Raw genomic sequence first — 89,539 nt, forward strand, 5'->3', positions numbered from 1 at the left:
TTTTTCAGGCTCATGGCCATGTTCGCCGAGCCGATTTTCTTGTCGTTGAGGCTGACTTCGCCAATCTTGTAATCGGCGCGACCGGAAGCATTGCTGCCGTTTTCTTCGGTGAGGTTCTTCATTTCGAAGTTCTTCACACCGAGCACCGATTGCTTGGTGCCGAAGGTGGTTTTGCTGTTGGTCAGCACCAGGGTGTTTTCCCCGGTGTAGTAGCCGTAGCTGCTCTTGGCGAGGTTGCTGGCCAGGGTCAGACCGTTGAGTTCGACCTGTACCGGCGCCTGGTCTTCAGCCACAGTCACCAGTTTCAGGTTGTCCATGTAGCCGTCCGCCTTGACCTTCTGCGCTTTGGCGTTGGCAGAAATGTTCATGGTCAGGCCGGAGAATTTCAGGCTCGACTGCTCATCCAGTGCGGTTTCGAACGGCAGCAGATCGAGGGTGCTGGTGGTGGATTCGTCGTAGCCGATGCTCGTCACGCCTTTGAGCGGCGCGGCGCCCTTGGTCGCGGCGAACCATTTTTCGGTGGCCGGGTTCTTTTCCAGCTCGTAGTTGCTGGTGGCCATGACCGGCAGCCATTTCAGCGAGACCAGACGCGAGAACGGCAGCGGGCCATGTTCGATATGGTCGACGAACAGCAATTCGACCGGCGCATCGCCAAACATCTCGCCTTCGCCCTTGAGGCGGTAGTGCGCGGTGCTGGTGAAAGTGTGGCGTTCCAGCGACACCAGTTCCAGCGACGCGGAGCCGTTGGAGCCGGCCATGGCGGTTTGCAGCTCCTGGTTGGCATTGCTGACGGCGTTGTTCAGCACGCCTTCGATCTTGGTCCCGGTGTACCAGGCCCCGCCTGCGCTGATCGCGCCGATGGCAACAACAATTCCGAGGAGCACGCCTGCTGATTTATTCATGAATGACCTGATCGATTTCCGTGGCTGTGAGTGTGGTCGTCTTCCCTGAACCCGTGACCGGGTCGCGGCTCGACTGCGCTGAATTCAGCGGTGGAGATTAGCACCGGGCACGTGAGCTGGCCCAATGTTTAAAGGTTAAAGAGTGTCTATGGGGGGAATGGACAGCTGAGAGACTGGAAGAGTTTCGGTGGTTTTGCAGACGCCATCGCTGGCAAGCCAGCTCCCACAGGGATCTTGGGTGAACACAAATTCTGTGAACACCAGAAAACCTTGTGGGAGCTGGCTTGCCAGCGATGAGGCCATTTGATTCAGCAGAGCATCAGGAATACTGAACCTCCATCGCATCGAGTTGATGATCAAAGCTTTTCAGCCGCGCGGTCCAGGTGTAGACCAGCACTTCAAAGTCCCGATCGATCACCGCCCCGCCCGGCCCATCGGCGCGCGGGTCGCAGAAATCCAGTTGATAGCGCTCGCGGGCCATGGCCGTGGCGACATCGGACAGTTCACGGGCATTGTTGAGCCAGTGCCAGCCCTCGTCGGCGATCTGCTTGTCGAGTTCCAGACACTGTTTTTTCAGCGCTTCGAGGCTTTTTTCCAACGGCGTGCCGGTGAGTTCGCCCATGACTTCGGCGAAGGTCCGTCCAGGTTGCCAGTAACTGCCCCAGAAATACCGGTCGAACACGGTTTCGACCCGGCGCAGGGCGACTTTGGTGTCCCAGATCAGTACCAGAGTCCTGCCCTGTTCAAGTTGTCTTTTTTTGACGCGCTGCACCTGCACCGACGCCCACGCCACGACGACGATTGCCATGACCGCGATCAGCGCTGTCGCACTGTCGAGGAACACCATCGCCTTGTCGATCTGGTGGGCCAGCATGATGCCGTAGAAATAGGTGGCCGAGAGCAGCACCAGCGCTGCGAGGGCGCACCAGAAGCCGAGAGCGTAAGGGTTTTTCATTATTGGTTTCCCCTAGACCAGCGCTAGCAATGTGCGCTGAAAGGGCGTCCTGCTCGGGGCGCCCTTCCAACACTTCAAAGCATAGCAACGGCCTCAGGGTTTGCTGGCGGTTGTCGCGTGCGTTCGTCCGCTTTCCCAACCGCCGCCGAGGGCGAGGAACAAATCGATCTGGCTCATGGCAACCTGGGTGTTGGCGGCGGCCAGTTGCGCGGTGACGTCGGTGTAGGTACGGGTCGCTTGCAGGTCGGCGAGGAACGACTCGCGGCCGGCCTGGAAGAAGCGGTGGGTCTGGTCGGCGGCCAGTTTCGCTGACTGCTCGGCATCGGCCAGTGCGTCGCGACGTTGCAGCAGCGCGCTGTACTGAGCGAGACCGGTCTGGGTTTCACGAATGGCGTTGAGCACCACACCGTCGAAATGCGCCAGCGCGCCTTGAGTCGTCGCTTCAGCTTCACGAATGCGCGCACGAGCGCCGTTGGTCGGCACTTTCCAGCTCAGCGACGGGCCGAAGCCCCAGCGGTTGGTCGACGGATCACCGAGGTCGTCGATGATGCCGACGGTGCCAATTGTCGCGCCGATGCTGATGTCCGGGTACAACTCGCCCGTGGCGACGCCGATCCCCGCAGTCGCAGCGGCCAGACGTCGTTCAGCCTGACGAATGTCCGGACGACGCTTGAGCAGCGCCGCGCCGTCTCCGACCGGCACCCGTTGAGCGATCTTCGGCAGCTCGGCGCACGTCGCGGTGCCGGCCGGCAATTGATCGACCGGTTTCGCCAGCAGCATCGACAGACGGAACAACCCGGCCTGACGCGCCGCTTCATAACGCGGCATGTCGGCGCGCAGGGATTTGAATTGGGTTTGCGAACGAGTGACCTGGGTTTCATCGCCACGACCGGCATCGCGCAGGCGCTGGATCAGCGTGGTGCCTTGCGATTGCAAGTCGAGGGAATGCTGGGCGATTTCGCGTTCTTCGTTGGCTGCGCAGACTTGCGTATAAGCACGCACCACGTCTGCCACCAAAGTAATGCGCGCGGTATCCGCTGCGGCTTGGGTTGCATCGGCGTTGGCCTTGGCGCCTTCGATACCGCGTTGCAACGTGCCCCACAGGTCGAACTGATACGAGGCGCTGATGCCGATATCGCCAACGTTGGCCACTGGCACTTTCTCCGGCAACAGGAATGCCTGACCGGATTCCTGCAAACGCTGGGCGCCCATTTTCACGCCGCCGCTCCAACCGCCGGCAGCCTCCGCCTCATCGACCTGAGCGCGGGCGCGCTGCAAATTGGCGGCGGCGACGCGCAGGTCGGTGTTGGAGGCCATGGCCTGCTGCACCAGTTGATCAAGGCGTGGGTCTTTATACAGTCGCCACCAATCCGCCGGCACGGGCGCCGAGACCACCGGTTTGCCCGCGACGGCCAGCTCGCCCTGAATATCCTTGCGTTGAACCGCCGCATCCTCAGGCACTTGATAGTCCGGCCCGACCATCTGACACGCCGACAACATCACGCCCAACCCGGCGATCATCAGGGCCCTGCTCATTGCGCGGGCTCCTGCTTTTTATCGTCGACTTTTGAGTCTTCGATGATCGACACCGTGGCAGTGCGCCCGGCGATCATGCGGAAATCTTCCGGCACGTCATCAAAGGCAATCCGCACCGGAATCCGCTGCGCCAGCCGCACCCAGCTAAACGCCGGGTTGACGTTCGGCAACAGGTTGCTGCCGCTGGTGCGGTCGCGGTCTTCGATACCGGCGACGATGCTTTCGACATGCCCGCGCAATTTGGCGCGATCACCGATCACGCGGATATCCACAGACTGACCGACATGAATGCCGTCGAGTTTGGTCTCTTCGAAATAGCCGTCGATGTGAAAGGAATTGCTGTCGACCACCGATAGCACCGGACGTCCGGCGGTGACAAATTCCTGCGGACGTGGCGCACGGTCGTTGACGTAGCCCTCGACCGGACTGCGGATCACCGAGCGGTCGAGGTTGAGCTGGGCGCTGTCTACGGTAACCATGGCTTCGGCCAGCGCCGATTGCGCACGGGCGACCTTCGATTGGCTTTCTTCCAGCTGCTCGGCCGGCACCAGGTTGCCGAGACCACGGTTACGTTTGGCTTCGCGCTGGGCTTGAGCCAAGGTTTCTTCGCGATCAGCAACAGCCGCTTTGGCCTGACGCAGCGCCAGTTTGAAGCGATCCTGGTCGATGCTGAACAGCACCTGGCCACGCTTGATCAACTGGTTGTCTTTCACTTCAACCTGCTGGATCAACCCGGACACGTCCGGGGCGATCTGGATGATGTCGGCGCGAATGTGGCCGTCACGGGTCCATGGCGCGAACATGTAATACATCACCATGCGCCAGACGAGGACAACGGCAAAAGTCACGATCAGCAGGGTCAGTACCACGCGACCGATGGTCAAAAACGGTTTTTTCATGTCATCAGGTATCGACTGAGTGAGTCCACGCCGTACAGAAGTACCGCGTAGAGCGCCACGTTGAACAATGCCCGGTGCCAGACCAGACGGTAAAAGTGCACGCGCGTGAGCACGGCATGCACCAGCAAAAACAGCACATAAGTGATGCCCATCAACACCAGCAGGGTCGGCAGGAAAATGCCGCTGATGTCCAGATCACCGATCATAGGGGCGCTCCATCGGGCAGCGGTTCTTCGGGCTCGGCGCTGGAGACGAATTCGACGCCGGGCAGCAACGCCAGACGCAAACCGCTCAAGGCGTGCAACAGGTTTAGCCGGGTTTCATCATCGCCGTGACCGTTGAGTGCGCGGCGGGCGCGATCCATGGTCATCAGTAAAGGCGCGGGCGCCGGCAAGCGTTCGCCAGCCTTGAGGCAGGCGCGGAAATACTCGCCGACCTCGCTGACCACTTGCTGCAACAGCGCGTTCGGCGCGCCGGTCACCCGTGGGGTGTAGGCGAGCAAGTCGAGCAGGTTGAGGCCGACGCGCACTTCGCGCATGGCAATGCCGGTGTCCTGGCCGGTGAGGGCCAGACGCGGCAAGTGCTGCATCAGCCGATCAAGCAACTGCACGCCCAGTTGCCGGTGCTCGGCGAGGTTGGCCGGCTCGGTCATGTGGACGATGTCTTTCCAGCTGAAACGGGTCAGGCGCTTGGCCGCCAGTTCGGCGCCGAACGGGCGCGCCACCAGCGTCCAGATAAAGGCGAACAGCAGCCCCATCGGCCCCGCCAGGTTGGAGTTCACGAAGGCAAAAAAGTCCGCGTCGTAAGCGCCCTGAATGCTGATGAACGACGAGGTGTTGACCAGCGTCAGCAGCATGCCGAGGTAGAAACGCGGCTGCACCGTCAGCGTGCCGACACAGATGAACGGAATCGAGAACGCCAGCACCAGCATCGGGAAATCGTGCAGGTTGGGCAGAATCAAAAACAGATACAGGCTGGCGAACAGCACGGACATGCCGGTCCAGAAAAAGAACCGGTAGATCTGCGGCGCCGGGTCGTCCATCGAGGCGAAGAAACTGCACGCCACCGCTGCCAGAATCACCGCACTGCCGCCGTCCGGCCAGCCGAGCAGAATCCACAGCACCGAGGCGGTGATGATTGCCAGAATCGTCGACGCTACCGAATAGAGCATCAGCCCGCGATCAATGAACGGTGTCAGGCGACCGAGGCGCCAGTGGCGATACACCGCGCGCCAGCTGTCCTGACGTTCGCAGAGAATCGCGTCCTGCAGGCTGCGGCAGTCCTGCCATAGATCGATGAATTCGCCGAGGCGATAAATCGAGTTGGAGAACAGCAGTTGCCGGCGATCTTCCAGCGCTTCAGCGCTCGGTTGCAGGGCTTCGAGCTGATTTTTCAGTGTTTGCCAGCGGTCAAGATTGGCGTCCGGATGGCCCAGCCATTCGCGGGTCGCGACGAGTAGCGGTTTGAAGTTTTCCACCAGTTCCGGCGTACGCCGTTCGAGGGCGTAGAGCGAATCTTCCAGCGCATCGATCACCGGTAATAGATGAATCATCCGCCCGCGCAGTTCTTTGGTGTTGCGCACGGTTTGCGGTCGCGAGCCTTCGTGAGGCAACTGACCGATCATCAATTCGAGGCTGTTGAAGTTGGCGACCATGGCCATGCGCAACGCAGTGACTTCTTCGGGCTGCACGTCGCGGCTGAGGAACTTCAGACTATAGGTCGTTGCGTCGGCGAACCACTTGCTCACGGCGTCATTGAACACTGGCGCCAAGCGACGCGGCCAAAACATCGCACCAACCACGGCGGCGACGGCGATGCCGAGGAAAATCTCTTCGGTCCGCGCTTCCGCCACGTCCCACACCGCCAGCGGGTTATCCACCACCGGCAAGGCAATGAGCGGCAAGGTGTAACCGGCGAGCATCAATGCGTAGCTGTTGGCCGTGCGCAAATGCAGGGACATGAACAACAGAATCCCCGTCCACAGCGCGATGACCACCACCAGCACATACGGGCTCTGGACGAACATCGGCACGAAAAAAACCGCCGCCGCCGCGCCGAGAAAGGTACCGATGGCGCGGTACAAGGCCTTGGAACTGGTCGGCCCGAGAAACGGGCTGGAGACGATATACACCGTGGCCATCGCCCAATACGGACGCGGCATTTGCATGAGCAGGGCGATGTACAGCGCAATCATCGACGCTGCAAAGGTACGGATCCCGTAGAACCAGTCGCGGGCCGGCGGAATGCCGGAGAAAAAACCGTTCAAGAATTGACCACCACAGGCGGATTGGCCGCCTCAAAAGCTCTGAGTACCCGAAGCGTAGCTTCCAGATCGCTTTGATCGATGCCTTCGAGCACCTCATGACGCAAGCGCACCAGTTCGATCTCGACCGCTTGCACCAGTTCACGTCCGGTGTCGGTCAGACTCAGGCACTTGGCGCGGCGATCCTGGGCATCTTCGGTACGGCAGACGTAACCCGAATGACACAACTGATCGAGCAGACGCACCAGCGACGGACTCTCCATCCCGGCTGCCTGCGCCACCTGCACCTGCCGCACGCCCTCGCCCAAACGGCCGATCATCAACAGCGGCACGGCGCAGGCTTCGGAGATTCCATAGTTGACCAGCGTGGTCTGACAGATCTTCCGCCAATGTCTGGCGGCCACCACCATGGCACTGCTGATGTTCATCTGGAGAGCGTCGAGTTCGTTCGGCACGGGGAAATGCACACTGTTAGTTTGCTAACTATCAATATCGCATTGGAGGGGAATTTCAGTCAAGTTTTGAAACAAATTGCCGGATCGAGCAGAGAAAGTCTCCGCCGAGACATCACTCAGCGCTTTTTAGCATTCTCATAAACGCTGCTGCGTTCACGTTTGCCGACCGCAACGACGGAAACAACCACGCGCTCGTCAATCACTTGATAAACCAAACGGTAGCCGGAAGCCTTCAGTTTGATTTTGTAACAATCCGGCATCCCATGCAGAGCATCCGCAGATACTCTGGGCAGATCCAACCGCTCGCCCAGCTTCTTTTTGAATTGCTCTCGCAGTGTATGACCCAACTTGTTCCATTCTTTGTAAGCAGATGGCAGAAATTCGAGCTTAAAGGTCATCCAGGCTTACCGAAATTGGCGTTTCATGGCTGCGGGCGCGAACGATTTCAGCAAGGTCCAGATCATCTAACCGCTCCATCATTGCTTCGTACACATCCGCTGGAACCATGTAGCCCATAACGCGATTGTGGTTGAGAACCGCCACAGCTCCGCCATGTGCGCCGCTCAGGACTGCAGAAGGGTTTTTCTTTAATTCGGAAACACTGACAGCCATATCGGCCAAAACACTTTGCATAATAAAAGACCTTAATTGAGGGCGATATTCTGGTCCATTTTTTATTCATCAACAACCATGATGCTCAGTCGAATGACCAGAGGTCACTGTTTCTTCAGCCCAGCCTGCCCTTACGCAACAACACATTCAACTGATCCACCACCTCCGCCCAATCGGCGTCCTCCAGAATCTCGTCCCGTAAAAACTGCGACTGACTCTTCGTCCAGAAAAACGCATCGGCCAAATGCAGCTCGGGTTTGAGCGGGGAATGGGTGGCGATGAATTTTTCGATGTCGACCGGGTCGTCGGACAGGCCGAGTTGTTTGAACAGGGATGGCAGGCTGTGGGTTGGGTTTTCCATTGCAGTGATCCTTGGAATTAGTGGTGTCTGGAAGATTATTTGCGAGCAAGCCCGCTCCCACAGAGGTTCTCGGGTGATCACAGATTTTGTGTCCACCCGAGAATCCCTGTGGGAGCGGGCTTGCTCGCGATGGCGTCGGCACTGGCGCTACAAAAACCTAATGACTCAACTCCCGCACCTCGGCATGCGGCACCATTTTCAGAAACTCCGGCATGCTCATGTGCAGCAGGTAGTTATGGTTGCCCGCCTCCAGATAAATATCTTTCTGCCGCGTCAGCAATGGGTCGATGACCATGTCCAGCCCGTAGGAATCACCCAGCGGCGGCACCGCGCCGCGCTCGCAGTCGTCAAAGATGTGCGCCAGATTGCTTTCGCGAGTCAGTTGCCATTCGCCGCTGTTGCGCACCTTGCTCAGATCCAGATGACGGCTGGCCGGCAATACGGCCATCAAGTAGTGCCCGTGGTGGTCGTCGAGGATGATCGATTTCGCCACCCGCTCGGCGGGCACCCCGGCGACTCGCGCGGTTTCCAGGCTGCTGGATGAATGCCGGTGAGCGACCACGTCATATTCGCAATGCGCCCGGTTCAGGCTGCTTTGCACCTTTTTTGCCATTCGCATGATGCACCTCGGTGTCGCGCTGAACGGTGGTTGCCGTGTCTTTGAGTCTAGTTCGGCGGGTGTCAGGCGCAGGGAAATCCGCTCACCGGACATATCTGCACATTGATCAAAATTCATACAGGACAACCCTCAACTAGACTGAAAGAACCAGCCCATGACGCTCACGGAGAGTCACGTGAACAGCCGATGTTGTGCGCTTGCCTTGCTCCTGCTGATCAGCGGCTCAGCCCTCGCCGCTGACACCCCGTTGCCGCCGATGAGTCCGGCCGGTTTGTGGCTGATTACCTTGGGCATCGTCTTTCTGATCGCCGAAGCGGCGCTGCCCAATTACGGCGTGATCGGTCTGGGCGGGATCATCATGTTTGTCATCGGCGCGCTGATTCTGGGCAACGCCGAATTGCCGGTGCCGATGATGATCGGCCTCGGTTTGATCAGCGCCCTGCTGTTGATCGGACTGCTGATTCGCGCCCTGAAAACCCGCCCGCGCCACGCGGTCAGTGGCGACGCCGGCCTGCTCGGCAGCGTGACTGCGATCACCACAGTGCAACCGGGCGACGCCCGCAACGGCTGGGTGCAACTGCAAGGTGAACGCTGGCAAGTGCTCAGCGCCACGCCGCTGCACACAGGGCAACCGGTACGCGTGGTGGCGCGCAAGGGACTGTTGCTGCAAGTGGCCGCGACTGACGCGGCACCGCTCGGAGAGTGATCATGGGTCTGCAAATCGGTTTTGTTGCGCTGCTGTTACTGCTCATCGCCTTGGCCGGTTCGACGTTTCGCATCCTGCGCGAGTACGAACGCGGTGTGGTGTTCCAGCTCGGACGTTTCTGGCAGGTCAAAGGCCCGGGGCTGATCCTGCTGATTCCGGTGGTGCAGCAGATGGTTCGGGTCGACCTGCGCACCGTGGTCCTCGACGTACCGCCGCAGGATGTAATCACCCGCGACAACGTCTCGGTCAAGGTCAACGCCGTGCTGTACTTCCGCGTACTCGATCCACAGAAGGCGATCATTCAGGTGGAAGACTTTCTCTCCGCCACCAGCCAATTGGCGCAAACCACCCTGCGTGCCGTACTCGGCAAACACGAACTCGATGAGTTATTGGCCGAGCGCGAGCAGTTGAACATCGATATCCAGCAAGTGCTCGACGCCCAGACCGACGCGTGGGGCATCAAGGTCGCCAACGTCGAAATCAAACACGTAGACCTCAACGAGTCGATGGTCCGCGCCATCGCCAAACAGGCCGAAGCCGAGCGTGAACGAAGGGCCAAGGTGATTCATGCCGAAGGTGAATTACAGGCTTCGGAAAAACTTATGCAGGCTGCGGAAATGCTCGGGCGCCAGCCTGGGGCAATGCAGTTGCGTTATATGCAGACGTTAAGTTCGATTGCGGGGGACAAGAGTTCGACGATTGTCTTTCCGCTGCCGATTGAATTGCTCAAGGGCATGGCGGACCTGTCCGGCAAACCTTGAACAGCAAAAGATCGTAGCCTTCGGCAGCTCCTAAAGGGGATCACATTCCAATGTAGGAGCTGCCGCAGGCTGCGATCTTTTCAGGCTCCACGCAATTTTTCCAAAGCTTCATAGGGCGCTCGCGCACACGTCTGCACACGCGCCTGCAACAGCACCGAAGCCTCGCGGCGTTTGTCTTCACCATCGGCAACAAACACTTGCGAAGGCTGTTTCGCATGCTGCGCGGCAGCGGCAAACACCTGCTGACGCTGCACATCATTCAATCGAAAGAACCGCGCCAAGCGCCCAGCCATCGCATCGGGCAATTCGCTGTAATTCACCGCCAAACCGGCCGAATCCCGACAATGTAGCAACCCCGCCTCCAACAACCGCCCCAAACGCCGCGCGATAAAATCTTCACGGCCCTCGAACTGCAACCCATCCTCCAATACGCAATCACCGAGCATGCCCGGCACCATGTGCATGCCCGGTCGGCGCAGGTGGGAAACCGCAATCTCCAACGGGTCGCGATAGAGAAACAACCACGGCGTATCGGCAAAACAGGCTTGCAGCAGCGGCCATTCGCCGATGTTCCAGGCATCGAGTTTGATCACCAGATGCTTTTCCACACCGCGCCGGCGCTGGCCATACGCCGAAAGCAAACCGGCAATCGCGGCCTGACGTTCGGCGTCCGGTAAATCGCTGCGCAACAAGGCATCCAGTGGCGGCGGCTCAGACACCACGATGTGGTCATCGAGTTGCGCGAGCATCTGGCTGATCAATGTCGAACCACAGCGCGAGGCATGCAGAATGAATGCGCTTGGCGCGAGACCGGGGCTTTGCGCCTGCCAATCGCTCAGTGCCGACAACGGTGTCTGCCGTCGAAAGGCCTGATTGAACGGCAGCCGCAACGCATCATCCACCGCTTCGCGGAAAAACGGCTGATGCAACGGCTTGTCACCGAACCAGCACCAATCCACCTGCCACTGTCTGTCGCCCGCCCAGGTACGAATCGGCAACCAGCCGTCGAAGCTCAAGCGCTCCATTGTTCATTCCACTGTCGCCGCCCGTTGCGCATCGCCGCGCGCAATTCCTCGCGGGAAATCACCAGGCCACGTTCAGCGGCAAGTGCCAGCGTCCGGCTGATGAACGCTTGCGGATCGTGCAATGTCTGCAAGGCTCGCGACAGCGCAGTATCTTCCGCGACCAGTGCCTGAAAGCGTTGCAAATCGGTATCGGCCAAACCCGGCGCAGGTGTGCTCGGCAAACCTTCGGCGATCATCTGCTCAAGCCAGGCACCGGGCCGGCAATCGAGGACCAGATGAACCCGCGACGAGGTATCGCGGTTATCCACACGGTGCGGGCGAGCCAGATCAAGGAACCAGCATTCGCCTGCCTGCATGGGCATGCGCTGCCCGTCGAGGCAGAAATCGACATTCGGCGGACTGAGCAACGGAATGTGCAAACGCCGATCGGCTTGCGGGCCATCAAGATCGTAATCGCGATGCTCGTGAATTCGTCCACCCGGTCCCAGGCGCAGCAATCGCGCACTGACGATGTCCAGTGAGAGAGGTTGCAGCCCTTGTTGCCAGCGCTCATCACGCAGCCAGGGACCACGCTGCACCGGTTCACCGCGTCCGGGGGACAGTTCGGTCAGCGCATCGACCGCCGAAATGAGCGCCACCCCGCTCCAGTCGCCGGAAAAATAACCGGCATTGAAATGGCTGCGCCAGGCGTCGTCGGCAATCGCTGCCAGCGCCTGCAACAGCAAGGGCAAATCCACGGTTACTGGCAATCGCGAATACGCCGGGCAGCTCATGTCTTGGGCAACACCGAGCATTCGCCGAGCCAGGTCAACAGACGATCGAGGCAGGTGTCGACCGAATGCGCGCCGGTGTCGAGCACCAACGACGGCTGCGCCGGTGGCTCATAGGGCGCGGAAATGCCGGTAAACCCGAGCAGGTCGCCGCGTCGGGCGCGGGCGTAATGCCCTTTCGGATCACGCTGCTCGCACACCGCCAGTGACGCGCTGCACCAGACCTCGCGATAGTCGTCACCCAAGCGTTGTGCGAACACATCACGCAGCTCGGCCAGCGGCGCAATCATCGCCAGAATCACGATCTGCCCGTTGTCCACCAGGATCGCCGCGAGTTCGCTGGCGCGGCGAATGTTTTCCTGGCGATCGGCATCGCTGAAGCCCAAATCCCGGTTGAGCCCGGTCCGCAAACTGTCGCCATCGAGCACCACACTTTGCCGGCCACACCCGAACAGGGTGGCCTGCAGCGCTTGCGCCAATGTCGATTTGCCTGCCGCCGGCAAACCGGTCAGCAGGATCGCCGCACCCCGATGACCATTGCGGGCCTCTCGTTGCGTGCGGCTGACACTGGCGCGCGGCGCCAGCACATCACTGTGCTGGGGCATGCGCCACCACAGGCACGGAGATATCCCCCGCCGCCCACGCCGACTCGCGATTGGCCAGCGCGGTGGCGATCGACTGCACTTCGGTCGACTGCACCTGATCCGGCAGCGGATCGAGGCCGGCACTGGCGAAGATCTGGCCGTAGGCATTGCGCAAATCGGCGTACGACAGATCGCGGCGCAGGTCTGCTTGCAGGTTGTTCAGCTCGCCTTGAATCAGTTCCAGTTCACCAATCCCGGCCGCCTGATGGCGGTTGCGCAATTGACCGACGATTTGCCCATCGATGTCCGACAGCTGTTGGTTGGTCTTGAACTGGCGCTTGGCTTCCTGATAGTTGGCGTTGGCCACATAGAGTTGGGCCAGCACGGCGATCGACATCGCCTGACGCCGTGCACTGGCGACTTCTTCTCCGGCCTTGGCGACGTTGATGGCGGCCGGTGCGGAAATCACGTTGAACAGGTTCCAGGTGACTTTGACGCCATAGTCGGCCCAGCCCTGTTCGACGAGGAACGAGTTGCTGTCGTAATGCCCGCCAGCGGAAAACTCCAGACCGGGCAGCAAGCGCAACATGGCTTTGCGGGTTTCGGCGGCGCTGATGCGCGTCTGGTAATCCTGCTCACGCAGTTCCGGGCGACTGGTCAGTGCTTCCTGCTCAAGCTTGGCCAGATCGACCTTGAGTTCAGGCACCTGATAACCGTCATCGGTGGCCAGGGTCAGGTTAGTGCCCAACGGCAGGTTGATCAGCGTCGCCAGTTCGGTTTTCGCCAACGACAGGGCGCGCCGCTGTTCTTCCAGCTGGCGCGTGGCTTCGATCAGCGAACGTTGATAACCGAGCGCTTGCACCGGGTCGCCGATACGCTGGCTGCTCATGCTTTCGCTATCACGCCGGGCGGTGTCGACCCGCGCCATCAGGCTGTCGATCTGCTTGAGCAGACGTTCGGCGGCCATCGCCCGCCAATAGGCCGAGCGTACATCCTGAACGATGGTGTTGATCACCTTGCGGCGCCGTTCCTGAACGATCAGACGCTGATCGCCCTGCTGCTTGGCGCTGATATAACTGACGCCGAAGTCGAGGACGTTCCAGACCATGGTCAGGTCGGCGACGTCGCGGTCGCGGTCCTGCGAGGTCGACGGTTCCAGAGACTGGGTGCCGGTGCGCACGCTCTGGCTGCTGGAGGCGTTGACGTTGTTGCGGCCGACATAACCGGCGTCCAGTGCCATGCGCGGCAGCATGTCGAAACTGGCGAGGTCGAGCTGCCGCTTGGCCAGCGCTTCCTCCATGATCTTCAAGCGGCCTTCGAGGTTGTACTTCACGGCGCGGGCCATGGCCTGGTGCAGGGTCAACGGACCGCGCAGCGGTTCCTGATCCTTGTACATGCTTTGCAGGTCGGTCTTGGCGCGCTGTTCACTGACGCTGCGCTCAATCGGTTCACTGGTCACTGCACATCCGCTGATCGCCAGCGCCAGCAGGCTGGCGCCGAACAACTTCTGACTTCTCTTCATCCCTGGATCGCCCCTAGGTCCCGCACAGTGTTGAGTTATGGTTTTTTCAGGCCGATATTTCGCTGATGCCGACCTGTTGCAGTGCTGCCGCCAGGTTGTCGACCCGGTGCTGTTCGTTGTCTTTGAGTTGTTGCAATTGCTGGCCCAGCGTCGGTGCGCCAAACACGCCGCGCAGGCCTTGAGAAACGTCGCCAGCCTTGAGTGAGTGACTGCCAAACGCGTTCAGCGAATCGCGCTCGGCGGCACTGTCCTGATTGAACAGGCTCGCCAGTGTGCTGCTGCCAAACACGCCGCCGTCACCCCCGCCAAATCCGAGGAAGCCGTGGCCGGATCCATCACCGCCGCTGTCGCTGCTGCTGAACACTTGCGCGATGTAGCTGCGGCTGAGGGCGCCGTGATTGATGAAAATATCGCCAAGCGGACGTATGCCGTTGCCGATCACCCGTTGTTCAAACAGCGGCGCAAAGGTCAGTGGTGAACCGAGTTCGCCGGTTGGCGGAGTAAAGATGAACGGTTGCAGCGGCACGTTTGGTGGCGGTGCCGGCACCACCGGGTCGCTGCTGCGAATCAACGGGTCCGGGATCACGACGCTGGTCGGCGTGGTCGGCACGGTGGGTGGAACGACCACCGGCACCGTATTGATCGCGTAGTTGTTGGAACTGCTGACACCGCTGCCGCTGTTGCCGGAGGCATCACTGACCCCGGCACTATTGACACTGATCGCGTTGCTCGCACTGTTGACGTTGGTGTTCGGCGTCAGGGTGGCGGTCCAGGTCTTGCCGCCGTCGCTGCTGTTCAGATTGGACAAGGTGCCGTTCGCCACCGCAATGTCTGACAGATCGAAACCGCTGACCGCCTCGTTGAAGGTAATGGTCACCTGTGAGGTCTGGCCGATGCCGATGTTCGGGTTGGCAATGACAACCGTGGCACTTGGCCGCTCGCTGTCGAGCGCGTAATTGTTCGACACCGCCACTGTGCTGCCGACGTTGCCGGCCAGATCGGTGACATTGCTGGTGTCGAGCGCAATAAAGTTACTCGGATCACTGACATTGGCCGTCGGCGAGAACGTCGCGGTCCAGGTCTTGCCGCCATCGCTACTACTGAGGTTGCTCAGATCACCGTTGGTCACGCTCAGATCGGACAGGTCGAAATTGCTCACCGCCTCGCTGAAGGTGAAGGTCACTGTGGTGGTCTGGCCGATACCCAAGTGCGGATTGGCGACCACGATGTCCACCGTTGGCCGGGTCGCATCCAGCGCGTAATTGTTGGAAATGGCGATGCTGGCGCCCAGGTTGCCGGCCAGATCCTGCACCCCGGCCGTGTCGACGATGATCAGGTTGGTCGCATCGTTGACGTTGGCGGTTGGCGTCAGCGTGGCGGTCCAGGTGATGCCGCCGTCGCTGCTGGTCAGATTCGCCAGTGTGCCGTTGGCGACGCTGATGTCCGACAGGTCAAAACCGCTGACCGCTTCACTGAAAGTGATGGTGACCGTGGTGGTTTCACCAATGCCCAGGCGATTGTCAGCGAACACGATGGTTGCAGTCGGCAGCGCCGTGTCGATGGCGAAATTGTTCGAATCGGTGGTGCCGACGCCACTGTTGCCGGAGGCGTTGGTTACGCCACTGTTGTCGAGGGTGATCAGGTTGCTGGTGTCGGTGATGTTGGCGGTCGGCGTGAACGTCGCCGTCCAGGTAATGCCGCCGTCACTGGAGGCGACGTTGCTCAAGGTGCCATTGGCGATGGTCAGGTCCGCATTGCTGAAACCGCTGACGGCCTCGCTGAAGGTGATGGTCACCGTCGAGGTTTCGCCGGCCTTGAGCGCGGTATCCGCGACGACGATGGTCGCGGTCGGCACTTCGGTCTGCACCGCGTAGTTGGCCGAGTTGGTGATGCCGATGCCGGCATTGCCCGCCAGATCGCTGATGCCAGCGTTGTTCAGCACGATCAGGTTGGTGGCATCACTGACGCCGATGGTCGGCGTGAAGGTGGCCGTCCAGGTGATGCCGCCGTCGCTCGACGAGACGTTGCTCAGCGTGCCATTGGCAACGCTCAGGTCAGAGTTATCGAAACCGCTGACCGCCTCACTGAAGGTGATGGTGACGAGCGCGGTTTCACCCGGGCGCAGATCGGTGTCACTGATGACGATGGTAGCGGTCGGACGCTGGCTGTCGATGACGTAGTTGGCCGAGTCGGTGGTGCCGCTGCCGGTGTTGCCCGCCACGTCAGTGATGCCGGTGTTGTCCAGGCTGATGATATTGCTGGTGTCGGTGATGCCCGCCGACGGCGTAAACGTCGCCGTGTAGGTGATGTTGTCCGACGTGCTCAATCCGGAGAGCGTGCCGTTGGCCACGGTCAGATCGGCGAGGGTCAAACCGCTCACGGCCTCGCTGAACGTGATGGTCACGGTGGTGGTCTGGCCGACGCCCAGCGCTGAATCGGCGAGCACCACGGTGGCGGTCGGGCGCTGGGTGTCGATGGCGTAATTGTTGGAGTTGGTGGTGCCATTGCCCGCGTTGCCGCCGGCGTTCTGCACTCCACTGTTGTCGAGGGTGATCAGGTTGGAAGCGTCGGTGATGTTGCTGGTCGGGGTGAAAGTTGCCGTCCAGGTGATCCCGCCGTCGCTGCTGCTCACCGCCGTCAGCGTGCCGTTGGCAATCGTCAGGTCGGCGTTGTTGAAACCGGTGACGGCTTCGCTGAAGGTGATGGTCACCAGCGAAGTTTCGCCGATGGTCAGGCTGTTGTCCGCGACGACGATGGTCGCAGTGGGTGCCACGGTGTTGATGGTGAAGTTGCCGGAGTTGGTCGTGCCCGTGCCGGCGTTGCCGGCCAGGTCAGCGATCCCGGTGTTGGCCAGGGTGATGATGTTGCTGGTGTCGTTGATCCCGCCGGTCGGTGTGAACGTCGCCGTCCAGGTGATGCCGCCATCCGCACTACTGACCGCCGTGAGCGTGCCGTTGGGCACGGTCAGGTCGGCGTTGGTAAAACCGCTGACCGCTTCGCTGAAGGTAATGGTTACCAGCGAGGTTTCACCGGCGCTCAGGCTCGGATCGGCGATCACGATGGTCGCGGTCGGCCGCTGGGTGTCGATGCTGTAGTTGTTCGAGTCGGTGGTGCCACTGCCAGCGTTGCCAGCCAGGTCGGCAACGCCAGTGTTGTCCAGCGTCACCAGGTTGGTGGCGTCGGTGATATTCGCGCTCGGTGTGAACGTTGCCGTCCAGGTGATGCCGCCGTCCGCGCTGCTGACCGCCGTCAGGGTGCCGTTGGCGATGGTCAGGTCGGCGTTGGTGAAACCGCTGACCGCTTCACTGAAGGTGATGGTCACCAGCGAGGTGTCGCCGATTTTCAAGGTGCTTTGCGTGAACACCACGGTGGCGGTCGGCCGTACGGTGTCGACCGCGTAATTGTTGGAGTCGGTGGTGCCGACGCCGGTGTTGCCCGCCTGATCCGCCACCCCGCTGTTATTGAGGGTGATCAGGTTGGTGGCGTCGGTGATGCTGCTGGCCGGTGTGAAAGTCGCCGTCCAGGTGATGCCGCCATCCGCGCTGCTGACCGCGCTCAACGTGCCGTTGGCAATGCTCAGATCGGCATTGGTGAAACCGCTGACAGCCTCACTGAAGGTGATGGTCACCAACGACGTTTCACCGATTTTCAGCGCGGTATCGGCAACCACGATGGTCGCGGTCGGCCGTGCGGTGTCGATCGCGTAGTTGTTGGAGTTGGTGCTGCCAGTGCCGGCGTTGCCGGACAGGTCATTGACCCCGGTATTGTCCAGAGTGATCAGGTTGGTGGTGTCGGTGACGCTCGTGGTTGGCGTCAGCGTGGCGGTCCAGGTGATGCCGCCGTCGCTGCTGCTCAGTCCGGTCAAGGTGCCGTTGGCCACCGTCAGGTCGGCGGCGGTGAAGCCGCTCACCGCTTCGCTGAAGGTGATGGTCACCACAGAGGTTTCGCCTGCCGCCAGATTGGTGTCGGCAACGACAATGGTCGCTGTCGGTCGCACGGTGTCGACCACATAATTGGCCGAATCGGTGGTGCCGCTGCCGGCGTTGCCGGCCAGATCCGCCACGCCGGTGTTGTCCAGGGTAATCAGGTTGGTGGCATCGGTGATGCTGCTGGTCGGCGTGAAGGTCGCCGTCCAGGTGATGCCGCCGTCGGCACTGGAGACATTGGTCAGCGTACCGTTGGCAATCGTCAGGTCGGCGTTGGTGAAACCGGACACCGCTTCGCTGAAGGTAATGGTCACCAGTGAGGTATCGCCGATTTTCAGCGCGGTGTCGCCCATCACGATCGTCGCAGTCGGACGTTGAGTATCGATTGCGTAGTTGTTCGAGTTGGTGGTGCCGACACCTGCCACGCTGTCGGACACGGCCGTCACCCCGGTGTTGTCGAGGGTGATGAGGTTGGTGGTGTCGGTGATGTTGTTGGTCGGCGTGAAGGTCGCCGTCCAGGTAATTCCGCCATCGGCGCTGGAAACACTGGTCAGCGTGCCGTTGGCAATGGTCAGGTCGGCGTTGGTGAAACCGCTGACCGCACGACTGAAAGTGATGGTCACCAGCGAGGTTTCGCCGATTCTCAGCGCGGTATCGGCGACCACGACGGTGGCGGTGGGGGGTTCCACGTAAGCGGTGTTGAGCGTACCGCCGTTGTTGTAGATCCCCACCAGTGCGCTCGGCGTCGTGCCGGTCGAACCACCGTTGGAAAGACCACCGGCACCGCTCGCGGCGCCGTTGCCGCTGATCGCGGCGAAGTTGCTCGCGGTGATCAGCACCACACCGCCGTTGTTCCAGATCGCCCCGACGCCGCGACCGCCGGCACCACCATCGGCGCCGTTGCTGCCGACCCCACCGCCACCACCGCCGCCGCCACCGGCAGCAATGTTGTTGCTGATGACCGAGGTGCCGATGACTTTCAGGGTGCCGCTCGAAGCGTTGTAGATACCGCCGGCCGCGTTGGCACCGACGCCACCGACCTTGTCCCAGCCGGAACCACCGCCGCCGCCACCAATGGACAGCGTGCCGTTGCTGGCCGAACCACCATTGCCACCATGACTGTAACCGGCACCGGCGCTGCCACCGTTGCCGCCCACGCCACCGGTGCTGGTGCCGCCACGGCCACCCATGTCGGTCGGGCTGTAACCGCCGCCATAGCCGCCGGCATTGGCCCCGCCCGAGCCGCCGGCATAGGTGCCGGTGGCCGGGCCGGAAGAACCGCCATGGCCACCGGTCTGGCCACCGATACCGCCGCCGCCACCACCGCCACCGCCGACATAACCGCCGGTCACGCCACCGCCACCACCACCGCCAGAGGCGGCGTTGGCAGTGACCGTCACGTTGTTCAGGGTCAGAATCCCGGCGTTGAAAATCCCGCCGCCCATGGCCCCCGCCGCCGCTGAGCCGCCATTACCACCATTGCCGGCCACCAAACCTTTGGTGATCACCAGGCCGTCGAGGGTCACGGTGCTGCCGGAGGTGACTTCCACCACGCGGGTTTTGTATTGGCCATCGAGGGTTACGTCGGCCACGCCGTCGTTGTTCAGATCGCCATCGACGGTGATGTTCTTGTTGATCAGTAGCTCCGAAGTGAGCTGAACGGTCATGCCCGAACTGAACGTGACAATGTCGCCGTTCTGCGCTGAAGCCAGCGCCGCGCGCAGCGAGCCGACGCCGGAATTGAGGTTGTTGGTCGCGGTCCAGGTGGCGAGGCCCCACTGGTATTCGCTCATGGCTTTGCTCGACAGCACGTTGGCGCTTTCGATGGTGCCGGTGGCGATCTCCAGATCCCAGTCGCCGCCGACGCCGGTGCGATTGTTCGAAGCGGCCACATCACGCCCGGTCAGTTGCGCCAGCGAGTCGACAAAACTCAAGCCACGATCACCTTCGGCGGTGTAGCAACCGTAAATCAGGATGTCGCCGCCAGCGTTCATGTCCTTGCCGATTTCGGCGAGGACCGCGCTGCGTTGAGCGACGTTGTCCGCCGACAGATAACTGTTGCCCAGCCACAAATCGCCGGCATTGCCGTGGGCAATGATCTGCACCGAACTGACGCCGTGATGTTGATCGAGGAAGTCGGCGATCTGCTGCAAACCGTCCTTGCTGGCGTCGAGTTTCACCACTTGCGTGCCGGGAGCAATGCCTTGCAGCAAACTGTCGGCATCCTTCACCCGCGAGTCGACGAACACCACACTCTGGCCGGGCACCGCGACCGGGCTGGCCGCCGGCGTGGCATCGGCCTGGCCGTGGGTGTCCTTGCTCGCCACGGGATGGTCAGCCGCCGGCGCCTTGGCCGCCTCGGCTGCGGTGGGTGCATGGCTGTCCGCTTGCGCAGCGGTATCGGCCACGGTGGCCGCCACCGCACCGTCGAACAGCATGCGCGGCTCCAGCGACATGATCATCGGCGCGGCCAGCGAACGCTGACCTGCGGTTACCCGAGACTTGACCTTTGCACCGCCAAAAATGCTCCACCACATGTTGCTCACCCGAACTCGAACGAAGGTACGTAAGGCATCAATGAAAAACGCCGCGATCAACTGATCGCGGCGTCGGATTTCATACGAATGACATTGGCGGCGCTGGCTGAGCCATCGAGCCAAAAGGACAAATCAGCGTATTGCTTGAACAGGTCGGGCGGCAAAATGGTGCGCCGTGACTGCAAGGCAACCTTGGGTTTGACCTTGTGCAGGCCGGCCAGGCCAAGGCCCTGGTCGAACTCCGGCGCGTCATAGGCCAGATGTTCGAAATCGTGCTCGAACCAGGGTTCACTGATGAATTCATAGACTAGCCGCAGCACGCGCTCCGGCGCCTGGGTCAACAAGTCGTAATCGATGATCAGCAGTGAGTCAGCGTGTTCGCCGTAATAGGCTTCCTTGAGCGCCGCCCAGGCAAAACCCACCAGGCGATTGCGCTGAGCCAGGGTTTCGCAACGGCTGTACACCGTGTTGCGCTCCACGGCATCGCCAAACAGTTTGGTGTTTTCAAAGGGATTGGCGCGGTACAGCCGTTCGAGACTGTCCATCACCCAGGCGACGTTGCGCACGCAGGCGATGACTTTGGCCTGGGGAAACAGATCGTTGAGCGCCGGCAGACGCGAGCTCCACTGCCGATTGGTGTCGAACACCACCGGTTTGTCGGCCTTGTCGGCATAGAAGGATTCGAACAGACCGCGCAGCAGGCGACGGCGCATGTCGGTGTCGATCACCGCACCGTACTCGCTGCCGGCACTGCATTGCTCGAGGACGCTGGAAAACAGCGATCCGACCGGGCTGGTCATGCCGGCATGAAAGCGCGGGTTCTGCAAAAGAATGGCAGAAAGCAGGGTGGAGCCTGAGCGCGGCAAGCCGGAGATAAAGTGGAACTGCTGCAATCCCTTCACCCTGATCAAAAAAAGTCCATTTGTCCGACAAAGCGTAGTCCAACAACCACCCTGCGACTAGTAGTGTTTTGATATCAATCAAGAGCAAAAAGAACTAACCAGTTATTTTTTAATCGCGAATTTGAAGGTGAACCGTTTTAGTCTCCACAGCTGCTAGTCGGCTATGGGTTTCGGGTGAGCAAGCGCGCTTGCGCACCGCCCGCATGAACCTGCGCGCTGATCTGCCAAGTGGCGGGCAAGGGTGCAAACTCTGCCGGGTCATCCTGGGTGCCGACCAGCCAAATGGGGGCATTGCCGGAAACCTCTGCAAGGCTGTCGAGGTAGACATCGTCGCTGACCAGCGTCCCGAAACCATATTGATTCGGTCGCGTCGAACGGCCGTCCGCAGCGGGCGGCGTGTACAGCCGCACCTGTGCGCCGGTGCGATCGTAGTAGACGTAACTCAAGTACCAGAGCATGTCGCTGGTGATGATGCGATCACCGGGCTGGAAATGCTGATTGACGTAATTCACCACGCGATCGAACTGATCACTGCTGTCGACCGCGGCGTTGTTGTTCAGGCCAACCATTTCCACCCCGAGCAACGACACCAGCACCACCAACGCGAGAACTCGCACGCGGCTGTACAAGCGGTCGATGGCCAGTGCCGCCAGCAGCGGCAAACCCAAGGCATAAGCGGTCAGATAGCGCTCGATGAATACCGGTGTGATGAACGACACCGCAAACACCAGCAACAGCGGTAAGCCGGTGTACAACGCCAGCAGGACACTGCCGCGCGACACGCTGCGATCACGAATGACCGCCACCGCCGCCAGTAGCAGCAACGCCAGCGGCAACGCGCCGAACACCACTAACGGCAGGTGTTCGCCGTCATCCTGGATCAACCAGGACCAGACCATCGACGGCAACGACGTCAGCGTCACCGGGTCTTCCCAGCCGACATCGCCACCGACCTTGAGTTGTTCCATGTGCTGGGTGAGATCGAGCAGGTTCGGCAGCCACGGCAGGTACAACGCAGCAATGGCCAGATTCGCCAGCCACCAGCCCGGGTGCTGGATATGCCGCAAGCGATAGCCACGCTGAAACCGGATCAGCACCAGATAAACCCAGTGACACAGCGCCGCCAGCACGGCGAAGTAATGGGTGTAGAGCGCCGCCGTCATCAGCAGCGCATAAACCACCAGATAGCGATGACGCTGCGGCCGGCGGATCCAGTAGGCCAGTGCCAGCGTCGCGGCGATCAACAGCAGGCCTAGCAGCGAATACATGCGCACTTCCTGGCTATAGCGCACCGCCGTCGGCAACAGTGCCAGCAGCAGACCGGCGAGGATCGCCGCGCGGCGCGTGGCCAGGCGATCCACCAGCCAGACGCCCATGCCGACCGCCGCAATCCCGGCCAGAGCGCTGAGACAGCGAATGGCAAAAATGCCATCGCCAAACAACTCGATCCAGCCATGCAACAGCATGAAGTACAGCGGCGGGTGCACATCGAACGCCGCGTGGTGCCAGATATCGGCCAACGAAAAACCCGCCAGCAGCAGGCTGGAACCTTCATCGCCCCAGATCGCTGCGGCGGTCAGATCGTAAAAGCGTACGGCAGCGGCCAACAACAGAATCGGCAGCAGCCAGTGTTCTCTGGCCCAGCGGATCAGGCGCAAGCGGGCAAACCACGGACCCGGCGTCGCGTGCGGATCCTGTGTGTCGCCCACCGGTGTCACTCTGTTGACCGCCATTGCTGCCTCTTGCCGTGCCACGACACCACGCCTGTATGAGCCCGAGCCTGCCAGTCACTCTAGGTCAGGCGCAGGAGCACCGTCGATGCCGATTTGCGACTTCACGACATCCGGCAACCTTGCCAATCCGCGTCTACGCTCTGGCGTGGCGTGACCTGGCCACGGAGTGCCAAGGCAATAGCATCAGCCTGATCCCACTAGCGGCCCGCCGACAACCAATCAGAAGGATAAGGACTTTATGGACGTTTACATGGGCACTGTTCTGACGTTTGCCTTCAACTACGCGCCCAGCGGCTGGGCCTTGTGCAACGGTCAGATCATCGGAATCAACCAGAACCAGGCGCTGTTTGCATTACTGGGCACCACCTACGGCGGCAACGGCACCGTCAACTTCGGGCTCCCCAACCTGCAAAGCCGCATGCCGATCTGCCAGGGCAACGGCGGCGGCCTGACGCCGAGAGTCATGGGAGAAATCTCCGGCGCCGAACAAGTCACTGCCACCCTCAACAACCTGCCGAACCATACCCACACCCTCGCCGGCCTTACCGCCACCACCACCGTGCAACTGGCCAACCCGGCCAGCAATCCGGCGGGCGCGCCGACGGCGACCAACGCTTACATCGGTGCGTCGGGCACCGGGCCGGGTCTGGCGAATATCTTTTCCGATGCCCAAGGCGCTTCGCCCGTTCCGCTCAAGGGCGCGGCCACCACCATCAGCGGCACGATCTCGCCAACCGGCAACGGCTTGCCGCTGCCGATCATGAACCCGTATCTGGTGCTCAACTTCAGCATCGCGCTGAACGGCATCTTCCCATCGCGTAACTGACTGACCGCCGGGGGAGCCACCTCCCCCGGTATCCAACCTTGGCGGAGCGAGAACATGCTGCAAACGGTTCAAAGCCAACATTTTCAGGCATTGCTGGGGCGGATCGGCACCCTGCATTTGCCCGATGGCACTGAGTTACAAATCCACATCGACGAACTCGCGGAGAAACCTCTGGCGCAAATGCGTTACAGCGAGCGCATGCCGTTCAGCGTCGAATTGAGCAGTCTGGAAGCGACTGAATTTGTCGACGGGTTATGTGCCCTGGAGTTGCCTGAACTGGGGCGAGTGGACGGCATCTTCGTGTCGCGGGTACCGCCGATGGGGCGGCCGCCGGAGCTGGCTTACTTCCACATCACCTTTAACTGACGGCGCCCTTCCAGCACACGACCTTGTACAACCTGTTGATTTTTTGTAACTGCATTTTGGGAAGCGTCTGACATCAATTCCATGATGACCTTGTTAGCGTGGCACTGAACCCGGCTCCAGAACGTTTTGCTGCGATTCGACCATGGACGGTCTATCGCCAGCGTTGCATCGACGTCGAGGAGCCTGTGCCCCGTCACAGGACAAGGAACAATGGATGTTCGACGCTAGCGCTCGTTTCAGTCTCACGCTCCACAACTTTAAACACGATCTGCAGGTCGCCTCGTTCAGCGGCAGCGAATCGATCAGCCAGCCCTACGCCATCGATGTTGAACTGGTCAGCGAAAGGGCCGACCTGCGCCTCGAAAACCTTCTGCACCAGCCGGCCTATCTGGCTTTCGATACCGCGGGCCACGGCATGCATGGGGTCATCGACTGCATTGCTCGCGGCGATGCCGGCAAACGTCTGACCCATTACAGCCTGACGTTGGTGCCGCGTCTGGCGCAGCTGGCTCATCGCTTCAATCAACGCATCTTTCAACAACTGACGGTGCCGCAGATCATCGCGCGCATCCTCAAGGAGCATGGCATTCAGGCCGACGTCTATCAGTTTCACCTCGGCGCCAAATACCCCAAGCGAGAATACTGCGTGCAGACCGCCGAGTCGGATCTGCATTTCGTCCAGCGTCTGTGCCAGGAGGAAGGTATCCATTACCACTTCCGCCACAGCCGCGAAAATCACCTGTTGGTGTTTGGCGACGACCAGACGGTGTTCCCCATCCTCGAGCGGCCCACCCCGTACAAACAGGAGCGCGGCCTGCACGCCGAGGGCCCGGTGATCAAGCGTTTCAAGGTGCGACTGAAAACCCGCACCAGCCGCACCGCGCGCCGCGACAACGACTTTCGCAAGACCCGCATCGTGCTGGAATCCACGCACAAACCCGCCAGCGCACACCCGCAACCGGACCTCGAAGACTACCGTTACCCGGGGCGTTTCAGCGACGCCGAGCGCGGCAAACTGCTGACCCATCGAGCGCTGGAGCAACACCGCGCCGACTACCTGCAAGCCAAGGGTCGCAGCGATCAGGCGAATCTGGTGTGCGGGCATTTCCTGACGCTGTCCGAACACAGCTGCGTGGAATGGAATGACCTCTGGCTACTGACCAAAGTCACTCACGAAGGGCGCCAGCCACAAGTGCTGGAAGAAACCCTTGGCAGTGAATCAATCAGCAGTACGGATGACTTCGTGCAGGGCTATCGAAACCGTTTTGTTGCCACGCCATGGGCAGTGATTTACCGGCCGCCACTGCACTTTAAAAAACCGCGGATGATGGGCTGCCAGACCGCCGTGGTCACTGGTCCCGCCAGCGAAGAAATCCATTGCGATGCCTTCGGCCGGGTCAAGGTGCAGTTTTATTGGGACCGAGAAGGTGGCCATGACGACAACAGCAGTTGCTGGTTGCGGTTGGCGTCGAACTGGGCCGGCAACGCACACGGCAGTGTCATCCTGCCGCGCGTCGGCATGGAAGTGCTGGTGGATTTTCTCGAAGGCGATCCCGATCAGCCGGTGATCATCGGTTGCCTCGCCAACAGCGCCAACCCGGTGCCGTACGCACTGCCCGAGCACAAGACCCGCAGCGTGTTCCGCTCGCGCAGTTCGCCCGACAGCGGCGGCTTCAACGAGCTGCATGTCGAAGATCGCAGCGGCCGTGAACTGATTTATCTGCGCGCCCAGCGAGATATGCAGCAGCGGGTGGAACGCGACAGCCATCTGCACGTCGGCAACCACCGCCACGAAACCATCAAGGGCAACAGCGTCAGCGTGTTCGAGGCCGAAGACCAGCGCACCGTCACTGGCGACCGCAAGACCCGGCTCAGTGCCAATGACTATTTGCACATTGCCGGCAACCGTCAGCAGCGCGTCGATCAGGTCATCGCGGTCGACGCCGGCCAGAGCATCCATATCAAGGCCGGTGTCCACGTGATTATTGAAGCCGCTGCCGGCATCAGCCTGAGTTCAGGCGGCCAGCACCTGGTGATCGGCCACGGTGGCATTTTCAGCAGCAGCGCGATCCAGATCGGCGGCGCGCCGGTGCCAGCGCCCGCCCTCGCCTCGGCCATGCCCGGGGGCAACGACGAGCTGTTGACCCCCGAGCAACTGCCATTGGTGTTGGCGATCAGCCAACGCCGTCTGCTGGCGCAAAGCAAACGCCTGGATGCCGAATTCTGCCCGCTCTGCGAGGCATGCCGCGCAGGACTTTGCCCGACACAAGGCGCCGCCGCATGAGCCCTTCAACCGTGCAGCAGTGGCTGGCCGGGCAACGACGTCTTGGCCACGCGGTGTGTCTGGTGCTCGACTCAGAGGATGAGCGTGAGTTGCGCCAAGCGCTGATCACGCGCTTGAGGTATGACCAATACCTGAGCGTTTATGGAGAAACCGCGGTGGCCGATCTGGCCGATGCCGGGCCCTTCATCTTCACTGTCGAACCGCCGGATGAGCGCCTCCTCGATGCTTTGCTCACGCGACCGCAAAGTCATTGGGGCTGGCTCGCCAGCATCGCCCCCGGTGGGCTGTCGACGCTGGTCAAACATTGGCGCGAGCGCTTGCTTGTCGGCGTTCCTCCGCATCAGGCGCTGTACCGTTTTCACGATAACCGCGTGCTCGCCCGCGCACTGGCGCACTTGCCCACCGAGGCCGTGCCGGGCTATCTCGGCCCGGCCGTCAGCGTGTGTTACTGGCAAGGCGCGCACTGGCACAGCCTCGACAACCCGACGCCGGGTACTCACCCGCTACCGCAAAATGCGATGTGGCTGCAACTGCCAGTGTCCGCCGAGCACAGCCGAGACATTCGTCTGGCCAACGCCCATCGCTACCTGTTGGCGGAACACCTCGCGGCCTACGTACAACTCGCCGCCAGGCAGGCGCCGGACGCCTGGCTGCGCGAGCAAGTGATGCAGGCCGAAATCTGGGGTTGGGAGCAACCGGCGCAACTGCAATTCTTGCTGACCCAGAGCCTGCAAGCCACCGACTACAGCCTCGCGGCCCATTGGCAGACGAAGGCAGAGGAAACCCCGGATGAGCACTTTGAGCGGGTATTTCGACTGTCGGCCTTCTGGCAGGGCGAGGAGCCGCTATGAGTTGGCTATTGCGCGGCATGTTGTTGCTTGGGGGCCTGGGAATGGCGGCGGGTTGCGCCAATCATCCGCCCAAAACCTTCACCTTCACCGCCGATCTGCCGCCGGACTTCGCCTACGTCGCAGTGGTGTATTACGGCCCGGAAAAAGGCGAAACCTGCACCGTCGACCGCCGCGAAAACATCGCGCCGGTGTTCAACAGCCAATGGCGCACCGAATACAAGCCAGATGCGGAAATCACCATTCGCCGAACCCGCAAGGGGTGCCCGTTGGTGATCAAGCGGATTGCGCTGCAAATCAAGTCGGCATACGGCAAGGACTGGAGCGACATCAGCGGCGACGAGGCCATGGTCTTCGTTCGCAATGACCTGAGCGAGCTGGATGAGCCGTTCCGGAACACCTTCAACGCGGACGGCGAACACACCTTTTACGGTCAGTGCCAGTGGTGGTTTCGCACTATGGGGCCAAACCGCCGCATCGTGAAACTCCTCGACTGCAAAGAATCCGACCCGCAGGAAACACGAAGGACGGGTAAAGCCTTCGGCGCCTACACGCTCGATCAACTGCCGGGAAAAACCGTGCGCATGAGAATCAGGTTGGATAAGGAAGAAGAACCGTCCATAGGCGACACCTGGGTCAAGGTGCCGAATGGCTGGAAGCGCTGCATGGGTGACAACTTTGAAGATCAATATGCCTTTTGTTACGGAAATCATAAGGACTTCAGCACATTCAAAATGGTCGATGGGCGTACTTGCACCATTTATCCCGGATGCACGGAATAAGGAATTCTCGACATGACGTCATCGAAAAAAGAACCAAGCAAACCTTCCCGAACACTGCGCATGTTGGCATCAGGTTGCGGTCTCGCAATCCTGACCAGTTGCTCCAAACACCCGCCAAACACCTTCACCTTCACCGCCGATCTGCCGCCGGACTTCGCCTACGTCGCAGTGGTGTATTACGGCCCGGAAAAGGGCGAAACCTGCACCGTCGACCGCCGCGAAAACATCGCGCCGGTGTTCAACAGCCAATGGCGCACCGAATACAAGCCAGATGCGGAAATCACCATTCGCCGAACTCGCAAGGGGTGCCCGTTGGTGATCAAGCGGATTGCGCTGCAAATCAAGTCGGCCTACGGCAAGGACTGGAGCGACATCAGTGGCGACGAAGCCATGGTCTTCGTTCGCAATGACCTGAGTGAACTGGATGAGCCCTTCCGAAATACCTTCAACGCGGCTGGTGAACACACCTTTTACGGTCAGTGCCAGTGGTGGTTTCGCACTATGGGCAAGCCCCGCATTCTCCGAAAACTCCTTGATTGCAAAGCATCTGACCCGCAGGAAACACGAGGACTGGGCAAAGCCTTCGGCGCTTATACCCTCGATCAACTGCCGGGCAAAACCGTACGAATGAGAATCAGATTGGATAAGGAGGAAGAACCCGGTTGGGTAGACACCTGGGTCAAGGTGCCGAATGGCTGGAAGCGTTGCCTGGGCAAAGGCTACGAAGAGGAAAACGCGTACTGCAACGGTAATTACACCGATTTCAGCACGTTCAAAATGGTGGATGGGCGTACTTGCACCATTTATCCCGGTTGCACGGAATAAGGAATCTTCGACATGACGTCACTAGAGCAAGAGTTGCAATCGTCGTTGTCCAGCCGCTTGTTGTCATGCCCTACCGGAGGTCAAAAGACCAGTTTTCAATTGGTCGACGAATTCGGATCAGGAGAACCTTATGCCGGACTTGTTTACGTTGTCATCGATTCGGAAGGAATGAAATACACCGGATATCTAGACGCGACAGGTAATGGCCAAATAGAGGATCACTTTGCCGGGCCAGTCGCGGTCCAGTTTGAACAAAATTATCAGGGAGATGGACTGTATAAGGATCTAAAGAGCCGGCGCCATTACCCACTGGAAATCACCGAACTCCAAGTCCGCGCCGAACAAACCCGATACATCAACCCAAATGCCAGCCGCCCCCGCGAAAAGCCGAATCTGGACCGTGCCGCAAACTTCTTTCAGGTCGAGGTTCGGCATCTGGTCAGACACGCCGCGCATCTGCCGCCAGAGGTCTATCGCTCTTTCCCCGTCGATTCCGGATGCGCTGCAGTCATGGGCGAGCACGGCAAAACTGGCGTCGCCATTGCGCCGAATCAGCACACCGTACTCGAGGTACGGCCACTGCGCGCCTTGCGCCCAATGCTGTCGAGCGCCCCGGAGTTCTGCGCGCTCAACCTGTATCAACTGGCGCTGATGGCCACGTTGAGCTACTGCCCGTTTGGGCAGAAACCCGAGGTGCCATCCGCCGAGACCCTGAGCGTCGCATTCCCATTGCAGCCAAGCGTCGGCAACTGGTTTGGCGATGCGCTGGCCAAGTTCGATGAACTGTGGAAAGTCGACTCAGCGCAAACCAAAGCCTATTACCCGTTGTACGAGGATGTGCCCTATTCGAAACGCCTGGAGATCGTGCCATTCGATCCAGTGCTCTATGCGGTCAACAGACCCAACCAACAGGGCGAACTGGAACACCCCGCCAGCGTCCACTTTCTCGACGATATCGGCCAAGGAGACAGCACCGACACTCAGGCTTTCATCACCCACAACGACGAACTGATCCTCATCGCCGTGCGCGGCACTTTCGAAATCGTTGCCGATGGGTTACGCGATGCAGACGCGCTGCAAGTACCGTTTGAGGAGGGGGAAGGAAAAGTGCACCGGGGGTTTTATCAGGCTGCCAAGAAAGCTGCAGCTTTCTCGGTGAGTTATCTCGACAGGTTCTACACCGGCCAAAAACTCCTGATCTGCGGCCACAGCCTCGGCGGCGCAGTCGCACTACTTCTGTCTGAAATGCTACGGCGCAGAACTGAAGGCTACACCATCCACCTCTACACTTACGGCGCCCCCCGTGCCGGCGACTCCCGCTTCACCACCGGCGCAGCCGATCTGGTGCACCACCGCATGGTCAACCACAACGACCCGGTGCCCAGCGTGCCCGGCAGCTGGATGAACACCAAGGCCGGCGTGTTCGGTGCCGGAGCCGCGCTGACTTTCGTCAACGTGCCGGTCGGCCTGTCGACGTTCGTGGCAGGCATCACCAACTGGACCGGGGAAGCCTACGCCCACCATGGTTCCTTGCGTCATGCGATGCCAGTGGAGTTCGGCCGACAGCAGACGTCTTCGATCCTGTGGCAGCCCGGTTGCGATGTCATTACCCAGCACGCCGCCTGCAATGTCGCCCTGCAGATGCAACACGGCTTGCCGGATCGCCCTAATATGCTCTCGCAGATTTTCCACGCCGGTAATCACTTGATGGTCGGCGGCTATGTGCCCGCGTGCTGGGCGGCGTTAAGGCGTTGGCAGGAGGCTTATGAAGCGAAACGCACGCTGGTCACTGATCGCGAATTCGCCTGGGTCAATTCAGCCCTGACCCGCATCACCGAGCAGTTGCGCAGCAAGCAACGCGACCTTTCGGCACGGCCAGACGCCTATGTGCGCACGCGCCAGCCGGTGATTGCTGCGATCAACCACGAGATCGATAAAATCCAGACCACCCGACAGCGTCTGGAGTCGTTCCGCTACCAGCGCGTCAGCGCAATGGATGTCTACGGCTCACTGGCCGAGCAAGCCGATCAGCTCGCCGAAAGCCTGCCGCGCTGGCGAGCGCACCCGGAGAATCTGCTTGCCGAGCAACTCGCCATGGCCCCGGATCACGCCACCCATGATCCGCTGCTGACGTCCATCTACGGGCATACCATCGGCGCCCCGCACACGCTGGATCTGGATTCGATCATTTAGCCTTGTGGATACCAGACCAGTCGCTCCGCCGCCGGATTGCTTTCTTCAACCGCAAACCCGAGCGCGAGGTAATGCCGTCGCGCATGGGGATTGCTGGTCCAGACCACCGTTGCCACTGGACAACGAATCTGCTGCGCGGCTTTCTGCACGCCTTGCAGCACGGCGCGGCCATAACCCTGGCCGCGCGCCTGCGGAATGAACGCCAGGTACAACACGCGAATCTCGTTGGCGCCGAAATCGGTGCTCAACGCGCCGATGACGCTGCCGAGTTTTTCCACCACGTAGTGCATGGCGTTGGGGTAGTTGTCGCCCATGCCCTGTTCCTGCACCTGGAACTGCTGCGCGACCAGTTGCTGCACCTGTTCCGGCTCGCCGTCGATCCATTGCAGATCCGGCCGCGCCGTCTGATACAGACTTTGCAAAAACGGCCCATCGGTTGTCCGCGCAGGCCGCACCACCAATCCGTCTGCCGCCACTGCTGCGTTGTCCGCCATCGTGCTCTCCGTTAGAAACCGCTTTCCCTGACTCCCAGCGCCGCCATTCGCCGCCAGGCTACGCCGAGCAGCGACTCGCCGCTGCCCTGCAACACCACCACGCCGCGCAACGGTTGCAGCGGTGTCGGCGCCGTATCGAGCACGCTGAGTCGCGCGCCGTATTGCGCCTGCACCGGTTCCGCACGCTGTTGTTGATCGCGGCGCACGGCAATCGGCCCGTGATGATCGGAGGTCAGCGCCTCCTGATCGACGTAGGCCACGCCGTTGGTGTCGATTTCATTCAGCTGCACGGCGAGCGCCGGGTGCATCGGGTCATCGGCGATGAAGCGACCGCTGGCCCCGGGTTTGACTCGCCACAACTCGGCTTCGGCGAGATAACCGCGCAGGCGCGCGCCGTCCTCGACCACTCGGGCCAGTGCATCGCGGGTCGACAACCAGCGCCCGACCGTCATGTTCGGCAGCAGGTCACGCACGCTGCCGGCCTGCGGTGCTCGCAACAACAGGCGCTCGCGTTGCGCCGTCAGCCCACGGTACTCGGCGACCGCCTCTGCCAGCCGCTGCTCGACAATGCCAGCATCGGCAGCGGTTTCGCTGCGACTGGCCTGGCGGCGCATCAACAACTGCTGAATCTGGATTTCCCGACGCACGATCGCCAGCCGCGACTCGAGATCGGGCGATTCCAGTTCAATCAGCACATCGCCCTGAGCAACCTTCTGCCCGTCCGTCACGTTTACCGCTTTGACCCGCGCCGCCGTTGGTGCATGCAGGGCACTGGCGCGCCCGGCCTCAAGCATCGTCGGCAATTCCACCGAACTGCGCCACGGCACGATCAGCACCAGCAACAACCCGAGCAGCGCCAGCGCACTGAGCAACACGCGCGGGCCGTGCGCCTGTTCGCGACGGCTCCACCACTGGCGCCACTCACGCATGATCGGCAGAAAAATGAACCACACCAGTTCCACCAGCATCAGGAAGATCCCCAATACCTTGAAGAACAGGTGATAGACCGCCAGCGCGATCCCGAAAAACAACGCCGCACGCCACAACCATGAGCCATACCCCCAGATCAGCAAACGCCGTTGCATCTTCGGCGACCACGGCTCCGGCGCCGGGGCGCCATAACCGAACAAAAATTCACGCAGGCGCCAGCGACACAGCGCAAATGCGCGACCCTGCAAATTGTCGACTTCCCAGAAATCACTGATCAGAAAATAACCATCAAAACGCATGAACGGATTGAGGTTGACCACCAGCGTGGTGATCCACGTGGCGCTGGCGAGCATGAACGCCGCCGTGCGTCCCGGCCCATCCGGCAGCAACGACCAGGCGAGCAGCGCAAGACACGCCAACAGCAATTCGGCGAGCACGCCGCCGGCACCGATCAGCAATCGCGCGCGGCGATCATTGACCCGCCAGGCGTCGCTGACATCGGTGTAGAACATCGGCAGCAAAACCATGAACGCCACGCCCATGCTCTGCACTCGACACCCGGCGCGCTTGGCCATGAACGCATGGCCGAATTCGTGACAGAGCTTGGCAAAGAACAACGCCACGCCAAATGCCAATGCCCCGCCGAGGCTGAACAGGTGCGGAAACGTCCCGACAAAACGCTGCCAGTCGCGCGAGACCAGAAACACGCCCAGCGCCAAGGTCGCCGGCAAACCGTAGCGCAGCAGGCGCGGGCCGAAGCGTTCCAGCCACGGCCAGGCCCGATTGAGAAATGCGTCCGGGCGCCACAGCGGTATGCGGAAGAACAGGTATTGATGCAGGAGGATTTGCCACAGGCTTTGCTTCTGCGCCAAGGCCTTGAGCCGGTAGCTGGCGCGCTGTTGATCGTCAAGCGCAGAGATCAAATCGTGGCCGCGAAGAAATTCCAGCAACTGCTCAAGCTCCGTGCCGTCCAGCGGCAAGCCCGGTTCACGATTGGCCGCACGCAAGACGTGCTCGGCGTCGCCCAACGACCAGTGGCGCAACAGACGCATCGCCGCCGCGCCGAGCTTGAAGTAACGGCCGCGCACCGGATCGGCGAGGGTCCAGCGCGGCGATCCGTCCAAGGCCGGCGCCGCGGGCGACAATTGCAGGTCGGCACGCAGGCTCGGCAGGTTCATTAGAGGCCCACGCTCTGGCGCAAACCGGCCAGTGGCCGACGCAGCAGGTACAGCGCCAGTGGCGCGCGATCACCGAAGATTTTCGCTGTGCCGCGCAGGCCGATACGCGGTGGTGCGTCAGTGAAATTGGCGTCGAGCCGATAGGCCAGTTGCCCGCCCGCCGTCGGCTGCGCCTCGTACGCCGAGCGTTCCAGTGTGGCGAGATGGCGCTTCAGCGGATCGCTGTCGAGAAACAGCGCGACCTCAGCGCCGGGCTCCAACGAAATCGCGTCGCCGACGGCCAGTTCGATACGCAGTTCGGCCTGATTCGGATCGGCGATGTCCATCAGGCGCTCGCCGGTCTGCACCGGTTTGCCGGTCAAACGCTCGGCGTCGGCGAACACCGCAATGCCGTCGCGCTCGGCGCGCACTTCGCTGCGCTTGAGCAACTCGCGGGCGTAATCGCGCTCGGCGCGTTTCTGCTCGGCACGGGCGGCAAGCAAGTCGACTTTTGCGCTCGACTCGGCATCGGCAAACGAGCGCTGGGAATTGGACTTCAGTTCAGCTTCGGCCACGCCCAGCGCACGTTCGGCAACATCGGCCTGCGCCTTGAGCGTGGTGCTTTCGAAACGCACCAGCACATCGCCGGTTTTCACCGTTTGATTGGGTTTGACCAGAAATTCGGCGATCACCCCGTCCAGCGGCGCCGCCACCACGCGGCCACCCAGTGGCACCACCTCAGCCGGAGCCAGCACCGATTGACGCACCGGAATCAACAGCCCGAGCAACAGCACCGCGAGCAACGCCACCTGACGTTTACGGGTCCAGCGCAGCCGCCACGGTTTGCGCGGTTGCAGCGCCAGCCAGGCGTGGCTGTAGGTATCGCCCAGTTGCGACAGCAAGACTTGTTCGGAAGGGTTCCACGGCACATCGCGGGCCAGCCATAAACCGCCAAATACCTGCGCGTCGCGATCAACCAGCGGCAACCAGAACACCTGCGTGGCGGACAGACTGCGCCAGTCGGCCTGGATCGATTCGCTGAGTAGTTCCGGCGCGATCACCCGCGCCTGTTTCAGCACATCCTGCTTGAACAACTGCGCCACGGCCTGCTCGACGAACGCCACGAACGGCGCATTGGGCTCGACCGCACTGATGCCGGTCACGGCCTGCACCTTGCCGGCAATCAACAACGCGGCATGACGAAAACCAAACAGCGACTGGCCGTCATTGACCAGACTATAAGCCAGTTGCGCGGCATCACTGGCGGCGCGGGTCTGGCGTTCAAGGTCGAGAAAGCGCGCGAACACTTGTTCAGCGGCGCCGCTCACCGGCGCGTTCACTTCAGCTCCGGGAAACGCGCGGTGCCGCTCATGCCGGCGAGTAAACCTTTGGCTTCGGGAAGTGTTGCGACGAGCAACAGGGTCTGACTGCCCTCATCGATTCGCGCGCCGAGGCGTTTGACCGTGGCGTCGATCGGCTGGCCGGTTTCATCGGGAACGAAGCTGAAGGTCTGGCCGGGCTTGAGTCTGGCCATCCAGCGCGACGGCACCAGCAAATGAATTTCGAGGGTGCGGTTATCCACTACATCGAGCAGCGGTGCGCCGGCCGGCACGCTTTCATAGCGCTGCACCTTACGCTCGACCACTTGCCCGTCGAACGGCGCGATCACGCTGCAGCGTTTGACCTGCACTTGATACACCTGGGACTGCGCCTGGGTTTCGCTGACCTTGGCCTCGGCCCGCGCCACTTCGAAACGCCCGACGGAATTGAGTGCAGCCAACTGCTTGTTGTGCGCCAGCTCTTCACCGGCACCGCGACTGGCCGCCTGCGCAGCATTGAGCTGGGCCTGATAGGCCGAGCAATCAAACTTCGCCAGCGTATCGCCCTTCTTGAACGACTCGCCCTCACTGAACGGCAACTCGACAATCCGCCCGGAAAGCTCACTGGCCAGCGTCGCCTGATCACGCGCTCGCAATACACCCCGCGCCTCACTGCTCGCGGTAGCCGACCCCGTCGCCGGATTATCCAGCAGCGGATCGTCTGGCCCGGGCGTTTGCGCCTGAACTGCACACGTTACTAAGGTCAATCCGATAACCCAACCACGAAAACGCTGCATAACCGCTACTCCCTGACGGATGTGCGGAGTCTACGACAGCGGGGGTTAGCGTCAAGCGAAAGGCCATTACTCCTCCGAAATGTAATGTTTCAAAAGAGAAAGCCGCTCAATGACCGTTTAAGAGATGTAGGCAAGCTCCGCTTTCCTACACGAGTTAGGAATGCTACCGATAGCGCATTGCGAATAAGGCGATAGACAGGCTACCTATAGGAGTAAACGCGGGCCGAATGTACCTCTTTCTGCAACAACTTCTAATATTGGCGCCCTTAAATGGCTTGACCCTAGTCGGCATTGGTAGCCAAAACTGGCAAGCCGGTGCTGGAAATAAACCAGTGGAGTGAGCCCGCAATTATTTGGTGATTGACCTGCATGACGCACTCAATCTAGGATTGCCTTACTCAACCCCGTACGTAGCGATTCAGTTCGCTGGCAGTTGGGGATGAAAAAACCGGCTTAGGCCGGTTTTTTCGTTTCTGAGGATTTTTTGTGCGCACCGCATTTTTTGTTGATGGCTACAACCTGTTTTACGGCTTGCTCGCTGGCACACCCTATAAATGGCTGAACTTGCACAGCCTGCTGACGCATATTGCCCTCATCGAAAACCCTCAGAGCTCAATAGTCTCGATTGACTACTTCACTTCTCCAATCAAACCCCAGTTGGCAACTCGCGGCCGCGTTTCCAAGGAAGCACAAGATGCGTACATAAGGGCATTGCGAGCGAGCAAAGTCACCGTGCATTTCGGACGGCATCAATTAGATGCCAGCCAAAGCACCAAGGTTTATAGATAGGAACACCCATGCGTCACGTCAGGACAAAGTCGATATCTGGAAACTGGAAGAAAAAGAAACCGATGTGCATATAGCAATCAGCCATGTATCGCACTGCAAGCCGGCAAACAATGTCCGAAGGTGCAGGGCGCGTTGATCAAATCATTCTGGTTTCCAGTGATACCGACATGACACCTGCTCTGAAGGCGCTCCGAACAGATTTTCCTGCCCTGATCATTGGAGTGATCCTTCCTCATCGGACCGGATCTATCCGCCCGCCCCCAGGCTCATTGAAAGACAACTCAAACTGGTTGAGACGCGTTATTTCGACTGAAGAGCTGAGACTTCATCAGCTTCCAAAACGAGTAGCCACTCAAAAAAAACCAGCGATCAAACCGGATTATTGGTAGTTACTTGCGCCGGATACACCGACTCCCATCCCCCACCCAACGCCCTGTACAACCCAACCATCGCCAACGAAACGCCGGTCGAACTCTCCACCCACTGTTCCTGCGTGGCCAGCAACGCGCCTTGCACGGTGAGCACGTTGACGAAGTCGACCACGCCTTCGACGTATTGCTGTTGCGCGGTGCGCAGGGCGATCTGGTTCTGGCGTACGGCTTCGGCGAGGCTGTCGCGGCGGCGCTGGCTGGCATTGTAGGCGGTCAGTTGATCGTCGATTTCGTGCCAGGCGCGCAGCACGGTCTGCTGATAGGCGACGGCTGCTTCCTGCTGTTGAGCTTCGCGCAGTTGCAACACGCCGCGCAGGCGTCCGCCGTCAAACAGCGGCAAGCTGAATTGCGGACCGATGCCGAAGGCGCGTGAGCCCCACGAGCCGAAATCGCTGAGTTGCATGGCTTGTGAACCGAGGTTGCCCGACAGGGTGATGCGCGGATAGAAATCGCCCTTGGCCACGCCGATGTTGGCGGTGGCGGCGTGCAGGCGCGCTTCGGCCTGACGGATGTCCGGGCGGCGTTCGGCCAATTGCGACGGCAGGCCGATGGCGACTTGCAGCGGCGACTGCGGCACGGCGGCGTCGGTGGATAACTCTTTAGCCAAGGCTTGCGGCGGTTCGCCCATCAGCAGGCTGATCGCGTTGATCAGTTGCGATTGGCGTTGTTCCAGCGCCGGCAGGCGCGATTCGATGGCGGCGACTTGCGCAGCGGCTTCAGCGACGTCGAGATCAGTCGCCACGCCATCGGCCAGGCGCAGTTGCGAGAGTTTCAGGCTGTGCCGGGCGACGTCGAGGTTCTGCTCGGTGACCGCGCGGGTGTTCTGCACGCCGCGAAGTTGAATGTAATTTTGCGCCGTGTCGGCAAGCACGGCGAGCAGCACCCCGCGACGGTCGTTTTCGGCGACTTCGAGATTGGCGTCGGCGGCTTCGGTTTCGCGGCGCACGCGGCCCCAGAAATCCAGTTCCCACGAGGCGGAGAATCCGGCGTCCCACAGGTTGAAAGCGGAATCGCCGTTGTGCCCGGACGGGTCGCTCAGGCCTTTGCCGCTGTTGCGTTCGCGCGCGTAGCTGCCGGTGGCGGCGGTGTTTGGATAGCGGTCGGCGCTAATGACCTGGCGAGCAGCACGGCTTTGTTGCAGGCGGCTGCTGGCCAGTTGCAGATCGAGGTTGCTCTTCACCGCACGTTGGGTGAGTGCGGAGAGTTGCGCGTCATGGAAGACTTCCCACCAGCGTTCGTTGAGAGGTTCGCTGACGGCCTGGCTGGGGGCGGATTTGGCAGGCTTTGCCCAGTCGGAAATTTTTGTGGCTTCGGGCTTCTGGAAGTCTGGACCTACTGTGCAAGCGGTGAGGCTTGCTGTCATCAAGGCACTGAAAATGAGTGGCTGCCACTGGCCCCATCGCTGGCAAGCCAGCTCCCACAGGGATTGTGCAGGTTGTCCAAATTGTTGAGCCCCACCGACGGAACCTGTGGGAGCTGGCTTGCCAGCGATGAGGCCAGTCGAATTACCACCAATCATCGCTGAGTCACCTCACGCACAGACGTCGCCGAGCTTTTGGTATCAATGCTCGCCTCTACCGACATGCCCACGCGCAAGCGCTCGGCCAACGGCTGGCCCGGCTCCAGCATGATTTTCACCGGAATCCGCTGCACCACTTTGGTGAAATTGCCGGTGGCGTTATCCGGTTTCACCGCAGCAAAGGTCACGCCGGTCGCCGGCGCAATGCTCTCGACGCGTCCGCTCAAGGTTTCGCCGCCGAGGCTGTCGACATGCACCTGCACTTCCTGCCCCGGCTGCACGTCGGTCAATTGCGTCTCCTGAAAATTCGCCACTACATACGCCTGCTTCAGCGGCACCACCGCCAACAGCTTGCTACCCGGCGTCACATACGCGCCGACGCGCACGGCGCGCTCGCCAATCATGCCGTCCTGCGGTGCAGTGATGCGCGTGTAGGAGAGTTCGAAACTGGCGATTTCCAGTGCCGCTTGCGCGTGTTTCAAACTGCCCTCGGCCGCGTCACGCTGAGCGGTGAGAATATCGACCTGCTTGCGCTCCGCCGCCAGTTTCGCCGTGGCAGTGTCCAGATGCGCCGTGGCCTGATCGATGCGAGTGCGCGCCTGCTGCGCGTTTTGCACAGTCCCGGCGCCAACGCCGGCGAGATGGTTGTAGCGATTCAGTTCCTGCTGGGCAAACGCCATTTCAGCCTTCGCCGACACCACCGAGGCTTGTGCCTGAGCGATCACCGAGGTCTGGCGTTCCAGCGTCGCTTTGGCGTTCTGCAATTGCGCCCGCGCGACCAGAGTCTGCGCGTCCGCCGCTTCGGCTGAAGCGCGCAAATCGCGATCATCGATCAGCGCCAGCAACTGCCCGGCCTTCACTTGCTGGTTGTCCTCCACCAGCACTTCCTTGATAAAACCTGCCACGCGCGGCACTACCAGGGTGTAGTCGGCGGAAACGAATGCATCGTTGGTAGTTTGCTGGGGCCGCTTGCCAAATACGCCGGGCAGCGCCAGATAGACCAGCACGCCAACGGCCAGCGCGGCCGCCACGGCCACCGCGAGTTTTTGCTTTGCTTGAGTCGTCATAAAAACCTTCTTGTTCAGTGCAGCAATCAGGTCGGCGCGCGCGGCGGAAAGATCCGCGTCGGCAGCCAGAAAATCAGCAGGATCAGCGCCACCGCGACGCCGGCCATGCACACATAAAGATCGGATGCGGTCAGCACCACCGCCTGCTCGTGCAGGCGATGGGCGAGGCCCGGATCGCTGCGGTCGGCCAGCGGCGAATTGCCGAGGCTGTCGACCAACATGGTCGAATGGAAATGCAGACGCGCGGTGGTCAGCGCTTCGATCACCCCGGTAGCGACCACGGCCGCCAAGCCTTTCACCGTGTTGAACCACGCGGAGGCAAACGGCCCGTCCTGCGGCTGGATGCTGCCGGTGGACAACATCAACAGCGGCAACACCGACATCGGCTGACCGAAGATCTGCAGCCATTGCAGGACGTAGAAATTGTCGCGAATCCATTCTGAAGTCAGCAGCGATCCGCCCAGGCAGGACAGCGTCAACATGCTCAAACCCATGCCAAGCACCCAGCGGCAATCGACCCAGCGCAGGTTGCACAGCGCCGCCACCAACGGCAGCGCAATCAGCTGCGGCAATGCGGCGATCAGCATGATCGGCGCGGTCTGCGCCGGGCGATAACCCTGCACCTGCGCCAGATAACTCGACGGAATCAACACCACCGCCTGCAGAACGACCAGCACACCGGCCAACGTCATCAAGGCGAACGACAGGTTGCGAATGCCGAGCATCTGCAATTTGAAAAACGGAATCGGCTGCGACCACTCGTTGATCAGAAAAGCCACCAGCAACAGCGAGCCGGCGCCGAGCAATCCACAGATCAGGCTCGACTCGAACCAGTCCAGGCGATTGCCCTGCAATACACCGATCACCAGCATGCAGATCGCCGGAAAGCCCAGCAGCAGGCCCTTCCAGTTGAATGACTTGAGGCGCTCCAGGCGCAGCGGATCCTGCGGGAGACCGTACGCCACCATTGCCATCGCGATCAGGCACGGGGCGATGATTTGCCAGAACGTCCATTGCCAGCCGACGTATTCGGTCCACAAACCGGCCAGCGGCGTGCCAAGGCCCGGGCCGAATGTCGCCGTCAGGGCGTAACCGGCCAGACCGTAGAGTTTGATGTTCGCCGGCAAAAAGCGCAGGGCGACGGTCATCAGCATCGGTGGCAGTGCGCCGCCGGCCAGGCCTTGCAGGATACGCATCAGCAGCAGGCTTTCGTAGTTGGGCGCGAATGGACACAACACGCCGAGCAAGGTGAACACACCGATCGCGCAGAGCGTGAAGCGGCGCAGCGAGAAGGTCACCGAACACCACGGCGCGAAGGCCATGGCTGCGACCGAGGTGGCGGTGTAGCTGGCGACCAGCCAGGTGCCTTCGTCGTAACCGATGCTCAACGCGCCACGGATGTCGGCCAAGGCCACCTTGGTGACCATCTCGTTGAGGCCCGACACCAGCACCGCCAGCAGCACGCCGACCAGGCCAATGATGATCCGCGCCCCGAACACCGGTGGCGTCGCCGCCTTCGCCGGGCTGGCCGCAGCGATAGGCGCTGCCGCCGTCAGGGATGTCATGAATACACACTCCGGAGGGAAAAATACCGGAGCATCTTAGTCGGGCTTGGCAATGACGAAAATTGACTTATTGGCAGGTTATAAGTGCGCCAGACGCAATTGTTAAAAGCAAAAGATGATCTTTAGGGTTGTGCAGCCAGCCACGTTTCGTCGCAGCAGGCCTTGAGCGTTTCCCGCAGCCAACGGTGCGCCGGATCCTTGTCGAAGCGCGGGTGCCAGGCCTGGGTCAGCATCAGCGTCGGCAAGGGGATTGGCAGGTCGAATGAGCGCAGTTTCAAACCCAGGCGACGCACGCTGAGCAGCGCCTCTTTGGGCACCGGCAGAATCAGATCAGAGTCCGGCAAGGCAAACATCGCCGCATGAAAACTCGGCGCAATCACCGCCACGCGCCGCTCCAGGCCCAGCGCATTCAGCGCCGTATCGATGGGGCCGCGAGCGATGCCACGGCGCGACATGCTGATATGGGAAAACCGGGCGTAGCGCTCGGCGGTGATCTCGCCGTCGAGCAGTGGATGGTCTTCACGTACCAAACCAACAAAGTGCGTAGAGAACAGATTCTGTACTTTGACTTCCGGGGTGACCGGCCGGGTGTTGCTGACGCTCAGATCAATGCGCCCTTCGCGCAGCGCTTCATCGTCACCATCGCCTTCCGGGACGAAGCGCAATTCGCAGTGCGGCGCCTGTTGATCGAGGGTGTCGAACAGCTTGCCGCCGTAGACGCCGATGAAGAAGTCATTGGCGCGGATGCTGAAGCGCCGACGCAGCGTGCCGAGCTCCACGGTGTCGGCAGAACGGAACAACAGCGCGGCCTGCTCGACCACATCGCGAACCTGCTCGCGCAACGCCAATGCTTTGGGGGTTGGCACCAGGCCTCGACCGGCGCGCACCAGAATTGGATCGCCGATGGCCTCGCGGATCCGCGTCAGGGTGCGGCTCATGGCGGCCGGACTGAGGTTCATCCGTCGCGCGGCGCCGACCACACTGCCCTCATCGAGCAAGGCGTCGAGGGCGACCAGAAGGTTCATGTCCGGGAGTTGCATGCTGAGCACTCGTGGCGGGTCAGGATTGATCTGTGCGCAATGCTAGCAAACATCCTTGAGGTATGGAGGCGCCCGACAGGACGCCATCGCGGGCAAGTCGAAACGTCGAACCGCAGCTCCCACAGTGATTGAGGAAACTCACAAATCTACGGCCACCGCAAAAACCTGTGGGAGCTGGCTTGCCAGCGATAGGGCCAGCAGCCACGCCAAAAAATTATCGCTGCATCCCCCAGCGCTTGACTGTCACCCGCTCCAGCGTATCGAACACCAGATTCTCCACCAGCAACCCGATCAGAATCACCACCGCCAACCCGGCAAATACCTTGTCGGTGTACAGCTCATTGCGATTCTGAAAGATGTACCAACCCAACCCACCCTTGCCGCTGGTCGCGCCAAACACCAGTTCCGCCGCGATCAACGTGCGCCACGCAAATGCCCAGCCGATCTTCAATCCGGCCAAAATTGACGGCAATGCCGCCGGGATCAGAATGAACAACACCAGCCGCAAACCCTTCAAACCGTAATTGCGCCCGGCCATGCGCAGCGTCTCGGACACGCCAAGAAAACCCGCATAAGTATTCAGCGCCAGCGCCCACAACACCGAATGCACCAGCACAAAAATCAGGCTGTTCTGCCCCAGACCAAACCACAGCAACGCCAGCGGCAGCAAAGCAATCGCCGGCAGCGGGTTGAACATTGAAGTCATCGTGCTCAGCAGATCACGGCCCAACTGCGTCGACACCGCCAGTGTCGTCAGAGCAAATGCCAGCACAATGCCGATCAGATACCCCTTGATCAGCACCACCAACGATATCCACACCTTAGCCAGCAATTCACCACTGAGCAGCCCCTCGAACAACGCATGGCTGGTCTGGAAAAAACTCGGCAGCATCAGGTCATTGTTCTGAATCCGCGCGACCACTTCCCACAACACCGCCAGCACAATCAGGATCAGGCCTTTACGCAACCAGCCCTGTTGCCACAGCCGCGTGCCGAGCGATAGTTCGCGCTCGACCGGCACTTCGGTCAGTGGCTCCAGCACACTTTCGAATTCTTCACGCACAGATGATGAATGGCTCATCGGGTAGTCCTCCTGGCCGCTCAATAGGCGATACGAATGTCATTGAAGTCGTGGTCAAGCTCGGTTTCCGGCGACTGGCCCTCGTCGAACAGCAGACGGTGAATGCGCCGCGCCGATTCCTGAAACGCCACGCCACCCAGGCTGTGCAGATCATATTGATGGCTGTGCACTTCGGCGCGCACCCGGCCCGGATGCGGCGACAGCAACAGAATGCGATTACCGACCACTAGCGCCTCTTCAATCGAGTGGGTAACGAACAACAATGTGAAGCGCACCTCTTCCCAGAGCAGCAGCAATTCTTCCTGCATCTTGCGCCGGGTCAGCGCATCGAGCGCGGCGAACGGTTCGTCCATCAAGAGGATTTTCGGCTGCATCGCCAACGCCCGGGCAATCGCCACGCGCGCCTTCATGCCGCCGGACAACGTGTGCGGATAGGCATCGGCGAACGCCGCCAGACCCACTTTTTCCAGATACTGCAACGCGCGTTCTTCGGCTTCTTTTTTCTTCAGGGTCCGCGATGCAAGCAGCGGAAACATCACGTTCTGTTTGACGGTTTTCCACGGCGGCAGTTGATCGAACTCCTGAAACACCACGATGCGGTCCGGCCCTGGTGCGTCGACGCGCTGGCCTTGCAGACGGATCTCGCCTTCGCACGGTTGAATGAAGCCGGCCACCGCTTTGAGCAAGGTGGATTTACCGCAACCGGACGGGCCGAGCAGCACGTAACGATCGGCCGGATCGATTTCAAAACTGACCTGGTGGGTGGCGCGCACCACACGTTGCGGCGTGCGGTATTCGAGGCTGACGTGATCGACGGCCAGCAGCGCTTCGCTGCGGGCGACCGGGTTGCTGGCCGCGTGGCCTGGCAAGGGAGCGTTCATTTTTTGATCAATCTCCGGCGAATCAGAAAGGCGCATCGCCCTGAATGGTTGTGCGATACAGCTTGCGGCGCAGGTGCGCCGGGCAGCCGGCGGCGAGATGGATCAGCGAACGGTTATCCCAGAACACCAGATCGTGAGGCTGCCACTGATGGCGGTAGATGTTTTGCGGCAGCACGCTGTGGGCGTAGAGCTCAGTCAGCAGTTGTTGGCTCTCGTCTTCCGGCAGACCGACGATGCGCGTGGTGAAACCTTCGCTGACGAACAGTGCTTTGCGCCCGTTTTCCGGGTGCGTACGCACCACCGGGTGCACCACTTCGGCGACTTGGGCCAGTTGCTCCGGGGTCAAGGTCGGGCGCCAGTTGCCTTCGAATTTGGTTTCGCTATAGCGGGCGGTGTAGGAATGCGCGGCCGAGCGTCCTTCAACGGCTTTGCGCAATGTGGCGGGCAAGCTGTCCCAGGCTTTGTGCATATCGGCGAACAACGTGTCGCCACCCTCGGACGGCAGTTCTTGCGCGTGGAGCATCGAGCCGAGGCTTGGCAGCGCTTTATAGGAGAGGTCGGAGTGCCAGAACTTGCCGGCATCGCCGAGGCCGATGTTCTGGCCGTTTTCAATGATGTTGGAAACGATGAGGATTTCCGGGTGATCGGCCAGCAAGAACTGCTTGAGCACATGGATCTGCAACACGCCGAAGCGGCGGCTGAAGTCGATTTGCTGTTGCGGGGTGATTGGCTGGTCGCGGAACACTACGACGTGGTGATCCAGATGCGCGCGATGAATGCGCGCAAAGTCCTGATCATTGATCGGCCGAGAGAGATCGAGGCCGATGATTTCGGCGCCGACGGCACCGCTGAACGGGCGGATTTCAAAGGATTGCGGCGCGGCGGTCGCGACGCTTGGGGAAGCAGTAGCTGCGGACATCTTTCCATCTCCCACGCACGGCACGCTCACGGGCGCGCTCGTCGATCAGACACTCACGCTGGATTGCGTGTTGGTTCAGGTCGTGCGGCGCGCCGATTGGTCGGCAGGTACGCAGGAGGATGACTTTATAGCTATAAGAACAAGAGATTAAATACCGTTATTGAATAACGATATGGCGAATGGAGAGGAATGGACTGGATGGTGAGTGACGGTTTTTGTCACTTACTGACAGGCATGTGGTGTTTTGGCTGCCGCCATCGCTGGCAAGCCAGCTCCCACAGTGTTCTCGGCTGGAACACTGACAGGTGTCCGACACAGAAACTTGTGGGAGCTGGCTTGCCAGCGATGAGGCCAGAGAGACCAACGAAGATCTATCGCTCGTGCAACGCCTCAGCCCGCGCCCGAATGATCGGCTTGAGCAGGTAGCTCAACACCGACTTCTTGCCGGTAATGATGTCCACCGACGCCACCATCCCCGGGATGATCAGCAACGGCTTTTCATCGGTACCCAAGTGGCTGCGCTCAGTGCGCACCTTGATGATGTAGTAAGTGGTTTTCTTGTCTTCGTCGGTGATGGTGTCGGCACCGATCTGCTCAAGCTTGGCTTTGAGCCCGCCGTAGATGGTGTAGTCGTACGCGGTGAACTTGACGATCGCTTCCTGCCCCGGATGCAGGAAGGCAATGTCCTGCGGACGGATTTTCGCTTCGACCAGCAAGGTGTCGTCCAGCGGTACGATTTCGACCATGTCGCTGCCCGGCTGAATAACGCCGCCGATGGTGTTGACCAGCAACTTGTTGACGATACCGCGCACCGGCGATGTCACCAGCGTACGGCTGACGCGGTCTTCCAGGGCCTTGCCGGTGGCGCTGGCCTTGTTCAGGTCGGTGCGTGCCTCATTGAGCTGGGTCAGCGCTTCGCTGCGGAATTTGCCGCGCGTTTCGTCGATCTTGCGCTGCACTTCCTTGATCGCCGATTCGGCACGCGGAATCGCCAGCGTCGTTGCATCCAGCTGGCCGCGGGTTTCCACCTCGGCCCGTTTCAGACGCAAGACTTCCACCGGGGACACCGCGCCCTGCGCGACCAGCGGCTCGGACATGTTGATTTCCTGACGCTGCAAGCCGAGTTGCTGACGATACTGCGCTTGCTTGGAGCCGAACTCACGCAGCTCTTGCTGACGCTGGATCAACTGCTCCTGCAAACCACCAATCTCGTCGTGCAACTGCTGACGGCGGCTGATGTACAGCGATTCTTCACTTTTTGCCTGACCGGGCACGGCTTTGAGCACGTCCTCGGGGAAATTCAGTGGACGGTCATCGACCTCGGCGCTCAGGCGTTCTACGCGCAGCAGCATCGACAGGCGATCGGCCTCGGTTTCGCCGACGTTGGAGGCAAATCGCGTGTCGTCGAGGCGAATCAGCGGGGCGCCGGCTTCGACGATCTGGCCTTCCTTGACGAACAGCTCGGAGATGATCCCGCCCTCAAGGTTCTGGATTTTCTGGATCTTCGACGACGGAATCGCCTTGCCGTCGCCCTTGGTCACTTCGTCGATCACGGCGAAGTTGGCCCACAGCAGCAGGAAGATGAAGAAGCCGATGATTGCCCAGATGGTCAGGCGCACGACGCGCGGGGCGTCTTCGATCAGCGCTTTGTTGACCTCCGGCAGCGGCTGGCCCTGCAGTGATGCCGAGCCTTTGAAGTAGCGACGGATCGAATCCTTGAATCCCGACTTAAGCAACACTGATCTGCCCCTTCTTCAACGCTTCCATCACGGCGGCTTTCGGGCCATCGGCGAGAATTTGTCCACGGTCGATCACCAGCAGACGATCGACCAGCGACAACAGTGAGGCCCGGTGCGTCACCAGCACCACGGTCTTGTTTTCAATCACCGCCGCGAGGCGTTGCTTGAGGCGTTCTTCACCGGTGTTGTCCATGGCGCTGGTCGGCTCATCCATCAACAGGATCGGCGGATTGAGCAACAGCGCCCGGGCCAGCGCGACGTTCTGCCGTTGGCCGCCCGAGAGGTTCTGCCCGCGCTCGCCGACTTGCAGCTCATAGCCTTGCGGATGCAGACGGGCGAATTCGTGGACGCCAGCCAATTCGGCGGCTTGCAGGACGAGTTCGTCTTCTACATAACGGGCGCCGGAGACGAGGTTGTCACGCAGGGTGCCGGCCAGCAGCTGGATGTCTTGCGGCACGTAGCCAATGTTGTAGCGCAGTTCGCTGACGTCGATCTGACGGATATCCACACCGTCGACCAGCAGCGCGCCATCGTCCGGCTGATACAGGCCGACCAGCAGTTTCGCCAGCGAACTCTTGCCCGAGCCGCTGCGGCCGATGATGCCAATCTTCTCGCCGGGACGGATCACCAGGTTGATGTTCTTCAGCGCCGGGTTCTGTTGCTCCGGGTAGGTGAAGTTGAGCTGGCGGCACTCGATCGCGCCCTGCAAAACCTTGCGGCTCAGCGGACGCTCTTCGAAATTGCGCTCTTGCGGCAGCTCCATCATCTGGTCGACCGACGTCATGGTTACGCGGGCTTGCTGATAGCGGGTCAACAGACCCGACAGCGAGGCCAACGGGCTCAGTGCGCGACCGCTGAGCATGTAGCAGGCGATCAGACCGCCCATGCTCAGGTTGCCGGCGATGATCTGGTACACGCCGAAGACGATCATGATCACCCCGGCCAGTTGCTGGATCAGCAGGGTGATGTTCATCGCCAGACCGGAAAGCATTTTCACCCGCAGCTCGAGGCGGCTGAGGGTGCCGATGGTCTGCTCCCACTGGTACTGACGTTCGCTTTCAGCGTTGTTGACCTTGACCGCGTCGAGGCCGGCGAGGGTTTCGATCAGGCTCGACTGACGCTCGGCGCCGAGGGCCATGGTGCGTTCCATGGTGGCCACCAGCGGTTTCTGCAACGCGTAGCCGATCAGCAGGGCAATCGGGAACGCCAGCACCGGAATCCACACCAAGTGCCCGCCGAGAATGGCGATGACAATAAAGATGAGGATGGTGAACGGCAGGTCGATCAGGCTGGTCAGGGTCAGCGAGGCGAGGAAGTCGCGCAGGCTCTGAAACTCGTGGATGTTCTGCGCAAAACTGCCGACCCGCGCAGGACGGTACTTCATGGCCATGCCGACAATGCGTTCGAACAGCGTGGCGGAGATGATCAGGTCGGTTTTCTTCCCGGCCAGATCCAGGCACAGAGCACGCAGACTCTTGAGGACCAGGTCGAAGATGTAGGCGCCGGTGATGCCCAGCGCCAGCACCCACAGGGTCGCTTCGGCCTGGTTCGGCACCACGCGGTCGTAGACGTTCATCACGAACAGCGGCGCAGCCATGGCGATGATGTTGATCAGGAAACTCGCGGCAATCGCATCGGCGTACAGCCAGCGCGAACGCTTGAGGGTGTCGCGGAACCACGAGCGCGCACGCGGAATCAGCGTGCCGTGGTTGACGTCGAATTTATGCTGCGGCTGGGCGAAGAAGACTTTGCCGGTGTAGTCGTCGGTCAGCAATTCACGGCTGACAATAGACTCGCCACCGTCTGTTTCGCTGAGCAGCACTCGTGCTTCATTGTCACCCTGCCAGCCGAGCAGGACGGCGCTGCGGCCATCCTTGAGCAGCAGCAACGCCGGCATGGCGATCGCCGGAATTTCTTCCAGTTTGCGCTGCAACACCCGACCTTGCAGGCCCGCTCGAGCCGCCGCGCGGGGCAACAACTCGACACTCAGGCGTTGCTTGGGCAGCGGCAGGCCCGTGGTCAGCATCGCCGCGCTGGCGGGTTTCTGGTGCAGCATGCAAAGGGCGAGCAGACCGTCCAGCAATGGATCGTCGTGCAATGCGCGTGGATCATGACTGAGTTGAACTCGACTGACTTCTGATTCCACGCTCGACACTCTTTGACAGTTGAAAAGGGATAACTCAATTCATCCCAGGCAGCTGGACCTTGGGCTTCACGTCGTTCTGCACAACGGATGCCAACGGTGCGACCACTCCCTGGCTTCTGAGCAACTCGCCCATGGTCGCCTTGATTCGGTACTGAGTAAATAACTGAATGTTTTTGATTTCAGCCAGACGCCGCGAAGCAGTGAACAACTCGTTTTCGCTGTCGAGCAAATCGAGCAGGGTTCGCTCGCCGAGGCTGAACTGACGCTGGTAGGCGGTGCGCACCGAGGTGCTGTGGTCGACGTATTGCTGCGCGATCGGCACCTGCGCGTTGGCGTTGTTCAAGGCGTTCCAGGCCAGGCCCAGCTCTTCGTTCAACTGACGCAAGGCGTTGTTGCGGATGTCCAGCGCCTGGTTCGACAGGTACGACTTGGATTCCAGATCAGCCTTGTTGCTGCCACCGGAGTACAGGTTGAAGCGCATGCGCAGCATCGCCTGCCATTCGTTGTTGTGACCGTTCTGGCCGTCGAGGTCGTTGTCGGCGGTGCGACCCAACTCGGCGTCGAAACGTGGGTAGAAGGTCGACTTGGCGGTTTCGTACTGCTTCTCGGCAGCGGCAATGTCGGACTCGGCCGAGCGCAGAATCGGGCTGTTTTCCAGCATCTGCGTACGGGCTTCGTTGAGGTTGGCCGGCATCATCGCCATGAACGGCGCTGGGCGCTCGAGCTGGTCAGGCATCTGGCCAACGGCGCTGAGGAAGTTGGTTTCCGAGTCGGCGAGGTTGGTCTGCTCGGTGATCAGGTTGTTGCGGGCCTGGGCCATCCGCGCTTCGGCCTGATCGAGGTCGGCACCGCTGCCGACGCCGCGCTGGGTGCGCAACTGGATCTGGTCGTAGATGCGCTGGTGGCTCTTGAGGTTGTCCTCGGCCAGACGCACGAACTCACGACGGGTCAGCACATCCAGGTAGACCTGGGCGACGGTCAGCGCGGTGCGCTCGGAAGTGCCGAGCAACGAGTAGGCGCGGGAGTTGACGGTGGCTTGTTGACGCCCGACTTCGCTGGACGTCGCAAAACCGTCAAAGACCATTTGCGAGAGACGTAAACTTGACTCGCTACGGTTCAGGGTTTCGTAGTGGTTACCGCCGGAGTTGGCGCGGGTGGTGACGCTGTCGGTGCCTTCACGGCCGTAACCGCCGAGCAGATCGACCTTCGGCAGGTATCCACCTTTCGCCGCTCTTAATTGATAATCCGCGGCCAAACGACTGTTGACCCCTGCCTGGATTTCCGGATGGACATCCAATGCCTGCTGCATGGCTTCTGGTAAGGATTGTGCTTGTACGAAAGAGGCGGCGAGAGCGAAGGGTACGGCGAAAAGCAGGGGCGAACGCATGATAGGAATTTCCCAGAACTTCTTGTCTTGAATCACAGCAAAACGTGGCGCTGCGTCGGATGATGGCAACCAGATTGACCGTATGTCGGAAAGTTCAAAACAGGAACTGGATCACACGCTAAAGGACAGGTCGCCGCGGAAATATCAATGTGACATTAGTGGGGCGATTGTTTAGGATGGCACCCATAAGGTCAATAGTTTGGCATAAAGTTAATAGCGAAAGAATCTAGCCAAAATATTGACGAATAGACGCGTCAAACTTGTTTCGCAAATTTTTAAAGTACGTCCAGACTGAATCGGCGCCCATGCCATCAGGTCCATGGAAGTCAACTGAACGTGACACCCCGGAGAGTCTTCAATGAGCAGTGTTGTTGCCATCGTCAAAAGCATTGTCGGTCAGGTATTCGTGGTGTCCCCAGAGGGCGTGCGTCGCGTACTCGTTGAAGGCGATCGCCTGTTTGTCGGCGACCAGATCGACACTGGCCTCTCCGGCGCCGTGTCGCTTGAATTGGCCGATGGCCGCACGCTGGACCTGGGCCGCGAAACCCAGTGGAGCGCCAACGCGCCCGACTCCAGCACTGACCTGGCCGAAGCCACCGCGCAGGCTGCGCCGTCGGTAGCAGAACTGCAGCAAGCCATCGCCGCCGGTGTCGACCCGACCACCGCGCTGGATGCCACCGCTGCAGGCCCGAGCGCCGCCGGCACTGGCGGTGCCGCCGGGGGCGGCCACAGTTTCGTGATGCTCGACGCCACCGCTGGCCGCGTTGACCCGACTATTGGCTTCCCGACCGCGGGCATCAACACTGCCGGTCAGGCTGCGCAAAACATCACCGGCGGCCAGACCACCGATACCACCACCAACGCCCTGCGTGAGTCGACCCTGAGCCTCAGCGCCACGCCGACCATCACCGAAGCCGGCGGCGTGCTGGTGTATACCGCGACCCTGACCCAGGCGCCGCTGACCGACCTGACCATCACCCTGTCCAACGGCGCGGTGATTGTGATTACAGCCGGCTCCACCACTGGCACGGTCAACGTGCCGCTGGCGCCGAACGACACTGTTTATAACGACCCGACCCAGATCGACGTGACCGTCACCGGCACCACCGGCGGCAATGGCATCACCGTGACGCCGCCGACCACCCCGGCCACGACGCAGGTCACCGACACCATCGACACCACCACCGTCACCCTGACGGCCGGGCCGAGTGTCACCGAAGGCGGGCAGATCACTTACACCGCGACCCTGACCAACCCGGCGCAAACCCCGGTGACCGTCACCCTGTCGAACGGTTCGACCATCACCATCGGCGCCGGCCAGACCAGCGGCACCGTCAACGTGCCGACCCCGGCCAACGACGTCTATAACAACGGCAGCACCGTTACCACGACCATTACCGGTGCCAGCGGCGGCAACTTCGAAAACCTGGTGCCGAACCCGACGCCGGCAGTGACCACCATCACCGATTCGATCGACACCACCACGGTCACACTGACCGCTGGCTCGACCGTCACCGAAGGCGGTCAGATCACTTACACCGCGACCCTGACCAACCCGGCGCAGACGCCGGTGACCGTCACTCTGTCGAACGGCTCGACCATTACCATCGAAGCTGGCCAGACCACTGGCGTCGTCAACGTGCCGACGGCGGCCAATGACGTCTACAACAACGGCAGCACCGTCAGCACTACGATTACCGGTACCACCGGTGGCAACTTTGAAAACCTGGTGCCGAACCCGACGCCAGCAGTGACCACCATTACTGATTCAGTCGACACTACCAACGTCAGCCTCACCGCCACTGGCACCGTTGTTGAAGGTGGTCAGATCACCTACACCGCGACCCTGACCAACGCCGCGCAAACGCCGGTGACGATCACCCTGTCGAACGGTTCGACCATCACGATTGAAGCCGGCAAAACCACCGGCACCGTCAACGTGCCGACAGCGGCCAACGACGTCTACAACAATGGCAGCACGGTCAGCACCACGATTACCGGCGCAACCGGTGGCAACTTCGAAAATCTGGTGCCGAACACCACGCCAGCGACCACCACCATTACCGATTCGATCGACACCACCAATCTGTCGTTGTCAGCGACCGGCAGCGTTGCTGAAGGCGGCTCGATCGTTTACACCGCAACCCTGACCAATCCGGCCGGCACGCCAGTCACCGTGACCCTGAGCAACGGCTCGGTGATCACCATCGACGCTGGCAAAACCACTGGCACCGTGACCGTTCCGGCGCCTGCGGACGATGTCTATAAAGACGCCGGCAAAGTCGAAGTCACCATCAAGGATGCCACTGGCGGCAACTTCGAAAACCTGGTGCCGAGCACTGTCCCGGCCGTGACCGAAGTGACCGACACCCTCGACACCTCGACCGTGAAGCTGACGGCCGACACCTCTGTCGCTGAAGGTGGCACCGTCACTTACACCGCTACCGTTGGCGCGCCGGTCACCGGCTCGCCAGTCGTGGTGACCTTGGCCAACGGCCAGAGCATTACAATTGAAGTCGGCAAAACCACCGGCACTGTGACCACCACCGCGCCGAATGACGCGTTGACCGGCAATGCGCCGCTGACCAACTCGATCACTGGCGTTACCGGCGGTAATTACGAAGATTTGGTTGCCGACAAAACCCCGGTATCGACTACCGTGACTGACGTCACCGACACCACCAACCTGTCGCTGAGCGCCACCGGTTCTGTGGCTGAGGGTGGCCAGATCACTTACACCGCGACCCTGACCAATGCAGCCGGTTCGCCTGTCACTGTGACCCTGAGCAACGGCTCGGTGATCACCATCGAAGCCGGCAAAACCACTGGCACCGTGACCGTTGCGGCGCCTGCCGATGACGTCTATAAAGACGCCGGCAAAGTCGAAGTCACGATCAAGGATGCCACTGGCGGCAACTTCGAGAACCTGGTGCCAAGCACCGTTCCAGCCGTCACCGACGTGACCGATACCGTCGACACGACCACGGTCAAACTGACCGCCACCGAGTCGGCGGCTGAAGGTGGCACTGTCACCTACACCGCCACGGTCGGCGCGCCAGTCACCGGTTCGCCAGTGATCGTGACTCTGGCCAACGGCCAGAACATCACCATCGAAGTGGGTAAAACCACCGGCACTGTGACCACCACTGCACCGAATGATGCGTTGACCGGCCACGCGCCGATCACCAACGCGATCACTGGCGTGAGCGGCGGCAACTACGAAGACCTCGTTGCCGATAAAACCCCGGTCAGCACCACGGTCACCGACACCACTGACACCACCGACCTGACGCTGAGCGCGACAGGGACCGTGGCTGAAGGCGGCCAGATCACTTACACCGCGACCCTGACCAACGCTGCTGGCTCGCCAGTCACGGTGACCCTGTCGAACGGTTCGGTGATCACCATCGAGGCCGGTAAAACCACCGGCACCGTGACCGTCGCTGCACCGGCCGATGACGTCTACAAAGACGCCGGCAAGGTCGAAGTCACGATCAAGGATGCGACCGGCGGCAACTTCGAGAATCTGGTTACAAGCACCGTTCCAGCCGTCACCGACGTCACTGACACCCTCGACACCTCGACGGTCAAACTGACCGCCACCGAGACTGCTGCTGAAAGTGGCACCGTCACTTACACCGCTACCGTGGGTGCGCCAGTCACCGGTTCGCCCGTTGTCGTGACTTTGGCCAATGGTCAAAACATCACCATCGAAGTGGGTAAAACCACCGGCACCGTGACCACCACTGCGCCAAACGATGCGCTGAACGGCCATGCACCGCTGACTAACTCGATCACCGTCGTTTCCGGCGGCAACTACGAAAACCTCGTTGCCGACAAAACCCCGGTATCGACCACCATTACTGACGTCACTGACACCACAAACCTGACGCTCAGCGCCACCGGCACTGTGGCCGAGGGCGGCTCCATCGTTTACACCGCGACCCTGACCAACCCGGCCGGGACCCCGGTGACCGTGACTCTGAGCAACGGCTCGGTGATCACCATCGAAGCGGGCAAAACCACGGGCACCGTGACCGTCGCTGCGCCTGCCGATGACGTCTACAAAGACGCCGGCAAAGTCGAAGTGACCATCAAGGACGCCACCGGCGGCAACTTCGAAAACCTGGTGCCAAGCACCGTTCCGGCCGTCACCGACGTGACCGATACCATCGACACCTCGACGGTGAAACTGACCGCCACCGAGACTGCCGCTGAAGGTGGCACCGTCACCTACACCGCCACCGTCGGCGCGCCAGTCACCGGTTCGCCAGTTGTCGTGACGTTGGCCAACGGTCAGAACATCACCATCGAAGTCGGCAAAACCACCGGCACCGTGACCACCACTGCACCGAACGATGTGCTGGCCGGCCATGCACCGCTGACCAACTCGATCACCAACGTCAGCGGCGGTAACTACGAAAATCTGGTCGCCGACAAAACCCCGGTCAGCACCAGCGTGACCGACACTGTCGACACCACCACCGTTTCGCTGACCGCCACTGGCAACGTCAACGAAGGCGGCTCGATCGTCTACACCGCGACCCTGACCAACCCGGCCGGCACCCCGGTGACCGTGACCCTGAGCAACGGTTCGACCATCACCATCGACGCCGGCAAGACCACAGGCACCGTGACCGTCGCAGCCCCTGCCGATGACGTCTACAAAGACGCCGGCAAACTCGAAGTGACCATCAAGGAAACCACGGGCGGCAACTTCGAAAACCTGGTGGCCAATCCGACGCCAGCGGTGACCAATGTCGCCGACACCATCAACACCACACACCTGACCCTCAGCGCTGAAAGCTATGTGCTCGAAGGCACGTCGATCACTTACACCGCGACCCTGACCAACGCCGCGCAAACGCCGGTGACCGTCAACCTGAGCAACGGCCAGACCATCACCATCGAAGCCGGCAAGACCAGCGGTTCGGTGACCATCGCCGCGCCGAGCGATGACGTCTACAAAGACGTCAGCAAGCTCACCGTGACCATGACCGATGCCACTGGCGGTAACTTCGAGAAACTCGACGTCAGCAAGACCCCGGTCAGCACCACCGTCAATGACACCATCGACAAAACCACGCTGACCCTGAGCGCCAGCGACACCGTCAGCGAAGGTGGCCAGATCACCTACACCGCGACCCTGAGCAACCCGGCCGGCACCGCCATGACCGTGACCCTGGCCAACGGCGCGGTGATCAATATCGCCGCCGGCGCTACCAGCGGTTCGGTAAACTTCGCTGCACCTGCCAATACTCCGTACATCGACGGCGGCAAGGTACAGACGGCGATTGCCAGCCACAGCGGCGGCAACTTCGAACAGGTCGATGCCAACCGTTCGGCGGTGGTGACCACCGTCACCGACACCGTCGACACCACCAATATCAGCCTCAGCGCCACCGCTTCGGTCGCCGAGGGCGGCTCGATCGTCTACACCGCGAGCCTGACCAACCCGGCTGGCACGGCCATGTCCGTGACCCTGAGCAACGGCGCGGTGATCAACATCGCCAAAGGCGCGACCTCTGGCACCGCCACCATCGCAGCACCGGCCGATGACGTGTACAAGGACGCCGGCAAAGTCGACGCCAGCATCACCAAGACCACCGGCGGCAACTTCGAGAACCTGGTGGTCGACAAGACTCCAGCGGTCACCGACGTCACCGACACCATCGACAACAGCACCGTTTCGCTGACTGCCACCGCCAGCACCACTGAAGGCGGCGTGGTGGTTTACACCGCTTCCGTGACCGCACCGGTCACCGGCGCGCCGGTTGTCGTGACCCTGTCCAACGGCCAGACCATCACCATCCCGGTCGGCGCCAGCAGCGGCAGCGTCAACTTCACCGCACCGAACGATGCCTTGGCCGGCGGCAACACGCTCAGCGTGAAAATCGACGGCACCAGCGGCGGCAACTACGAAAATCTCGTGGCCGATAAAACCCCGGCCGTGACCTCGGTGACCGACACCGTCGACACCACCACCCTGTCGCTGAGCGCGACCGGCACCGTGGCTGAAGGTGGGTCGATCGTTTACACCGCAACCCTGACCAACCCGGCTGGCACTCCAGTCACCGTGACCTTGTCGAACGGTTCGGTGATCACCATCGAAGCGGGCAAAACCACGGGTTCCGTGACCGTTGCGGCCCCGGCCGATGACGTCTACAAGGACGCCGGCAAAGTCGAAGTCACGATCAAGGATGCGACTGGCGGCAACTTCGAAAACCTGGTGCCAAGCACCACGCCAGCCGTTACCGATGTGACGGACACCATCGATACTTCGACCGTGAAACTGACCGCCGACACCACTGTGGCTGAAGGTGGCACTGTCACTTACACCGCGACCGTCGGCGCGCCGGTCACCGGTTCGCCAGTTGTGGTGACCCTGGCCAACGGCCAGAGCATCACCATCGAAGTCGGCAAAACCACCGGCACCGTGACCACCATCGCGCCAAACGACGCGCTGACCGGTCAGGCGTCGCTGGGCAACTCGATCACTGGCGTCAGCGGCGGCAACTACGAGAACCTCGTGGCCGACAAGACACCGGTTTCGACCGGCGTCACGGATACCGTCGACACCACCAACCTGTCGCTCAGCGCCACCAACTCGGTCGCCGAGGGCGGTTCGATCATCTACACCGCGACCCTGACCAATCCGGCAGGCACGCCGGTGACCGTGACTCTGAGCAACGGTTCGGTGATCACCATCGAAGCCGGTAAAACCACTGGCACCGTGACCGTCGCTGCGCCTGCCGATGACGTCTATAAAGACGCCGGCAAAGTCGAAGTGACGATCAAGGACGCTACCGGCGGCAATTTCGAGAATCTGGTGCCAAGCACCGTTCCGGCCGTGACCGACGTCACCGACACCATCGATACTTCGACGATCAAACTGACCGCCACCGAGACTGCTGCTGAAGGTGGCACCGTCACCTACACCGCTACCGTGGGTGCGCCGGTGACCGGTTCGCCTGTCGTGGTGACCCTGGCCAACGGCCAGAGCATCACCATCGAAGTCGGCAAGACCACCGGCACCGTGACCACCACCGCACCGAACGATGCGTTGAACGGCCACACCCCGCTGACCAACGCAATTACTGACGTGAGCGGCGGTAACTACGAGAATCTGGTCGCCGACAAGACGCCGGTTTCGACCACAGTCACTGATACCGTCGACACCACCAACCTGTCGCTGACCGCAACCGGCACCGTGGCGGAAGGCGGTTCGATCGTTTACACCGCGACCCTGACCAATCCGGCCGGTACGCCGGTTACGGTGACCCTGTCGAACGGTTCGGTGATCACCATCGAAGCGGGTAAAACCACCGGCACCGTGACTGTTGCTGCACCCGCCGATGACGTCTACAAAGACGCTGGCAAGGTCGAAGTGAGCATCAAGGACGCCACCGGCGGCAACTTCGAGAACCTTGTTCCGAGCACCACGCCAGCCGTCACTGATGTGACCGACACCATCGACACCTCGACGGTCAAACTGACCGCCACCGAGTCTGCGGCTGAAGGCGGCACCGTCACCTACACCGCCACTGTGGGTGCACCTGTGACCGGTTCGCCAGTTGTCGTGACCCTGGCTAACGGTCAGAACATCACCATCGAAGTGGGTAAAACCACCGGCACCGTGACCACCACCGCGCCGAACGACGCATTGACCGGCCACGCCCCGCTGACCAACTCGATCACCGGCGTTTCCGGCGGCAACTACGAAAACCTCGTCGCCGATAAAACACCGGTCAGCACCACCGTGACCGACACCGTCGACACCACCAACCTGTCGCTCAGCGCCACCGGTTCGGTGAACGAAGGCGGCCAGATCACCTACACCGCGACACTGACCAACGCGGCTGGCTCGCCAGTCACCGTGACCCTGAGCAACGGCTCGGTGATCACCATCGATGCCGGCAAAACCATCGGCACCGTGACCGTCGACGCACCAAAAGATGACGTCTACAAAGACGCCGGCACCGTTGAAGCGACCATCAAAGGCGCGACCGGTGGCGACTTCGAAAATCTGGTCACCAACACTGCTCCGGCCGTCACCACCGTCAACGACACCATCGACACCTCCACCGTGTCGCTGACCGCCACGGCGAACGTCGCCGAAGGCGAAACCGTGGTCTACACCGCAACCGTGACCGCACCCGTGACGGGCTCGCCAGTTGTCGTGACCCTGTCGAACGGCCAGACCATCACCATCGCCGTCGGTGAAACCACCGGCTCGGTGAACTTCGTTGCACCGAACAGCCCATTGGCCGGCGGCAGCTCGCTGAGCGTGACCATCGACGGCGCTACCGGTGGCAACTACGAAAAACTCGCGGTCGATGGCAAGTCTGCCGACACCGCAGTGTCGGACACCACCGACACCACCAACCTGAACCTCACGGCAACCGATTCGGTGGCAGAAGGCGGTTCGATCGTTTACACCGCGACGCTGACCAACCCGGCGGGTACGCCGGTGACCGTGACCCTGAGCAACGGTTCGGTGATCACTATCGAGGCCGGTAAAACCACCGGCAGCGTGACCGTTGCGGCGCCTGCCGATGACGTCTACAAAGACGCCGGCAAAGTCGAAGTCAGCATCAAAGACGCCACCGGCGGCAACTTCGAGAACCTGGTGCCAAGCACCGTGCCGGCCGTGACCAACGTCACCGACACCATCGACACCACCAGCGTCAAACTCACCGCGACCGAGTCAGCGGCTGAAGGCGGCACCGTCACTTACACTGCGACCGTGGGCGCACCAGTCACTGGTTCGCCTGTGGTTGTGACCCTGGCTAACGGTCAGACCATCACCATTGCTGTTGGCCAGACCACCGGCACCGCGACCACCACCGCGCCGAACGATGCATTGACCGGTCATGCGCCGATCACCAATGCGATCACTGAGGTGAGCGGTGGTAACTACGAAAACCTGGTGGCCGACAAGACTCCGGTTTCGACCAATGTCACTGATACCGTCGACACCACCAACCTGACGCTGTCCGCAACTGGCACCGTCGCCGAAGGTGGCTCGATTGTTTACACCGCGACGCTGACCAACGCCGCTGGTTCGCCAGTCACCGTGACCCTGTCGAACGGCGCCGTGATCACCATCGAAGCGGGCAAGACTTCCGGCACCGTGACCGTCGCGGCGCCAGCCGATGACGTCTACAAAGACGCCGGCAAAGTCGAAGCGACGATTTCGACCGCGGCTGGCGGCAACTTCGAAAACCTGGTGCCGAGCACTGTACCGGCCGTGACCCAGGTCACCGACACCATCGACACCACCACCGTCAAACTGACCGCGACCGAGTCTGCCGCTGAAGGTGGCACTGTCACCTACACCGCCACGGTTGGCGCGCCGGTGACCGGTTCGCCGGTTGTGGTGACCCTGGCTAACGGTCAGACCATCACCATCGGTGTTGGCCAGACCACCGGCACCGCGACTACCGCCGCACCGAACGACGCGCTGACCGGTCATGCGCCGTTGACCAATGCGATCACTGAGGTGAGCGGCGGCAACTACGAAAATCTGGTGGCCGACAAGACGCCGGTTTCGACCAGTGTCACCGACACTGTCGACACCACTAACCTGTCGCTGAGCGCCACGGGTTCTGTGGCCGAGGGCGGCTCGATTGTTTACACCGCAACCTTGACCAACGCCGCTGGCTCGCCAGTCACCGTGACCCTGTCGAACGGTGCCGTGATCACCATCGAAGCCGGTAAAACCACGGGCACCGTGTCTGTTCCAGCGCCAGCCGATGACGTCTATAAAGACGCCGGCACCGTGCAGGCGACGATCAGCACCGCCACCGGTGGCAACTTCGAAAACCTGGTGCCGAGCGCTGTACCGGCGGTGACCCAAGTCACCGACACCATCGATACCTCGACCGTGAAACTGACGGCTGATACCTCCGTGGCTGAAGGCGGCACCGTCACCTACACCGCCACTGTCGGCGCGCCAGTGACCGGTTCGCCGGTCGTGGTGACCTTGGCCAACGGTCAGAACATCACCATCGAAGTCGGCAAAACCACCGGCAGCGTGACCTTCACCGCACCGAACGATGCGCTGACCGGTCACGCGCCTGTGACCAACTCGATCACCGGCGTCACTGGCGGCAACTACGAGAACCTCGTGGCCGACAAGACACCGGTTTCGACCAATGTCACTGATACCGTCGACACCACCAACCTGACGCTGTCCGCAACTGGCACCGTGGCCGAAGGCGGCCAGATCACCTACACCGCGACCCTGACCAACGCTGCCGGTTCGCCAGTCACCGTGACCCTGAGCAATGGCTCGGTGATCACCATCGAAGCCGGTAAAACAACCGGCACCGTGACCGTTGCAGCCCCTGCCGATGACGTCTACAAAGACGCCGGCAAAGTCGAAGCGAGCATTTCGACCGCCACCGGTGGCAATTTCGAGAACCTGGTACCGAGCACCGTGCCGGCAGTGACCTACGTCACTGACACCATCGACACCACGACCGTCAAACTGAGCGCCACCGAGTCGGCTGCTGAAGGCGGCACGGTTACCTACACCGCCACTGTCGGCGCGCCTGTAACGGGCTCGCCAGTTGTGGTGACCTTGGCCAACGGCCAGAACATCACCATCGAAGTCGGTAAAACCACCGGTACCGTGACAACCACCGCGCCGAACGATGCGCTGACCGGTCATGCACCGATCAGCAACGCGATCACCGGCGTGACTGGCGGCAACTACGAAAATCTGGTGGCCGACAAGACCCCGGTTGCGACCACCGTCACTGACACGGTCGACACCACCAACCTGTCGCTGTCCGCGACCGGTTCCGTGGCCGAGGGCGGTTCGATCATCTACACCGCGACACTGACCAACGCCGCTGGCTCGCCAGTGACCGTAACCCTGTCGAACGGCGCTGTGATCACCATCGAAGCGGGTAAAACCACGGGCACCGTGTCTGTTCCAGCGCCAGCCGATGACGTCTACAAAGACGCCGGCAAAGTCGAAGCGAGCATTTCGACCGCCACCGGTGGCAATTTCGAGAACCTGGTACCGAGCACCTCGCCGGCCGTGACTAACGTCACTGATACCATCGATACCACCACAGTGAAACTGACCGCGACCGAGTCGGCAGCTGAGGGTGGCACGGTCACCTACACCGCCACTGTTGGTGCAGCCGTCACCGGCTCGCCTGTGGTCGTGACGCTGGCCAACGGTCAGACCATCACCATTGGTATCGGCCAGACCACCGGCACGGCGACCGCCACTGCGCCGAATGACGCATTGACCGGCCACGCTCCGCTGACCAACGCGATCACCAGCGTGACCGGTGGCAACTACGAGAATCTGGTGGCCGACAAGACGCCAGTCAGCACCAACGTGACTGACACCGTCGACACCACCAACCTGTCGCTGAGCGCGACTGGCTCGGTGGCCGAAGGTAGCTCGATCATCTACACCGCGACATTGACCAACGCGGCTGGCTCGCCAGTGACCGTTACCCTGTCGAACGGCGCGGTGATCACCATCGACGCCGGCAAAACCACCGGCACCGTGACCGTTCCAGCTCCGGCAGACGACGTTTACAAAGACGCCGGAACCGTGCAGGCCACGATCAGCAACGCCACTGGTGGCAACTTCGAAAACCTGGTGCCGAGCACGACGCCGGCTATCACCAGCGTCACCGATACCATCGACACCACCACCGTGAAGCTGGCGGCAACGGCAACGGCGGCAGAGGGCGGCAACGTCGTCTACACCGCGACCGTCGGTGCTCCAGTGACTGGCTCACCGGTAGTTGTAACGCTGGCCAACGGTCAGACCATCACCATCGGTGTTGGCCAGACTACCGGCACCGCGACCACCACGGCGCCAAACGATGCATTGACCGGCCACGCACCGCTGACCAACGCGATCACCAACGTCAGCGGCGGCAACTACGAAAACCTTGTTGCCGACAAGACGCCGGTCAGCACCAACGTGACCGACACCGTCGACACCACCAACCTGTCGCTGAGCGCGACTGGCTCGGTCGCTGAAGGCGGCTCGATCGTCTACACCGCGACGCTGACCAACGCCGCTGGCTCGCCAGTGACCGTGACCCTGTCGAACGGCGCCGTGATCACAATCGACGCCGGTAAAACCACCGGCACCGTGACCGTTCCAGCGCCAGCCGATGACGTCTACAAAGACGCCGGCAAAGTCGAAGCGACGATTTCGACCGCGGCTGGCGGCAACTTCGAAAACCTGGTGCCGAGCACTGTTCCGGCCGTGACCGAAGTCACCGATACCATCGACACCTCGACCGTCAAACTGACGGCTGATACGTCGGTCGCTGAAAGCGGCACCGTCACTTACACCGCCACTGTGGGCGCTCCAGTGACCGGTTCACCTGTCGTGGTGACTTTGGCCAACGGTCAGAACATCACCATCGAAATCGGCAAAACCACCGGCACCGTAACCTTCACCGCACCGAACGATGCGCTGACCGGTCACGCGCCTGTGACCAACTCGATCACCGGCGTCACTGGCGGCAACTACGAGAACCTCGTGGCCGATAAGACACCGGTTTCGACCAATGTCACTGATACCGTCGACACCACCAACCTGACGCTGTCCGCAACTGGCACCGTGGCCGAAGGCGGCTCGATCGTTTACACCGCGACATTGACCAACGCCGCAGGCTCGCCTGTGACTGTAACCCTGTCGAACGGCGCCGTAATCACCATCGAAGCCGGCAAAACTACCGGCACCGTGACCGTTGCAGCCCCTGCCGATGACGTCTACAAAGACGCCGGCAAAGTCGAAGCGACCATTTCGACCGCCACCGGTGGCAACTTCGAGAACCTGGTACCGAGCACCGCGCCGGCCGTGACTAACGTCACTGATACCATCGATACCACCACAGTGAAACTGACCGCGACCGAGTCGGCAGCTGAGGGTGGCACGGTCACCTACACCGCCACTGTTGGTGCAGCCGTCACCGGCTCGCCTGTGGTCGTGACGCTGGCCAACGGTCAGACCATCACCATTGGTATCGGCCAGACCACCGGCACGGCGACCGCCACTGCGCCGAATGACGCATTGACCGGCCACGCTCCGCTGACCAACGCGATCACCAGCGTGACCGGTGGCAACTACGAGAATCTGGTGGCCGACAAGACGCCAGTCAGCACCAACGTGACTGACACCGTCGACACCACCAACCTGTCGCTGACCGCTACGGGTTCTGTGGCCGAGGGTGGTTCGATTGTTTACACCGCGACCCTGACCAACGCCGCGGGCTCGCCAGTCACCGTTACCCTGTCGAACGGCGCGGTGATCACCATCGACGCCGGCAAAACCAGCGGCACCGTGACCGTTGCAGCTCCGGCAGACGACGTTTACAAAGACGCGGGCAATGTCCAGGCAACGATCAAAACCGCGACCGGCGGCAACTTCGAAAACCTGGTGCCGAGTACGACTCCGGCTATCACTAGCGTCACCGACACCATCGACACCACCACCGTAAAACTCACTGCAACGACCACTGCGGCAGAAGGCGGCAACGTCGTCTACACAGCAACCGTCGGCGCACCAGTAACCGGTTCGCCAGTCGTGGTGACCCTGTCGAACGGTCAGACCATCACCATTGGTGTTGGCCAGACCACCGGCACCGCGACCACCACCGCACCGAACGATGCGTTGACTGGTCATGCACCGCTGACCAACGCGATCACCAACGTGACCGGTGGCAACTACGAAAACCTCGTGGCCGACAAAACTCCGGTTTCAACCGCCGTCACCGACACCGTCGACACCACCAACCTGTCGCTGTCCGCGACCGGCACCGTGGCTGAAGGCGGCTCGATCGTTTACACCGCGACATTGACCAACGCCGCAGGCTCGCCTGTGACCGTCACCCTGTCGAACGGCGCGGTGATCACCATCGACGCCGGCAAAACCACCGGCACCGTGACCGTTCCAGCTCCGGCAGACGACGTTTACAAAGACGCCGGCAACGTCCAGGCAACGATCAAAACCGCGACCGGCGGCAGCTTCGAAAACCTCGTCACCAGCACTGCGCCAGCCGTGACTAGCGTCACCGACACCATCGACACCACCACGGTGAAACTGACCGCGACCGGGACAACGGCTGAAGGCGGCAACGTCGTCTACACCGCGACCGTCGGTGCTCCAGTGACTGGCTCACCGGTAGTTGTAACGCTGGCCAACGGTCAGACCATCACCATCGGTGTTGGCCAGACTACCGGCACCGCGACCACCACGGCGCCAAACGATGCATTGACCGGCCACGCACCGCTGACCAACGCGATCACCAACGTCAGCGGCGGCAACTACGAAAACCTTGTTGCCGACAAGACGCCGGTCAGCACCAACGTGACCGACACTGTCGACACCACTAACTTGTCGCTGAGCGCGACAGGCTCGGTCGCTGAAGGCGGCTCGATCGTCTACACGGCGACGCTGACCAACGCCGCTGGCTCGCCAGTGACCGTCACCCTGTCGAACGGCGCCGTGATCACCATCGACGCCGGTAAAACCACTGGCACCGTGACGGTCCCGGCCCCGGCTGACGACGTCTACAAAGATGCCGGCACCGTGCAGGCCACAATCAGCAACGCCAGCGGTGGCAATTTCGAAAATCTGGTGCCAAGCACGACTCCGGCTATCACCAGCGTCACCGATACCATCGACACCACCACCGTGAAGCTGGCGGCAACGGCAACGGCGGCAGAGGGCGGCAACGTCGTCTACACCGCAACCGTCGGCGCACCAGTAACCGGTTCGCCAGTCGTGGTGACCCTGGCCAACGGTCAGACCATCACCATCGGTGTTGGCCAGACCACTGGCACCGCGACCACCACGGCGCCAAACGATGCATTGACCGGCCACGCACCGCTGACAAACGCGATCACCAACGTCAGCGGCGGCAACTACGAAAACCTTGTTGCCGACAAGACGCCGGTCAGCACCAACGTGACCGACACCGTCGACACCACCAACCTGTCGCTGAGCGCGACTGGCTCGGTCGCTGAAGGCGGCTCGATCGTCTACACCGCGACGCTGACCAACGCCGCTGGCTCGCCAGTGACCGTCACCCTGTCGAACGGCGCGGTGATCACCATCGATGCCGGCAAAACCACCGGCACCGTCACCGTTGCAGCCCCGGCTGATGACGTTTACAAAGACGCCGGAACCGTGCAGGCCACGATCAGCAACGCCACTGGTGGCAACTTCGAAAACCTGGTGCCGAGCACGACGCCGGCTATCACCAGCGTCACCGATACCATCGACACCACCACCGTGAAGCTGGCGGCAACGGCAACGGCGGCAGAGGGCGGCAACGTCGTCTACACCGCGACCGTCGGCGCACCAGTAACCGGTTCGCCAGTCGTGGTGACCCTGGCCAACGGTCAGACCATCACCATCGGCGTCGGCCAGACTACGGGCACCGCGACCACCACTGCGCCTAACGACGCATTGACTGGCCACGCACCGCTGACCAACTCGATCACCAACGTCACCGGCGGCAACTACGAAAATCTGGTGGCCGACAAAACGCCGGTTTCGACGACCGTCACCGACACCATCGACACCACCAACCTGTCGCTGTCCGCGACCGGCACCGTGGCTGAAGGCGGCTCGATCGTTTACACCGCGACATTGACCAACGCCGCAGGCTCGCCTGTGACCGTGACCCTGTCGAACGGCGCCGTGATCACTATCGACGCCGGCAAAACCACGGGCACCGTCACCGTTCCAGCGCCAGCCGATGACGTCTACAAAGACGCCGGCAACGTCCAGGCAACGATCAAAACCGCGACCGGCGGCAGCTTCGAAAATCTGGTGACCAGCACCGCGCCGGCCGTGACCAGTGTTACCGACACCATCGACACCACCACGGTGAAACTGACCGCCACCGGTACCGCGGCTGAAGGCGGCAACGTCATCTACACCGCCACTGTCGGTGCAGCTGTGACCGGCGCGCCGGTTGTCGTGACCCTGGCCAACGGTCAGACCATCACCATCGACATCGGCAAAACCAGCGGCACGGTCACCACCACCGCGCCGAACGATGCGTTGACTGGGCACGCACCGCTGACCAACTCGATTACCAACGTGACGGGCGGCAACTACGAAAATCTGGTGGCCGACAAGACTCCGGTCAACACCACCGTGACCGACACCGTCGACACCACCAACCTGACGCTGTCCGCGACCGGCACCGTGGCCGAAGGTGGCCAGATCACTTACACCGCAACCCTGAGCAACGCCGCTGGCTCACCAGTCACCGTGACTCTGAGCAACGGCTCGGTGATCACCATCGACGCCGGCAAAACCACTGGCACCGTGACCGTTGCGGCGCCGGCCGACGACGTCTACAAAGACGCCGGCACCGTGCAAGCCACCATCAGCAACGCAACGGGTGGCAGCTTCGAAAACCTGGTGACCAACACCGCGCCAGCCGTGACCAACGTCACCGACACCCTCGATACCACCACCGTCAGCATCACCGGCAGCAGCTCGGTGACCGAAGGCCAGACCGCCAGCTACACGGTCAGCCTGAACCACCCGGCGCAAACCGAAGTGACCCTGAAAATCGTCTACAGCGGCACCGCCGCCGACGGTTCGGACTTCACCGGTGTGTACACCGTGAAAATCCCGGCAGGTGCGAGCAGCGCGCAGTTCAACGTCGCCACCATCGATGACAAGATCACCGAAGGCACCGAGAACTTCGTGGTCAAGATCGATTCAGCCACCGGCGGCAACTTCGAGAACCTCGCGGTCAGCAGCACCAACGGCAGCGTCAGCACCTCGATCATCGACAACGACGCACCGCCGGTCATCGACCTGGATGCCAACAACTCCAGCGGCGCCACCGGTGCCGACTACAAGGTGACCTTCACCGAAAACACTCCGGGCGCGGGTGTGTCGATTGCCGATACCGATATCAAGATCACCGACCCGGACAGCACCATGCTGACTGGCGCCACCGTGGTACTGACCAACCGTCAGGACGGCGATGCGCTAAACCTGGGCAACAGCGTCAACGGCATCACCATCAATGCCAACAGCACCAACGGCACCGTGACCCTGACCTTGTCGGGTAACGCGACGCTGGCCGACTACATGCAGGCCATCAAAAACATCAGCTTCACCAACAGCAGTGAAGACCCGAGCACCGTGCCGCGCATCATCACTGTGACGGTGACTGATGGCGGCAACTACTCCAACACCGCGACCACCACGGTCAACGTGGTGGCGATCAACGATGCTCCGGTTGCTGCACCGGTCAACGTCACCGGCACTGAAGACACACCACTGATCCTCGGTTGGTCGACCTTCGGTGTAACTGACGTCGACAGTCCGGCCAGCAGCCTCGGGGTGAAAATCACCCAGCTGCCGGACGAAGGCAAACTGCAGTACCTCGACGGCTCGACCTGGAAAGACGTCGCCAACAACCAGACCTTCAGCAAGGCTGACATCGACGCGGGCAAGCTGCGCTTCCTGCCGGACGCCAACGAGTCGGGCGTCAACGGTTACGGCGGCACCGGCCTGGGCAACAACCAGGCGGACTACGCACAGATCAAATTCCAGCCAACCGACGGCCAACTGCTGGGCAACACCGGCATTGTGAAGATCGACATCACGCCGGTGGCAGATGCGCCGACCGTGAGCGTCGCCGACAACAGCGTGAAGTCCACCGGGCTGATCAAGGAAGTCTGGACCGGTCTGTCGGGTCTGGGCACCAACGGCAATGGCGCGGATTCGACCACGTTGAAAAACGTCATCGACGGCGCCGGCACACCGAACACCAGCACTAACGTCAACAACGTGCAGTCTGACGGCAGCGTGACCGCCGGTACGGCGTCGAAGACTTCCGGCCTGATCTATCTGGAAGCCGGCAAGACTTACACCTTCAGCGGCATCGGCGATGACAGCCTGTTGGTCACCATCGGTGGCAAGAGCGTGGCATCGACCACGTGGGGCGCGGGCGGCAACCTCAACGGTTCGTTCACCCCGACCACCAGCGGCTACTACACCCTGGACATCTACCACCATAACCAGAGCGGCCCGGGCAGCTACGACGTCAACCTGTCGGTCAACGGCAGCACACCGATCGACCTGAGCAGCACCGGCGTGCCGATCTACACCGGCGTGCAGGATCTGATCAATTCGGGCGTGACCGTCTCCGATCTGCACGGCAGCAGCGGCGAAGGCTATTACGACGGCTACAAGCTCAACACCGGCGCCGAAGGCACCACGGTGAAACTGTCGGCAATCACCACCGCGCTGACGGACACCGACGGCTCGGAAACCCTGAGCGTGAAGATCAGCGGCGCGCCAGTCGGCTCGGTGCTCAGCGATGGCGCGGGTCACACCTTCACCGTCACCGCCAGCAGCGGCGACGCCAACGTCACCGGCTGGAACCTCGGCAGCCTGACCGTAACGCCACCGCCGTACTACAACGGCCAGTTCAACCTGACCGTGACCTCGACCTCCACCGAAATGGTCGGCGGTTCGGCCAGCAGCACCGCGACCATTCCGGTCACCGTGGTGCCGGCGGTCTACAACGCCATCGTCGCGACTTCGGGTGACGACACCTTCAGCGGCACCGATGGCAACGACATCATGGTCGCCGACATCGGTGGTCTGACCGTGGTCCCGGGCACCAACTACAACATCGCGTTCATGGTCGACAGCTCCGGCAGTATGAGCAGCTCGTCGATCAATGCGGCCAAGGACTCGCTGACCTCGGTGTTCAACACCCTGAAACAGAGCCTGGGCGGCAGCAACTCGGGCACGGTGAACATCTTCCTGGTGGACTTCGATACCCAGGTCAACAAATCGGTGTCGGTGAACCTCAACGACCCGAACGCGCTGACGCAGCTCAAAGCGGTACTGGACTCGATGGCTTCCGGCGGCGGCACCAACTACGAGGACGTGTTCAAGACTACGGCCAACTGGTTCCAGAGCACAGAAGCTGTGGCCAACACCGGGGCGAAGAACCTCACGTACTTCATCACCGACGGCCAGCCGACCTACTACCAGAGCGGCGAGCAGACCAACCCGACGCTGTACGGCAGCGTGAAGTTCGACAGCGTGGTGACGACCAGCAACTACAAGCTGGGCGACACCTTCAGCACCTATATCGACAACACGCATTACCTGAGCATCAACGCCAGCGGTTTTGCCCAGTTGCAGACCTACACGGCCCGTTATGGCTGGAGTACCACCAATCTGGGCACCGTTCACGCGCAGGGCGACGGCACTTACGAGTTGTCGAGTCTGGCCGGTAGCGGCAGCAGCACCACTTCGACCACCACCGACAACTCGACCAGCAGCTTCGCGCTGTTGAGCGGTCTGTCGAACGTCGAGGCCATCGGCCTGAACAGCGGCGTAAGCCTCAACGATCTGAAGCCGTACGATTCGGATAAAACGCCGCAAACCAACATCGATCCGAAGGATCTGGCCAACTCGATCATCGGCCACACCGAAGCGACGCTGCCGGGCAACGACACCGTCAGCGGTGGCGACGGCAACGACATCCTGTTCGGCGATCTGGTCAGCTTCAACGGTATTGCCGGTGAGGGTTATCAGGCGATGCAGGCGTTCGTTGCCAAGGAAACCGGGGTTGACGTCAGCAAAGTCACCACCAGTAACGTGCACCAGTACATCACCGAGCACTATCAGGCGTTCGATGTGTCCGGCGCGCATGACGGTAACGACACGCTGTTGGGTGGCGCGGGCAATGACATCCTGTTCGGCTCGGGCGGCAACGACTTGCTCGATGGCGGCAAAGGCAATGACATCCTGCTCGGCGGCACCGGCAACGACACGCTGATCGGCGGTCAGGGCAACGACATCCTCATCGGCGGTTCGGGTGCCGACACCTTCGTCTGGAAGGCGGGCGACACCGGCAACGACGTGATCAAGGACTTCAAGGCCGCCGACGGTGACCGTATCGATCTGCGCGATTTGCTGCAGGGCGAGACCGGTAGCACCATCGACAACTTCCTGAAGATCACCACGGTCGACGGCACGTCGTCGCTGCAAGTCAGCTCGGCGGGCAAGTTCAACTCGGGCGACGCCGCTGCGGCCACCCCGGATGTGACGATCAAACTGGAAGGCAACAACTGGTCGAGCGCCAACATTCACAACCTGATTGCCGGCAGCGACCCGACCATCAAAGTCGACCACAACAACAGCTGATACGTGAACAAAACGGCCGCCCCAATGGGGCGGCCGTCACGTTTGTGCTGACCGGACCGGTGACGATCGCGTCGCCGCACCGCATACTCGCGCGCAGTTGGCTATGCTGCTGACAGCATGACGCTGGTTCATTTCTGAGGGATGCTCAATGTTTTACGTGCAACGCGATGCGCAAGGTCTGTTGATTCGCGTGGAAGCCGCGGCCTACGCCGAGGCCACGGAAACGCTGCCGGCCGACAGCCATGAAATCCAGGCCTGGTTCGCCAACGAAGTGGTGGAAACCAGCCTGAAACAGCTCAAACAGAGCGACTTCGAAATGATTCGGGTACTCGACGACCTGATTCAGGTACTGACCCAGAAAGGTGTGATCCGTGTCACCGATCTGCCACCGGCGGCCCAGGCCAAACTGATGGACCGGACCCAGGCGCGTGAGGCGTTGGGTGGGTTGAGTCAGTTGATCGATGAAGATGAGGGCGGGTTGATCTGATCCGCTCAGAATCAAAAGCCTGCCCTCACCCCAGCCCTCTCCCTCCGGGAGAGGGGGCCGACCGAGGTGTCTGGCGTCAGACATCGACCTGAGAAACCGGGTCGATTATGGATTTAAAACAAATCGCTCACGTCGGCGTACTTCCCGAACATCCCCCAATCAGTCCCCTCTCCCTCTGGGCGGTCCGACGTTTCGGGAGGGCTAGGGTGAGGGTTGCTTTTGCAATGACTCACCGCCAAGGCTTCGGCTCACCCAACAACTGCCCCTGAACCCCATACAACCCCATCTCGCGAATCACCGACAACTCGCCTTCCGTCTCGACCCGCTCGGCAATCAGCGGCAGATCAATACTGTGCGCCGCACGCTGGATCGCCTCGATGAACAAGCGCTTGTCACTCTCCTGATCGATCGCTCGAATGTAACTGCCATCGATCTTCAAATACGCCAGCCCCAGCCGCGCCAGGTTGCCGATCATACTGAAGCGCCCACCAAAGCGTTGCAGGCTCAGCGAGAAACCGAGTTCCCGCAGACGCCGGGTCAACTGCTCCAGCACCGCTTGTTCGGGCAATTGCTCCTCACCAATCTCCAGGGTCAGCCGCGCGCCCAGGTTGGAATGTGCGCGCAGAATCTCGAAGACTCTGTTCAACGCCTGCGGGTCGGCGAGGGTCGCCGAGGACAGGTTCAGCGCCAGCGATTCCTCATGCGCCTTCATCTGCTCCAGCACGCGCTCGAGCATCAGGCGATCCAGTCGAGCGGTCCAGCCGAAGCGCTCCAGCCACGGCAGAAAGCGCCCGGCCGGAATGGTCTGGCCCTGATCATCGAGCAAGCGCGAGAGCACTTTGTAATGCAGCACCAGCTGCGTGTCGGCGGCGGCGACCACCGGCTGGAAATACAGCTCGAAACGCTGCTGACTCAAGGCCTGATCGAGCAAGCGGTGCCAGGCGTGGTGATCGTCGCCGACATCCGCCGTCAGACTCTGATCGATGCATGCCCAGTTCTGCTCGCCCTGCCCTTCGGCTTGCGCCAGCGCCTGATCGCCAAGCGTCAGTACCTGTTGCGGTGAATCGCCGTGGGTGAATGGCGCCAGGCCGATCGATGCCACGGCAGCCACGTCGGTCGCACCGGTGGCGTGCAGACTGCTCAAGGCATTGTCGAGATTCTGCGCCAGTTGCAGCGCTTCCTCGCGGACCAGTCCCGGCGCCAGTACGGCGAATTCACCGCCACGAATCCGCGTGACAAGGTTCTGGGTTTCCGGGTACTTGGCGCATTCGCGGGACAATTGTTCGCCGACTGCTTTCAACAATTCATCGGTGCGCTGACCACCGAGACGCTGGTTGAGCCCGGCCAGATCCTTGACCCGCAACAGCAGCAGATAACCGGAACTGGCCTGCTCCGGGTTGCTCACCCGATTGTTCAACTGCATTTCGAAATAACGGCGGTTTGCCAATCCGGTGAGATTGTCCTGATAGGATTCGGCGCGCAGTTTTTCACTGCGCTCGGCCTGCTCCTGGAATAGCGCCTTGAGCTTTTCGACCATCTGGTTCATCGCCTGCACCACGCGACGCAACTCAGGCGTGCGCGGCAGATCCGGCAGGCTGAGGAATTCACGACGGGCAATGGCGTGGGATTGCTTGACCATGTAATCCAGCGGCTTCAATTGCCGGCGCAGGAGCAGCGCGCCGAGCACGGCACTGATTGCACCGCAGATCAGCAGCCAGCCGAGGCTGCCCAATGCGCTCTGCCACAGTTTGGCCACGGCAAACATCGGATGGCTGACCACCTCGACCCGCGCCGCCTGCTCCCAGCCACGGCTGACCAGCGCATCGCCACCGGCCGGTTCCAGGCCGATCAGATTGACGAACCACTGCGGCACGTTGCTCACCACCGGACTGCCGCTGCGCTCGACAATGGTCTTATCGGTCTTCAGATCGACCACGCGGATGCTCGCGTAATAACCGCTGTCGAAGATCGAGCTGACCAGCAACTCGACCATCGCCGGGTCATCGATATTCGGTGTCAGCGACAAGGCCAGCGCCGTTGCGGCGTCCTGCGCATGCGAACGCAACTGGTTGACGTACTGGGTGCGCGAGCTTTCCAGACTGACCATGAAGCTGCCAGTGAAGGCGACCACCAGGAACAGACAGATAGCGATCAACAGCTGTTTGAACAAAGACATCTGAGCGCGTGCTCCTAGTTAGTCGTCTCGACCGGGAAACCTTCGGCCTGCATTTTCTTCAAGACATCCTGCCAACGCGACAGGCGTTTGGTATCACCGACCTTTTTGTTGCCCTTGGCGCCCGGCAGGTACAACCCTTCAGCATTGAAAGAGTAGACCGGCAGCAAATCGGTTCGCTGCGACGCCGGCTGGATCGGGTCGATCAGGCTGTCGAGCACCAACGGCATGGCATCGGGGGTGGCATAGTAAGTCAGGACCATGTGCGCGCGGTTCTGGCGCAACGCTTTGACATAGGTGATGCGCAGCTTGTCACTGGAAACCCCGAGGTGGCGCAGGCTGAAATACTTGGCGATCGCATAGTCTTCGCAGTCGCCGGCGCCTTTCCATAAGGCTTCGATCGGTGTTTCCCAATAGTCGACCTCGTGCCACAGATCGATGTCCTCGACGTAGCGCACCTGTTTGTTGAAGAACAAGTTCACCACTTTGAGCTTTTCCATCTCGCTGACCTGCTTCTGCGTGGCCAGCAGATTCTGCCAGGCATCAATGCGCTGCTGCCCGGCACCCAGTGGTCCGTAAAGTGCCGTGGCTTTGCGGCTGATCGTGGAAAAATCCCAATCGGCATGCAGACCGCCCAGCATGACGCCGGCCAGCAGCAGTGCGCAGCCTAGCCAGCGCAGTGTCCGGGGGATCGCGAAACGTACCGCCACAGCAGGTTTCCGGGGGCAGGAAGGAAAGCGTTTGATGGTGAAGCTTAGCCGGCGAAAAAACAATGGCACCATGAGATCATCGCCGGCGCGCTAGACTTCAGTTGCCAGCGCATTGTTTTACAAGGTTTGACAACCTGTAGAGCAATCACTAGTGTCATTTGGATCCAAATCAGGCCGACATACAGGGTGCGTAGTCGTGACACAGAAGCCCAAACCGCTGCACAGCATTAAAGTCGATGGACCGATTCCTGCGCATCTGGCCCGGTCGGTGATCGAAGAAACCCTGCGCTCGGCAATTCTCGATGGGCGTCTGCCCTGCGGCACTGCCTTGCGCCAGCAGGATCTGGCCGATTTGTTCGGCGTCAGCCGCATGCCGGTGCGCGAAGCCCTGCGCCAGCTCGAAGCCCAGGAGCTGCTCAGCGTTACTGCGCACAAAGGCGCAGTGGTTGCCCCGCTGATTCAAGGCGATGCCACGCAAACCTACGAACTGCGCATCTTGCTCGAATCCGAAGCCATGCGGCAGTCGATTCCGCTGCTGACGGCTGCCGATCACGCCCTCGCGGCCGGTTACATCGAAGAACTGGAGACGCAGCACGATTACACGGAAATCGGCCGGCTCAACCGTTTGTTCCACATGGCCCTGTACAGCAAGGCGCCCAATAAACGCTTGCTGCGCCTGGTCGAAGACGGCCTCAACGAAGAAGAGCGTTTCCTGCGCTTCAACCTCGAGGCCATGGGCCTGGGCAAATTGTCCCAGGACGATCACCGGGCGATGCTGCAAGCCGTCCGCGACCGTGATATTGAACTGTCAATCAAACTCCTTGAGCAGCACCTCAATCGCGGTGTCGACGTGATTACCCGCTATCTCGCCACCCCCGCCGCACAAAGCCGCAAAGCCGCGCGCTGAACGCGCGCCTCCCGCGAATCACCCGCTTACAAATCCCCTTCGCGATCGGCCCGACCTCGGGTGGGCGGATCCGCGTGCCCGCTCTAACCTCCTGCGCGCCACCCAGCCCGATATTTGCACCTAGCCAATGAAGAATCGGTCATAGCCGTGGCGGTCATTTACCCGCACTCTTGAACGGCCAACCCCATAAAGAACGGGCGACGCGTCGCACTGACGGCGCAGTCCCCGCACCAGGAACCTACGGAAGGAGCCTTGCCACGGGAAAAAGGAAGTCATGGCGCGGGGTCACGGCCAACTTCCGCCCCTTTTAAATCATTCAATTCTTATTACTGGAAAGTTGCTTCGAGTGAGGCATTCACTCTTGTCGATCAATTTTGGCCGTTATTCGCCGAAAGGAGCAACTACGCCCAAATAAAACTTTACTCAGAAGTTTTATCGGAACAACTCAACTTCAAAAAACAGCAAACTTAAAATAATTAAAAATGTACTTGTTAAATACTTTGTCGGTGTATTAGTTTTTCCTCGCCAAGTGTGAACTTCACCCTTCACCTCGGTATCAGCCCAATGCACGCGGCACATCAGCAGCGTCTTATGGGCAGACATAACGCCATGCCACAGGTATATCGATCCACATTTACCTATCAGGAAGGAAGGCTGTCGTCCGTCGACAGAAAACAAGTAAGCCGTCGTTCCACTGATTGCGTGTTGTCAGAGCAGTTCCATTTAACATCAACGATAAAGGACATCATGATGCCCAATAAGAACCAACTCGCCCTGAAGAAAGCCGAACTTAGCATTCACCCGATCTTTTCCGAGATCACCTCGTTATCGGTCTTGCGTCGTTTCATGGAAACCCACGTGTTTGCCGTGTGGGATTTCATGTCGCTGACCAAACGCCTGCAGCAGGAGCTGACGTGCACCCGATTGCCGTGGTTACCGCCGCGTGACCCTCACGCCGCCCGGTTGATCAACGAGATCGTTCTGGGTGAAGAATCGGATGATCGCCTGACGGAAGGTCACTACAGCCATTTCGAGTTGTACCTGGATGCCATGCGCGAAATCGGCGCGAGTACCACGGCCGTGGAGCGCTTCGTCGCCCTGCAACAGGAAGGCGTGAGCTATGACGTCGCGCTGCAAAGCGTCGAGGTTGATCCGGCCGCCGCGCAGTTTGTCCGCGACACCTTGCGTACCGCCCTGCATGCACCGGGACACAGCGTGGCGGCGGCGTTTCTGCATGGTCGCGAGAGTGTGATCCCGACCATGTTTCAGCGCATTCTTGACGACTGGGGCATCGGTATCGAACAGGCGCCGACCTTTCGCTATTACCTGGAGCGCCACATTGAGGTCGACTCCGAAGACCACGGCCCGGCGGCGGAACACCTGCTCGAGCGCCTGGTCGACGGCGATCCGCAACGCGAGGCCGAGGTCTACGCCAGCGCCATTGCCGCTGTGGAAAGCCGTATCACCTTGTGGGACGGCCTGCGCCTGAGCATGCGTGAACCGTTGGCGGAGGTGGCCCAATGAATGCCGCCGACTATCAATCCTTTGCCGATGCCTGGGAAAACCGCGCCACCATTCGCACTCGCCCGCGACGCGTGCTGGAAGACGATGAACGCTTGATCTACCCGCTCAGCCGCCAACCGCTGGTGCTCAGCGACACCTTCCTGCGCGAGTGTCCGCAGCAGCGCGATTTCGCCTTGGTGCAGACGTTGTACAAATTCATCAACGATGTGGTGATTTTCGAGACCGAGATCGTCGATAAAACCGCGCGCAGCATCGCCAAGAATCGCTTCGCTGTAGCGTTCCCCTTCGCTTGCCGTTACGACGCGATGACCGTGGTGGTCGACGAGGATTATCACGCCTTGGTGGCGATGGACTTCATGCAGCAAACGGTGGCCATGACCGGCATCGAACCCATTCAGTTGCCCGACGAAATCGAACTGAGCCGGGCCATTCCCGCCGCCGTCGCGCTGGCACCGGAACACCTGCGTAGCGCGGTGGAATTGATCTGCGTGGCCATCGCCGAAAACACCGTGACCGGCGATGTCGCGGCGTTCGCCCGCGACGACACGGTCAAGCCGTCGATCAAAGGCCTTATGGCCGATCACTTGCTCGATGAGGGTCGTCATTCGAGTTTCTGGGCGAGGATGGTGCGTATCTATTGGTACACCGCCAGCGCGACGGATCGCGAGACCATCGCGCAGATTCTGCCGGTGTTCATCGGCCATTACCTGACCAACGACATTCAGAAAGCCTTCGACCTGCGCCTGATCGACGCACTGCCGGTGAGCGAGTCCACGCGCCGTTCGCTCAGGGATGAAATGGCCGGGCTCGTGTTCCCGATCAATCGCCACCATCCGCTGGTGGGCAACATCGTCAAGTTCTTCCACAACAGCTCGCTGCTCGACACGCCCTGCGTGCAGCACGCCCTGCGCGACTACCTGGTTTGACAAGGAGGCCGACATGAAACGTCTCGACATTTTGCTGATTGGCGCCAGCCAGTCCATGACCGACCTGGCGCAAGAACTTGAACAACACGGTCACTCATTGACGCGCAGCGGTGTAGCGCAATCGACGGTGGATCTGATCATCGACGATGGCTTCATCGGCGCCGGCGATTTTTGTGCGATCCCACACCTGCATCTGCGTTTGGGGATTGGCGTGCAGAGCCATACGAGTCTGCCGTCCCTCGACCTGCTGTGTTTCCTCGGCTCGTCATTGATCAGCCGCGTGCCGATCGGCGATGAGCCGTCCGGCAACGGTCAGGCACTGCGCCAGCGGGTATTGACGCAGGTGGTGGACGAAGTGGCGCTGCTGGTCAGCCGCTTCTCCCGCGACGCTGACTATTTTCAGCAGGCCGCGCCGGTCAAGGCGCCGGATTTCGAGCGGATGGAAAACCTGTTGTTCCTCGACAGCCTGGCTTACGTCCATCGCCTCAACGACACGGCGAATCCGGCGCTGCTGGAACAGGCGCAGATCGCGGTGATCGAGCGCCTGCAACAAAGCCTGATCCGACATGCCGAACGACCGGCGCTGCACCTCGCCGAACAGTCGATCAGCTATCGGCAGTTGCATGCCCACAGCCGCGCGATCCAACAGCGCTTGCAGCCCTTGCTCGAACAACATCCACAGCCGTGGGTGATCGGCATCTGCCTGCCAAAAAGCCCGGCGCTGTTCGCCTCGATTCTGGCGATCCTCGGCAGCGGCGCGGTGTATCTGCCACTGGAACCGAGCCATCCTTTGCAGCGCCAGCAGTACATTCTGCAAAACGCCGGCGCGTTGTTGCTGCTGCACGATGGCGAGCATCCGCTTGGCGAAACCATGGCGGGGCTGGACGTCAGTCACATTGACAGCGCAGACGCGGATCTGAGCCAACCGCTGATGCGCCGCCGCCCAGAGTTCGATGCGCCGTGCATGGCGCTGTACACCTCGGGCACCACCGGGCATCCGAAGGGTGTGTTGCTCAGTCAGGCCAACCTTGCCCACTTCACCGCGTGGTACGCCGATTACGTGCAGTTGCAGGCCGAGAGTCGAGTGTTGCAGTTCTCTTCGCTGAGCTTCGATTCGTCGCTGATCGACATCTTCGCGACCCTGCTCGAAGGCGCCGAACTGGTGGTGCCCGATGACACGCAGCGGCGAGATCCACTGCAACTGGTTGCGTTGATCCGGCGCCGGCAACTGACCCACGCCTTCCTGCCGCCGGCGCTGTTGAGCATCCTGCCGCTGGAACAACTCGAAGGCGTGAAAGTGATGACTGGCGGCGATGTCTGCGAGCCGTTTGTCATCGAGCAACTGACCCGTCAGGGCACGCTGCACAACCTTTACGGCCCGACCGAAGCCACCGTGCTGATCACCGCGCGGCAGCTCAAACCGGGCGACAGTAACCGCAGCCTCGGCGCACCGATCGCCAACAGTCAGGTGCTGATCCTCGATGACGATTTGCAACCAGTGCCGCAGAACACCGTTGGCGAATTGTTCATCATTGGCCCGGGCGTTTGCCTCGGTTATCTGAACAATCCACAGCAGACCGCCGAGCGTTATCTGACCCTGAACCTGCCCGACGGCCAAACGCTGCGCGCCTACCGCAGCGGCGACATGGCCAAGTGGGGCGAGCACGGTATCGAACTGTGCGGACGACGCGACAATCAGGTAAAAATCCGCGGCTTCCGGGTCGAGCCAGAAGAGATCGAACGCTGCCTGCGCGAGAGTCAGTTGTACCGGCAAGTGGCGGTGGTGATCGACACTCAGCGGCGCATTCTGGCGTTCCTCGCCCAACCGCAATCGGACACCGCGCGCGAAGCGCTGAAGGCCCACGCCCGGCAGTTTTTACCGGACTACATGCAACCCGTGGCGTGGACTGAACTGTCGAGGATGCCGTTCGCCAGCAACGGCAAGGTCGACCGCAAAGCGCTGCTGGAGTTGCCGGTGAGCGTGCAGGACAGCGGGCAGAAATGCCTGCCGGCAAATGCCGACGAGGCGCTGCTGCTGGAGATCTGGGCGGAGCTGCTGGAGCTGCCGACCAGCGACATTTCCACCGACGAAAGCTTTTTCAATCTCGGCGGCCACTCGATTCTGCTGTCGCGGATGTTGCTGCGCTTGCGTGAGGAATTCGGCCGCAGCATCTCGATCAATCGCTTCATCGAACTGCCGACCCTCATCAAACTCGCGACGCTGGTGCGTGGCACCGATGACAGTGCGGTGCTCAGCGCCCAGGCCATGGCCGACGCGGAACGCGCGCTGGATATCGAACCACTACCCATCACCCGCATGGGTGATGTGCACAAGGTGATCGTCACCGGCGCCAACAGCTTTGTCGGTGTGCACATTGTCGAGGCACTGCTCGGTTGGGGCGCCAGTGAAGTGGCGTGTCTGGTGCGTGACGGCGGCGGGCAAACGGCGGCGCAACGCTTTGCCGAGTCACTGCGGGAAAACCGTCTGGAGCATCTGGATCTGAGTCGGGTGCGGGTTTACGCGGCAGACATTACCCGCCCGCAACTGGGCCTGAACGACGAAGATTATCAACGTCTGGATCGTGAGTTCGGCGCATTGGTGCACAACGCCGCCAACGTCAATCACGTGCTCGATTACGAGTCGCTGGCGGCGGACAACGTCGAACCGATTTTCGCGCTGGTACGCCTGTGCGAAGGGCAGAGCAAAAAGGTCTTCAATTTCGTCTCGACGCTGTCGGCTTCAAGCACGGTCGATGATGCGGGACGGGTGCTGGAACTGCCTGCCGCGCTGACGCCACCCATCTACATTCGCAACGGCTATAACCTGTCGAAATGGGTTGGCGAGCGCATCCTCGAGCGGGCGCGAAAAAGCGGTGTGCGCGTCAATCTGTATCGCCCCGGCAATATCAGTTTCAACAGCTTGAGCGGCGTTTGTCAGCCACACAAAAACCGCTTGATGCTGATGCTCAAAGGCTCGATTCAGCTCGGCCAGGTGCCGGCCTTCACGTTGAATTTCGACCTGATGCCGGTGGACTTTCTCGCCCGGTTCATCGCCTTCCACGCCAGCCGTTACTCGCCTGATCGCGCGGTGTTCAACCTGCATAACCCCGAGCCATTGAGCTGGGATGCCTACGTCGCGTCGTTCCGCGAAACCGGCAGCGAGTTCTCGCTGGTCAGCGTTGCCGACTGGCAGCAGCAACTGGGACGTGTCGATGCCGACAACGCGCTGTTCGGCGTGCTCGGTTTCTACCTCAACGGCTTTGAAGAAGACATCGGCGACATCTCCCTGATCGGCCACGCCAACGCTGAAGCCGGCGTGCAGCAGATGGGCGCGCATTACCCGCAGAAATCCCCGGCGCTGCTGCGTCGCGGCTGCGATTACCTGAAAGAAATCAACTTCATCTGAAGCCACAAAAAAGGAGCGACACCATGAGCACTCTGCAACCCGACACCCTGATCAAAAACCCGCATGGCTGTCACGTTGTGTCGTCGGTGGAAGTGCCGGCGGACGCCGCGCAGGTCTGGGCGGTGGTCGGCGACTTCAGCGGTTTCGACCGCTTTATTCCGGCGCTGTCGCACATCGAAACAATCGGCGAGGGCGTGTCCTCGCTGCGCAAGAAATGCTTCAAGGATGGCAACGTGGTGGTTGAACAACTCAACTCCCGTGATGAACACGCACGAAGCATGACCTGGACGACGATTTACAACACGTTGGGGGTGGCCAATCTGTGGGCGGCGATGAATGTGGAGTCGCTGGGCGCAGGTAAATCCCGGGCGACGTGGACGATCATTGCCGAGCCGGCTTCGGGCGGTGAAGAGGCGTTGCCAGGGTTCAAGGGTTTTGTGCAGGGGTTTGCGGATGATGCGATGGGGAATGTATTGAAGCTGTTTGTTTAAGGCTGAAGGTTTGCGGTGAATGCACCACCGCTATCGCTGGCAAGCCAGCTCCCACAGGTGTTGTGTTGTTCACCAAACTTGTGAACGACATGGACCCTGTGGGAGCGGCTTACCCGCGATTGAACGATAACGCGGTCTGACTTGTGGTCAGATCTTGAAGCTGTCGACCAACTGCTTCAGGCGATTTGCCTGTTGCGACAACGCATCACAATCCTTCAACGTTTCGTTGAGGTTGGCCACGCTCTGCTGGTTCAGCAGGTTGATCTGGTTAACGTCGACATTGAGGGTTTCCACCACGGCGGTCTGCTCCTCAGTGGCCGCTGCCACCGACTGGTTCATACCGTCGATTTCGCCGATACGCTGGGTCACGCTGACCAGACGCAAGCCTGCCTGGTTGGCCACTTCAACGCTTTGCTCGCTGGAAGCCTGACTGGCGTTCATGGTGGTCACCGCTTCACGCGAACCGACCTGCAACGAAGTGATCATCTTGTGGATCTCTTCCGCCGACTCCTGGGTGCGATGGGCAAGGTTCCGCACCTCGTCCGCCACCACGGCAAAACCACGCCCGGCTTCACCGGCACGGGCTGCTTCGATCGCGGCGTTGAGTGCCAGCAGGTTGGTCTGTTGCGAGATGCCTTTGATCACATCGAGGATGTGGCCGATGTTGTCGGTGCTGGCGTTCAGGGTTTCGATCTGCGTGCACGACAGGCTGATCTTCTGCGACAGTTCGGTCATCGCTTGAATCGTCTGCTCGACCACCTGACGACCGTCATCGGCCTGTTCGCTGGCGCCGCTGGCATGCTGCGAAGCATCGGCGGCGTTGCGCGCAATTTCCTGCGTGGCGGCACCCAGCTCGTTGATCGCCGCAGCGACGCTGTTAGTGCGCGCACTTTGCTCGTCAGAGCCGACGATCGAGGCGTTGGACGAAGCCATCACCCGTTGCGACAAATCATGCACGTGGCGGGTTGCCGAGGACACTTCGGAAATCGACGCGTGAATCCGTTCAACGAACTGGTTGAATGCGCTGCCCAATTCACCGAATTCGTCTTTGCTCTCGACCACCAGACGACGAGTCAGATCGCCTTCGCCCTGAGCAATGTCCTGCATCGCACGACCCATGGTGGTCAGCGGACGCATCAGGACGTTGATCAACAGGCTCAGCAGCAGCGCAATCGCAGCCACAGCAACAAACATCGCGATCAGCGCCGAGGTGCGGAATTGGCTGAGTGCAGCGTAGGCTTTATCGCGATCGATCGACAGACCGATGTACCACTGCGCATTCGGCAGATCGCTCACCGGGGTGAACGACAGAATACGTTCCTGGCCATTGAGCACGACGTTCTGGTTGCCCTTCTCGATGCGTACGCTGGTGTTCGGGTAGATGTCTTTCAGGTTTTTCATGACCTGATCTTTGTCCGGGCTGACGATCACCTGACCGTCGGCGCTGACCAGGAACGCGTGGCCGAGACCACCGAAGTCCACCGAGTTGATGATCTTCACCAGGGTTTCCAGGCTCAGGTCACCCCCGACGACGCCGAGCAGTTCGCCGTTCTTTTTCACCGGCATGGCGATGGTCACCACCAACCCGCCAACCGCTGCCATGTACGGCGGCGTCAGCATGGTTTTGTCCGCCGCAACGGCTTGCTTGTACCAAGGGCGCTGACGTGGGTCGTAGCCGTCCGGCATCTTCGCGTCAGGGCGCTGGGTGAACACACCGTTGGCCTGACCGACGTAGGTGAACTGGAAGTTCGAGGTGAACGCTGGTTGATCGACCAGACCCGGGAAATCCGCGTCCTTGCCTTGATGAGCAACGTTCTGCGCAAGGTTTTCCAGCACCAGAATCCGCCCGCTCATCCAGTTCTGCACGCTGCTGGCGGTCAGATCACCGGCCTGCTGCACGGAGGACTGAAGGTTCTGGCGAATGGTGTTTCGCTGCAGATAGTCGTTGTAGAGGGTGAACAGCGCGAACGCCAGGACCACGACGCCCGAGGCGGCCAACAGGATTTTATGGCTGAACTTGAGATTCATTTCATGGGACTTCTTATGCCAAAAGTGGGGATGCGTTCCGGATGCAACATTCCATGTACAGCGCAGGCAGCGTTCTTCTGGCCGCTCTACTTTGGTGCACGCATGTCTCACCAGTCTGTCGGCACGTGTCGGAGAAATCTTAGGGTTGCGCGGGAAATGGATGGCATTTCTGCCGGATTCCCGCCGAACGGCGTGCCAGAACGATCGCCGTGACGTTTTTCAGGGCCGATGTTCGAGAGGCAGTTGCAAATTCTGTAACCCTTGATGACAATGCGAGTAATTATCATTTGTGACGTTGGCGTTGATGTCCTCACCTGAGTTTTCAGTACAGGCGCTTTACAGTAGTCATCACGGCTGGCTCAACGCCTGGCTGCGCGCGCGGCTGGGCAACGCGGCGGATGCGGCAGACCTGGCGCAGGACACTTTCCTGCGCCTGCTGCAGCGCACCGAACGCTTCGAACTCAAGGCGCCTCGCGCCTTCCTGCGCACGATTGCGCGCGGCCTGGTGATCGACCATTGGCGCCGCAAAGAAATCGAACGGGCCTATCTGGAAACCATCGCCCATTTGCCCGAAGCCGAAACGCCGAGCGCCGAAGCCCGCGCGCTGGTGATCGAACTGCTGGAGAGCATTGCGCGGATGCTTGAAGGACTGAAGCCGAAAGTGCGTCAGGCCTTTCTGCTGGCGCACTGCGAAGGTTTGACCCATAAGCAGATCGCCGAACAGATGGGGCTTTCCTTGCGTTCGGTTGAGCGTTACGTCGCCGATGCGCTGTATCACTGCTACGTGCTGAGGTACGAAAGCTGATGCCTGTGGATAACGTCGCACTCGGTCGCCGCGCCGAACCCCGGCAGCACGTGGTCAAACAAGCCATCCATTGGCTGCTGCGTTTGCGCAACAACCATGACAACCCGCGTTTGAATCGTCAGTGCGAACAATGGCGTGCCGAACACCATGAGCACGAACTGGCCTGGCAACGGGTGCAGTCGCTGCAAGCCGAGTTGAGCAATAACCTGCGTGCGGTGCCCGGTGCGCAAGTGGCGTTCAACACCCTGGAAAACAGTGCCCAGGGTCTTGGCCGGCGACAGGCCTTGAAGCTGTTGTCTGGCGCATTGCTGATGGGCTCCGCCGCATGGCTGGCCAAAGACACGGCCGCGTGGCAGCAATGGAGCGCCGATTACGCTACGGCGACGGGCGAGCGGCGCGGCTTTCAGTTGCCGGATGGCACGCGGATCGAACTGAACACCGCGAGTGCAGTGGATCTGGATTACACCGCACAGCAGCGGCTGATCAAACTGACGCGCGGTGAAATCATTGTTACGTGCGGTGGCTCCGACGAGGGCGCGCCGACTGATCGGCCGCTGCGTGTACAAAACCGTCACGGGACTTATGAACCTCTCAATGCCCGATTCAGCCTGCGTCAGGAGCCTGATTGCACGCGGCTCAGCGTCACCCATGGTCAGGTTGCAATCCGCTCCGGGCGCACTTTGGTGGAAGCATTGGCCGGGCAAAGTTATCTGATCGATCACCATCGGGTTCGCCTTGCACCGCCGCTGGCTATGGATGCCGGCGCCTGGGTCGACGGCTTGATCGTTACGCGCAACATGCGTCTGGGTGACTTTATCGCTGAAGTCGGGCGTTATCGTCAGGGCTTTCTGAACTGCGCGTCGGAGGTGGCAGATCTGCGCTTGTCCGGCGTATTCCGCCTGGAAGACACCGACAAGCTGTTGGCGATTCTGCCGCAGACGTTGCCGGTGCAATTGCGCTATCGCACGCGCTGGTGGGTGACGCTGGAGCGCGTCGCCTGAAATTATTTTGGCGGGTTTTCGCAGCAGGTCCGGCTTAGTCAGTAAGCACTTCAACTCAAGCGTTTGCGACTTCCTACGGAAACCTACAATGACTGTCCGCGCCACCTGTAAGAACACTCTGAATTTAACTGCCGAATCAGGCCTGTTGCGCCACGCCGTTCGGGCAGCGCTTTTTTCCACGGTGCTGGGCGTTGGTGTGATGCCCGGTTTGAGCATGGCGGATAATCCGGCGACCCGTGAAGTCAGCCATCGCTACAACATTGCAGCGGGCCCGCTGGGTGAGGCGCTGAATCAGTTTGCCCGTCAGGCTGGCATCACGCTGTCGATGACCCCGCAGCAGACTCAAGGCCGACAATCGCCGGGTGTGCAGGGCGATTATTCGACTGATCAGGCGCTGAGCCATTTGCTCGGCGGCGCTGCTCTGGAAGCGGTCAGCCAGGATGGCAGCAGCTACATCCTGCGTCCGCTCGCTGAATCCGAAGCACTGGCCCTGCCAACCACCGATATCAAAGGTTTCGCCCTCGGCAACGCATTGGGCAGCATGGATGGCTACAACGCCACGCACAGCCAGATCGCCACCAAGACCAGTACGGCGTTGCTGGAAACCTCACAAAGCGTGTCGGTGGTCACGCGCGAACAAATGGATGACCAAGGCTCGCAGACTGTCTCGCAGGCAATGCGGTACACGCCGGGTGTGCTGACCAATCCGTACGGCGCGACCCATCGCTATGATTACGTGGCGATGCGCGGTTTCAACGACGGCTCGGTCGACAACATCTACCTGGACGGCCTCAAGTCGATGGGTGACAGCGGTACTTACAGCACCATGCAGGTCGATCCGTATTTTCTTGAGCGCGTCGACATTCTCAAGGGACCGTCGTCGGTGCTGTACGGTCGCAGTTCGCCGGGCGGCCTGGTGGCGCTGACCAGCAAAAAACCGCTCTACGAGGCTTACCATCAGGTGCAAGCCACGGTCGGCACGCAGGGGCAGCGCGGGGTCGGTTTTGACTTCAGCGGCCCGGTCGATGACGACAAGCGCATCGCCTATCGTCTGATCGGCTTAACCGATCAGTCCGACACGCAGTTCGACCACAACAATGAAAAACGCTTCGCCCTTGCGCCGACGCTGAGTATCGATTTCAGTGAAGACACTTCGCTGACCTTGCAGGCTTATCTGCAACACGATCCGGATGGCGGCTACCACGGCGGTGTACCGGCCGACGGCACCATTCATCAGCGCAACGGCAACCGCATCTCGCCGCACTTCTTCGAAGGCGAGCCGGGCGTCGATGGTTATTCGCGTGATCAGCAATCGTTCGGCTACCAATTTGAACATCGCTTCAACGATGTCTTCACCGCACGGCAGAACTTTCGTTACCTCGATTCCAAAGTGAACATGGATCAGGTCTACGCCTATGGCTGGACCACGCCGAACAGCAACGAGCTGAACCGCTACTACACCGGCGGGGATGAGCGTCTGCATGCGTTTATCGTCGACAACATGCTCCAGGCTGAATTTTTCACCGGCGCGACCAAACACACGGTGCTCATGGGCGCTGACTATCAGCGGCGCAAAACCGTGGTCGACTGGACCAGCGGCGGCCTTGCACCGATCAATGCGTTCAACCCGGTTTACGGCAACTCAGCGATCGATATGTATGGCGAGACCAGTTACCTGCGCCGTCTGGAACAGACCGGGGTTTATCTGCAAGACCTGATAGAGATGGACAAGTGGCGCTTCTCGCTGGGCCTGCGTCAGGACTGGGTCGAGACTTCGGACGAAAACCGTATCGCTGAAGCCGGACGTCCGGTCGGCACGGAAATCAATGATCGCCGTACCAAACTCACTGGCCGTGCCGGCGCACTGTACCTGTTCGATAACGGCCTGGCGCCGTACATCAGCTATTCCGAATCATTTAACCCGAACTCCTATGCCGACAGCGCCGGTAACCCGCTGGCCCCAACCGACGGCACACAATGGGAGGTCGGTTTGAAGTATCAGCCGCCGGGCACTGACAATTTGTTCACCGCCTCGCTGTTCCGCGTCGACCAGGAGAACCTGGCGACCAAACTGCCACAGGAAAACTTCTATCGTGCGGTCGGAGCCGTCCGCTCTCAGGGTCTGGAACTGGAAGCGCACATGCAGTTGACCGATAACCTCAAAGTCCTCGGCAGCTACACCTTCACCGACATTGAATACTCGAAGTCGATGGTGAGTACGTTGAGTACACCGACCGATGTGATCGAGAACAAAGGCAACTCACCAACGCAGGCACCCCGTCATATGGCGTCGTTGTGGGCAGACTACACATTCGACAACGCGGCACTCGATGGCCTGCGACTCGGCGGCGGCGTGCGTTATGTCGGCTACAGCTGGGCCGATGCGGAAAACACCCTGAAGGTGCCTTCCTATACGCTGTTCGATGCCTCGATTGGCTATGACTTGGGCAAGGTCGGCTTGAAGGGCGTTGATGTGCGTCTGAACGCGAACAACCTGACCAACGAGTCCTACGTCGCTTCCTGCGCGAGCCTGAACTTCTGCTACATGGGCGAAGAGCGCAACGTGGCGGCGACGGTGAGCTACCAGTTCTAAACCTTTTGTCCTGTGCATAAAAAGCCAGCCCCTGATTTTTCAGGGGCTGGCTTTGTCATTTCTGTGGGGAAATTTCAATGCGTGCGTTTCTGGTTTTATTGCATCGATATATCGGTTTGGCTACCGCAGTGTTTTTGCTGTTGGCCGGGATTACCGGAAGCATTCTGGCGTTCAACCATGAGTTGGATGAATGGTTGAATCCGCAGTTTTATTCGGCTTCTGCACAGGGTGCGCGACTTCCGCCAGGCGAGTTGGTTGATGCCGTGCAATCTGCGCATCCGAAGCTGCAGGTCTGGTACATGGAGTATCCGCATGAGGCGGGACATACGGCTTTACTGGCGGCAGTTCCACGTAATGATCCGGCGACAGGAAAGCCATTCGACGAACGTAATCAGGTGTTTTATCTGGACCCGGTGAGCGCTGAGCAGACGGGTCAGCGTTATTGGGGGGAATGCTGTTTTGGACGGGAGAATTTTGTCCCGTTCGTCCTTGAGTTTCACTACAACCTGACAATGCCGGGGAACTGGGGATTGTGGCTGATGGGGTTGGTGGCCGTCGCCTGGGTGATCGACTGTTTTGTCGCGTTATGGCTGACATTGCCGCGTGGAAAGCCGTTCTGGAAGAAGTGGTCGACAGCCTGGAAGGTCAAGGGTGGGCATGCCTACCGGCTGAACTTCGATCTGCATCGTGCGGGGGGATTGTGGTTGTGGCTGTTGTTGCTGCCGATCGCCGTCAGCAGCGTGGCGATGAACTTACCGAGTCAGGTGTTCAAGCCTGCGGTTTCGTTGTTTTCACCGATTGAGCCGAGCGTTTATGAGGCTCGGGGGCGTATGTCGCCCTCGTCGTTGGGGGTGACGCAATTGAGTTATCAACAGGCATACGAAAGGGCGCTACAGGAGGGGAAAAGGTTAGGACTGACAGCGGCGATCGGGGAGTTGTATTACAGCTTTGAGTACAACTTCTACGGCGCAGGGTTTGGACAGCATGACACCGAAGCGCATGGCAAATCCTGGTTGTTCTTTCATGGTACGGATGGGCGGTTATTAGGGCAGGAGATTGCTGGGCAGGGAACGTTGGGGGAGCAGTTTTATCGGTTGCAGTTGCCGATACATGGAGGACGGATCATTGGAGTTACAGGTCAGCTAATGATCGCGGTGTTAGGTATTTTGATTGCGGGTTTGTCGGGGACTGGCGTCTACATCTGGTGGCGCAAATGGCAGGCTCGGCGCATCAGCAAGACGCGTAAAGCTGTTTGATCAATGATTGTGTGAGCCCTGAAATGACAAAACCCCTGTCTGCGTTAGCAGACAGGGGTTTCGGAATTTAATCTTGACGATGACCTACTCTCACATGGGGAAACCCCACACTACCATCGGCGATGCATCGTTTCACTGCTGAGTTCGGGATGGGATCAGGTGGTTCCAACGCTCTATGGTCGTCAAGAAATTCTGTATCTGACTCGTCAACACGGTAACGAGACAGCAAAAACGGTTACTTCTACTAAAACAAAACCCCAACTGCTTTCGCAATTGGGGTTTCGGAATTTAATCTTGACGATGACCTACTCTCACATGGGGAAACCCCACACTACCATCGGCGATGCATCGTTTCACTGCTGAGTTCGGGATGGGATCAGGTGGTTCCAACGCTCTATGGTCGTCAAGAAATTCGGGTACCGAATCGTGGCCAGATGGCCTCGCTTCAGCAAATTGGGTATGTGATAGTTTTCGGTGTTTTGCGAGTCTTTCGAACTTTCGGTTCGTTTCGTCTTCACACACCGCAATCTGGCCTTTCGACGCAAATTGCTTGGGTGTTATATGGTCAAGCCTCACGGGCAA

55 protein-coding genes, 2 rRNA genes and 1 pseudogene (1 of these 58 cut by a window edge) are annotated in these 89,539 nt (G+C 60.8%); 21 read left to right on the forward strand and 37 right to left on the reverse strand.

Annotation, left to right across the window (positions count from 1 at the left end; translation table 11 throughout):
* From ACIF4X_RS03170 to ACIF4X_RS03220, 11 genes are all read right to left on the reverse strand, one after another.
* Nucleotides 1-902: the 5' portion of a YdgA family protein gene (locus tag ACIF4X_RS03170; protein ID WP_397480884.1), read on the reverse strand. 604 nt of this gene lie to the left of the window's left edge; the window shows 902 of its 1,506 coding nt (coding positions 1-902); its start codon is at nucleotides 900-902; its stop codon lies beyond the left edge, outside the window.
* Between the two features lie 319 nt (nucleotides 903-1,221).
* Complete coding sequence (locus ACIF4X_RS03175; protein WP_397480885.1) at nucleotides 1,222-1,857, reverse strand: NADH:ubiquinone oxidoreductase subunit N; 636 nt, start codon at nucleotides 1,855-1,857, stop codon at nucleotides 1,222-1,224.
* Between the two features lie 93 nt (nucleotides 1,858-1,950).
* Nucleotides 1,951-3,393 carry an efflux transporter outer membrane subunit gene (locus ACIF4X_RS03180; RefSeq protein WP_397480886.1) on the reverse strand — a complete coding sequence of 481 codons (1,443 nt, stop codon included), beginning with the start codon at nucleotides 3,391-3,393 and terminating at the stop codon, nucleotides 1,951-1,953.
* Entirely contained in the window at nucleotides 3,390-4,292 is a 903-nt protein-coding gene (locus tag ACIF4X_RS03185; protein ID WP_397480887.1) for an efflux RND transporter periplasmic adaptor subunit, read from the reverse strand. Before ACIF4X_RS03185 ends, ACIF4X_RS03180 begins: the two co-directional genes overlap by 4 nt.
* Nucleotides 4,289-4,498, reverse strand: a complete 210-nt coding sequence (locus ACIF4X_RS03190) for a DUF1656 domain-containing protein (RefSeq protein ID WP_007917703.1) — start codon at nucleotides 4,496-4,498, stop codon at nucleotides 4,289-4,291. The genes ACIF4X_RS03185 and ACIF4X_RS03190 overlap by 4 nt, the downstream gene beginning before the upstream one ends.
* A complete protein-coding gene (locus ACIF4X_RS03195; protein WP_397480888.1) occupies nucleotides 4,495-6,558 on the reverse strand; it encodes an FUSC family protein in 2,064 nt (687 codons plus the stop codon). The genes ACIF4X_RS03190 and ACIF4X_RS03195 overlap by 4 nt, the downstream gene beginning before the upstream one ends.
* Nucleotides 6,555-6,983, reverse strand: coding sequence for a MarR family winged helix-turn-helix transcriptional regulator (locus tag ACIF4X_RS03200; protein WP_064117434.1), 429 nt, complete (start codon nucleotides 6,981-6,983; stop codon nucleotides 6,555-6,557). The genes ACIF4X_RS03195 and ACIF4X_RS03200 overlap by 4 nt, the downstream gene beginning before the upstream one ends.
* 143 nt (nucleotides 6,984-7,126) lie before the next feature.
* Complete coding sequence (locus tag ACIF4X_RS03205) at nucleotides 7,127-7,408, reverse strand: type II toxin-antitoxin system RelE/ParE family toxin (RefSeq protein ID WP_129387364.1); 282 nt, start codon at nucleotides 7,406-7,408, stop codon at nucleotides 7,127-7,129.
* A complete protein-coding gene (locus ACIF4X_RS03210) occupies nucleotides 7,398-7,643 on the reverse strand; it encodes a type II toxin-antitoxin system Phd/YefM family antitoxin (RefSeq protein ID WP_129387361.1) in 246 nt (81 codons plus the stop codon). Before ACIF4X_RS03210 ends, ACIF4X_RS03205 begins: the two co-directional genes overlap by 11 nt.
* Before the next feature lie 94 nt (nucleotides 7,644-7,737).
* Complete coding sequence (locus ACIF4X_RS03215; RefSeq protein WP_397480889.1) at nucleotides 7,738-7,983, reverse strand: DUF2789 domain-containing protein; 246 nt, start codon at nucleotides 7,981-7,983, stop codon at nucleotides 7,738-7,740.
* Nucleotides 7,984-8,140: 157 nt separating this feature from the next.
* On the reverse strand, nucleotides 8,141-8,602 hold the full coding sequence (locus ACIF4X_RS03220; protein ID WP_397480890.1) for an aminoacyl-tRNA deacylase: 462 nt from the start codon (nucleotides 8,600-8,602) through the stop codon (nucleotides 8,141-8,143).
* Nucleotides 8,603-8,756: 154 nt separating this feature from the next.
* Between ACIF4X_RS03220 and ACIF4X_RS03225 the strand changes: the two genes are divergently transcribed.
* Together ACIF4X_RS03225 and ACIF4X_RS03230 are read left to right on the forward strand one after the other, a co-directional pair.
* A complete protein-coding gene (locus ACIF4X_RS03225) occupies nucleotides 8,757-9,308 on the forward strand; it encodes an NfeD family protein (RefSeq protein WP_397480891.1) in 552 nt (183 codons plus the stop codon).
* 2 nt (nucleotides 9,309-9,310) lie between these two features.
* Complete coding sequence (locus tag ACIF4X_RS03230) at nucleotides 9,311-10,069, forward strand: slipin family protein (protein ID WP_397480892.1); 759 nt, start codon at nucleotides 9,311-9,313, stop codon at nucleotides 10,067-10,069.
* Nucleotides 10,070-10,149: 80 nt separating this feature from the next.
* On the opposite strand, the gene ACIF4X_RS03235 is transcribed toward ACIF4X_RS03230, so the two are convergent.
* The 7 genes from ACIF4X_RS03235 to ACIF4X_RS03265 form a co-directional block, all read right to left on the reverse strand.
* Nucleotides 10,150-11,094 carry a sulfotransferase family protein gene (locus ACIF4X_RS03235; RefSeq protein ID WP_397480893.1) on the reverse strand — a complete coding sequence of 315 codons (945 nt, stop codon included), beginning with the start codon at nucleotides 11,092-11,094 and terminating at the stop codon, nucleotides 10,150-10,152.
* Nucleotides 11,082-11,867: an aspartyl/asparaginyl beta-hydroxylase domain-containing protein gene (locus ACIF4X_RS03240; protein ID WP_397480931.1), complete on the reverse strand. Its 786-nt coding sequence runs from the start codon at nucleotides 11,865-11,867 to the stop codon at nucleotides 11,082-11,084. The genes ACIF4X_RS03235 and ACIF4X_RS03240 overlap by 13 nt, the downstream gene beginning before the upstream one ends.
* Nucleotides 11,864-12,469, reverse strand: a complete 606-nt coding sequence (gene cysC, locus ACIF4X_RS03245) for an adenylyl-sulfate kinase (protein ID WP_397480894.1) — start codon at nucleotides 12,467-12,469, stop codon at nucleotides 11,864-11,866. Before cysC ends, ACIF4X_RS03240 begins: the two co-directional genes overlap by 4 nt.
* Nucleotides 12,453-13,970, reverse strand: coding sequence for a TolC family protein (locus ACIF4X_RS03250; protein ID WP_397480895.1), 1,518 nt, complete (start codon nucleotides 13,968-13,970; stop codon nucleotides 12,453-12,455). The genes cysC and ACIF4X_RS03250 overlap by 17 nt, the downstream gene beginning before the upstream one ends.
* Before the next feature lie 46 nt (nucleotides 13,971-14,016).
* Nucleotides 14,017-20,433, reverse strand: coding sequence for an Ig-like domain-containing protein (locus ACIF4X_RS03255; protein WP_397480896.1), 6,417 nt, complete (start codon nucleotides 20,431-20,433; stop codon nucleotides 14,017-14,019).
* A gap of 56 nt (nucleotides 20,434-20,489) precedes the next feature.
* Nucleotides 20,490-21,335: a sulfotransferase family protein gene (locus ACIF4X_RS03260; RefSeq protein ID WP_397480932.1), complete on the reverse strand. Its 846-nt coding sequence runs from the start codon at nucleotides 21,333-21,335 to the stop codon at nucleotides 20,490-20,492.
* Between the two features lie 161 nt (nucleotides 21,336-21,496).
* Nucleotides 21,497-23,068: a glycosyltransferase family 39 protein gene (locus ACIF4X_RS03265; protein ID WP_397480897.1), complete on the reverse strand. Its 1,572-nt coding sequence runs from the start codon at nucleotides 23,066-23,068 to the stop codon at nucleotides 21,497-21,499.
* Nucleotides 23,069-23,306: 238 nt separating this feature from the next.
* On the opposite strand from ACIF4X_RS03265, the gene ACIF4X_RS03270 reads away from it, so the two are divergent.
* The 7 genes from ACIF4X_RS03270 to ACIF4X_RS03300 all read left to right on the forward strand — a co-directional run bounded on the left by ACIF4X_RS03270 (nucleotide 23,307) and on the right by ACIF4X_RS03300 (nucleotide 31,192).
* Nucleotides 23,307-23,894 (forward strand): phage tail protein, encoded by a 588-nt coding sequence (locus ACIF4X_RS03270; protein ID WP_038367359.1) that lies wholly within the window; start codon nucleotides 23,307-23,309, stop codon nucleotides 23,892-23,894.
* Nucleotides 23,895-23,948: 54 nt separating this feature from the next.
* Nucleotides 23,949-24,260: a DUF6916 family protein gene (locus ACIF4X_RS03275; RefSeq protein WP_397480898.1), complete on the forward strand. Its 312-nt coding sequence runs from the start codon at nucleotides 23,949-23,951 to the stop codon at nucleotides 24,258-24,260.
* Nucleotides 24,261-24,474: 214 nt separating this feature from the next.
* Complete coding sequence (locus ACIF4X_RS03280; RefSeq protein WP_397480899.1) at nucleotides 24,475-26,544, forward strand: type VI secretion system tip protein VgrG; 2,070 nt, start codon at nucleotides 24,475-24,477, stop codon at nucleotides 26,542-26,544.
* A complete protein-coding gene (locus ACIF4X_RS03285; RefSeq protein ID WP_397480900.1) occupies nucleotides 26,541-27,395 on the forward strand; it encodes a DUF4123 domain-containing protein in 855 nt (284 codons plus the stop codon). The genes ACIF4X_RS03280 and ACIF4X_RS03285 overlap by 4 nt, the downstream gene beginning before the upstream one ends.
* Before the next feature lie 17 nt (nucleotides 27,396-27,412).
* Entirely contained in the window at nucleotides 27,413-28,174 is a 762-nt protein-coding gene (locus tag ACIF4X_RS03290; RefSeq protein ID WP_397480933.1) for a hypothetical protein, read from the forward strand.
* Between the two features lie 12 nt (nucleotides 28,175-28,186).
* Nucleotides 28,187-28,999: a hypothetical protein gene (locus ACIF4X_RS03295; RefSeq protein WP_397480901.1), complete on the forward strand. Its 813-nt coding sequence runs from the start codon at nucleotides 28,187-28,189 to the stop codon at nucleotides 28,997-28,999.
* A 12-nt stretch (nucleotides 29,000-29,011) separates the two neighbouring features.
* Nucleotides 29,012-31,192, forward strand: a complete 2,181-nt coding sequence (locus ACIF4X_RS03300; protein WP_397480902.1) for a lipase family protein — start codon at nucleotides 29,012-29,014, stop codon at nucleotides 31,190-31,192.
* On the opposite strand, the gene ACIF4X_RS03305 is transcribed toward ACIF4X_RS03300, so the two are convergent.
* Genes ACIF4X_RS03305 through ACIF4X_RS03320 form a run of 4 tightly spaced genes read right to left on the reverse strand, consistent with a single transcriptional unit; the run spans nucleotide 31,189 to nucleotide 35,889 of the window.
* Nucleotides 31,189-31,686 carry a GNAT family N-acetyltransferase gene (locus ACIF4X_RS03305; protein WP_397480903.1) on the reverse strand — a complete coding sequence of 166 codons (498 nt, stop codon included), beginning with the start codon at nucleotides 31,684-31,686 and terminating at the stop codon, nucleotides 31,189-31,191. The genes ACIF4X_RS03300 and ACIF4X_RS03305 overlap by 4 nt on opposite strands.
* Before the next feature lie 11 nt (nucleotides 31,687-31,697).
* Nucleotides 31,698-33,794: a biotin/lipoyl-binding protein gene (locus ACIF4X_RS03310; protein ID WP_397480904.1), complete on the reverse strand. Its 2,097-nt coding sequence runs from the start codon at nucleotides 33,792-33,794 to the stop codon at nucleotides 31,698-31,700.
* Nucleotides 33,794-35,113: an efflux RND transporter periplasmic adaptor subunit gene (locus ACIF4X_RS03315; RefSeq protein ID WP_397480905.1), complete on the reverse strand. Its 1,320-nt coding sequence runs from the start codon at nucleotides 35,111-35,113 to the stop codon at nucleotides 33,794-33,796. Before ACIF4X_RS03315 ends, ACIF4X_RS03310 begins: the two co-directional genes overlap by 1 nt.
* On the reverse strand, nucleotides 35,110-35,889 hold the full coding sequence (locus ACIF4X_RS03320; RefSeq protein ID WP_397480906.1) for an efflux RND transporter periplasmic adaptor subunit: 780 nt from the start codon (nucleotides 35,887-35,889) through the stop codon (nucleotides 35,110-35,112). Before ACIF4X_RS03320 ends, ACIF4X_RS03315 begins: the two co-directional genes overlap by 4 nt.
* 486 nt (nucleotides 35,890-36,375) lie before the next feature.
* Here ACIF4X_RS03320 and ACIF4X_RS03325 point away from each other — a divergent pair.
* A pseudogene (locus tag ACIF4X_RS03325) lies at nucleotides 36,376-37,067 on the forward strand (NYN domain-containing protein).
* Here the strand turns inward: ACIF4X_RS03325 and ACIF4X_RS03330 are convergent.
* From ACIF4X_RS03330 to ACIF4X_RS03375, 10 genes are all read right to left on the reverse strand, one after another.
* Nucleotides 37,048-38,628 (reverse strand): efflux transporter outer membrane subunit, encoded by a 1,581-nt coding sequence (locus ACIF4X_RS03330; protein WP_397480907.1) that lies wholly within the window; start codon nucleotides 38,626-38,628, stop codon nucleotides 37,048-37,050. The pseudogene ACIF4X_RS03325 and the gene ACIF4X_RS03330 overlap by 20 nt on opposite strands.
* Complete coding sequence (locus ACIF4X_RS03335) at nucleotides 38,625-39,695, reverse strand: HlyD family secretion protein (RefSeq protein WP_397480908.1); 1,071 nt, start codon at nucleotides 39,693-39,695, stop codon at nucleotides 38,625-38,627. The genes ACIF4X_RS03330 and ACIF4X_RS03335 overlap by 4 nt, the downstream gene beginning before the upstream one ends.
* Before the next feature lie 26 nt (nucleotides 39,696-39,721).
* Nucleotides 39,722-41,260, reverse strand: coding sequence for an MFS transporter (locus tag ACIF4X_RS03340; protein ID WP_397480909.1), 1,539 nt, complete (start codon nucleotides 41,258-41,260; stop codon nucleotides 39,722-39,724).
* Between the two features lie 122 nt (nucleotides 41,261-41,382).
* Nucleotides 41,383-42,300, reverse strand: coding sequence for a LysR family transcriptional regulator (locus tag ACIF4X_RS03345; protein WP_397480910.1), 918 nt, complete (start codon nucleotides 42,298-42,300; stop codon nucleotides 41,383-41,385).
* Between the two features lie 214 nt (nucleotides 42,301-42,514).
* Entirely contained in the window at nucleotides 42,515-43,381 is an 867-nt protein-coding gene (locus ACIF4X_RS03350) for an ABC transporter permease (protein WP_397480911.1), read from the reverse strand.
* A 20-nt stretch (nucleotides 43,382-43,401) separates the two neighbouring features.
* Nucleotides 43,402-44,262 carry an ABC transporter ATP-binding protein gene (locus ACIF4X_RS03355; RefSeq protein WP_397480912.1) on the reverse strand — a complete coding sequence of 287 codons (861 nt, stop codon included), beginning with the start codon at nucleotides 44,260-44,262 and terminating at the stop codon, nucleotides 43,402-43,404.
* 22 nt (nucleotides 44,263-44,284) lie between these two features.
* On the reverse strand, nucleotides 44,285-45,181 hold the full coding sequence (locus ACIF4X_RS03360; protein ID WP_397480913.1) for a TauD/TfdA dioxygenase family protein: 897 nt from the start codon (nucleotides 45,179-45,181) through the stop codon (nucleotides 44,285-44,287).
* A 371-nt stretch (nucleotides 45,182-45,552) separates the two neighbouring features.
* On the reverse strand, nucleotides 45,553-46,920 hold the full coding sequence (locus ACIF4X_RS03365; RefSeq protein ID WP_034151794.1) for an HlyD family type I secretion periplasmic adaptor subunit: 1,368 nt from the start codon (nucleotides 46,918-46,920) through the stop codon (nucleotides 45,553-45,555).
* Nucleotides 46,910-49,066, reverse strand: coding sequence for a type I secretion system permease/ATPase (locus tag ACIF4X_RS03370; RefSeq protein WP_397480914.1), 2,157 nt, complete (start codon nucleotides 49,064-49,066; stop codon nucleotides 46,910-46,912). The genes ACIF4X_RS03365 and ACIF4X_RS03370 overlap by 11 nt, the downstream gene beginning before the upstream one ends.
* A 34-nt stretch (nucleotides 49,067-49,100) precedes the next feature.
* Nucleotides 49,101-50,453 carry a TolC family outer membrane protein gene (locus ACIF4X_RS03375; protein ID WP_064117410.1) on the reverse strand — a complete coding sequence of 451 codons (1,353 nt, stop codon included), beginning with the start codon at nucleotides 50,451-50,453 and terminating at the stop codon, nucleotides 49,101-49,103.
* Between the two features lie 358 nt (nucleotides 50,454-50,811).
* On the opposite strand from ACIF4X_RS03375, the gene ACIF4X_RS03380 reads away from it, so the two are divergent.
* Both ACIF4X_RS03380 and ACIF4X_RS03385 read left to right on the forward strand, forming a co-directional pair.
* On the forward strand, nucleotides 50,812-70,650 hold the full coding sequence (locus ACIF4X_RS03380) for an immunoglobulin-like domain-containing protein (protein WP_397480915.1): 19,839 nt from the start codon (nucleotides 50,812-50,814) through the stop codon (nucleotides 70,648-70,650).
* Nucleotides 70,651-70,798: 148 nt separating this feature from the next.
* Nucleotides 70,799-71,137 carry a hypothetical protein gene (locus ACIF4X_RS03385; protein WP_007918987.1) on the forward strand — a complete coding sequence of 113 codons (339 nt, stop codon included), beginning with the start codon at nucleotides 70,799-70,801 and terminating at the stop codon, nucleotides 71,135-71,137.
* Between the two features lie 229 nt (nucleotides 71,138-71,366).
* Here ACIF4X_RS03385 and lapD read toward each other — a convergent pair whose 3' ends face one another.
* Together lapD and lapG are read right to left on the reverse strand one after the other, a co-directional pair.
* Nucleotides 71,367-73,313, reverse strand: a complete 1,947-nt coding sequence (gene lapD / locus ACIF4X_RS03390) for a cyclic di-GMP receptor LapD (protein WP_397480916.1) — start codon at nucleotides 73,311-73,313, stop codon at nucleotides 71,367-71,369.
* A gap of 14 nt (nucleotides 73,314-73,327) precedes the next feature.
* Nucleotides 73,328-74,020 carry a cysteine protease LapG gene (gene lapG, locus ACIF4X_RS03395; RefSeq protein WP_095113878.1) on the reverse strand — a complete coding sequence of 231 codons (693 nt, stop codon included), beginning with the start codon at nucleotides 74,018-74,020 and terminating at the stop codon, nucleotides 73,328-73,330.
* Nucleotides 74,021-74,216: 196 nt separating this feature from the next.
* Here lapG and ACIF4X_RS03400 point away from each other — a divergent pair, with 196 nt between their 5' ends.
* The 5 genes from ACIF4X_RS03400 to ACIF4X_RS03420 all read left to right on the forward strand — a co-directional run bounded on the left by ACIF4X_RS03400 (nucleotide 74,217) and on the right by ACIF4X_RS03420 (nucleotide 81,274).
* Nucleotides 74,217-74,927: a GntR family transcriptional regulator gene (locus ACIF4X_RS03400; protein WP_397480917.1), complete on the forward strand. Its 711-nt coding sequence runs from the start codon at nucleotides 74,217-74,219 to the stop codon at nucleotides 74,925-74,927.
* A 750-nt stretch (nucleotides 74,928-75,677) separates the two neighbouring features.
* Complete coding sequence (locus ACIF4X_RS03405; protein ID WP_397480918.1) at nucleotides 75,678-76,451, forward strand: DUF3050 domain-containing protein; 774 nt, start codon at nucleotides 75,678-75,680, stop codon at nucleotides 76,449-76,451.
* On the forward strand, nucleotides 76,448-77,377 hold the full coding sequence (locus ACIF4X_RS03410; protein ID WP_397480919.1) for a diiron oxygenase: 930 nt from the start codon (nucleotides 76,448-76,450) through the stop codon (nucleotides 77,375-77,377). The genes ACIF4X_RS03405 and ACIF4X_RS03410 overlap by 4 nt, the downstream gene beginning before the upstream one ends.
* 13 nt (nucleotides 77,378-77,390) lie before the next feature.
* On the forward strand, nucleotides 77,391-80,783 hold the full coding sequence (locus ACIF4X_RS03415) for an amino acid adenylation domain-containing protein (protein WP_397480920.1): 3,393 nt from the start codon (nucleotides 77,391-77,393) through the stop codon (nucleotides 80,781-80,783).
* A gap of 23 nt (nucleotides 80,784-80,806) precedes the next feature.
* Nucleotides 80,807-81,274, forward strand: a complete 468-nt coding sequence (locus tag ACIF4X_RS03420; RefSeq protein ID WP_397480921.1) for an SRPBCC family protein — start codon at nucleotides 80,807-80,809, stop codon at nucleotides 81,272-81,274.
* A gap of 147 nt (nucleotides 81,275-81,421) precedes the next feature.
* Here the strand turns inward: ACIF4X_RS03420 and ACIF4X_RS03425 are convergent, their stop codons facing one another.
* Nucleotides 81,422-83,302: a methyl-accepting chemotaxis protein gene (locus tag ACIF4X_RS03425; protein WP_277760057.1), complete on the reverse strand. Its 1,881-nt coding sequence runs from the start codon at nucleotides 83,300-83,302 to the stop codon at nucleotides 81,422-81,424.
* 304 nt (nucleotides 83,303-83,606) lie between these two features.
* Here ACIF4X_RS03425 and ACIF4X_RS03430 point away from each other — a divergent pair, with 304 nt between their 5' ends.
* From ACIF4X_RS03430 to ACIF4X_RS03445, 4 genes are all read left to right on the forward strand, one after another.
* The gene (locus tag ACIF4X_RS03430; protein WP_397480922.1) at nucleotides 83,607-84,107 is read left to right on the forward strand and encodes a sigma-70 family RNA polymerase sigma factor; all 501 of its coding nucleotides are present in this window, start codon (nucleotides 83,607-83,609) and stop codon (nucleotides 84,105-84,107) included.
* Nucleotides 84,107-85,108: a FecR domain-containing protein gene (locus tag ACIF4X_RS03435; RefSeq protein ID WP_397480923.1), complete on the forward strand. Its 1,002-nt coding sequence runs from the start codon at nucleotides 84,107-84,109 to the stop codon at nucleotides 85,106-85,108. The genes ACIF4X_RS03430 and ACIF4X_RS03435 overlap by 1 nt, the downstream gene beginning before the upstream one ends.
* An 88-nt stretch (nucleotides 85,109-85,196) precedes the next feature.
* Nucleotides 85,197-87,701 carry a TonB-dependent siderophore receptor gene (locus tag ACIF4X_RS03440; RefSeq protein WP_397480924.1) on the forward strand — a complete coding sequence of 835 codons (2,505 nt, stop codon included), beginning with the start codon at nucleotides 85,197-85,199 and terminating at the stop codon, nucleotides 87,699-87,701.
* A gap of 77 nt (nucleotides 87,702-87,778) precedes the next feature.
* A complete protein-coding gene (locus tag ACIF4X_RS03445; RefSeq protein ID WP_397480925.1) occupies nucleotides 87,779-88,957 on the forward strand; it encodes a PepSY-associated TM helix domain-containing protein in 1,179 nt (392 codons plus the stop codon).
* 71 nt (nucleotides 88,958-89,028) lie between these two features.
* Here ACIF4X_RS03445 and rrf (ACIF4X_RS03450) read toward each other — a convergent pair.
* Nucleotides 89,029-89,144 (reverse strand): 5S ribosomal RNA (gene rrf / locus ACIF4X_RS03450).
* Between the two features lie 105 nt (nucleotides 89,145-89,249).
* Nucleotides 89,250-89,365 (reverse strand): 5S ribosomal RNA (rrf, locus tag ACIF4X_RS03455).
* Between the last annotated feature and the right edge of the window lie 174 nt (nucleotides 89,366-89,539).

The sequence above is a fragment of the Pseudomonas sp. NPDC085632 genome (genome assembly GCF_044541255.1).
Lineage (GTDB): Bacteria > Pseudomonadota > Gammaproteobacteria > Pseudomonadales > Pseudomonadaceae > Aquipseudomonas.

What these genes read in the sequence shown, in the direction of transcription:
- ACIF4X_RS03175 (WP_397480885.1), bottom strand. Translation starts at nt 1,857, where the DNA reads ATGAAAAACCCTTACGCTCTCGGCTTCTGGTGCGCCCTCGCAGCGCTG.
- ACIF4X_RS03180 (WP_397480886.1), bottom strand. Translation starts at nt 3,393, where the DNA reads ATGAGCAGGGCCCTGATGATCGCCGGGTTGGGCGTGATGTTGTCGGCG.
- ACIF4X_RS03185 (WP_397480887.1), bottom strand. Translation starts at nt 4,292, where the DNA reads ATGAAAAAACCGTTTTTGACCATCGGTCGCGTGGTACTGACCCTGCTG.
- ACIF4X_RS03190 (WP_007917703.1), bottom strand. Translation starts at nt 4,498, where the DNA reads ATGATCGGTGATCTGGACATCAGCGGCATTTTCCTGCCGACCCTGCTG.
- ACIF4X_RS03200 (WP_064117434.1), bottom strand. Translation starts at nt 6,983, where the DNA reads ATGAACATCAGCAGTGCCATGGTGGTGGCCGCCAGACATTGGCGGAAG.
- ACIF4X_RS03205 (WP_129387364.1), bottom strand. Translation starts at nt 7,408, where the DNA reads ATGACCTTTAAGCTCGAATTTCTGCCATCTGCTTACAAAGAATGGAAC.
- ACIF4X_RS03210 (WP_129387361.1), bottom strand. Translation starts at nt 7,643, where the DNA reads ATGCAAAGTGTTTTGGCCGATATGGCTGTCAGTGTTTCCGAATTAAAG.
- ACIF4X_RS03215 (WP_397480889.1), bottom strand. Translation starts at nt 7,983, where the DNA reads ATGGAAAACCCAACCCACAGCCTGCCATCCCTGTTCAAACAACTCGGC.
- ACIF4X_RS03220 (WP_397480890.1), bottom strand. Translation starts at nt 8,602, where the DNA reads ATGCGAATGGCAAAAAAGGTGCAAAGCAGCCTGAACCGGGCGCATTGC.
- ACIF4X_RS03225 (WP_397480891.1), top strand. Translation starts at nt 8,757, where the DNA reads ATGACGCTCACGGAGAGTCACGTGAACAGCCGATGTTGTGCGCTTGCC.
- ACIF4X_RS03230 (WP_397480892.1), top strand. Translation starts at nt 9,311, where the DNA reads ATGGGTCTGCAAATCGGTTTTGTTGCGCTGCTGTTACTGCTCATCGCC.
- ACIF4X_RS03235 (WP_397480893.1), bottom strand. Translation starts at nt 11,094, where the DNA reads ATGGAGCGCTTGAGCTTCGACGGCTGGTTGCCGATTCGTACCTGGGCG.
- ACIF4X_RS03240 (WP_397480931.1), bottom strand. Translation starts at nt 11,867, where the DNA reads ATGAGCTGCCCGGCGTATTCGCGATTGCCAGTAACCGTGGATTTGCCC.
- cysC (WP_397480894.1), bottom strand. Translation starts at nt 12,469, where the DNA reads ATGCCCCAGCACAGTGATGTGCTGGCGCCGCGCGCCAGTGTCAGCCGC.
- ACIF4X_RS03250 (WP_397480895.1), bottom strand. Translation starts at nt 13,970, where the DNA reads ATGAAGAGAAGTCAGAAGTTGTTCGGCGCCAGCCTGCTGGCGCTGGCG.
- ACIF4X_RS03255 (WP_397480896.1), bottom strand. Translation starts at nt 20,433, where the DNA reads ATGTGGTGGAGCATTTTTGGCGGTGCAAAGGTCAAGTCTCGGGTAACC.
- ACIF4X_RS03265 (WP_397480897.1), bottom strand. Translation starts at nt 23,068, where the DNA reads ATGGCGGTCAACAGAGTGACACCGGTGGGCGACACACAGGATCCGCAC.
- ACIF4X_RS03270 (WP_038367359.1), top strand. Translation starts at nt 23,307, where the DNA reads ATGGACGTTTACATGGGCACTGTTCTGACGTTTGCCTTCAACTACGCG.
- ACIF4X_RS03275 (WP_397480898.1), top strand. Translation starts at nt 23,949, where the DNA reads ATGCTGCAAACGGTTCAAAGCCAACATTTTCAGGCATTGCTGGGGCGG.
- ACIF4X_RS03280 (WP_397480899.1), top strand. Translation starts at nt 24,475, where the DNA reads ATGTTCGACGCTAGCGCTCGTTTCAGTCTCACGCTCCACAACTTTAAA.
- ACIF4X_RS03285 (WP_397480900.1), top strand. Translation starts at nt 26,541, where the DNA reads ATGAGCCCTTCAACCGTGCAGCAGTGGCTGGCCGGGCAACGACGTCTT.
- ACIF4X_RS03290 (WP_397480933.1), top strand. Translation starts at nt 27,413, where the DNA reads ATGTTGTTGCTTGGGGGCCTGGGAATGGCGGCGGGTTGCGCCAATCAT.
- ACIF4X_RS03295 (WP_397480901.1), top strand. Translation starts at nt 28,187, where the DNA reads ATGACGTCATCGAAAAAAGAACCAAGCAAACCTTCCCGAACACTGCGC.
- ACIF4X_RS03300 (WP_397480902.1), top strand. Translation starts at nt 29,012, where the DNA reads ATGACGTCACTAGAGCAAGAGTTGCAATCGTCGTTGTCCAGCCGCTTG.
- ACIF4X_RS03305 (WP_397480903.1), bottom strand. Translation starts at nt 31,686, where the DNA reads ATGGCGGACAACGCAGCAGTGGCGGCAGACGGATTGGTGGTGCGGCCT.
- ACIF4X_RS03310 (WP_397480904.1), bottom strand. Translation starts at nt 33,794, where the DNA reads ATGAACCTGCCGAGCCTGCGTGCCGACCTGCAATTGTCGCCCGCGGCG.
- ACIF4X_RS03320 (WP_397480906.1), bottom strand. Translation starts at nt 35,889, where the DNA reads ATGCAGCGTTTTCGTGGTTGGGTTATCGGATTGACCTTAGTAACGTGT.
- ACIF4X_RS03330 (WP_397480907.1), bottom strand. Translation starts at nt 38,628, where the DNA reads ATGATTGGTGGTAATTCGACTGGCCTCATCGCTGGCAAGCCAGCTCCC.
- ACIF4X_RS03335 (WP_397480908.1), bottom strand. Translation starts at nt 39,695, where the DNA reads ATGACGACTCAAGCAAAGCAAAAACTCGCGGTGGCCGTGGCGGCCGCG.
- ACIF4X_RS03340 (WP_397480909.1), bottom strand. Translation starts at nt 41,260, where the DNA reads ATGACATCCCTGACGGCGGCAGCGCCTATCGCTGCGGCCAGCCCGGCG.
- ACIF4X_RS03345 (WP_397480910.1), bottom strand. Translation starts at nt 42,300, where the DNA reads ATGCAACTCCCGGACATGAACCTTCTGGTCGCCCTCGACGCCTTGCTC.
- ACIF4X_RS03350 (WP_397480911.1), bottom strand. Translation starts at nt 43,381, where the DNA reads ATGAGCCATTCATCATCTGTGCGTGAAGAATTCGAAAGTGTGCTGGAG.
- ACIF4X_RS03355 (WP_397480912.1), bottom strand. Translation starts at nt 44,262, where the DNA reads ATGAACGCTCCCTTGCCAGGCCACGCGGCCAGCAACCCGGTCGCCCGC.
- ACIF4X_RS03360 (WP_397480913.1), bottom strand. Translation starts at nt 45,181, where the DNA reads ATGTCCGCAGCTACTGCTTCCCCAAGCGTCGCGACCGCCGCGCCGCAA.
- ACIF4X_RS03375 (WP_064117410.1), bottom strand. Translation starts at nt 50,453, where the DNA reads ATGCGTTCGCCCCTGCTTTTCGCCGTACCCTTCGCTCTCGCCGCCTCT.
- ACIF4X_RS03380 (WP_397480915.1), top strand. Translation starts at nt 50,812, where the DNA reads ATGAGCAGTGTTGTTGCCATCGTCAAAAGCATTGTCGGTCAGGTATTC.
- ACIF4X_RS03385 (WP_007918987.1), top strand. Translation starts at nt 70,799, where the DNA reads ATGTTTTACGTGCAACGCGATGCGCAAGGTCTGTTGATTCGCGTGGAA.
- lapD (WP_397480916.1), bottom strand. Translation starts at nt 73,313, where the DNA reads ATGTCTTTGTTCAAACAGCTGTTGATCGCTATCTGTCTGTTCCTGGTG.
- ACIF4X_RS03405 (WP_397480918.1), top strand. Translation starts at nt 75,678, where the DNA reads ATGCCCAATAAGAACCAACTCGCCCTGAAGAAAGCCGAACTTAGCATT.
- ACIF4X_RS03410 (WP_397480919.1), top strand. Translation starts at nt 76,448, where the DNA reads ATGAATGCCGCCGACTATCAATCCTTTGCCGATGCCTGGGAAAACCGC.
- ACIF4X_RS03415 (WP_397480920.1), top strand. Translation starts at nt 77,391, where the DNA reads ATGAAACGTCTCGACATTTTGCTGATTGGCGCCAGCCAGTCCATGACC.
- ACIF4X_RS03420 (WP_397480921.1), top strand. Translation starts at nt 80,807, where the DNA reads ATGAGCACTCTGCAACCCGACACCCTGATCAAAAACCCGCATGGCTGT.
- ACIF4X_RS03425 (WP_277760057.1), bottom strand. Translation starts at nt 83,302, where the DNA reads ATGAATCTCAAGTTCAGCCATAAAATCCTGTTGGCCGCCTCGGGCGTC.
- ACIF4X_RS03430 (WP_397480922.1), top strand. Translation starts at nt 83,607, where the DNA reads ATGTCCTCACCTGAGTTTTCAGTACAGGCGCTTTACAGTAGTCATCAC.
- ACIF4X_RS03435 (WP_397480923.1), top strand. Translation starts at nt 84,107, where the DNA reads ATGCCTGTGGATAACGTCGCACTCGGTCGCCGCGCCGAACCCCGGCAG.
- ACIF4X_RS03440 (WP_397480924.1), top strand. Translation starts at nt 85,197, where the DNA reads ATGACTGTCCGCGCCACCTGTAAGAACACTCTGAATTTAACTGCCGAA.
- ACIF4X_RS03445 (WP_397480925.1), top strand. Translation starts at nt 87,779, where the DNA reads ATGCGTGCGTTTCTGGTTTTATTGCATCGATATATCGGTTTGGCTACC.